Raw genomic sequence first — 115343 nt, forward strand, 5'->3', positions numbered from 1 at the left:
ACGCGCGATTATCCCATCTACAGCAAAAATTGCCACGCCCGGTACGAGCATTGATATCCCGGTACATTATAAAGACTCCGAATGGGTTTTTTCGCATATTGATACAATCACTTTAACCGTTCCGGATGCACCTTATGAAGATGAGATATTGGTAGCAGTGGCTTTAACTACTGCCGGACGACCATTATCAAGAATCCCTGGTATGCAAAAGCAAGAGGTAGAGTTGGCAGTGAAAAAATAAGAACTTAGAACAAACAATCATGATAAAAGATAAAAATGGCTGTCTTAGCACAGCCAAAGTCTTTTCTTCCAAGATAAACAGCAAGTGTAACCAACGAAATAGGATAGATCAAAGGACGTCTAATTAAAAAGCGCGTTTGATTCTTTACAAGCCCAAACTCCCGCTCAAAAATGCATATAGGAGAGGAAAATTTAAAACGATGCTTCCTACGGCAATTAATTTGTATCCGCTTCCATTGGAAAATTATGATACTCCTCAAAGAAAGGTTGCTGGTGTATAACACAAAATACGTTTCAGAATGATTTAAAGGTACTTAGTTTAGTGTGTTGGAAAAAACCGCTGGTAAAGTCGTTTGAAACTAAAAATGTGTTATATGAAAAGGAGGAATATATCATGATTTGGTATTTGTTTTATATCGGCATTTATTTTGCCTTCATGTTTGGGATGGGTATCTATTATATGTTAAAAGTTAAAACATATAATGATTATCTTATTGGTGGCTGGAACATGGGTTTTTGGTCGATTACTGGTACTTCCATCTCTACTTGGACCGGTGCCGCAGTATTTGTTGGCTGGCTGGGAATGGGATTCAGTGTCGGAGTTTCCGGTTATATAAAATTCGCCTTACCTGGGGTGCTTTTTTCGATACTCTTAGTCTATTTTTTTGCAGCACCTTTAAGAAGACAAAAGCTTTATACTTTAGCAGATTTATTTGGCGAACGTTTTGGCGGCAAAGGAGGAATTTTACCTTCCTTTATTTCTTCACTTATTATTGCTGTTCCAGGAACGGCTTTACAGTTAATTGCCATGTCAACAGTATTTAACATTGCATTTGGTATGGGTTATGGATCGTCTGTCTTTTTGTCGTTTGTTTTAATACTTGGATTCACGGTATTGGGGGGGCTTCCTGCGACAATAGTTACAGACGCCATTCAATCGATTGTTCTTTTCATAGGGGTATTGATTTTGTTTGTTGCAAGTCTTTTCTACGCCGGGGGGCTTGGAGGAATCATTGCTTCTACGCCGCCTGAGTTTATTTCGCCGACTGGTCCATTTGGATTAACCGAGGTTCTTTTGTTCGCTTTATCGGTGGGTCCTTTCTATATCATCAGTCAGACCACATGGCAGCGAATTTTTGCAGCGAAAAGTGAAGAAGTCGCAAAAAAAGCAGGAATTACAGGATTCTTGATTGCCGGCGTGATTGCCATTCTGCCATTTTCCATTGGAATTGCTGCACGACAATTTGTGCCAGCGGATTTTAATCCTGATTTTTTGTTCTCGTATGTCACAAGTGAACTGCTCCACCCTGCCATTGGAGGAATTGTAATCGTTGGTTTAATCGCTGCATTGGTTACAAGCGCCGATTCATTTATTTTATCGGGTGCTTCCAATCTGACCCAAGATGTATATTCCCGTATTCTAAATCCAAATGCGAGCGATAAAAACCTTCTGAATGCATCACGAATCGCTGTCGTAATTGTATCTCTTCTTGGTTTGATCATTGCTTTTAATTTACCCAGCATCGTCGTCTTATGGCAGTGGGCAATCAGATTGGCTGCTGCAACCATGCTCTTTCCATTTCTAGCGGTCATGTTTTGGAAAGGAGTAACCAAAAAAGGCATGATCTGGAGCATGGTAATTACAGGTTTAGTATCCCTTAGTTGGCCATTCTTAGGAATTAATATTGATCAGACATTTATTGGATTGGCCGTATCTCTGCTTTCCTTAATTATCATCAGCTTGGCGACTAAGCATGATAAGACTGAACAGGTAAAAGCAGTATACTGGGAAGACTTGGATTCCGCGAATATTGATAATCCAATTATTGTAGATGACCCTGTAGACCACGTAAAGAAAGCGTAATTTTATAAAATTTGGATTGTTAGGAGTTGCTTGGCAATGAATCACTCACTAAATAAAATTAATTTATCCCGATTGAAATCGACCTTTGAGGTAAGTTCCAACATAGGAAAAACGAAAGGTGGCGGATTGACAAGATTACCTCTATCCAAAGAAGACAAGGAAATGAGGGACGTTTTTATTAGTTGGCTTAAAGATGCAGGTTTACATGTACGGATCGATGATATGGGGAACATTTATGGAAGAAGAGACGGAACAAACAAGAATGCCGGTGCAGTAATGATCGGATCACATCTGGATACACAGCCTAAAGGCGGGAGATTTGATGGGATATTAGGAGTTTTATCCGCCCTCGAGGTGATTCGAACACTTAATGACAATAATATAGAAACCGAAAGACCTATAGAAATAGTTAACTTTACAGCAGAAGAAGGCGGCAGGTTTGGAGTTCCCATGGTAGGTTCCGGGGTGATTACAGACAATCTCACAAAGGAGTTCGTTTTTTCACTTAGGGATAAGAATGGTATTACATTCGGGGAAAGTCTTGAAGAAATAGGTTACATCGGAGAAGCAAAAAATCGTTTTATTAACTTTAATGTAGATTATTATGTAGAAGCTCATATTGAACAATCAACGGTTTTAGAAAAAAACCAAAATTCAATTGGTATTGTTAAGGGAATTGCGGGAGAAACAAGATTCGAAGCTTGTGTGAAAGGCCAATCAACCCATGCTGCCCATTCGCCGAGTGAAAGAAGAGATGCATTGGTAGCCGCCTCAGAAATGGTATTAGCCGTCGATAGTCTAAAAGAACAATTTGAAGGTTTATCACCAGCAATCGGGACATTTGAGGTGTATCCTTCATTACAGACGATTACAGCAAGTGAAGTAAAATTTGTGTATATAATAAGACATTTCAATGATGACATCAGTAACAAAGCCATTGAATTAGTCAAAAAACAATTCCGGGAAATCGCCGGACGTAGGAATGTAGAGGTAAATATTGAGCAATATTGGAAAGCGGAAAGTACGGAATTTGTTGATGAAGTAACCACCTTGATTGAAGAAGGGGCAAAAGTTCATGGTTATTCCTACCAAAATATTTTAAGCACGGCTGGACACGATGCGACATATGTCAATGGAATCGTAAAATCAGGCATGATTTTCGCACCAAGTGTTGGAGGACTCAGTCATTGTGAAGAGGAGTTTACATCATACGAGGAAATAGAAAAAACAGCCAATGTATTATTGTATGTTGTCGAGTCTTTAGCAAAAAAAGAGCCTGGGAATACTGTCTTGGCTGCACCGGATGGATCGGAAGTTGAGTTTAAGCCTGAGGAGGAGCGAAACTGATCATTTGATTGGGAAAGTTTTAAAACAGAAAAGTAGGACTCCTCCTTGACCGTAAAAATATTAGAATAGTTGCACTGGATGCTCTGGGATTAGTATTAAATATGATTAGCAAGATTAAAGGTTTTTTTAATAACTATTGCGAACAGTTGCGCGAAAGTGCTTCTGTTTTTTATTTTAAAAAACATTTGATAGCCTTAACATACAAAAATTTTTAGCGGTAGCGGAAAACTTTCGAAATATTTCCCCTTAGTTTATCCTACACTGTGGGGCTATCCTTTACTTTTTTATTGATTCGTTCTAGATATCCCCTCTCTTTTTGATTTAATATTCCCTCACCTCTATGCCGGTCAGCATCTGAATCAGCAAAGGATTAATCTTTGAATGGGCTTCGTCTCCCCTTCCTAAAAATATAAAACTATTATAAGAAAAATGGAGGTGGCGCAGTGGTCCAAGTTAATTAAAAAGCGAAATATCATTCATCGGGTTAATTAATAATCAAAATATTCAATATTACTGGAACATTTAACCAATCGGTGGTAAACTTGTTTTTCAATTACCAGCATTTGGAAGGAGTGACCATTTTTTAAATCCATCTTATAAGGAGGAGAAATAGGGCTAAACTTCTCGTTTCCATTAAAAAAACAGCATCCATGAATTCGACTCCAAGTAAATAAAAAAAGGAGAGGATTTTTATGCGAGACCGCAGGATAATAAAAAGACTTGTTATTCTTTCTATTGTAGTGACATTGTGTATGGGCTTTTCAGGAACTCTTCCCAAAAAACTAGACCCTCTTGCACCGGATAGTATCTATCTTAATGGAACGATCATTACAATGGATGACAACAACACAAATGCTGAAGCAGTCGCTGTTAAAGATGGAAAAATCATTGCGGTAGGATCCAATAAGGATATACGTAAATTAGCCGGAAAATCGACGAAAACAATTGATCTTAAAAATAAAGTGATGTTGCCCGGCCTAATCGATGCACATAGCCATTTTCCAAGTCCAGGTCTGGTTGGTACAGTCTATGCCAACTTAAATAGTCCTCCAGTTGGAACAATAGTAAAAATCCAGGACATCATCAATGTATTGGTGGTTCACTCTGAGTACACAGAAGAGGGTGAATGGATTCTTGGACGAGGCTATGACCAAACATTAATAGAAGAAAGACGACATCCGACTAAAGAAGATTTGGATCAGGTGTCAGCAGATAACCCAATTTTTATTACCCACACCTCAGGACATTTGGCTGCTGCTAACAGTGCAGCTCTTAAATTGGCAGGAATCACAAAAGATACCCCTGACCCTGCTGGCGGTAAAATCTGGAGAGATTCCAAAACCGGCGAACCAACCGGGGTACTCGAAGAAGGGGCTATGCAACTCGTTAGCAAACATGTTCCTCCCGTATCCTTTGAAGAAAATATTACAGCAGTAAAGGAAGCTGTTAAGGAATATGTCTCAAATGGAGTCACCACATCCATCATAGCCGCCGGCGGCAAGGAATCAATCATCAACCTGCAAAAGTTTTCCGAGCAAGGACTTTTACCGATTAGAATAACGACCATGGGTACTGGCGGAGGACTCGGTGACTTAGGACAATCACCTGGTGAAATGGGTGGATTTATTACCGGATTTGGAAATGACATGCTGAAGCTAGGGGCCGTAAAAATGTGGCAGGACGGTTCTATACAGGGATATACCGGATATCTAAGCAAGCCATATCATCTACCTCCTGATGATGACCCGGAATATAGAGGACATCCTCTTCAAAGCCGTGAAAAATTAGCAGAAAAAGTGTCGGAACTGCACAAGGCCGGATACCAAATTGCTATTCATGGGAATGGGGATGCCGCAATCGACGACATCCTTTATGCTTTTAGAAAAGCTCAAGAAGAGTTTCCGCGGAAAGATGCACGCCACAGGATCGAGCATGCACAAATGGCCAGAGAGGATCAACTTGATGACATGAAAGAACTAGGAATCACACCATCGTTTTACGTTTCCCATACGTTCTTCTGGGGCGATCAGCACTGGGAAATATTTATGGGGCCTGAAAGAGCCGCACGAATGAGTCCGCTCAAATCCGCGGTCAAGAGAGATATCAAATTTAGCGTCCATCTTGATTCGCCGGTTACTCCAATGAGTCCTTTACAAGCTGTTTGGTCTGGCGTTAACAGAATAACGCGTAGCGGTGAGGTCGTGGGGCCAGAGCAGAGGGTAACACCATTGGAAGCTCTGCGTGCAGTCACTATAGATGCAGCCTGGCAGAACTTTGAAGAAGATATCAAGGGATCCATTGAACCAGGGAAGTATGCCGACTTTGTCGTTTTGGATAACAATCCTTTGACGATTGATCCTGTAAAAATTAAGGATATAAAAATTCTCGAAACAATTGTAAATGATAAAACAGTCTATAAGAAATAAAAAGAAAAGATTCATAAGGATAGATTTAACCTTGCCCGTCTCGCCTTTTTATTGGAGACGGGCTTTTGGTTTTCTTACCTAAGTATTAAATACAGCCAGAGATGTCTTCCTAAAACCTAGAAAGGATAAGAAGATTTCTTATCCCCACTATATAAATCTCCGCCTTTAATCAACTTATGGGTACCCCTACACCATGATACGAGTTTTCCCCTTAGTAAAAAGAAGAATGCGTATGGACCCAAGAATGTTCAAGCATATTCGGCAATTAATTCCTTCCTTCACGATAAGCGGTATCCATCTAGCCTCCATATATTAATAGTCGAACTATTGAATATCAAATATCGTAGCTTGGAATAAAAAGATTAGCAAAATCGAGTGGAACTGAGGGTAGATATTCTTAAGAAAAAGATATGAAGCGTGATAATGGGGGAATGTTGAAAAAGTTCATTGTTACTAGTTGGTATATCTAAGACAACATTTTAATCTTTTCAAATAAATGACAAGGGAAAAACCAGGATAGATTCCCTCATACGTTTTTTGTCTGTCTGCTTGGCATTCGACAAAATCCGGGAAGTGACAGGCACAGTTTTAGTTTTATTAGCAAATGTACTAAAACCAGAACAATCGAAATAGGATATAAACAAGCTTCAGGTTTATCAAAATAAATGACCTTTATGATGAAAAGAAGGAGGTGTTTTACTTTAGTAACAGCATGAACCACTATATATCACCCTAGTTGGGAATTACCGTAGCATATTAAAGGGGTTATGTGTATGCCTGATGTTCATTTTATCGATATTTTAATTGTGGCGTTTTTTTTATTTCGATTATCGTGGTGTCTGCTCTTCTAAGTAAAAGGGTAAAACAAAAGGGTATCGAGGAATTTTCTGTATCATCTAAGAGCCTAAATCTTTTTCCGCTTATTTGCTCTGTTGCTGCAAGCCATATTGGTTCAGGACTATCGTTAGGCTTAATAGGCATGATGTATTTAGATGGTGTACAAGTTATATGGATTGCAATTGGACACTTTTCAGGTGCATTGATCTACACTTTGGTTTTAGGGAAAAAAATACGAAAAAAAGCGGATGCATCGGGATGGGGAATTACAAAAGGAGATTTACTTGAGGAGCATTATGGGAGAAAGGGCAGATTTCTATTTGGTGGGATTGCAGCTTGGGAGAGAATTGCCGTTACAAGCGGGCAGCTAGTAGCTGCTGGTGTCCTCTTATCCACTATTCTCGCACAGTTTAATATCAATCTAACAACGGCGACAATCATTGTCGGTGCTTTAGTTATTATTAATGTAAGTTTTGGAGGCTTGTCAGCTGTAATTTGGGCAGACGTTATCCAAATGTTTATTATGGTGTTGGGAATTGGCCTCCTATTACCAATTATTCTTACAACCAAATTGGAACCTGGGACACTCATGGCAGCTACAGATGCGGGATTCTACAACCTTGCCCCTACAAATATGGTTGTATTAGGAACAGCTGCCGCATGGTTTACATCTGCCCTTGCCAATCAAACTGTTTGGTCACGCATTGTTTCCGCCAAAAATGCAAAAACAGCTGTTCAGGCTAATGTAATTGGTTCAGTGGTAGGAATAGCATGGGGACTGGTTATGGTATACATTACCTTTGCAATAAAAGCGATTTATCCAAACATCCAAGGCAATCCCGATTCTTTTCTGTTAAACACCATTCTTGATGGATTTCCTATAGTCATTATTGGATTGATAATGGCAGCCCTTTTAGCCAATATCCTATCTACAGCAAATACTGTTTTGTTACATGCCGTTATGAATATCACACATGATTTATATAACAAGACATTTAAAAGGAATGCCAGCAATGAAGAGATACTTACGTTTGCCAAAATTTCCACTCCTATTATCGGTATTGCACCGGCAATCCTTGGGATTTTCATACCTAAGATCATAGAGGTTCAAAACCTAGGATACAATTTTTATGGAGCCGCAATCACTGCACCATTTTGGGCATCCATGCTATTCCCTAACAAAGTAACCCCAATAGCCGGATTCTCGGCTATGATCGTCGGTGGATCGGTAAGCCTTTTCTTTTATTTTACAGATTTAACAATGATTCCAAATGCTATTTTAGGAGTCGTTGCCTCGTTTATTACACTGCTTATTGTTAGTAAATTTACTAAGGGAACTATAAATGAAAATCATCAATCCTTGTAAAAAGACTTATAGTTTTCAGAGCAAAAGATAAGGGGGAGTATGCTTGTTTAATGAAAAAAAGTTATTGATTTAACTTTGGAACTTGCCGATGGAATGCGGTCTTGGGATATACATCCAAAAGTAGTTTTAATGGATTATCACACATGGCAATTAAACAAAGATCGGTACGAGGGAGAGTGTAACGGATTTTCAACAAAATTAATGACAATGACGGACCATACAGGGACTCATGTTGACGCTCAAACACACTTTTTTCCCGATGGTAACTCAATAGAATCATACCCTCCAGAGAAATTCATGGGAGAAGCAATCTTCCTTGATTTAAGCCAAAGAGATATAGAAGATCCTATTTCAGCAAAAGATTTAGAAGCAGCTTTAAAAGAAACAGGTGAGAGGATTAAAGAAAACGATATACTCACTATAAAAGCTTGGCCTTATAGCAGGAATCACGAAATGTTCTCAACAGGACCTGGTCTTACTCATGATGCTGCAATCTGGATTATTAAAAATAAATTTAAAATGTTCGCCACCGATCTTCCAACAGTAGATTTTCAGGATATGTCCCGACCTGTACATGTTAATTTATTAAAAAATGATATTCTAATCATTGAAAACCTCATAAACTTAGACAAGATTAAGCAAAGCAGATTTAACTTTATTGGCATGCCTTTGAGGTTAAGAGAAGCAACTGGCTCTCCAATTAGAGCAATTGCTTTTGTGGACCAGTAATTTTAAAAATTCAATGTAGTAGTGGCAAGTGGTTGAAAAAATTAAAAAAGCAAATTTTCCCTCTAAGTTCCGATTATTGTTTTATCGGAACTTAGAGGGTTTCCACATTACATTTTATAACCTCCGTACATTGCGTCTCTTGCAGCAGCAAAACAGCAATCTTCTGTTGTCAGACCAACAATCACCACAGTCTCTATTCCTTTGTCCCGTAAAATAATATCCAAATAAGTACCGAAGAAAGCTCTGTAACGATGCTTTTTAATTACAGGTTCATTTTCTACGGGGCAACCTCTGGGTAAATCTCACTTCCCGGCTCGCCCACGCCCCTCCAGCAAATATCTCCGAACAAGCTAGCACCGATCCGTCTTTTCTATGGACATAGGCGGTATAAATAACTGCGATTCCTCTGCTTCTTGAAAACCCAGAACTTTTTTAGCCTAGCAACATCTCTTGTCCCATCGCTGTCTCTAACGGTGCTCCTGCTACCATAAAATCCTTTTGCATATCTACCACCAAAAAGGCCGTTTTTTTGATTTATCAAGAGGATTCATATTCACTATTTGTTATTTTGAAGTATGGCATCACCCTCTAAAACAAAAAGCGCGTATCCTCGCGCTTTTTGTTCAAAAAAACTATTATTCTCCCTCCGACGAGACTAATGAATTCTGGTAATCCTTCCGCCACAAATCAATGTACTCCTCAGCATTTTTAATGATTTCGTTTACTTCTTCTTTCGTCAGATCGCGCACTACCTTTGCAGGAATGCCCATAGCCAATGTACCTGAAGGAATGACGGCACCCGGGGTGACGAGAGCGCCAGCGGCGACTTGAGCACCTTTTTTAACGACCGCCCCATCCAGGATTGTTGCTCCAATCCCGATCAAAGCTTCATCTTCAATAGTACATGCATGGAGGATTACACCGTGTCCAATTGTAACTTTCTTTCCTATTTTTAGTGGAAGTTCGGGCGTAACATGACAGATACTTCCATCTTGTATATTGGATCCTTCTCCAATTTCAATATAATTGCCATCATCCCCTCTTAATACCGCTTGTGGCCAGATACTGACATCCTTGGCAATTCGTACATCCCCAATGACCTGAGCAGATTCATGTATAAAAGTTTCCGAATGAATGGAAGGTATTCTTCCCCTTAAATATTGAATCATCTTGTATACATCCCCCTTTTCACCTGGATAATGCAGTTGGCTCCAATCCGAGCTCGGTTAAAATTTCCTCGTTATGCTGGCCCAAGACCGGTGCTGCTTTTTGAATTTTCCCAGGTGTTTTCGATAGTTTAACAGGGATGCCCAACGCTTTTATTTTTCCGGCAACAGGATGCTCGACCTCTTCCACCATTTGCCTTGCAAAGGTATGCGGATCATTCAGGGACTCAGAGTACGTATTGATTGGTCCTGCAGGAATTCCGACTTCTTCAAATTTTTCCAGCCAGTACGACCTCGGATGTTCACTCGTTTTTTCCTCAATTAAACTCACAAATACATCCAGGTGCTTAATTCTGGACGGATCGTCCTCAAAGCGTTCGTCATCCAAAAATTCCGGTCTACCGATGATGCGGCAAAACTCTGGCCAATGATGAGGCGTGTCCGCACCGACTGTAAAGTATCCGTCACTTGCTTTGAATGCCTGGTAAGGAGCTGAAAGCCTGTGCCCGCTTCCTGTAGGCATTGGCATCTCGCCGCTTACCCAATATTGTGTACTTTCCCAAACGGAGAGTGCCAACCCTGTGTCAAATAATGACGCATCGATATATTGCCCTTCATTGCTATATTCCCGTGAATACAGGGCTGAGAGAATTCCATATACAGCAAACAATGCAACGCCCAAGTCTGTAATAGGAAGGCCACATTTAACAGGATTTCCGCCTCTTTCCCCCGTAACACTCATAATTCCTGTCATGCCTTGTGCAATGAGGTCATATCCTCCTCGGGAAGAATAAGGACCAAATTGTCCAAAGCCGGAAATCGAACAATAAATCAAGCGAGGATTGATCTTGTTCAATGTTTCATAATCAACGCCCAGTCTCTTGGAAACGCCAGGCCGATAGTTTTCTACAAGAATATCTGCAGTTTCTATTAATTTATAAAAGACTTCTCTGCCTTCCTCTGATTTCAAATTGATCGTCATGCTTCTTTTATTTCTGTTAATGGCCATAAAAGCAGCGCTTTGTCCATCAATATGCGGGGGCCATCTTCTCGTATTTTCTCCGCTCGGTGGTTCAATTTTAATTACATCTGCCCCCATGTCTGCTAAAAGCATACTGCAGTATGGACCCGCCATCACCTGACTAACATCTACAACACGAATGCCTTTCAATGCGCTCATCTTATCCAATCCCTTCTCTTTCTAATCTTTGATGAATGTTATTGAATTTAATTAAGAATTAACTAAGTCATTTTCAAATAGGTGAAGTTGATTATTCTGCAATACGGTTTGCCCGTCAATTTCAACAGTTGCGTCCTTTACAACCATGTCATAATGTCCATTGGCAACAATTTTTCCGCCTATATACGCATTTGTCCCTATGGCTATATGAATCGTTCCGAATACTCCCTCATCACTCAGCATGCTATTTTCCAATTCACATTCAGGGTTCATCCCGATTCCAAATTCACCAATGACGTAAATATTACCATCCTCATCATTTTTTTCTTCTAACACTTTCTTGAACGCTTCTGCTTCTTTACCGCCCGTAATACTAACCGCCCTGCCTTGCTTAAACTCTACAACAACCGGGGTTTCCACCAAGCCCACACCTGGTATACTTCCATCTACCACCAGAACGCCTTCAGCCGAATCTTCCACTGGCGCGATACTGGATTCAATGCAATGTGCTGCAGAAACATCTTCTGTATTGGCGAATCCTGTCAGCGCCCTTCCTTCCCGTCCTTTGAGCGAAATCTTTAAATCCGTCCCACTTGGAGTAGTGATTCGGGCACTTTCCCCTTTTGTCAATAACTCAGAGAGCCTTTCCACATTGGGCCTGATTGCTTCGAAATCAGCATTTAACCCTTTGCTTAGTAAAATATCATCATGGGACTCTGGCAAAATAAGTATTCTTGCTCCTGACTTCTGCGCTTCATGCCGCGCTTTTGTATGAGCGATATTATAAGTGGTAGGAGCGATGACGACATCCACTTCTCTCATAGCTACCGCTACCGGCCCCGGTAAAGCATCGCCATGACCTTTTCTTGGCGGCATTGACATGGTGATAGGTTCTGCCCCCAAAGAATATGCAACGGAAGCAAGCGTTTTTGCTATAGTCTCAGTCAAGAAATCTGTTAGTATAAGAACCTTTTCTCCTTCTTTAACTCCGGCCAATGTTTTTACGAGGGCGGTTGCACCCCTGTATTTCATTGTTTCTTTCATTCTGACAGCTCCCCCTATAGGTGTTATTTCCCAACGAACACAGGCGTTTCTTTATTGAAAAATGCTTCTATGGCGTGCTTGTGGTCTCTTGTATCCTGGCATCTTACGAATGCATCCAACTCCTCAGACATGGCTTCCTCCCAAGTAGAATCCATAGTCGTTTGGATGATATGCTTTGCATTTTGAACAGCAACCGGAGCCCGGGATGCGATCATCTCAGCCCATTCCATGGCTTCTTTCATCAATTGATCATGTGGAACCACTGCATTGGCCAAACCCCTTTGGTTTAGTTCCTCCGCCTTCACAGTTCTGCCGGTTAAAATGATATCCTTTGCATAAGCTTCTCCTACGAGCCGCACTAACCGTGTCGGTCCAACAACTAATCCTACTTTGACCCCTGCAGCGCATAGCTTTGCATTCTCGGACATCACCCGGAAGTCACAAGCCAGAACCAATTCAAATCCTCCGCCAAAAGCATATCCGTTTACGGCAGCAATGACAGGCTGCGGCATTTCGTTGACAATGTCATAAATTCTGCAATCTTCTTCCAAAAATTGGCGCACTGTCTCTTGGGTTAATTCCCCTTCTTCATTTAAATCGGCACCTGCACAAAATGCTCGGTCGCCTTCCCCTGTTAAAATAATCACCCTTACATCAGGATTTGTTTTCAACTTTTCCATAAAAGGAACAAACTCATCCCTAAACTCTTTCGTTAAAATATTCATCGGCGGATTATTGATTGTGACCGTACAAATATAATTGGCTATATCAACTTTTACATAATTCATATTGCTTTCTCCTCTCTAAGTTTTTTAGTCGTCTTTTCTGAAAAATCCTCAAGTGTGCCATCAATGCCTTTACTTCTTTGATATTTATCCCAATAGATGACGGCAAGCGGACATAAAATCGATGTTGTGATGGCAGCAATGGATATTTGTATGGTTGCGAGATTAGCAATATCTTGGAAAGCTTGTGCTTTTTCGACAGACATGAGGCCTGCCCCTGCACTAACAGAAGCAGCTGCCGCTACTGCAGCCGGTGTTCCAACTGCATTCCCTGCCGTTGAAGCCTCAGCCACTGGGCCAATAGTGCTCTTCTCCCCAAACAACTTGTATACTGCTATACCAGCCGCACCCGTGAAAATTACAGTTGCAAATCCTAATACAAGCCCTCCCCAAACTGCTTCGGGTTCGAAGAAACTCATGAAGTTCATTCCTGCACCAAGGCAGAAAGCAAAGAACGGAACAAGTAATGTTTCACCAGGCTTTAAAAATTCCCTGATATCTTCATCCAAATTACCTAAAACCATCCCTAATACAATCGGGAGCAAAACAGCTATGAAGGCAATGATAGGAAAGTTGGCACCCACCATCCCTAGGGCAATCATTGTCATAAAAGGTCCATCGTTTAAACACAGAACCGAAACGGCCCCAACATCCGAACGATTTCCATATTGGCCTGTTAAAACGGCATACATCCCCTCATTACCGTTCGTCATCCCTGCAATAATCGCCAAAGTAGATAAACCTAGGAAACCATGCATAGGGTCAAATACCATACCGAACCCTATACCAATCGCAATTCCTGTAAGACCCTTACTGAGTGTTAAAATAACCCCTTTTTTCAAAGCTCTTCCGCCTACACGCAAGTTCATCTGGCTGCCGGCACAGAAAAGAAACAACCCGATTAATGTTAGCGTTCCAGTTTTAAATAGTGCTTCTGAAAATCCACCAATTCTCATAAACTCGTAAATGCCTTCTTCAACCGGGGCAACTCCCAGAGATTTAAGGAAGTTCATGACAAATGGTAAATGGAGCTGATCAATCGTATTAAAAAGAGCTCCGAGCATAAGTGGGACAACCATTAATCCGCCGGGCACTTTCTCAATCGTTTGCTTAATTTTCAATAAACTCACCACCGTTAGTTATTCCGCAGTCAAGATACGTTGCATTAAGGAAAGCTGATTAACATGACTTTTTCAAAAAACACATATAAGAACCCGATCATTCCAAGTGAAATGAACGTTGCCGTATACCACCGGACTTCTTTAAAATACAAAAGTCCAACGACAAGGAAAACAAACGAGGAGGCCAAAAATCCGATCAAAGGCATGACAAGGAATATATAAACTGCCGTAAGTATTATGAATACGACTCCTCTTTTTATTGCTGGCAAAGGAAGCTTTTCTGTTCCTTGTTTTTCACTGTTTTTAAAAGAAAGAACTAATTGCCAAACTGCAAGTCCCATCAATATAAATCCCAACAGCATAGGAAAGGACCTCGACGAGTTTAATAGATGCTCTCCTTTTGGAAATTGATAGCTTTCCACTACAAAAAACAATCCGATGACTAGGACGATGATTCCCAGGAAAAAGTCCTTATTGACTCTCATTCATCCTCAGGCCTCTCTATCCCCACATCTTCGGGGGAACGTTCCCCTGCACCAATGTCATATAGAAGCCAGCTGATTTTTTCTGTATCTTTTTTTGCGTATTCTTGACTATCTGCAATGTCAGTTAATACAATAGCCTTTTGCTTAACAAATTTCTTAAATTCTTCACTTTCGATGGCTTTATCATAAGCATCTCTAATTTTTTCAACAATCTCATCAGGTGTTCCCGCTTTTACTGCTGGCCCCCACCAAGTTCCCTGCGGTACAAAAGGCTCCAATTCAGAAACATATTTTGTTACGGGCTCAATTTCGCCAAAATCTTCAACCTCCATCGGCTTGTTGTCCATTACAGCCAACGACCTTAAATCCCCGGCCCTAAGTAGATCCACAACTTCATTCACCCCACTGATTGCAAAGTCTACTTCACCTTTCATCGCTGCCATTGCTGCGTTGGTTCCAGATTCATACGTAATAATTTCTGCATCACCGCCAATTGCATTATTCACGATCGCCAGCGTTACATGCCATGGATCACCAATTCCAGCAACTGCTACTTTTGCCTTTCCGCTTTGCAATAGTTCAACCAGATCATCAAACGTTTGCAGTTCTGAATCTTTGTTTACAATAAAGTTCGCAATTCCCATAGCACCGATTCCAATTTGCTCAAAATCTTTATATGTCAAATCAGTCATCCCCATGGCAGGAAACACACGGACTAAATCAGTCTGGAATAAAACCGTATATCCATCAGCAGCCTGGTCATTTACGTACTCCAATGCAAGAGCACTTGAAGCACCTGGCATGTTCTTAACAGCAATACTCGTTCCCAATTCTTCTTGAAGTACAGGCTGAACAGATCGAGCCATCGTATCCGTTCCGCCTCCTTCACCAAAGCCAACCACAATCTCTATCGGCTTTGACGGATACCCATCTTCTTTGCCGGAAACTTCTTTGGCTCCGGACTGTGAACACGCTCCAAGCGCTACTAATAAACTAGAGAATAGAATGGGAAGGATCAATTTACGCTTCACGCTGCATTCCTCCTATTGGAAACATTTCCAAATATATTTTTTATTTTTTTGGTTAAAAATTGATTTTGATTTAATAAAACAAAAATAATACAAAACAGCATGATCAAGCTTATCGGACGTGTGACAAATGGCAGGAAAGAAAAGTCTGCACTTACCATCGCTCTTCGGAAATTTTGCTCTGCCATTAATCCAAGAATTAAACCCAGTATCATTGGCGGGGCAGATAAGCCAACTCTTCGCATTAAATATCCTATAACCCCAAAGGCAAACATGACCGCAATATCAAATGGCCTGCTATTTACCGCGTAAGTGCCGATTACGCTCAGCACGGTAACAATTAGTAACACTATACTGCTTGGAATGGTCAATATTTTTTGGAAGAAGAAGCTAAAGAACAAGCCGAACACGAGCATAAATAAACTGGCTACAATGATAATCGCAAAAAACTGGCCAAAAATATCTGGGTTTTGCTGGGTTAACAATGGGCCAGGCTGAAGCCCGTGAAGCAATAACCCTCCGATAATAACTGCCGTAACAGCATCCCCTGGAATCCCCAATGTCAACATGGGGATATAGGAGCCGGGAACACATGCATTGTTAGCTGTTTCAGCAGCAACAATCCCTTCCGGGTTGCCCTTTCCAAAGGTTTCCGGACTTTTACTGCTACGCTTGGCCATATCATACGAAACCCAGGAAGCAATATCAGCTCCAAGTCCTGGAATAGCTCCAATGACCGCACCTGTTACGGAAGACTTTGCCCCCAGCGGAAAAAACTTACCCAGCATTCTCAATGGAGGAAACATGGATTTCAGCCCTTCCGGCTTTAAGGGCGGTCTCATCTTACTAAAAGATTCAATGACCTCAGCGATTCCAAAAACCCCGATTAAAACGGCAATTAAATTAAATCCATCCATTAGAGCGCTTTCACCAAAGGTGAAACGCTGGGCACCTGAAATCGAATCAATTCCAATCGTAGCCAAGCTTAAGCCAATAAAACCGGACATCAGTCCTTTTACCAATGATTCAGATGCCAGATTCGCACTTATGATGATACCCAGCATAGCTAACAGAAAATATTCCCATGATCCAAAGTGGACACTCAGTTTTGACAGCAGAGGAGCGCCGATTAAAAACAGAATTCCTGCCAAAACACCGCCTACGAAAGATTGAAACGTCGCCAGTCCTCTAGCCAATCCTCCTTCACCTCGCCTGGCCATCGGATATCCGTCGAGGGCAGTGGCAGCAGCTGCCGGTGTCCCGGGAATATTCAAGAAAATCGCTGATGTAGAACCGCCGTAAGTACCCGCAATGTGAATGGAAACGATCAGGATAATCGCTTCAAGCCAGTCCATGCCCCAAGTAAAAGAGATCAAAAGAGAAACACCCATTGTGGTGGTTAATCCAGGAAGCGATCCCACTACCATTCCTGCAACTGTACCGATAATAAAGAGCAGCAGAAACTTTAATGAAAAAATATCAACAAAAGAACCGGCCAGTGAGCTTATATCGAGCAAAAGACATACCTCCTAATTCAGGAATAACTCCCCGTCTTTCATGAGGATTTTACCATCAACTTCAATCACAGGATCCCTCATAACTAAATCACAGTGTCCGGGTGCTCGAATGCTGCTGCCGAATGTAATGCCGTTGCCAATCCCAATGTGCATGGTGCCAAATTCGGCTTCATCTTCCAACTGACCTCCCCTGCCGATTTTGGCTTTGGGATTCATTCCCATTCCAAATTCAACGGCACAGTACACATTTGGATGATTGTAGCTTTCCAGCGTTCTTCTTAACATGTCAGCATCTTCTTTCCCTTCAATCGAAACAATTCTCCCTTTTTCAAAAACAATCGTAATCGGATCTACGCAGGCTCTCCCCGGAACCACGGCACCGTCAATAACAATCGTCCCTTCGGTCGTCCCTTCCACAGGCGCAACAGCGCTTTCAATACATGGAGGAGGAGATATGCTTCCAGGCTCATGGCAAATGCCTGTCTGTGGAACCGCATGCCTTCCTGATATATCCATCGTTAAATCAGTTCCCAATTCTGATGTCACCCTGATTCTGCTTCCAGCCTCAAAAATAGCAGACAGCTTATCTATCTTTTCTTTTTGGGCATAAAAATCAATGTCCAGCGATCCGTCCAGGAACACTTCTTCATTTGCATCCGGCATAAATATTAATCTGGCACCGGCATTGCTCGCCTCTTTTCTAGCTGTAGAATGGTTGATAGAGAATGTAGTCGGTGCCACAATGGCGTCAGCGGCTTTCATCGCTTCCGCAATAATTCTTGGCGGCTCATCCCCGTGCCGGGTAGTCGGGTTCATAATCGTCATCACGACTTCGGCATCCATTCCTTTTCCAACAAGTGCAAACATTTCACCAATCTCGATTGTATTGGTGTCCGTCAAAACAAGCAGATTCTCACCTGGCTGAACGTTCAAACAAGTCTTTAATATGTTTTGAACGGATTTCATCATAAACATTTTTCGGACCGTATTCACATTGATACCCCCTCTAAAAAGTATTTCATTTGTTATTAATGCAGTTTTCATGCCAACTGCTTTTGTGCAGTAAGAACTTGTCTCAATCCTTGATATGACGCGGTTTATAAAAAATCAATGTGACAGAGCCCGGAACTCACACATTTCGCAAATTGCGAAATAAAATAAGCACTCCCTCCTGTTTTAATTAAAAAACAAGAGGGAGCGCCGTTGTTTCCTTGCGTTTCGCAAAATGCAAACTACATTTGCATATTGCGATTAATCTCAAATTTATTAATTTTTCTATATAAAGTTGCTATATTGATGCCTAGTGTTTCAGCAACCTTTTTCTTTCCATCTAAAGTGTCGCCATATTTATCCAGAGCCTTTTTAATCATCTTTTCTTCCATCTCTGAAAGGGTAAGTTCTTGTTCTTCTTCTGACTCGTTTACCTCACGCAGTCTAGCCGGCAAATTATCACATGTCACCCATTGTTCCGAAGCCATATTAATTGCATACTCAACAGTATTTTGAAGTTCCCTTATATTTCCTGGCCAGTGATAGGAGCTTAACAACTCCAAAGCATCAGGCGAAAAACCTTTTATTTCCTTCTCTGTAATCTCCATATAATGATTCACAAAATAATGGAGGAGCACGGGTACATCCCCAATTCGTTCTCGCAAAGGAGGGATATGCACCGGAATCACATGTAGCCGATAATATAAATCTTCTCTGAATTCCCCATCTTTAACCATTTTCTCCAGATTTTTATTCGTGGCTGCCAAAACACGGACATCTATATCAACAGACTCATTTGCACCAATCCGCTCCACCTTTCTTTCTTGAAGAACCCGAAGGATTTTCACCTGCAAATGAAGCGGCATATCGCCTATTTCATCCAAAAAGATGGTTCCACCGTTGGCCAATTCAAACTTCCCCGGTTTGCCTTTTTTCCGCGCCCCCGTGAAAGCACCTTCACTATAGCCGAACAATTCGCTTTCCAACAATGCTTCAGGTATGGCAGCACAGTTAATTGCCCTAAATGGTTTATCCGCGCGGTGGCTATTATTATGGACAGCCCTTGCAAAAAGCTCTTTACCTGTTCCACTCTCCCCTAAAAAAAGGACTGTGGAATCTGTTGCTGATACTTGTTTAGCGATTGCTTTCGTTTCCAGAAGCGCTTTGCTTTTCCCTACAATGATATCAAAGTTGGAGTCGTCTACCTCGGATGTAATCGAATAGGCAAACTTTTGAACTTCCAGTTGATCTTTAAAAGACAATACAACACCGATGATATGTTCATTGTGCTCTAGCGGGATAGCGCTTCCAAAAACATTTATTTTTTCACCATTTATGATAAAAGAGTAATCTCTATCAGTAAAACCTTTTCCCGTAAACAAGACTTTCGGGAGGTCCGGCATCATGTCCAATAGATTTAATTGTAAAACTTCATCTCTTCTAATGTGTAAAATATGCTTCGCCGACCGATTCACTTCCAGTATACGTCCGTTATGATCCGCAGCAATAATGCCTTCATTCATTGAGCGAATCGCTACCTGCAAGGTTTGCGACATCGATAAATACTTTTTCAGCAAGGATTCGGCATTGATTTTACTGCTGATTAAATCTGCCATTTTATCCAGGTAATTTGAAAGAATATCGTGTTTTCTTTCAAACTCTGCCTTCTGCTCTTTCGTAAAAGCCGTTAAGCTGATTACACCAACATTTTTTCCTTCATGCTTTAAAGGGTATGACACATCGGCCTTTTCAGCACAATTTTTATATAAAACACAGCTCTTGCATGCATCATGAAATCCAGGATTAAGATTATAAATCGGCTGGTCCGTCTTCAATACTTCTTTAATGATATGGCCTCGCACCTGCTCACCGACAACAGCATGCTGGCCCCCGCCGGTAGCAGCGACTACCACATGATTTTGGTCATATATAATGACTTCCAGCTCCAAAACTGACTTAATGGCTTCTGCTACCAAATTCACTTCCTCTTGGATGGTAAATAAAATGGAATGTTCCAATTGCCTCCTCCTCTTTCATAGACTGCTGCATATTGATAGAATATTCCTATGAATCTTACATACAATCCTAATCGCAATCGACCGTCGAATCAAGGCACTTTTACAGGTTATGTCGGGAAAAGCCTACAAAAGTGGGAAGAAATATTATTAAGAAAAAAACATTTTCAGCCCCTCACATTTTTTATTAGTTAATTGCTGCAATCTAGTTCTCTGCCACCTTATCAGGCTTGGTCATGCTATTTTCATTTGAATACAAAAAAAGCTCCGCAAAAACTGCAAGAGCGGAAACATTTTCCCCTATTTAAGAATCAATGTAAAGTTACAGATCTCAAAAAAGACAAACTTGGCAAAACATATAATAAAGCTAATCCCGGATTAACACTCCGGGCTTCTCTTTTCGACAAAACTCGAGAAGTGACCCCTATAGCACATACCAAAAATGAATTCAGTATTTTCCAATTAAAATTTCAATTTAATTAAATTTGACGATATGGTATATTACTATTGTTACCTAACAAAAAGTACATAATTAAACGAGAAACAACAGGTTACCATACACTGGCCTTCCATTATACCAACATGATTACTGAGATTTGGATAAGCAATGGATTTGACCATGGCCAATCAACAATATTCGCAAAGTAAATTTATTGTTATACTTAAACCGGGATACGGTTGCCGAAATAAGAGATTGGTACAAATTAAAGGATTGTCGCCGAATGGAATCTCTTTTATTATTATAAAAAACCGCTTCATATTTCTTATCATATATGCCAAAGATGCTATCCCGAATGCTCCCAGATATTTAGAAATTCTATATTCCCTTTTATTAACCTTCTGTTCATAGTAGATAAATCTTCTATGACCCATTTTCAACCGCTATATAGGGGTTTGGCTTTGCTATCCTTCCAATCTTTTTATTACCAAATGCTTGATAGAAGTATCAGAAATATACAAAATAACATTTTCATAAGACGCAGTGTTTTTAGTTTTAATAACATCCCTTAACATACTGAAAAAGCTTCGTGAAGTTATTGGATAATCAGAGAGGGTGGTTTCATTGCAAAAATTAACTGACATTCAATTTGAATTCGTTTTAGATCAACTTCCCTTAGGAGTTATGGTAATTAATAAGAAAGGAACTATTGTATACTGTAACCAAACAGCTTCTGATTTACTAAACCTTCCGACTGCAAGCATCATACATAATTCCTTTGTTCATTTATTTTCTTTAGAAGAGAAAGATATTTTTAACGATCCAAGTGATGGAAGCGATTGCAATATAAAGATTAAATTTAATCATAAATTATTTTCCCTTCATTTAAGAAAAAACAAAAAAACAGGAGATATTATATCTACCTTTAAACCCGTATCCGACATAAACAAAACAACTTCCAAAGAAAATCAGACCGGGTTAGTAGATCTTCCTATTGATGATATTCTAAACTCATGTCAAGACGAGATATTTATTACCAATTCAGAGGGGAAAGCATTGTTTGTCAACTCGGTTGGTAAATCGCTATACGGACTTAAGCCAGAAGAAATGGTCGGTAAAGATGTAGATAGATTAGTACAGAAAGGACTTTTCTCTCCCTCTCTATTTCCTGTTGTAAAAAAACGAAAGGAAAAAGTTTCTATGATACAGCGAACGATAGAGGGAAAAACAGCACATGTTATTGCAAATCCTGTTTTTGATCCAAACGGTGAAATAACACATATAGTTTTTACGGGCAGGGACATAACCGAGATAAAGAATCTCAGAAAAGAAATTGAACGGAATGAGACATTAGTGGAAGTATACAGATCTGAATTGGAACATCTTAAGCCATCAACACCACCAAAAGATCTGATTGCTATTTCTTCCAATATGAGAAAAGTTGTAAACGTAGCAAGTAAAGTGGCGCAAGTTGACTCTACCATTCTTATTACCGGAGAATCAGGCGTAGGAAAAGGTGTTATTGCTAAATTTATTCACGATAAAAGTCCCCGCAACAAACAACCTTTTGTTCAAATTAATTGCGGAGCTATACCGGAAAGTTTAATTGAATCTGAACTATTCGGCTACCACAGTGGCGCTTTTACAGGAGCTAACGCCAAAGGAATGAAAGGGCTCTTTGAGCAGGCTAATGGTGGAACAATTTTTCTCGATGAGATAGGAGAGATGCCACTAAATCTGCAAGTAAAGTTATTAAAGGTATTACAAGAGAAAGAAGTTCAACCAATCGGAAGTTCTGAAACAATTAAAGTAGATATTAGGATTATTGCTGCAACAAATAAAGATTTACGAGAAGAGATAGAGAAAAACAAATTTCGGGAAGATCTTTATTATAGATTGAGCGTAGTTCCGATTCATATTCCTCCATTAAGGGAGAGACCAGAAGATATCTCATATATGATAGACTTCTTTTTAGATAAAATGAATAAGAAATACAACAGAGCAAATACTCTATCTTTAGAATTAATCAACACTTTAGTTCATTATAATTGGCCTGGAAATGTTAGGGAGTTAGAAAATTTAATCGAGCGCTTAGTGGTTACATCTGAAAGTAATCAAATATCCCTCCATGATTTGCCCGAAAACTTTAAGTATAAAACCGCAGAAAATACAGTAATTGTAAACGATGTCATAACATTAAAACAAGCAAAGGAAGAATTGGAAGAACAACTGATACGTAAAGCGTATGGAGTGCATAATAGTTCCTATAAAGTAGCTGACTTATTGGGGATTAATCAATCCACCGCAATCAGAAAAATAAATAAATACATTAAAGCTGAAAAGGTATAAAAGACTAAACGGAATAGACAAGTTTGAACACATTCTATTCAACAATAAACGCAACAATTTATCCCCTCCGTACAACTAGGAGGGGATAAATTTTTAAGCTACACTTTATTGGCTAATTCCATTACTACGTTCAATAATAGAGTAGTAGCTTTTTGAATATCTTCATAAGAAGTGTACTCTTCTTCACAATGGCTAAAGCCATTTGCACTTGGCGTGAATATCATCGCTGTTTTACATATGTCGTTCATAAATTTCGCGTCATGCCCGGCACCGCTTACAATATATTGGTGAGAATAGTTAAGCTTGTTTGTCTCTTCTAGAATTAAACCTGTCAATTCTGTGGAAAAGTGTGTACCATCTATGTTCCAAGTTTGTTTAATAGAGCAAACTACTTCGCTTTCCTCTGAAATTCTTTTCAGATTTTCTTTAATGTTACTTATTACCCTATTTCTTATTTGATCATCGAGATGCCTTACATCAAAAGTAAACCTTACCTCTCCAGCAAAAATATTTACTACTGAGGGAAATACTTCAAAAACGCCTACGGTCGTCGACAAGTCTTCATAGCTTTTGGTTACTTCATCAATAGCAAGTACCATTTTGGAAGCGGCAACCAAGGCGTCTTTTCGGCCATAAGCAGGGTGCGCACCATGGCTTGCATGACCTGTTACAGTTACTTCAAAGCGGGTCATGCCTTTTACACCTTTAACAATACCGATTTCTTTTCTATTCTTCTCAAGAAGCGGTCCTTGTTCGATGTGCAGTTCTACAAAGTATTCAACATTCGATAATCGGTTTTCTTCCTGTCCGTTGTATCCTATTTCATTAAGGGCTTCTTCAAAAGAAACTCCATTTTTATCCCGTAACCCATAGGCAAATTCCTTTGTATAGTTTCCGGTGGCAACTCCCGACCCTATCATAGGTGGGGTAAATCTTTCCCCTTCTTCATTTGTAAAGTTGACGATTTCAATCGGACGTTCTGTTACTATATTATTTTCATTTAACGTCCGGATCACTTCCAAAGATGATAAAACCCCTAAAACTCCGTCAAATCTGCCACCTCTTGGTTGAGTGTCCAAATGCGAACCAATCATGATTGATTTGGCATTTTTATTTCTTCCTTCCCTCTTCCCATAAATGTTACCTACATCATCAATACGTACACTTAGCCCTTCTTCTTTTAACCACTGCACAAAAATATCCCTGATTTTTCTGTCTTCCTCAGTTAAAGTCAATCTTGTCAAACCATTTTTTTCAGTGGCGCCAATCTTCGAACTTACTTCAAAAGCAGCTTTCAATCTAGACATATTTATATCAATTTTATTTTTGGCAATCACAACTAATCCCCTCCCACTTGATTTGAAAAGTGAATCAAATGGCGCAATTATACATTGTGCATCTTTAATTCTTTTTGATAGACTACCTGCCCATTGATTACGGTCATTTCTATCTCAGCATCTTTTACTTCCTCAGCGGAGTATTGCATAAATCCACTAGGAAGTATTGTTAAATCTGCAAACTTTCCTACTTCGATACTTCCAACTTCACTTTCAGTGAAGGCAGCTTTTGCTGCATTGATGGTATACATTTTAACGGCATCGTACAAAGGGATGCTTTCTTGTGGAACAATTTTATCACCTTGTATAGATTCTCGACTCATCGCCGTATACATGCCAATGAGCGGTGAACATGGAATGACAGGCGAGTCTGAACTTCCGGCTACGAGAACTCCGGCATCAAGTAAGGTCTTTACAGCGTATAATCCCTTAATGACATTTTCGTTCAGTACACTTTTATATGTGTCTCCTGCAAAATGAACGATTCCCGGATGAGGAACTGTGATGATATCAGATTTCTTTAATCGATCTAGAATCTCTTGATTGATAATTCCACAATGCTCAATCCGATGTCGGTGATCTTCTCTCGGAAATAGCTCTAATGCTTGTTCATAAGCACTTAAAATATGTTCAATGGCTCGGTCTCCAATTCCATGTACCGCGACTTGAAAGCCAGCCTTGTGTGAGGCAACAATTTTTTCTGACAGTTCTTCCGGTGAATAGATTAAAATCCCTGTATTATTTTCAGAGTTCGTATACCTTTGATTCACAGCCGCGGTTTGACCACTCAACGTCCCATCCGCGAACATTTTAATCGCACCAATCTTAAATAAATCATTGCCGAACCCTGTTAATAAGCCCATCTGTTTTGCTTCTTCAAAATAACTCTCCAAAATCATACCGTTCATTCTGATTCCGAGCGTTCCATCTAGAGACATTTCGACCAAGGCACGTAATTCGTTCATGGTTCCGGTCAAAAAGCCCAATCCTGCTTCATGTACGTGAGTAATACCATTCTTCATGTAATGATCTGAGGCAAACTTCACAGCTTCCTTCAATGAATCTATCGAATACGGCGGGAGATACTCCTTTACAAGATCCATAGCTGTTTCCCTAAGTATTCCCTTTACGGACCCATCGCTGTTCCTTAAAATTTCACCGCCCTCTGGATCAGGCGTCTCATCGCCAATTCCAGCAATGGACAAAGCTTTGTCGTTCACTACGGCTGTATGCAGACAAAAGCGCGTAATATAAACAGGATTGGGTATGTGTGAAAGGTCATCCGCATTGGGAAGTCTTTTTTCAGCAATATTTGCCTCATTCAGTCCCCAGCCAATAATCCATTCATTCTCATTTTCTTTTTCTTTAGCTGCCTCTTCAATTGCCGTCACAATTTCTCTAATAGAAGATTTCCCACAGTTGACATTCATTAAGTTATATCCTGTTTGGAAAATATGTTGATGAGCGTCTATAAAACCTGGAAGTACTGTTTTTCCATTTAAATCTATGACTGTTGTTTCATCGGAAATAGCATTTTTAATTTCTGAAAAAGAACCCACCTGAACAATCTTTCCATCTTTTATGGCAACCGCCTCTTTTATGGTTCCATACTTATCCATAGAAACAATCTTACCGTTATAAAGACATAAATCGGGTGCTATCAATTGATTTCCTCCTCTTTACGCAGAAATCGTTATCACAAGATAAAGAACTTTACAAAATTTTACTATTCACGTTACTTCGCATGAAACGCTGACTTAATTCCCAGTGCCCCTATCAACCTATTAAACTTGGTAAATATAATGACAAGAACGGGAACACGATAATTAATATCAAGCTTAATAGCATAACGAATAAGAATGGAACACTCGCTTTAAATATAGATTCGATCGGCGATTTAGAGACTGCAGAAGCAACGAATAGATTGACACCGAATGGCGGAGTCACATATCCGATCGCCAGGTTCAAAATCATGATAACGCCGAAATGAACAGGATCTATACCTATTTGAATTGCGATTGGCAACAAGATTGGCGTCAAGATGACAATGGATACAACTACATCAATAAAGGCTCCCACCAAGAGCAAGAAAAGATTGATCAATATGAGAAGAACCCACTTATTATCTGAGATGGAGGTTAATGTTTCCACAATCGCATTCGGGATTCTTTCAATGGTTAAAATATAAGCAAAGGTGAATGACAAACCAACCATATAAATGGTTGCTCCTAATAATTGAAGGGTTTCTGTCAAACTTTCATATAGTTCTTTTCTTCCCAAGTTTTTGTGGATAAACATACCGACAATGAACGCATAAACGACCGCTACGACGGATGCTTCTGTTGGAGTAAACCACCCTAAGTAAATTCCCCCGAGGACGATAATTGGTGCCAGCAATGACCATTTCGCTTTCCAGGTTGCTTTTGCAATTTCACCAAATGACGACCTTTTGGTATCCAGTACAATATCTTTTTTTCTTAAAACGAGATAAGAAGCAAACATAAGCAGTATACCGATTAAAATACCCGGGATAATCCCGGCAGCAAATAACTTTCCAATAGAAACCTCTGCTACAACTCCATATAAGATGAAAGGGATACTCGGCGGAATGATAACTCCGAGTGATCCCGCTACAGCAGTAAGTCCAGCCCCAAAGCTTGTACCATATCTATTTCTTTTCATTTCAGGAATCATAAAAGAACCAATAGCCCCAACTGTTGCAGGGCCGGATCCGGAGATGGCGGCAAAAAACATACTGGTCAGCACGGTCACCATCGCCAACCCTCCCTTAACCCAGCCGATCAAGGCATTCGATAAGTCAAGGAGCCTCTTGGAAATACCGCCTCTGCCCATCAAAATACCTGCTAAAGTGAAAAAGGAAATTGACATGATGACAGATGAGTTGATTCCTTTCAATGCCTGATCCAAAATAACAAAAATATCTATATTACTGGCTAATACTATTGTAGCCAAACATGCCAAGCCGATCGCTATACCTATCGGGAGTCCAAGAATGATAAATAAAAATAAACTCGCAAATAATATAATTGTAGTCAAACAGCCCACCTCATTAAAAATAAAACTAGTTTAAAAGCTATAGTATAATTCTCCATGACTTTCTTTAAATAGTAGGAGTCGTATCAGGCTCTTCATCTTTAGGGCCGCCTTTAATGAGCTTAATGAACTCTTGTATAAGGCGAATACTCATTAAAGCACCGCTTATAGGGATTGCAAGGTTTACAATCCATAATGGTATATTCAACATTGGGCTAGTGAAATTTGAAACTTGCTGCTCCATAACCCATTGGGTACCCGCAACCACGAGGAAAATAGAGAAACCTAAGAATATAAGAAGTTCCACGTATTTTACGTAGTGCTTTTTTCCTCTGAATATCATTTCAGTAAATATTCCAATCCGGATATGACTTTTTGTTCTTATTGCATACGCAACCCCGATCCAAGCTAGCCACATGAAAATAAATCTAGACAATTCATCGAAATAGCCAATGATTGGAATATGGATTAAATAACGGAAAACCACTTGTGAAAAAACTAGAAGAATAATGACTACAAACCCTATCATTAGAATCCATTCATCCAGCTTTTCATCCAAGAATTTCTTCATTTTTACACCACCATTATTAATGAGTCCAGGCTAGATGGCTAACCTAGACTCATATATGTTATTCCGAATAAGACTTTGCAATATCGATTAGATCTTTGCCAATTTCATCTTCATATTTCTCATAGATTGGCTGAACGGCTTCTTCAAATTTCTCGAGTTCTTTATCAGACAATTCGATTATTTCAACGCCCTCATCAACCATTTTTTTACGGTCTGTTTTTTCTTGCTCAGCAACTAATTGACGGTGCTTTTCACCAACAATATTTCCTGCCTCCATTAAAACTTGCTGAAGGTCTTCAGGCAGGCTGTCATATGTTTCTTTATTAATAAAGGTTACAGCTGGGTGGAAGAAGTGATTTGTAACTGTAAAGTAATCAACTACTTCATAGAAGCTGGAAGACATCACATATGCAGCTGTTGAATCAAGCATGTCATGTGTTCCTTGAGAAAGAGCAGAATATACTTCACCAAAGGCTAGTCCAGATGCATTCGTTCCAAGCGAGTTAAAGATGTCCATGTGCATTTTGTTTTCCATAACTCTCATGCGCATCCCTTTTAAATCATCTACAGACTTAATTGGATCTTTCGCAGAAACCAATTGTTTAAAGCCGGTTGATCCCCAGCCAATTGACACTAATCCCATTTCTTCTAATTTCTTATCCAAAGCGGCACTGAGCTCACCGTCAAGTGCAGCATATGCTTGCTCTTCATTTTTGAAAAGAAATGGCAAGTCAAAAACCATAAAGCTGGAATTCAAGCTACTCATCGCCGGAGCCGAACTCATCGCAATGTCGACATCGCCTTTGATCGCTGCTTCAGCACCATCAGTTTCGGAAGGATAGAGCTGTCCGCAGCAAAACACTTCTAGTTGCAGACGGCCTTCAGACAATTCTTCCACTTTTTCTTTGTATTCCACCGCAACGGCGTGAGTCGGGTGATTTTCTTGAGCCACATGGTAATAGTTTAATTTAATAGGGTCCTCACTAGTTCCGCTTCCTTTACTGCCGCTTGCTGAACTACTGCTTTTGCTAGTGCCGCATGCTGCAATAACCATTGAGGACAATATAAGAAAACCAAAGAAAAGTACACGTTTCAATATTTTGTTCACTTTCATTCTCTCCTCTCAATTTACCCTTATTTCAATTTAAATTTTCAGAAAATAACTACACCGGCTTTAGCCAAGTTGGAAAACTACTCCCAAAAAAGGCCATCTGAATTACTCGAATATATTACCACCTCTTTATTCTCAAACGATAATGGACCAAACCTTTCAATTTTAATGTAGACGTTTTCATATATGGGCAACTTCTTCTTTACAAGACTCAAGCTGTAGTTATTTTATTCTTACATTAGAATAAAACTTGTTCATACCATATAGAATCGCACCATGATAAACCTCGGTATCTTCCAAAATAAGAAGTAAACCCTTACAACTCTACATTACTTACGCGCAACATGTTTTAAAATTACTGAATGAAACATATGTTAATTTCTCCATCCCCCTTTGCTTGTTTATTTATGCAACTTATATGCCAACTTATTCTTCAAATTGTAGCCAAAAGTGGTTAATCCTGCTGCTTCCAATAATTTATGATTACGTTATTTTTTTAATCTTTCTATAATAATCGTGGAAGTTTGGTATTTTTTATCTTATAGTTGGCAAATCCTTTCTAATTAATGCCTTTTTACATGAAATTAATGCTTCTATGCATTACCTTTGGTCCAAAAGGGGTGGTGTTTAGCTAAAAATAACAGTATAAAGTACTGACAAGTGCTTGGATCAAATTAAATAAGCTTCGGAAGTCTCATTTAATGAATACGGACTTTAACGGCCTGACAGGGAGTCCTCATACTGAACATTCTCTGTTCACCGTGCCAATTGCTTCATTTAAAATATTAATCATCTTATTGATCCCATATTTATCGATGATTAATGGAGGTGCAAATATAAGTGTATCTGCCCCTTCATATACTACTCCGCGATGGATGAGCCCTCGTTTTAATGATTCTGAGACAATTTTCGGAGCAAAAGGTTCATTGAATCTTTCATTAGTCTTTTTATCTTTCACGATTTCAATTGCACCCATTAAACCAAGCCCACGAACTTCTCCAATGATTTCATGTTCTTGCTGTAACCATTTAAACCCATCCAGCATTTCTTCACCCATAACTTTAGAATTATTGACCAATCCTTCTCTTTCAATAATTTCTATGTTTTTCAAAGCAATTGCACATGCCGTCGGGTGACCGCTATAGGTATATCCATGCATGAACAAACCATCGGAAAGTTCTATTAAATCGTTGTGTATTTTACTAGAGATAATCACACCGCCCAAGGCTGCATACCCACTTGTAATCCCTTTAGCAACGGACATTAGATCAGGTACAATTCCAAACTGCTCTACTCCAAAATAAGTACCAGTTCTGCCAAACCCTGTTATTACCTCATCTGCAATAAATAGAATATTATACTGTTCACATATAGCTTTTATCTCTTTAAAGTAGTCTTGCGGAGGAAGATGAACTCCACCAGTTCCTTGAATTGGTTCCGAAATAAAAGCTGCAATCGTTTCTGCCCCTTCTTTTTGAATAAATGCTTTAAACTCTTCAAGGTTACTGTCCACATAATAAAAGTCCGGAGCTAACGAGGTGGTAAAATCCCGGAACGGCTTTAATCCTGTAGCGCTCGTTGCTCCCATGGCTACACCATGATAAGACTTTCTGCGCGAGACAATTTTCTTTTTTTCAGGTTTACCTCTTAACTTCCAATAATGACGGACTAGTTTAAATGCTGTGTCATTAGATTCAGATCCGCCTGATGTGAAAAAGGTTGTGTTCAATCCCTCTGGAGTAATTTCCGCTATTTTAGCTGCTAATCGAATGGCCGGTTCATGGCTAAACGTTGCAAATGTTGAACTAAATCCCAGTTTTGAAATCTGTTCCATGGATACCTTCCCTAATTCTTCTCTTCCGTGTCCAATATTCACATTCCAAAGTGAGGAAAGTCCATCAATATATTCTTTACCATCTGTATCTTTTAAGTAAATCCCATTTCCTTCAGTAAAGATAAGGGCAGGTCCCTCCTTCTGTTGTTCCTTAATAGATGACGTTGGGTGCAAAAAGTGCTTTTTGTCTAATTCCACCAAGATTGTCCAGTCAACGTCGGTTGTTGCTGTTAAATTCTCTGACATGTAATTTCCTCCTCCAACATTGATTAAATTTGATACTTGTTTTAATTAAAAGCAACTTTTGTGCCAATTATATAGATTGATATCTTTGGATCTTTTACCTTTTTTGTAACTAGTAATGCAACTATGCATTTTTATAATGTTATAAAAGATTGGGTTCGGGGCTTATTTCACAAAGGAGGGCTTTACTAATGGGCTTGTATTATTTATTGGTATAGTTCTTGCTTCTTTAATAAACAAACAATGAAAGAGGTGCAAACGATGATAGACAAAGTTGCAATCATTACAGGGGCTAGCAGTGGAATTGGCCATGCAACAGCAACAATGCTTGCTAAGAATGGAATTACAGTCATGCTGGCTGCACGCAGAGAGGATAGACTGCAACAGTTAAGAGATGAGATTGTGAATAATGGTGGGAAGGCAAGTTACAAAGTAACCGATGTTACGTCATATGATCAAATGAAAGAGTTAGTAGATAAGACACTACACCATTTTGGTAAAGTTGACGTTTTGATAAACAACGCGGGAATTATGCCTATCTCTTACATGAGAAAATTGAAAGTAGATGATTGGAATCGAATGATCGATGTAAATATCAAAGGAGTATTACATGGTATCGCTGCAGTTCTACCAACTATGCAGGAAAGAAATGAGGGGCACATTATTAACATTTCCTCTGTCGCAGGGTACGAAGTGTATCCACCTCGTGTTTTATATAGTGCTACAAAGCATGCTGTCCGAATTATTACTGAAGGATTGCGTAAAGAACTGCTGCCAGAGGAGAATATCAGAACTACGCTTATTTCACCTGGATCTGTTGACACAGAGCTAGTAGACAGTGTAAAAGATGAAGATGTGCTAAATATGATACGTGAAGAAGGATCATTGGATAGAACCATAAGCAGTGACGACATTGCAAATGCCATACTATATGCCATCCGTCAACCAAGTGCAGTTTCAGTGAATGATATTATTATTAGACCTACAGCTCAAAGAAGATAGAGTATATAAGCAGGAATAGAGCAGAATGAGTTTTTATAAATCTCTTAAAAGCCTCATCAGTCCTATTATCCATACAACATTCCGGTACATATTTATCTTTGAATATATTGTTAAACGTTGTACATCCTTGTTTTATATACATGTTCGGGGATTGTAATAATCCTTGCCTATATCCTCGTGGTTAGGGAGAACAACTGATGCATTACAGTCTCAGTACTGGATGCCTCCCTCATCATACAGAAAAGCCGCTAAGAGAAATCCATAGCGGCTTAGTTATTTTGTGGATAAATATTGGAAAAGTTGGCTCCGCATGTCTTCCTTAACCTTTAGACATCATTGCTTATTTGATGTCTTGGAAGCGGCTCAACATTACTAGTTGTTGTATATAATGCACATTAATAAGGAAAATTGTAAAAAGTGTAATGCTATAACAATTTCTTCATAAAAACACTTATGAATTATAAACTCTTATTGTTCAATTCCTATAATGTTTTGTTTTTCAATGCATTCATTGAAAACCCATAAATGAACCCCCTTCACTTCAACGCACAGAAAAAATCTACCTCTTTATTTTCACGAAGAGGCCATTAAGTGATAGAGCGGTAGAGAAAGAAATCTAAAAAACCGTGTCTACTATATTGACTTAATAAAAAAATACGAGCATCAAATAATCCCCACCTTAAAAACAGGTGGGGATAAGACTATCATTTAGATAAATATTTTCTCTAAATACCCGACAAATCAATAGAAGGGTTGATGACCTAGGCGTCAATTGATCCAGCTTTTTACATTCTCTGTGTCTATGATTGGCAGTTTCTAAGAAATTGTTGGGTAGGCCCAAAGTTTTAAGTTGCTTTTCCTGGCTATCTCAATCACGCTAAACATCAGTGTATTCACCGGAACCCTTCGACCTGGCTTGGCTGATGACCTACGGTTCAGTTCGCAAGACGTAGAAAACTTTCAGTCTGCAGTCACTCCAGAAGGCTATGACTGGCATCACCACGAAGAACCTGGAAAAATGCAGCTCGTAGACGAAGAAACCCATTCAGGTACCGGACATACCGGAGGACGGACCATATGGGGTGGGGGAACGGAAAATCGATAGGGAGCCTGTCACTTTTCGAAATCCCCCGAATTATATCAAAAAGAAACCGCTGTGAGATACCTGCGGTTTCATCTATTGTTCGAAGTGAAGTAAATTTACACTCGTTCAACACTGACCGTTTCTTCAACCTTTTCGATAAAATCCTCTGCAGTCATAACATGAGCAGTGGATCCCCCTAAGACTGTCAAGAAAAACCGGTGAACTTCTGCAGCTGGTACCATTCCGAAACCAATATCTTTATAATCGTATATACCTGTCACATCCGATAGGAAAGCCACTTTATACTCCTGTACGTCGTATCTATCGCCGATCACTCCAGACCAGGTGCGTATTTCTACTGTTTACTTTTACGTATTTGGATATTTATTATCTAGAAAAAAGCCGTTCAACAGCTAAATTACCAATAGCTATTGAACGGCTTTTCGTTGACTTCCTAAAGCTGCTTTGCTCTAGGTCAAACCTTAATCCTACTAGAGAAAATTTAGGATGAACCAAGTTTGCCCCACTCCCTTTTCCAAAGCGTCAGGGTCTGTTCCTTCAACGACCAGAAACTCCTGTAAAAAGAACCCGCCTCTTGTCCGTCTGTTTAAAATAATAGCGAATTGCCTCCACAATCCGGCTTGATGCCTCCCCATCCCCGTACGGATTGACCGCTTTGGCCATTTTTTCATAGGCGGATGGATCGGTTAATAGTTCATTTGCCAATTGATAGATGGTTTCCTCCTGAAGTCCGGTTAATTTTAAAGTCCCCGCTTCGATTCCTTCAGGACGCTCCGTCGTATCCCTTAACACCAGGACAGGGACTCCCAATGACGGGGCTTCTTCTTGTACCCCGCCAGAATCACTGAGTATCAGATAGGCCTTGTTCGCGAAGTTGTGAAAGTCAATCACATCCAGCGGTTCGATTAGATGAATTCTGGGATCGTTCCCCAAGATTTCATTCGCTGTTTCCCGGACAGCAGGGTTCAGGTGAACAGGATAGACCACTTGTATGTCAGGATGATCCTCTGCCAGACGCTTGACGGCACGGAATATATTTCTCATGGGTTCTCCCAGGTTCTCCCGCCGGTGGGCCGTTAACAGAATGAGACGGTCTTCCCCGACTTTTTCAAGCACGGAGTGCGTATATTCATCCCTTACTGTCGTTTTTAGAGCATCGATTGCGGTATTTCCGGTAATAAAAATCGTTTCTTCCTTTTTACCCTCTTCCAGCAAATTATTGGCAGATTGTTGGGTCGGAGAGAAATGAAGGTCGGCAATCACCCCCGTGAGTTGCCGGTTCATTTCTTCCGGAAACGGGGAATATTTATTCCAGGTCCTTAATCCAGCTTCTACATGACCAACCGGAATCTGATTGTAAAAAGCAGCCAGACCGGCCGCAAAAGTGGTCGTTGTATCGCCGTGCACCAGCACTATATCAGGCCGCGTTTTTTTCATAACCTCATCCAAGCCCGTAAGTGCAGCCGTTGTTACCTCTGCAAGAGTTTGCCTGTCCTTCATAATGTTCAAGTCATAGTCCGGCTGAATATCAAATATTTCCAGTACTTGGTCCAACATTTGCCGATGCTGGGCCGTTACGGTCACAATCGTTTCAAATTCATCCGACTGCCTTTCCAATTCCAATATAAGCGGCGCCATCTTGATGGCTTCAGGCCTTGTACCAAAAATGGACATGACTTTGATTTTATTATTCAACGATGATCAGTCCCTTGTTTTATATGTTCCAAATCCGCACAAAAATGAACAGGCTCTTTCAGGGATCATTGAATCCCTCCAAAGCGTTCAGGATACCAATGCCTTTTGATGTTCAAAAACAAACTCATTCAAAATTTTTTCATAATCCTTTTCCATCAGGATCCTTTTAAACTTGGCAAGCTCTTCATCTTCATGAACCATGTGATTCCGGTACAGCGCGAAAATTTTCTCCAGGATTATGACTGATTCGAAGGCATCTTCTTCTCTTACGTTTTTTAATTTGTCCAGGTACCAATTTTTAAAATAATAGTTAAATCGTTTCGCCATGTATTCCTCAAGTAAACCATGCTTTTTGAGGAATTCTTTTCTCGCTTTCTCCAACAGGTAATATTTTTCAAAAAACCGGTTTGTAACGGTGTTCACAGTGGATCCAGAAACAACAGCATAGTAAATGTGTATCGGCAAATCGATCACTTTTGTCCGGCGGGCGTGCAAAAGCAACTCATGAAAGAAGAGGGTATCCTGGCCCGCGGCACCGACGACCATTTGCAGGCCGTGATTTACGATGACCTCTTTCCGCACGATTAAGGCTTGAATGCTCATGGCCTTAAATTGGCTGCTGCTTAAGTAGTGAGGCACATTTACGGAAATGACGCTGCTTCCATTATATTGAATGGCTGTCTGATAATAATTAAACAGCACCTCATCATGAGCCAGCCGGACCATGTTGCCGACAGCCATGTCATAGTGCCCGCCTTGCACTTCTTTATATAAATGAAAATATCCGTCATTAATCGCTTCGTTATCCGGATCGAGATACGCGATATAATCCGCCGTGGCCAACTCGGCGCCTTTATTTCTTGGGCGCGACGCGCTGCCGCTGCCTCCGTCTTCGAAGAAATAGGTTTTTACATTGGCATGTTCATTGGAAATTCTTTTCACGATTCCGGGCGTATACCCGTCCGTCGACCCGTCATCCACCATGACAATTTCCATATCATCAAACAAAGAGCTTCTCTTTAAGCTCAAAAAACATTTGTTTAACAAGTGGTCCCCATTATTGTAAACAGGGACAATCACGGATAACTTATATTCTTTTGTCTGAGTGGCCTTTTCGATTTTTTTGCTATAAAATTCAAATCGGTCGATGCTGTATCCATTTTCGATAGGAACAGGGCCTTCCATTTCTAATAATGCGGATAACCCGAAGGCGTCCTTCCAAAACACGGTTCTGTATTTATCTTTCATTTGATTGACATAGTCATGTTCGATGCCTTCCACTAGCTGATTGCCATCATGATACGCATCCTTCGTTATATAATTACAGTTTGTATACTTAAACCCATTGATCATATCTTCCAGGTAAAACTCTCCGTACTCCTTTTGGGGATCAAAAAAAGCCACAATATCATATTCTTTTAAGGCATCTTCATTCACTTCGTTTTCTGTAAACAGCTTTATATACGGATACGTTTGTTTGTTAAATGCTGAACAAACAGCCTGCGTTTTCTCCTTCACGATCACAGCTGATTTTCTATTCTTCGTTCCAGTCTTAAAGCCGATTTTTTCAAGCATTTCTTCTATTCGATGATAGCTCGTTTCTTTGGACATGACCCTTCGAATGCCCCAAACCTGATGTTGATAAACTTCAGCCTCCGTAAAGTCCTCAAAAATCGATTGAATTTCTTTTTCATCATGAATGGTGAACACATTCGGAAATTGATTGTTTACCCCGATGCTGTAATTGGAAAGCAAATTGTTCCCCAACGCCTGCACTTCATAAATCCGGTTGGCAAACATCGTATTGCTGTATTTCACACTGTTCAGGTTAATGGTCCAATCAAACAGTTTATATAGCTTTTGTAAATATTGATGTTGGATCGAAGGGGAAACATACGGCAAATACTCTTCCGGGAAAAAAAATTGCTCCAATTTTAATTCAAAATTCCGGTCAATAATTTTTAACCCTTTCCCTGCCTCCAATACCCCGTCAAACAGAACTCTCGTCTCTTCCTGGCGATCGGGGTATTTTTCATACCATGAGCCTGCAAATAACACTTCTTTCCTTTTAGGAAATTTTCGCATGCCGATGGGATGATGGTAGGTGGGATTGACGCCGAAACGGAGCAAAAACACATTCTCATTGGCGCAATCTGCTTTATAGCAGTCTATTTTTTCTTCGGCTGTCGTAAAGATATAATCACATTTTTGGGCGATTCCCAGAAAAACATGATAATTTACAGGATCTTCCTTTGAGTAAAAAACGGTTTTCGTTCCTTTAACACGGAAATAGTCGATGATTTTCTGTAAATCTTCCCTGTGCCTTCGGATGTTTGGATTTCCAAGTCCTTTCCATTTTAAGTCGATCCCCTTCCACGTCGATACAACCAAAAGAACATCCAGTTCTTCACGTATCTCTTTGTACCTGTCCCGTTCGATATAGATAAAGTTGGCGACTCCCTGAAAAGAATGAAATAAAAACTCATCACAAATAATGCCGATGTTCGCTTTGATTTTTTCATAGAACCGGCTGCCGTTGCTGTCCGGAATTTGATCCAGCAAAGGTTTGATCTCCTCGAAAAAGTGTTTGTCAGATACCTGATCCCTGTAGGATAAATAGGCTCCTTTATCTTTTATGCTGCCGATCGATGCATCCAGAAAGTCATACTTGCTTTCATAGACAGCACCGTATTGTTCCATCAGCGTTTTCCGGTCTTCGTTGATTTCTTCTCTTATTTTATTTTTTAAATGCATTAATGTGGATAATCTTCGGTCAATCGCTGCTTCATCCACTTGATTTCCCCCCAAAAAGACTTCTGCGTTTCTTCCAATAGTATAAAGCAAATTTTCCAAGCTTCGAGGTGCTGAGTGCTTGATACTTTCGCCACAACTGCTTGTAGGAAATGAGCAGCTTTTCCTCTCTCGAGTAAGCTGCTTCCAAATGTTCCTGCAAGTAAATATTCTTCATGATCCGGTCGATGCTGGCTTGCTTTTCCTGCTGCCATGCCTCTTCCATTGTCATCGGAAGGCTATTCAGATCTAGCTGCAACTGCCATGACCCGGACACTTTTTTAAAAACAGCACCCATCCCATTGTTAAAAAATTGCATCTCCATGATTTGGAGGGATTCCGTTTGCAGCTGATAAACTTCCGTTGCAAAAAAAAGTTCCAATGAACGGCCTGATTCATAGGAAACCGTTATAACAAGGCGGCCATCTTCTTTTAGCAATTCGAAAGCTTTCTCCATTACTTTCTGGGCATCCGTTCCATACTCAAAGATATTCCTTACAATCACCGAGTGAAAGGTCTCGCCTTCAACATCAACTACCATCTGATCGTTGCATCTGCAGTCTGACGGTTCTTCACGGTCCAGCAGCTGATTCACACATTGAACCGATTCTTCGAAGTGATCCACTGCGTTGACTTTTTCTCCTGCCAGGAAAAAGGAATCCAATCCCTTGGCACATCCGATATTTAAAATGGGACCGCCTTTGATTTTTTCATAAATCCATTTTTCGATAGGATTGGTATTCTCCATTTTTTCCATATAATCAAAAGTGTTTTTCACGGTATCAGACTCCCGGGTTTTTCTTACTGTTAAAGGCAGTATAACCTTCCTTAATATAAGACCGAAAAAAGTATCTGCTTTGTCCAGCTTCAGCGCCCAGCGACTAGCAAACTTCGCCCTCCTCCACTACGATAAGTCAACATCGGCTCCTACGTCGCCGTGTTTCCTTTATCTCATTGCGGAGTTCTCCAGTTTGTACGTCGCTAAACGGGCGCTTGTGCTTTTCTATTTATGTCAGAAAAACAGTGCTGCCAGGTGAAAAAACTCCCATCCGACAGCACCGCATGATAAATGATTAACGTGTTTCCACCATGGTTTGCTTTTTGAAGTGGTATAGATTGCCGAAATTGATATATTGGAATGCTTCCGAACGATTTTGAACGACATTTTTAGTGTCAAAAATGCGTTTGGTCGCCATGCCCGATAATTGGAAGAAGTCTAGCTCCTTAAATTCGTCGTGATCCGTTAACACGACAATTAAATCGGAATTTGCCGCCGCTTCCCGGATGTCTTTCGTAACCATTCGGCTGTTGACATGGGGATCATACGCTTTTACACCATATTTCCCCTCGAATTTCAATCTTTCCAGCACTTCCATTGCCGGACTTTTTCTCGTGTCATCCACATTTCCTTTATAGGTTAAGCCGAACAATGTGACAATTCTCCCGTTCACCTTTTGCATTAAAGCGTTGATGTTCTCTACTACAAAGGCCGGCATGGAGGTGTTCACGCTGCGTGCCAATTGAATGATTTTGGCCGTTTCAGGCGCTTTGGAAACAATAAAATAGGGATCTACGGCAAGGCAGTGTCCTCCAACACCGGGACCCGGGTGATGAAGATTCACTCTCGGGTGTTTATTTGCCATTTGAATTACATCCAGGGAATTAATTTCCAATTGGTCGCAGACCTTGGTCAGCTCGTTCGCCAATGCGATATTGACATCACGGAAGGTGTTCTCCATCAACTTGGACATTTCAGCCGTCTTGGCATTCGTCCGGATCATTTCCCCTTTGACAAATGTGGAATAGACCCTTGCGCCGGCTTCGGTGCAAGCCGGTGTGATTCCGCCGATAATCCGATTATTATAAATGAGTTCGTGCATAATTTGGCCTGGAAGCACTCTTTCCGGACAATGAACGAGGAAAATGTCTTCCCCAACAACAAACCCGGCAGCTTCTATGACCGGTTTGATATGATCATCCATGCTTCTGGGGGAAATCGTCGATTCCACAATCACGGTATTTCCTTTTTCCGTGTAAGGAAGGATACGATCCAACGCGTCCAATACATAGGTCAGGTCACATGATTTATAGTGGTCGCGCATGCTGGGAGTCGGAACAGATATTATAAAAGCATCCGCTTTTTCCGGTTTCAGTAAAGCTTTAAAAGTCCCTTTTTCAAGCACCTCAAGCAATGCTTCCTTTAATCCCGGTTCTTCAATGTGGATTTCACCGGAATTCAGCTTGCTGACGACATCTTTTTTCACATCAACTCCAACCACTTCCGCCCCATGCCGGGCAAACATGATAGATGTCGGCAGTCCTATATATCCAAGCCCCATTACACAAACCTTCATTTGAATTCCTCCAATTCTATGATAATAGCGGCAATCATTCATTCGTCTAGTTTGCGATCAAATAGTCATATAGGGATAAAAAGTTTCTTTGCTCCTGCTCCCAATTGTATTTGTGTTTTGCACCTGCACAATTGTTCGCAAGCTTGCGGTATAATGATTTATTTTCCAGCAGCTCGTTGACAGCCATGGCAATCTCTCGCTCACTGTGTGAGTCGATACATAGGCCGACCTGCTCCCCTTCTACAATTCTTTTAATCTCCGGGAAATCACAGGCCACCACAGGGACACCGGCCATCAAGTATTCAAATAATTTATTGGATGATGCTGAATAATGGTTAAAGCAAACATTATTCAGCACCTGAAACCCGAGGTAAGCATTTCTCGTATATTTCGGTAATTCTTTCAGCGGTACTTTGGGTAAAAATTTCACCTTTTCTTCCAAATTCATATCTTTTACCATTTGGATCAGGTCCGGTTTGATCCTGCCGTCACCAATGAGTACAAGCGTCCCTTCCTTGAACAGGGGGGCGGCTTTAATCAGTTTATCCAGTCCCCGGCCTGTTTGGATGCCTCCCTGATACAGCAGAATCTTTTCATCTTCCGGCAATCCCAATTGTTCGTGCAATGGCGCTTTTTCCGCCGATTGTCCGATTTCTTTAAAAGGGTAGTTATGGACCACGTTTGGATAAAAACCGTAAAGGGTTTCGCTGTATTTGGCCCTTGTGTGATTTTCTACGATCATAGCGTTTATCTTTCGAATAAAAAAGCCTTCCATTTTGCCATACAGCGCCGAGTCATAGCCCGTTCTGCTTGTTTGGACTTCGTGGGAATCATACACCAGCTTTTTCTTGCGAAATCTCCATTTTGCACAAATATAGCCTTGCGGAAGGGTATTTAAATCGTTTGAATGATAAATCTCATAATCTTTTTTGAACCCGTGACGGATCATTCTTAAAAAGAGGCTCCCCCTAATCCAGAGCGTCCGGATTTTTTTCTGCATGAGCAGTAATAATAAACCCAACAGAATGATTGTCATGTAAGGCGCATACAACAATAAAACGCCGCCCAAAACCAATAAGGGAATGAGCACAATTTTATCTTCCCTGACGACCCGGATCCCTTTTTGGAGAAGTTCCAAGACAACCGGATATCTTCTCACACGATAGACATGAAAATGAGGGTTTCTTTCCTCAAATCGGGGCAATCCCTTTTCACTCGGGTCGTGGATGCAAATGAGATCCACTTTATATCCATTTGCCGAAAGTGCCGTACACTCTCTCAACACACGGGCATCATTCGTGAAATGATTCCATACAAACATACAAACTTTTTTCTTCATATTTCCATCCCGGCCTTATCCGTTTACTTTTCAATGCAATCGACAAGCGTTTCGATATTTTTCTCCCATATAAAAGATTCTCGGATATATGCTTCGCCATTTCTTGACATTTCCTGGCGCAGTTCTTTGCTTTTTAGTAAATAAATGATTTTATGAAACAGATCGGCTGCCGATCCGTCTTCACTGATCAAACCTACTTTCTCCTTTTCTATCAATGATTTGGAAAATCCCGATACAGAGCCGACGATCGGAACTTTGCAAGCCATATAATCTATCACCTTTCCGGGAAGCACCGTGTCAAACACCTGCTTCTGTTTTAATGTAACGATGGCTACATCCGATTTCCCGATCATGTGTAAACATTTTTTTCGTGTTGTAGGCGATAAAAAGGAGATATTCTTTAATCCATTCTGCTGTGCAAATTCGTAAAAATGATTTTTTTCGACACCGTAGCCGATCACCGTAAGGCCGATGTCATTTTCCGAAAGTTTGACAGCCAGCTCTTTTAACAAGGAAACATCTTGCGCCCGCCCCAAATTCCCTGCATAAATCACTTGATTTTGCGCCTTTTCAGCGGTTTGGCTTGCCATTTCACATTGGCGTGCTGCGTTAGGCAAATACACAATTTTCGCAGAAGCAGGGCCAAACTGTTTTTTTATATACTCTTGAAAACCAAGACTATTAATGATGATAAAGTCGGCTTTTCGGTATAGAATTCTTTCAATCACGTAAAATATTTTCATTATAAAAGGATGATGAAACACTCCCACACCTTTCAATGATTCGGGCCACAAATCTCTTATATCCAAAATAAGCTTGTTTTTAAATTTCCATTTTGCCAATAGCCCCGCAAGAGCCACAAAGATCGGCGGAGACGACACAAAAATCACATCATACTGCTGCCGGTCTTTCAGGATGGTGAGAATCATCCTCCACATCATTTCTAGATAATAAAATAAGCGGCTCACGAAATTCCTGGAATATTTGTGGCTTCTGATCGGGATACGGGTGATATGCCGATCCTTATTTAACTCTTCATCATCCCAAAAAGAAGAATCTTCATAGGTGTTTTTATTCGGATAGGATGGCTCCGTCGTTAGCACTTGAACCAAATAACCCTTGTTTTTGAGGAGTTCATAGATATTTTTCATCCTGTTTGCGGCACTACCAATTTCCGGATAAAAATTTTGAGAAATCAAGAGTACCTTTTTCATCTCTCACTTTCCTTCTCAGTTATTTTACTTTCGAAAGAGTTTCCGGACTGTTGGGCATTTAACCCGTCCTCACGCCAAACCGGCGACGACTGTGCATCTGGGGATGAAATAATCCTCTCGGAATGGCCGAGTATCCCCCAAGATAACGGATGGGAGATCCAAACCGAACACGTACTGCAATACGCGTTTCACTTTATGTATAAGTGTTAATTAAATAGTAGACAAATAATGTTAAATAAATATAAATATTCTGCAAGGATTGGTTAAAGTTTTTGTAAAGGGAAATGTTGGATTTTTAAAGTTTTGTAAAGAAAAGGAAGGTGTAATAAGATTGTGTAAAGAATGAAATGATAGATGAAGATTGACCGAGGCATTAGACTGCCGTTCGCTAAAGTCCCTCAAAATAAAACAGGCGGAGAAAATCCATGTGAACTGCCCCTTCAAGTAGACAGAGGAAATACTGTAGGGGGAGGTATCGCCAAAGGAGTAGTGAATGTAACTTGCAGTGTGGACAGGTACTTGGCATACTTGCGGGAGGACAATATAGGGTGGGGGAACTGAAAATTGATAAGGTGCCTGTGGTTAAGCCCCCAGAATATGTTGAAAAAAACCGCAGCGAGACACCTGCGGTTTCATCCGTTATTTGAATTGAAGTAAGTTACACTCGTTCAACACTGACCGTATCTTCAACTTTTTGGATAAAATCCTCGGCAGTCATAACATGAGCAGTGGATCCCCCTAAGACTGTCAAGAAAACCCGGTGAACTTCTGCAGCTGGTACCATTCCGAAACCAATATCTTTATAATCGTATGTACCTGTCACATCCGATAGGAAAGCCACTTTATAGCCTCTATACATCGCATCTCTCGCTGCGGCAAAACAACAATCCTCCGTTGTCAGACCTACAATCACCACAGTCTCTATTCCTTTACCCCGTAGAATAATATCCAAGTCTGTACCGAAGAAAGCACTGTAACGATGCTTTTTAATCACAGGCTCATTTTCCAACGGAGCGACCTCAGGGTAGATCTCTGCCCCTGGTGTGCCATCGATCAAGCATGCCCCTTCAGCAATCGGCGGATAAATTTCTCCGAACAAGCCGGCATCAGAGCCGTCTCTTCTATGGACATGAGCGGTATAAATTACCGAGATACCCTTACTTCTTGAAAACTCCAGAACTTGTTTCAGCCTAGGCAACATTTCTTGTCCCATAGCTGTCCCCAACGGAGCTCCGGCTGCCACGAAATCATTTTGCATATCTACCACCAATAAAGCTGTTTTCTCTGGATTAATCTGATTAATTTTTAGCCCCAATACTTCCCCCTCCAATTTTTGATTTCTTTATCTCTTCTTATTTAATCAATATAAAAAGCCTAGGTCAATAAGTAACGTGAATCTTCAGTTAATTACGGTGTGCTTATGACTATTGATACCTTCATTTCGGAATACAGGTAACTATGCTAATCACAGTTAAGAATATAAGGGGCAGGACTTGCTGTTTGACAAATTTCTACTGGTGACAATCGCACTTCCTGGCGTGAGCATTAATCCCTGTTTTTAATATGTTTGAAGGGAGAATGAAGTGTTGAGTTGAATATAACTCTTAATATTCCGATTTTAAGGAGGCAGAGTAAAATGATGAAGACTTAAAAAGTGTATTGGGTGTCGCTACTATTAATAAGGGACGAAAAGAATTATTATTGCATGAGGATATATCTTCCAGTTTTGTTGGCTCACCATAGATTTACAGTAAATACTTTTACAAGGAGAGTATTGTAAATGGTGAAAAGGTTATGGAAAGTTATAATATCTGTTATAGTCGTCTCTAATCTTTTTATTTTTACTTCTCATGCGAATACTGAACCAAATGGCCCCTGGGTAACGCCCGAACAAGATGTAAGTCTTCAAAGAATGTACACTCCCGAAGAATTGGAAAAAGAGCTAAAGAATATTGAAGCCAGATCAAAAGGAAGAATGAAACTGGAGGTAGCTGGTGTTACACAAACTGGGTACCCGATTTATGCTGCAAAAATAGGCAATAGTGATCCAAACAAAAAAGGAATCCTCATCCAGTCGTCAATGCATGGAGATGAGGAACTTGGTGTCATTTCCTCAATTGAATTGATTAAAACCTTAGCAACAGGTAATAGCAAAGAAGTTCAGAAGATGCGTGATAACCTTTCAGTATGGGTTGTCCCCATGTTAAATCCTGAAGGAGTTGTTGGGAGTGTTGTAGATGGCAAGCGTAAACCAAGCCGTTATAACAAACAAGTTTGGAAACCGAGTGAGTTCGGTTTAGATGCATCCACGGTCCCACCTTGGTATTATCGAAATCCCGGATTTGACATTAACCGAGATTTTAATCCAGATTTGGATTTTGTATTAAATTCATCAACCGCTCATCTCTTACCAGGACAATCGGTATCAGGATGGAGAGGAAGCGAAGGTTTTTATGCAACTGCGGAATCTCGTGCAATGCGTGATTTATATAAAGCTCTTGAACCAGAGTTATTTATCGACCTTCATCACACATATCCAACCTATACAGTTTCTGAAGATAGCGATGAGATGTCAACTTTGGCTATTTTAAATGTACCTATAGCTGAAGAAGGGTATTATGATGCTAAAGGCACGTTTTGGAAGGTAGATGATGAAGTATTAAATTTATCAAAGCGGGTTGGTTCATTAGTCTATCAAAAGCTGCAAAAAGGAAAATCACATTATGGGAATATCTCTCGGTATGAGGAATTGAATGTACCGGCAATGGCGATATCAACATTCGCCCTAAATGGTACACCAACTATGATCTATGAAATCCGTGGCGGCTCAAACTATGATACAGGACAAAAGGCCAGTGGAATGATGATTAAACAAACATATGAAGGACTCTATGAAACTTTAAAAGGATTTAGTACAGGGGAAGTTTATCAGGCGGATCCAGATGTTTACGATAATATCCCTGTTTTTGGACCAGTAGTTAAGAATCCGCATCATTAAGACTCTTATGTACTGAAGATTCGAACCTAAGTTAGAGAAATTATTTAGTTAGGATCAAGCCTTGCAGAGAGCTGTTTGCAAGGCTTTTCCTATCTTGCATGATAGTATTTTGATATTGTATTCGACATAACTTGACCGTTAACCATCAATTCTTTTTGATTACAAAAAGCAAACGAATACCCATTACGAAATCATATATATTGGGGAAAAAGACTACTTATAGGACGATACCTTAGAATTTATTGGACTTCCCCTTATGAATACTTTACTTGAAAATGTTAGCGGCGGGACAACCAAGCTTTTCATACTCCTAGCCAGTGACTTGGAAACCATGAAAAAAAGATAGCTAATAGACCTTGGAGACTCTCCAAGGTCTATTTTCGAGAATTAGAGTTTTCGAAAAATCCCGAGGAGTGACAGCACCTATCACTCACACGCCACCCCATCCCCATCACGGTCCAAATGACTGGCGTACCCTGGATCGCCTCTATATAAAGGCGTGGAACCAGAAGCTCTAGCTTCTGTACAGTTTTTGTAATAAACACTTCCCCCACTTTGGGTTGAGCCACCCGAATTACCACCAGAGGAGCTTGCAGTTGAACTTCTACTTGCTAATTGCTGTTCTAATTTATCAACTTTGCTCTGCAAGGTTTCATTTTCCGATTTTAAATCAGATATTTCTTCCTCAAAAGCTTCCGCAGATTCTTCGCTTTCTTTTTCCAAGCTCTTTATTTTCTTTTTGGTCTTATCAAAATCAGATAGTTTTGATGATATTTCCTTAATCTCATCCTCTGCTTTTTCATATTCTTCTTGTAGTTTTTCATATTCTTCCTTTAGTGTTTCATATTCTTCCTTCTGCTTTTCATTGGCTGTTTTAAGCTCTTTATTCGTTGAAACAAGCTCGTTATTCTCATTGGTCAATGCCTCATTTTCTTCCAATGCAGCATCCAATTGTTGTTGAGTACCTGTATCAAAAAAGCTGAGACTTATTGTAAAAAGTAGAATTCCTCCTACAAAAAATGGATAAAACACTTTCTTGGATAATACCCTATCTTTATTTTTTATTTTCATGATGAAATGAAAGACCAAATAAATAATAGAAAATAATGATGCTAAAAATCCTATTACAAATAAAGCCAACATCTATATTCATCCTCCGGATACACTGTTGTTTTTACTAGTTTCCTTTGCTACCAACATTCCCAAAGGAAACGGAATTTCCTTAATATCCCTTCACCACTTCTTCAAATAAATCACCAATAATAGGGACATTCCAAAAAGCAAGCCTACTCACTTCAGGGGAATTCGATAGACGTATGCCTGCAATAATTAGCAGGTGTCCACACGTTTCTCGTTTCACAATTAATAAGCCAAATCCTGTTCGTGTGATGTCCGAGCTCGCCGCGCATGTCACCCATTCCATCTCCGATAAAAACAAGTCTACCAACTAACTCAAGTACTTTGTCATCACGCATTACTTCAGGGAAAAATGTTTGCCTCAGCCAACTTTTGGTCATTCCACGCCGTGTTACAAATATTCTCCTTACTATCTAATAGTTATAAAAGGGAATGCGTGTGGATCAATGGAAGCTCATGCATATCGGTACCACGTTAAAAAGGCTAAGGATAAGCAATTAATTCTCCCAAGAAGATCTTGCATGGCGCAGTTCTCTTGATAGAAAAACAATAAACAAACTGGAAACCAATCAGCAAGTGCCGCTCCTACCCACTATTAGTGCTCTAGCAGCGACTTTCGAAATGGCCCCCTCTGAATTCATGAAGGAAATTGAAAATGATGCCCTTTGCCAAGACAAGAACACCTAAAAGTGTATAATTAAACTTATGTTAACTGCTTTAAGTCGATGGAAAAGGGGGATTGCCTATGCTAAAAATCCATTGCCCTAAATGCCGGGCAGTCTTTCAAGATTCTGACATTGTATTACTGGACTTCATCAATACCCTGACACCTTCGTCCTGCTATGTTGGTGACTATGAGCTAATCACTGTTAAAGGTACATATAAAGAACTTATTGAGAAATATTCATTTCTTCAGGAGTTTGTGCATTAAGGATTGGGCATTATTTTTTAATGAAAAAGTCGGAATTGAACTAAAATGCAAATAAGCCAGGAACCTCACACGAGATTCCTGGCTTATTTATTGATTTAATCCTACGACAGTCCCAAATGTTCCTTCAACTTGCTTTGGATACTTGCTCGCTCATCCTCAGGAACGATGTAGTACCAAATACCATCAATTTTCGTACCACTACCATTAATCTGGATTTGTTCTAAGTGATGACGCGCATCGGCATAATTTTTCTGGATATTCTTCACTTCGTCAAAGGAGATATTTGTTTCCACGTTGTTGTCCACCGCTTTCAACATATCATTATACTTCCATAGTGTTGAAACATTGGCACCTTTTTTTATCACACCCTGAATGATTTGACGCTGCCTCATTTGGCGGCCAAAATCACCGCGTGGATCATCATAGCGCATGCGGCTATACTTCAAGGCTTCAGCACCATTTAAAACAAGTTCCCCTTTTGTAAAATGATGATTCTCATAAGTAAAATCTAAATCATTGTTGACGTAAACACCACCAACGGCATCAACGATTTCCTTGAATCCTTCCATGTTTACTTTAATATAGTAATCTATAGGGATATCAAGATATTTCTCAACCGTATTCATAGACATTTCTATCCCACCGAATGCATACGCATGATTGATTTTGTCATTGATTCCTTTTCCCACAATCTCCAATCTTGTGTCCCTGGGGATGCTCAGCATTTCCATTGATTTTTTCGCAGGATTGACTGTAATCACAATCATTGTGTCTGAGCGCCCTCTATCTCCAGGTCTCTCATCCACTCCCAGCATAAGCACTGAAAAAGGTTCCTGTTTCTTCATATCCAGCTTGGATGGCCTTTCAACAACCGGCTTGCGATCAATTGGCGCGTGAACACTTTTTGCTGTCTTTTGCAAGTTATGATAGATTGAGTAACCATATGCCCCAGATCCAACAATACCTATCAGAACTAATAAAAGAACAACCTTTAACCAAGTTCTTTTTCTCTTTACTCTGCTCATAGGCTTTTTCCTTCCCGTGTAAACATAGATTTACTTCTAAAAAATAGATTTATAAGAAAATATTTTTCTAGTTGATATTAAAAATTGCATGAATGAAAATAACAATAAAATCCGTTATAATATTATCCACCTTATTTTAAATACAAAAAGGGTGGGCCAATAAAACCTATCAACATGGTGAACAATCGCTTTTACTTTATAACGGTACCGCTGACTTTAAAAAATCATTTACTCTCTCCATCACAGCACTTTCCAATCCCCGAAGCCTTTCCTGAGCATCTTCCATCGACTCGCCTTTGACTCCAAAATAAAACTTGCATTTCGGTTCAGTTCCAGAAGGTCTCACACAGAACCAGGAACCATCAGCAAGCTTATACTTCAATACATTAGACTTTGGCAAATGAATAGGCGCTTTCATACCTGTGTCGATATGCAAACTTTCACTTGTTGCATAGTCCTCCACCTCGACTACCATAACGCCGTTTATTTTGGAAGGCGACTCATTCCGAAATGCTTCTAAGATCTTACCAATCTGCTCGGCGCCGACTTTTCCTTTCAAAGTCAGAGATTGAAGCGACTCTTGGTAACATCCGTAATTTTCAAAGATCTCCATCAACCCGTCATATAGCGATTTGCCCCGGCTCTTATAATAAGCTGCCACCTCTGCCACAAATACAGCTGACTGCACTGCATCCTTATCACGAACAAAGTCACCCACTAGATAGCCATAACTTTCTTCATACCCGAACAAGAAAGCATGCTCGCCTGTTTGCTCAAATTCTTTAATTTTCTCGCCAATAAACTTAAAGCCCGTGAGAGTATCTAGAGTCTTCATACCAAAGCTGGAAGCAATCGCACGTCCGATTTCTGATGTCACTATCGTTTTAATGACTACTCCATTTTTCGGTAGCTCCCCTACCCTCTGTTCAAGCAAATAATGGAGCATCAATGCTCCCGTTTGATTTCCTGTCAACACAACATATTTACCTTCATCATTCTTTACCGCTACCCCAAGACGGTCCGAATCCGGGTCGGTAGCCAGCAATATATCCGCATTGTGCTCTTCCCCATATTTAATGGCGTATTCAAACGCAGCATGTTCTTCAGGGTTAGGTGATATGACTGTTGAAAAATTGGGATCAGGAAGCTCCTGCTCCTTCACAATAGTTACGTTTTTAAATCCAAAAGCAGCAAGCCCAGCCCTAACTGGTTTATTGGCCGTTCCATGCAATGGAGAAAATACGATTGAAAGATCCTCCCCTACTTTTTCAACTAAATCACGATTTTGCTGAATAGACATCATGGCATCTAAATATGCTCTATCCACATTGTCACCTATATAAGTAAGTAGGCCTTCACCAAGTAAGCTTTCTTCATCAGCAACTCCAATTGCTAGCTCGTCCTCTATTTCACGAACATACTTAATCACTGAGTCAGATGCTTCTGGCGGCAACTGCCCGCCATCTTCCCCATACACCTTAAATCCATTATATTCAGGCGGGTTATGACTCGCGGTAATGACCACGCCAGCATAAGCATTTAAATACCGAACAGCAAATGACAAAACAGGTGTTGGATGCAGCTCCTCAAATACGTAAGCTTTCACACCATACTTTCCAACAGTCCTAGCAACTTCTAAAGCAAATTCGGGAGACTTATGCCTACAATCATAAGCAATTGCAACCCCGCGCTTGATTGCTTCCTCACCTTGCTCAACAATGAAGCGTGCAAGCCCTGCAGCAGCTTTTCTTACTGTGAAAATATTCATCCTGTTCGTGCCAGGTCCCAGTTCGCCGCGCATACCTCCAGTGCCAAACTCTAACTCTTTATAAAAGCAGTCTTCCAAATACTTTTCGTCTTCGAAGCGGGCTCTCAACTCTTTACTCAAAGCTTCATCCTGCGGCAGAGTCTTTAGCCAATAATCCGCTTTTGTTCTCCATACCATATATCAAAGTTTCCTTTCATAAAAAATAAAAAACCCAAGACCTATTTACTTGAGTTACTAAAAACTATTTTGTTATTGGCTGTCTTACCGTCTCATATAGACGCTTTTCAAGCTCAACTTTTCTTTCCTCGTACCCCGGCTTTCCAAGTAAGGCGAACATATTTTTCTTATACATTTCAACTCCAGGCTGATCGAATGGATTCACACCCAATAAATAGCCGCTCATCGCACAGGATTTTTGAAAAAAGTAAACAAGATATCCAAACGAATATTCATCCATCTCTGGAATTTCAATGACTAAATTTGGAACGCCACCATCAGTATGAGCCATCAGCGCCCCTTCAAATGCTTTCGTATTAACAAAGTCCACTGTTCGTCCAGCCAAATAATTAAGTCCGTCCAAATCGTTTTCTTCCAGCTCTATCATGATGTCACGCTGGGGTTTCTTCACCTTGATTACAGTTTCAAATAAGTCCCGTCTGCCGTCTTGAACATACTGGCCAATAGAATGCAGATCTGTAGAAAACTTAGCTGAAGCAGGAAAAATCCCTTTCCCCTCTTTTCCTTCACTTTCTCCAAACAACTGCTTCCACCATTCAGCAAAATACTTCATACGGGGCTCATAGTTGATGAGCATTTCAATCGATTTTCCTTTGTTATATAAGATATTTCGGATAACAGCATATTGATAGGCACCATTATTTTCAAGGTTTGGATCATTGAGATCCTCCTGTGCTTGTCTTGCACCATCAATAACCTTATTAATGTCGATTCCGCTGACTGCCATTGGGAGCAATCCCACTGCAGTCAACACAGAATACCTTCCACCAATATCATCAGGAACAACGAAAGTCTCATAGCCCTCTTTATCAGCAAGAGTCTTCAACGCGCCTTTTTCTTTATCAGTCGTGGCGTAAATCCGACTCTTTGCTCCCTCTTTCCCGTAGCGCTCTTCAAGCAGCTTCCGAAATATACGGAATGCAATCGCGGGCTCTGTTGTCGTTCCAGACTTGGAAATAACGTTGATTGAGAAATCTTTTCCATCAAGCATATCAATTACATCAGATATGTATGTGGAGCTAAGGTTATTACCTACAAAGATTACCTGGGGTGACTGTCTTTTCTCCCTTGAAAGCGAACTGTAAAAGCTGTGGTTAATCATCTCGATGGCTGCGCGAGCACCTAGATATGATCCACCGATACCGACTACTAACAATATGTCACTATCAACACTTAATTGAGCAGCGGCTTTTTGTATACGACCAAACTCTTCATGATTATAAGCTTCTGGATGACCAACCCAGCCTAGGTATTTATTATTACTTCCAAAACCTTGATGAAAATCATAATGTGCCTTTTCAACTGAGTTTTGCAAAGCCACCATTTCTTGTTTATTTAAGAAAGGGAGAGAGTGTGAATAATCAAATGATATGGATCCCAATAATGCCCCCTCCTTAATCAATTGAAACTGTAATGCTTTTGAAAATACGTTTGGTATTCTCCGCTAATGATTTGTTCCCACCAATCTTTATTATCCAAATACCATTGAATGGTTTGTTCAATTCCTGTCTCAAAAGTATAGGTAGGTTTCCACCCTAGCTTTTCCAATTTAGTTGGATCAATCGCATAACGCTTGTCGTGACCTAACCTATCCTCCACAAACTCGATGAGGGATTCTGATTTTCCCAATGCTGAGATAATAGTTCTTACGACTTCTAGGTTGGTTCGTTCATTATGCCCCCCAATATTGTAAACATTACCGTCTACGCCCTCATGTAAAACTAGGTCAATCGCTGCACAATGGTCAATCACGTGCAACCAATCTCTAATGTTCTTCCCATCACCATAGACAGGAACCTTTTGATTGTTTAACACTCGTGAGATTGTCAAGGGGATAAGTTTTTCAGGGAAATGAAAAGGGCCATAGTTATTAGAGCAACGAGTAATATTGACCGGCATTCCATATGTTTCATGATAGGCACGGACCAGAAAATCCGATGCAGCTTTACTAGCACTGTATGGGCTGTTAGGTTGCAGAGGGGTTTCTTCAGTGAAAAATGTAGTTGGATCAAAATCAAGTTCTCCGTATACCTCATCTGTCGATACGTGAACAAACTTTAAAACATTAATTTGCTTTGCAGCATCTAATAATACCTGAGTTCCCAGCACATTTGTACGAACAAAAATCTCTGGGTCCGCAATTGAGCGGTCCACATGACTTTCAGCAGCAAAATGAACAACATAATCGAACTTTTCTTTTTCAAAAAGTGGCATTATTTTATCGCGATCAGCAATGTCTGCTTTTATAAAATGATAGTTTTCATAATTTTCAACATTATGATGCTTCATTAAGTCGCCCGCATATGTTAACAAGTCCACATTGTATATCTCGTACTGAGGATAATTGTTTATCATATATTGAACAAAATTCCCTCCGATAAACCCGGCTCCGCCAGTAACTAATACCTTTTTCTTGGTCATCTATTTCTTCACCTCATGTGTCAATTCACTCAAATAGCGCCTTAGGGCATCTTGCCATTCTGGCAATGGATTAAACCCATTGTCTATTAACTTCTGCTTAGACATTCGAGAATTTTTAGGGCGTCTTGCTCGGGTTGGATACTCCTCTGTTGTAATTGAGTGGACCTTTACTTTTTTACCACTTTGTCTAAATATTTCATTCGCAAATTCTGCCCAACTGCAAAATCCTTCATTTGATGCATGGTAAATTCCATACTTCTCCGTGCAAACCATATCTAACAACAATCGAGACAAATCAAGAGTATAGGTCGGTGAGCCGACTTGATCACCAACTACGCTTAACTCATCCCTGCTTTCGGCTAGCCGAAGCATTGTTTTAACAAAATTGTTTCCGTTTAGGCCAAAAACCCAGGAAATGCGAACAATAAACCAAGTATCCAAAATACTTTTTACTTTTTTTTCACCTTCAGACTTAGTCAGGCCATAATAGCCAATTGGATTTGTTTCATCAGTCTCCTTAAATGGACGATGACCACGCCCATCAAACACGTAATCAGTGCTAATATATATAAATTTAGCCTTTACATCTTTAGCTGCATTAGCTAAATTTCTTGTTCCTAAAACATTAACATCCCAACAAGCTTCTTTATCATCTTCAGCCTGATCTACCGCAGTATAGGCTGCACAATGTATAATTGCATCGGGTCTAGCACCTTTTATAAATTGACCCACTTCATAATTATTTATAATGTTTAAATCCTTTGATCCAATATCAATAACCTCAAACCCACGATTAAAGCCTTCACGAACCACATCGTATCCCAACTGACCAGTTGAACCAGTAACTAATATTTTCATTGATTACTCTCCATATGTGAAGTTATTTTCCGCTTCTTGTAAAAGTGGAGCTTCCTCATCTTTCTCTGATAAAATTGGTTTTATATTTATAGGCCAGTTGATATTAATATCGGGATCATTATAGATAATTCCCCTATCACATTCAGGTGCATAAAACTCATCTACTTTGTACTGTACTTCAACATTATCAGTTAATGTCATGAAGCCATGCGCAAATCCTTTCGGAATTAACAACTGCTTCTTATTCTCGGCATTAAGTTCAATTCCAAACCATTTTCCATATGTAGGACTTCCTTGGCGAATATCCACCGCTACATCAAATATAGACCCTTGTGTACAACGTATAAGTTTAGTCTGTGCTTTTGGATTTAACTGATAGTGCATTCCTCGTAATGTTCCTTTTTCTGCTGAAAATGATTGATTATCTTGAACGAAATGTAAATCTAGTCCTATATTTTTAAATACCGATTCATTATATGTCTCCATAAACCACCCACGATGATCCCCAAATACATTGGGCTCTATGATTAAAACACCTTTCAAGTCAGTCTCTGTTATCTTCATATACTCTTTCACTCTTTCATACTACTAGTAGTGTATTTCTCCATTGGCAACCTTCATTAAATATTGACCATACCCTGTCTTGCTCAGCTTTTCCCCACAATCCCACAAATCTTCTTTACTAATCCATCCATTGATATAAGCAATTTCCTCAGGTGCAGCGATTTTAACCCCTTGATGCTTCTCAACTGTTCGAACAAAGTTTGTGGCATCTACCAAGCTCTGATGGGTTCCCGTATCCAACCATGTATACCCACGACCTAACAATTCAACTTCTAATTCGCCGAGTTTTAAGTATGATTCATTAATGGATGTAATCTCTAACTCCCCACGTTCGGACGGTTTAACATTTTTCGCAATTTCAACGACACGATTATCATAAAAATATAATCCGGTAACAGCGTAATTGGATTTTGGTATTTTTGGCTTCTCCTCAATGCTTAATACCTTGCCATGCTCATCAAACTCTATAACTCCGAAGCGTTCCGGGTCTTGCACATGATACCCAAATACAGTAGCACCTTTTTCTTTTGATGCTGCGTGTTTTAATATTTTGCGTAATCCGCTTCCGTAGTATATATTGTCGCCGAGTACCATTGATACTGAGTCATCACCTATAAATTCTTCACCTAAAATAAAAGCCTGAGCTAAACCATCAGGGCTTGGTTGTACTTTATACTGAAGAGATATTCCAAACTGAGAACCGTCCCCTAGTAAACTTTCAAATCTAGTGGTATCTTCTGGTGTTGAAATAACTAATATTTCTCTTATTCCCGCTAACATTAACGTGGATAAGGGGTAATAAATCATTGGTTTATCATAAATAGGAAGCAGTTGTTTACTTGTGACCATCGTTAATGGATAAAGCCGTGTTCCACTACCGCCTGCTAAAATAATGCCTTTCAATAATAACAACTTCTTTCAATTTGTAATTTGAATCTCAAACTTAAATGATAAAATCTAGCAAACCTATAAATCGTATTTAAAAGCAACCCCACGTATAACACTATTCATTTTATGTCTTCGGGAATTTTACAGTTTTCTACAACTTCTTCCCACGTCATAAAAACTCGTACAATATCCTCTTCAACCAGATTAGTCCCAGTTTGAACTTCAATAAATTCCAAATCAGTTATTGCTTTAATGCCATGGAGATCTCCAATCTCTATGTGCAGCACATCTCCCGCCTTTATTGGACGAATTTCATCATTAAAAGCAAATTCTCCTTCACCTTTGATAATTGTCCATACTTCATTTCTATAAGAATGCTTTTGGTAGCTTAAATTTTTTCCTGCTGAAACTCCAATCCGTTTTGTTAATACTTCGCGTCCGTCATCAAATGTAACATGATCTAAAACTCGGTACCATCCCCAACGACGTTCTTCAAACATAGGCCTTTGATTGATGTCACCTAATAGTTCTTTAACTTTTGGACTACTTGCTTTATCTGTAACTAAAATACCATCAGGACTTACTGCAATAACCGCATTTGATATTCCAAGGACAGTAACTGGAATATCAAGCTCATTTATCAAATGGGTATTTGCAGAATTATCACAAACAACACCTTTACCAATTTGTTCAGATGCCATTTCCTCAGTTAGCGTATTCCATGTACCAAGATCTTTCCAATAACCATCATATGAAATTACAGCAATTTGCTTTGCTTTTTCTACTACCTCATAATCAAAACTTATTTTTGGAAGCTCATTGTATTGAGATTTTAATTTATCATACATTATGGGCAAACCCTTATTTTCTAATATTGATAAAAGATAGCCTAATTTAAATGCAAATACGCCACAATTCCAATTTGCACCCTGATCAATTAATCTCTGTGCTTTTTCCTCATCTGGTTTTTCTATAAAATGTCTTACAAACTGATAGCCGGTTTTAAATTTGCCTTTCTCGGGAACAATATACCCATATTTTGAGGATGGAAAGGTGGGTTGTACACCAATTAAAGCTAAATCAGCGCCGCTTTCTTTCAGGGTCGACCCTAAGTCCTTCACTCGATTAAAAAATCGCTCCTCTACAAAAGGATCAACAGGTAGTACTATAACTGTCTCATCCAAATCAACTTGTTCTACACTAAATAAAAAAGAAGCCGATAAGGCAATTGCAGGGAATGTATCACGGCGACTTGGTTCGATAACCAAAGGCACATCAAAGCCTAATTGACTATGAATCATATCTACTTGCGAACTGCTTGTTGCTATTACTGCAGACTCTTGGAGACCTACACTACTAAGTTGTCTCCAAACTCGCTGAACCATTGACTCATGCTTACTGCTCGTACCTTCGAGCACTTTTAAAAACTGCTTTGACCGGGCATCATTTGACAACGGCCACAAACGCTTTCCGGAGCCACCTGATAACAATACTAATTTCATGCATTACACCTCATTATTATTAATATGATCTCTAACCTTGCTTTCAACAAATTGTTGAAATTCATCCCTAAATCTCTCTGGGGAAAATTTTACTGCGTTCCTTCTACAATTTTCAGCAAAAAATAATTGTTGGTTTTCTTCAAATTCCATTATTGCTTCTTTAAGAGATTCAATTTTTTGTTCATAAAAAAAAAGCCCTGTTGGCTTATCCGATTTTTTATATGTAACTACTGTCTCCAATGCTCCACCTTTTCCAAAAGCAATAACTGGTGTTCCACAGGCTTGCGCTTCAACGGGTGTAATCCCAAAGTCCTCTTCTGCCGCAAAAACAAATGCTTTGGCTCGCTGCATATAATCCTTTAAAACCTCAAATGATTGATAGCCAAGGAGCGTTACATTACTTGCAGCTTTACCTTTGATCTTCTCAAAGTCAGGACCATCACCAATAACAACTAACTTCTTGTCTGGCATTTTACTAAATGACTCAACAATTAAATCTATTTTTTTATATGGAACCATCCTAGATGCTGTTAAATAAAAGTCCTCTTTTTCTAACTTTAGGGTAAAAGCAGACACATCAACAGGAGGATAGATAGTATCTGATTCTCGTCGATATACTTTCCAAATACGACGTCCAATAAAGTCGGAATTAGAGAGGAAATAATCCACCCCGTTTGCTGTACGATAATCCCAGTTCCGAATGTTATACATCATATTGCGTGCAACAATACCCTTTAATCCGTTTTCTAGTCCTGCCTCTTTTAGATATTGATGTTGCAAGTCCCATGCATAACGTATTGGGGAATGAACATAGGAGATATGTACTTGATCCGGCCCGGTAATAACCCCTTTAGCTACTGCATGTGAGCTTGAAATAACAACATCATAATTTGATACATCCAATTGTTCAATCGCCCTTGGCATTAATGGCAAGTAATTTCGATAATTCTTTTTCGCAAACGGAAGTTTTTGAATAAAGGAAGTCGTTACTTGCTTATTCTTAATAAATCCGCGTTTACCAGGTTGAATAAAATCAACAAGACTAAATAAGTCCGCTCTTGGATAGATATGTAAAATTTGTTCAAGAACCTTCTCGGCGCCTGCGTATGTTACTAGCCAATCGTGAATCAAAGCTACTCTCATTTACCCATCTCCATAATTCTATCTATAATACTTTTTTTATTCTTCTACAAAAAGTTATTACTATAAATCAAGTTGTTTTATATGCCCAATTAGCTGAGTGGCTACTGTTTTCCAAGAAAATTTATCAGCCTGTTTTAAACCTGCTTCTTTTAATTTATTTTTCACTTCATCATTATTCATAACATACTTTATCTTTTGGGCTAGATCTTTTGAGTCATATGGATTGAAATAAACAGCTGCCTCACCCGCAACTTCAGGCATCGGTCCTACATTCGATACTAAAATTGGACAGCCTACTGACATTGCTTCTAATGGCGGCAAACCAAACCCTTCATAAACTGACGGAAAAACAAAGCAACCCGCATGCATATATAAACTTTTTAATTCTTCGTCCGTGACATAACCAGCATGTTTTATATTTTCGTTAGTTAAATTAACCCTATTAAATACTCTACAATCAGTCCCGCCAGCTATAACAATTTCAAAACTTTCATCTTTTAGATACTGAGTAGTCTCAACAAGAGTTTGAAAATTTTTATTCGGGTTCATACTACTCACAGCTAAAATATAACAATTCTTTTTCAATTTCATTTTTGGCAAAATACTATCATCTTCTTTAATTTTGTCAAAATGCTCTTTACCTTCAGAAATAGTTTTTAATTTATCTGAATTAACCTTCAAATACTTTACAAGCTCGTTTTTTGAGAATTCTGACACCGTTAGGATTTTCCTTGAAAGTAGCCTAAAGAAAAAAAACATTGTTTTATACCACACTCTAAATAATTTTGAAAAGCCTTGCGGTGAGGCATATACCGCAGCATCATGAATGGTTATTATTTGATTACGCTTAAAAACTGGACCGGTATTACATAGATTTATTAACGGTCTCCCTTTTACATAAAGCGGCAATTCTAATTGTTCCCATAGATGACCGGATAGTTTCCCAATTTTCTTTATCTTGATATTTTGAAAAGAATCCCAACCTTGAAACTCAGAAGGAACTAGTATGGTGCATTTAATATCTAATTGATGATCTAGCATTTTGATAATTTCACGTGCAAACCGTTGGACTCCAGTAATTCGTTGGACTAAAAAACGCCCATTAATATATACTTGCATTCCATTACCCCTGTCTAATACTTAGCATTCGCCTTCTGTGATACAAAAAAACCCAACTCTCAGCACTTAGCCAATATAGCCCCTCCAAATCCCCTTCTCAAAAAAACTTATTATAAGCACTACGATCTACGCGACGGCTCTTCCATAATCCTATGAAAAAAAGTATATGCAACTCCTAAAAGGATCCAAAAATAATATTGATTATAATAATCATAGCCAATATTATTAATTAAAAAAGATATAAGTGAAAAGAGGACGCTAGCAGCTCTATAATCAAAACTACCTTGCCTGCTTCTTTTAATTATAAGGAATAAGGGTACAATAGGTGAGCAAAAAAGAACCATATTTAGTAATAAACCAATTATCCCCTGTTCAGATATAAAAGTTAAATACATTGAGTGGGTCATCATGTAATATCCGACATATTCAGAGAATGTTCCCATGCCTTGACCAATAAAAGGACTCTCTGACCACATTTGCATAGCATTTAAAAAGGCTGAAAAATGATCCTGATTAGAAATAGAATCCCTTTCGAATATTCTTATTGATAGGGTTTGAAATAGATCTGTTTTGCGAAGGTAAAAGTAAGCTGCAAATAACATCAAAAAAGCAACAAATAACACTACTAGTTTATTCTTCCGTTTGGATAATAGTAATATTAAGAAAATATTCATTATAATAGTCACTGCAAATCCAAGCCAAACACTTCTCGAATAAGTTAGAAGGATATTTATTACAGTAACTAATAATAAAAGCACCAAAATAAATTTCCCTTTACTACTATAGTTGAAAATTAATTTATTAAAGAAATAAAAAAAGACTACACACAACAAGCCACCTAATACTGCAGAATCTAAAAATGGACCAGTTAATCTAAAAGCTAACTCACCATTATCTAAAAAAACTACACGGCTTTTTTTAAGAGAAACAATTGGTATATAAACATCCCTCTGGAATGATATGTATTCTAAAATACTATAAATATTAATAAACAAACCGGTAAAAAATAGAGCCTTTTCATATACTAGTAAACTTTTTTTATTCATATTAAATGAGATATAAAAACATAAAAATAAAAATAAATATTGAAACAACCTTAAAGAACTAACTACCATATCTATTGAGAACAAAGTATTCAGAGATAAGTAAAGAATAAATATTGCCAAAAAAATTAAATGCCTCTTCGAAATGCCTCTTCGAAATATTATACCGACTAATAATAATGAAAATATCATTGGTATTTGCAAATAAAAAAAGCCTAAATTGATTGATAAAAATTCTAGGGAAGTACTAAATACTAGCCAGTAAAACAATAAATTATAATATGATAAGTGGGGAATAGTGTTCATTTTATTTCACCTCTTGTTGAAATTCCCCATATTTTTTTTCATTCCGTCAACAATCCCTAAATAACTATATTTTAAAATATTTAAATCACATTTATTCTTTATCCATGTTTTTATAGCTCTAATGAAAGAAAAGGATAAAAAGGAAATAAGTACTTGTTTGCTATAATACTTCTTTATCAGATAAATATTGTTTCTAATAGAATAATAATAAACAATATAATTAAAACTGTCATTATTAGATGTTGACTGTGAGACCTTATGCCAAATTATGGACTGCGGGTTAAATAGAATTTTAAACCCAAATTGTTTTGCTCTAATATTCCAATCTGTTTCTTCAAAGTACAAAAAATAATGTTCATCCATTAATCCAATTTTTTCAATTACTGATCTTCTAATTAATAAGCTACAACCTGTAATATAATCAACTTCTTTGATACTATTATGTCTATTTATATCTTCTTCATTAATTCCAATATGTTTTGGTGTACCTATAAGGTTATTTATTTTTCCACCAGCGAACCATATTTTATTCGTGTTGTAATAAAGTATTTTAGATCCTACAATTCCAACTATATTATCGGATTCCATTGTTTCTACTAACGGTGTTAGTGCATTACTTTTCACTACAGTATCATTATTTAGCAACCAAATGTATTCGTATCCCTGCTCATACGCCTTTTTTATTGCAACATTATTTCCACCAGCAAATCCTAAATTTGCACCTGTTTGAATAAATGTGATAGGAATGCAGAAATTCCCTTCATCATAGTCTTTCTTTAAATAATAATAAGAATTATCTTGAGAATCGTTGTCGACCAAAAAAACTTGATAATTGCTGTAATCTAGACTTTCTAATGACTTCAAACATTCATAAGTATCATTATACGAATTCCAGTTTAGTATTATTATTGCTACCTTTTTCTTTTTTAACATTACCGAATCTCCATTAATGTCTGTTATTTAAAAGAGATTTAACATCCCTTATCCTTCAATACATCTTCTCATCGATTCTAAATTTTCATACGCTAACTTTTTTAAAGTAAATGTGTAACGTTTAGATTTCCCAGTATTAAATGTTTTGACCTTTTCCATGATATTATTAGACATATCATTCACATTTGTGTATATTAATCCTTCTTCCGGTTCCCAAGTTTTAATAAATTCAATTAACTTTGTAATAGTGTCCGTAAATGCTAAGTGGGGAACATTATAAGAAAGTGCTGTTATAGCCCCATGAAGACTTGTACCAATATATATTTGTGAGTATGCTATTAATCCCATTATTTCATATATATTTTCTTTTTGGGGTAGGAACACAAATGAAGGGCGGCCCAAATAATCATAAATCTTTTTAAGTGGTATGTGGTCTTCATGATTTGCAGCTGTACCAATCGGTAATAAAACTATTTCAAAACCAGTTTTATTATGGATATCCAATAATTGTTTTCCTATTAAGTTCACTTTATTTTTTCCAATATCATTATTTACCTGGAATACTAGATATGGTTTATTTTTATTTAACCAGTTCAGTGCTTCCTTGTTGAATTTAGTAGGTAATTGTTCTTTCTGAAACATATCAGACATAATAATTGCTGAGTCAGGAAACTCTTTAATTTTCCTTTTATTCACAGATGCATTTTCAAGGTTATCCTTACTTATTTTATCCCTTACTGAAATATACTTAGCTCTTTCCATTGCTTGGGATAGATAATGCTTTTCGGAATTATGTAGTGCTGGTATACTTGAACCGCCTACCGCATTATACATGACTTTGACTGGGGCATCAAAATTCTCGGGATTGATAACCCATGGCAGGCTATTCGGCACATTCATCTTTTTCTGTAAAAAGTTGCTTACTCTTTTTTCGCTTGTTAACTTTTTCGCTACCTTATATGAAAAGCTCAAAAACTTGCTTTCTATCAAACAAAGAATCATCTGATACCAGGTTGCGCCAAGCATTTCGCCGCCAACTAAAATTAAGCAATCATCTTTTTTAAAAGCATTATTTAAGTAAAGTTCATCTATTGCATTAGTTTTTTTTCCACCTAAAGAAGTTAAATCACTTTGAATCAGTCCGTAATATTCAAATTCGCATTGAATTTTCAAGTTTTCTTTCAAATACTTTTCTAAGATTATCGGAAACAAGAGATCTCCGTAATTAAACCTATCAAATGCACCTAACAAAGCAACTTTCTTCATTAATAATATCCCTCTTTTGTTCTCTTTTTTAACAGTACTCCAAGGTAGAAACAAGAAAGAATTAAAATAATTATTATTCGTATTTCAAGATTAACATTAAAACAAGTTAAGCCCCAACCAAATACCGTTATTATTAGAATAGAAAAGTATTTTTTTGATAACAAGCAATCTTTTATAGTCATATATGAAATCAGAATATACAATAATAAGATTAAGCTTGATGTGAGAATTAAACTCAGGATTGCACCTTTAATACCCATAATTGGAATAAATATAACATTAAATAATACACTTAATATCAAAGCTATTAATGATATCAAAGCCCTTATTTTTTGTTTGTCAATAACCGTAATTATTACGCCATATATAGTTGTTAAATATCTTAGAAATACGACTATCGACAATAACCATAGAATTTGGACTGATTCCGAAAAATCCACGTCGTAAAAAAAATAGATAATCTCTAAATTAAAATACGCCAAAAATAGTGTTATAGTGCTCCCTAGCATAATTGCTTTTTCATTAATAGACTTTGATAAGTTAATTAACTCTTTATGGGACATAAAACTGCGACTTATTTTCGGGAGAGAAGCTTGACTTAAAGCATCCATCAAAGTTAATGATCCAATAATAAACCTCATTGCAGCCTGATAGTAACCTACCTCTTCGTTACCTAAAAATCTTTGGATTAAAATCGTGTCTATTTGAAAATATAGGGTTCCCAAAATTAAATGTATAGCAAAGGGACTGTTTGAGATTAAATACTTCCAGGACCCTTTTATATGTTTAAAAAATAATCCAAGGAACCGCTTTGTAAAGGACAAAGATATGCCCAAATTAATAATTCTTATTAAGAAAAAAGCTATTGCAGTTTGTAATAAAGATGGATCAAAGAAAAGCAATATTGCCATGCATAAGACAAATATCACAGAATGTATTAAACTTGCTTTTGTTTCTATTTCAAACCTATTTAGTGCTCGAAATGGCAATATAAAATGGATTGAAAAGGAATTAATAATCGCAGTTAACAATAGTATTAGAGATAGTATAAAAGTATAAAAATCGTCAAATAATATCTTAGACAAACCTAGAAAAAAAATAACTGCTATAATTGATAACCAAACTTTTGACCAAAAACTTTTACCAAGTAATTGGTTTGCCTTTTCTGTATTAAGGCTTATGTCTTTTACTAACTTCAGTGAAAATCCATAGTCTACTATTAATACAAATAATGTAGATAAAGTAAATGCATACATGAATTTTCCAAAGTCACCAACACTCCATAGCCTTGCTAAAATAATAAATATAATAACATTAGTAAATAATCGCAAAAATAATGTGAAGCTCATAAACAAAAAATTTTTTTTCACTTTTAATTTACCTTCAATCATCTATTTCAGCTCTATAAAAAGCCTTTAATGCTTAGCTTTTTTCTATACTCAATTGACTTCCTCAAAACATTTGCATCATTGGTAAAATTTAGTAGAGGCCATTAAGATGCATTTTTAGACCCAAATAAAACCAAAGTAGTTTTAGAAATAATTTTTAAATCAATTATCAAACTTCTCTTTTGTATATATTCTAAATCCATCTCAACCATTTCTGCAAAGCCAACACTATTTCTTTCGCTAACTTGCCAAGGACCTGTACACCCTGGAACTACCAGCAACCGTTGCTTATCATAATTAGTATACTCTTTAACTTCTCTAGGAAGTGGAGGTCTAGGGCCAACTAAGCTCATATCACCCTTTAAGACATTCCATAACTGCGGAAGTTCATCAATACTTGTTTTTCTGATGACTTTACCAACTTTTGTAATTCTCGGGTCATTTTTCATTTTAAACATCGCGCCTGATACTTCATTATATTTGAGAAGCTCCCCAAGAAGGTCCTCAGCATTGGTTATCATCGAGCGAAATTTAAACATATAAAACTCTTTTCCGTCTTTCCCTACTCTAGTTTGCTTAAAAAAAATAGGCCCTTTGGGGTCTTCTACTTTTATTAAAACTGCTACAAGAATAAACAGCCATGATAGAATGAGAAAACCTAATAATGATCCTATAACATCTAATACTCTTTTTGAGATTTGATAATACGGCTTATCTTTTAACTGGACTCGTTCATACTGAATTGTTGACCGTTCATCAGTCATTATTTCCATTTCCGACACACCACATTCCCACCTTTAATCTAATACTTTTTCTCTCTCTTCAACCAAACGATACATTATTTTCATTAATTCTGATCTTAATTCCTCATTTTCTAGAGCCATTTCAATTGTTGTCTGTACAAACCCCAACTTCTCCCCCACGTCATATCGTTTACCTTCAAAGTCATATGCAAACACTCTTTGAATTTGATTTAGTTGCTGTATCGCATCCGTTAGTTGAATCTCACCTCCGGCTCCTTTTTCTTGTTTTTCAAGGAACATGAAGACTTCAGGAGTTAATATGTAACGCCCCATTATTGCTAAATTGGAAGGCGCCGTTCCAGGCTCTGGTTTTTCTATAAAATTATTCACTTGGTGTAAACGTCCTTCTTGAGTGTACGGGTCCACAATCCCATAGCGATGTGTTTCCTTATCAGAAACTTGCTGGACACCAATGATAGATGAAAGTGTTTCTTCATGTTGATTTATGAGTTGCCGTAAGCACGGTGTTTCGCTTCGGACAATATCATCGCCAAGAAGGACAGCAAAAGGTTCATTTCCTATAAATTTACGAGCACACCAAACAGCATGTCCTAGGCCTTTTGGTTCTTTTTGCCTGATGTAATGTATATCTACTTGTGATGATTGTCTTACTTTATCTAGCAGGTCATATTTTTCTTTATCAATCAAGTTTTGTTCAAGTTCGAAGTTATTATCAAAATGATCTTCAATTGCACGTTTTCCTTTACCTGTTACAATAATGATATCCTCGATTCCGGAAGCTACAGCTTCTTCAACAATATATTGAATAGTCGGCTTATCGACGATTGGCAACATTTCCTTGGGCATGGCCTTTGTTGCAGGTAAAAACCTTGTACCTAACCCAGCTGCAGGAATAATAGCCTTTCTTACTTTTTTCAATATTTATCCCCCTTAAAAATAAATGTCTAATGAAAACGCACACATATGTACACTTTCATTAGACATTTAGTTTATCGTTTTAGAAAATAAAGATAAAAATGGGCATCCAACCCATCCTCACACCATACCATTGACGACTGGCGTCTAAGGTTAAGATTTCCGTCCCACCCACGGTATGGCCGAGTGTCTCCATTGATAACGGATAGGAGGCATTACCGAAAACTTCCCAATATTTGTTAAATTAAAAAAGACCGAAAAGTTTCTTCTTTTTAACTCTTTCAGGAATCTCTCTAAATATATCTTTTTCTTCTATAATCGCTTCTGCATTGTCTAGAAACATAAATAAGAGATCAGTTCCGTATTGCTGTTTTACTGTCTCTAATGCTTCTTCCATTTTAAACGTTCGGTTGGTTGTGTTGTGTGCGTCTGATGCTACAAAATGAGTGAGGTTTGCCTCAATTAAATCAGCAGTGAATTTCTGAATCTTTTTCCCAAAATATCCGACGAAGCTTGCAGCTGTAATCTGGGTGGCAGCTCCGTTTTTCACCATTTTATATAGTTTATCTGACTGTTCAATTAATTCGGAGTTTCTTTCAGGATGCACGATGACAGGTGTGAGTCCCTTCATCTGTAAATCGAACAATAGTTGTTCTGTATACCGCGGCACGTGGCCTGACGGGAGTTCAATAAATACATAGTGGGATACATTGGATAAAGTTAAAATTTCTCCATTATCGAAGTCTTCGACAAATTCTCCATATATTCGTGTCTCCTGTCCAGGTAAAATTTCTACATTGATCTGCTCCGATTGGAGATATTCGTTCAATTCAATTGTCTTTTGTAATATATCTTCTTTGAAATTATTATATTTTCCATTTTGATGATGGGGCGTTGCAATGATTTTCTTAATGCCTTCCTCCTGAGCTTTTTGAGCCATGAGCAGGCTCTCTGTAAAATCAGCAGCGCCGTCATCGATACCAGGCAATATATGACAATGTATATCTATCACTGCGGTTTCCTCCCCTTTTGTATAGATATTATTGATACATTACCATTTTACTAGATTTTACCAATTAGTAAATAGCGAACATTGTCGAATAGTCAATTTGCCCCATAATAATAGTAATAATTGTCGTTTTTCGCCATCTTTTTATTGTTCAAAACGATACCTAAAACCTTGCCATTGGCCGCTTCGAGCAACTCTTTTGTTTTCGTAGCCGCTTCAATCTCAGTTTTTCCACTTGAAATGACAAGCACAGTTCCGTCACATTGATTCGACAAAATTTGAGCATCTGTGACTGCTAAAACCGGAGGCGTGTCGAAAATGACCATATCATATGCATCTTTTGCTTCTTCAAAAAACTCCTTCATTCCTTTGGAGCTTAATAATTCCGCAGGGTTGGGAGGAATCGGTCCGGAAGGCAGGACATGGAGCAGCTCTTCGTCCGTGGTTTTAATAGCATCTATCAGTTCCATTTGACGTGTCAGAACATTTGTTAAGCCAAATGTGTTGGTAATTCCAAATGTATAGTGCACAGTTGGTTTACGGAGATCCGCATCAATGAGCAACACCCGTTTCCCTTGCTGAGCAAAAACAACCGCCAAGTTGGCCGTTGTAGTTGATTTTCCTTCACCAGGTCCTGATGATGTGACCATGATGCTGCGAATTTCTTCATCTACAGATGAGAATTCAATGTTTGTTCGAATTGTCCGATACTGCTCAGAAATTGGGGATCTTGGATTCAGCTTTGTAATGAGTTTTCGCCTTGTCGATTGTATGGCTTTTTTAGTTTTACTACTTCGAACCAACGGTCTCACCTCTCAAACTTGGTTTTCTCTCTGTTCTGGACGTCCCCTGCATGTCCTGCTCTTCAAATGTAGCAATGACACCAAGAATAGGAAGTTCCAACATTTTCTCTACGTCCTGCTCAGTTTTGATCGTATTATCAAGATATTCTAATAAGAAGGCTATTCCTACCCCCGCCATAAGTCCTACAATAAAAGCAATCGCCATGTTAAGAAGTGGCTGGGGTTTAACTGGTGATGGATTTTCTCCTACTTCTGCTTTTGCCAGTATACTGACGTTATCGACGTTCATGATATCTACAATTTCTTTTTGAAACACTGTTGCTACCTGATTGGCAATTTCGGCTGCCTTGTTTGGATCTGGATCTTGTACGGTTACATTGACAACCTGCGAATCTTTTTCACTTTGGACGGTGATTTTTTCATTTAACTGGCTTACTGTCATTTCTAAATCCAAGTCCTCATTGACTTGATCCAAAATTGCCGGACTTTTCATAATGACGTTATAAGTATTAATCAGCTGCAGGTTTGTTTGAATCTCCCCTGGATTGTACATTGGCTGGTCACTTTTTGCCTGATTCACCAAAAGTTGAGTTGAAGACTGATAGATTGGGGTTATGACAAAATAACTGACAATCCCGCTGATCAGGACAGCTGCCATTGTGATGAGCACGATTAAATTGAGACGCTTCCGGATAGTCTCCATAAGCTCTCTTAGGCTGATTGTTTCTTCCATGTTATCCTCCTAGACAAACTTTTAAATTTATGGCATGTTAAAACATAGGTTTTTTGGAAAAATTAACCGCTAAATAAGATTATATGTCGTATAATAGAAAAAAGCTAGACGTTTTTATCAGAATGATTACATACTTTACATATTTTACAAGTTTTTAACAGTGAATTTACAAAGAGATACAGGGGGATTCATATGCGAAAGTTCATTACCATATTAGCCGTTTTGGCAACAATTATCTTTATCGCTGCTGCCCATAACTACTGGAAAGGAAAGACAAGCGCCATCGTTCCGGCGGCTAAAGTGGAGGAAAAACCAACCAATGATGTCGAGGAAAAAGCTGAGAAGCCTGTCACGACGGATGCAGATGTGCTGGCTATTGCAGCAAACTGGCCAAAGGAAGCACAGGGTACTTTTAACAAGTCTGTTACTCAAGGAAAGCCTTATAAAATTGCTTTCGTCGGCTCTGAATCTATCGGTAAGGAGGATGGCGGATGGTCCGTTATGTTGGAGGATGCATTGGGCAATGCCTATGACGACACTGTTGAAGTCGGAATCTTTGAATATGCGGAGAGGTCTGACGAATTCATCAACAATGGGCACGCTGAAGAAGTGGCCGGGTTCGGGCCTGATTTTGTGCTGTTCGAGCCTTTTACATTGAATGACAATGGGAATGTCGAAGTGGAGGACAACCATGAAAACATTAAAACTTTTATTTCCGCTGTGAAAAAGGCAAACGAGGATGCTGTTGTCGTACTGCAGCCACCGCATCCAATCCATAATGCGACGTTCTATCCAGAGCAGGTCGGACAATTGAAGGACTTTGCCAATTCAGAGGGGCTTGACTACTTGGATCATTGGTCCGTGTGGCCTGATCAAGAGAATGAGGAGCTTCGCACCTATTTGCAGGATAAGCAGGGTGCTCCCAATGAAAAAGGACATGAAGTATGGTTTAACTATTTGAAGGATTACTTTATAGCGGAGTAAGGAGAAGGTTCAGCCGGGGGCTGGACCTTTTTAAATGGCATAAAATAATCCGGCTGCTAAAAGAAGGATAGAGTAAATCATCCAATGAGAACACCTGGCTGTTCTATCAAGCTAATTAACAGCTAGTAAATAGAAGCTAAAAGAGAATTGAATGTGATTTAATAGACATATGAGGCTTCATCTTTATCAAGGCAGGTGAATTCCCGCAGCCCAGCGAAAACGGGTATATCTCGAGGAAGAATATTGGCGAAAATTTCGAGGATTACTTGTTAGTCATTGACAATGCTGTTGATTTCCATTTCTTTATCAACTTGAGGGATCATTCTACATGCAGTATCAAGATGATGTGTCCTTAACATCATTCGCATCATAGCCCCTGCATCTTCAATTAATTCATTTAAAGTTATTTCTTCAGAATATCCTTTTTCATATAATAACTGCAATAATTCTTGCAATGAAATGTCATTCGATCCCTTGTCATCCATTATTAAATTGCCTCCCATCAGTAAATTCGGACAATCCTATAAGAATCGTCCGTTTTTATTTTTTTATGTGTGCATTACTCAATCATTTGTTATTTATCAATCTTTTAATTTCTCTTTTACGGAAAGATACAATGCAATACTAAACAATCCTGTACTGTTGACTTTGTTTTGATAATACAGCCCCTCATACACATCATCTAATCTTTCCAGCACTTTTTCATCATATAGACCAAGAAAGGACCACCTAAGGGCAAAAAAGTAATATTTGCTTTCTTTTGGTGTATAGTAGCTTTTTTGTTCATTCTTTAATGGGTGAATAAATTTCCTGACTTTAGTAGGGGCATCTTCACTTACAATTTTAAAGACAATATTCTTAAATTTTTCAAAGTCTTTCTTTTTGAACACCTTAAAGCCAGCCTCTTCATGCAGAATAAATATTCCATATACAGTCAATGCAGCGTGGCTAATATCTTCCCAGTTTTCTGCATTGGAGTAATCCCAATAACTCCAATAATATGAATCAAATTCTTCATCATATTTCACCAATGATTGTTTAAAATAACGGAGGCTTTTTTCAATTTGTTCCGTATATATATTTTCACCCGTAAGCTTATCGTACAGGCCGCATGCAGCTAAATAGGCGAATATTCTATTGGGAATTCCGATTTTATCGGCTTCAGACACAATTCCGTTTCCGTAAGAATGGCCCATGTAAAAACCTTCATTTGCCGAAAAGTCTATCCACATCTTTTGTTGATTATGTATGGCTAATGCTTTCCCGCTTTCCAATAGAAATCTATCGGCCGTTTCCATATATTTGGTAATATGATTCTCTTTCACCGTATCTACAAATCGCAAAATAGGAAGTATGATCATCCCCGTATGAACGGGATATATATAATTAAACTTCCCGGATGTAAAATGACCTCCATCTGACCAGGCTGGCAAATACAAACCGGAGTTGGTATAACTCTCTATCCCCAGCTTCTGATCAGTCTGCGTGAAAATATATTCGACCTGTGGAACGAGCTGGTCCAAATACTTTTCATCTCCGGTGGCCTTATACATATCAATTAAAGAATTGGCGACATAGCTCCAAGACCAGGCATATTGATGTCCATTAAACTGTTTTCCTTGTTTGGGAAACTCTTTGATGGACCAAGTCGGCTGGCGCTCATACCATTCATCATACAAACTTTGTGTAATCCACTCATGTTCTTGTTCTTTTTTCATAGGATTGTTCCAAAAAAACAGTAATACTAATGCAATCAATAATAGGATGAATATCTTTTTTTTAGACATTTTTCCCCCTGACTCTATTAAATGAGGGACTCAGGCATCAGGATCGATGCCTGGATGGTTGATTGTAAAAAATCATTTTCTTCCTTACTGGTAATTTCCCCCATATTAAGGGGGGGTACTACTACAGTTAAGAAGTAACGAAAGAAGCAAGCTGCTTTCGAACACTGTTCTTTATCGCATCAATGACTCTATCCTGATCTTCGTCCGACATGCTGGAGCCTGATGGCAAACAGAGGCCACTAGCAAATAATTGTTCTGAAACAACATTGTCTTCCTCATGAGGATAAAAGCGTGCACCTTTAAATAAAGGCTGTAAATGCAACGGTTTCCAGAGTGGACGGGATTCAATATTCCGCTCGCCCATTTCCTGAATGATCTTATCCGTTTTCACCGGGCTGACATCCGGATCGATAGTAAATGTTGTCAGCCATCGGTTGGAAAGCGTACCCTCAAGTTCTGGCATTAATTCGATTCCCGGTATATCTGCAAGAGCATCAACATAGCGTTCGAATATCCTTCTTCGGGCAGCTACCCGGTCGTCCAATACTTCCAGTTGAGCACGCCCCACACCAGCGAGAATATTACTCAAGCGATAGTTGTAACCCATGTGGCAATGCTCATAATGTAGCGCTGGCTCTCGCGCCTGGGTCGCCAGAAACCTTGCCCGGTCCAGGGCTTCCTCATCATCAGAAACAAGCATTCCGCCTCCGGATGTTGTGATGATCTTGTTTCCGTTAAAAGAATAAATACCGAATTTCCCAAAGGTTCCACTTTTCTTCCCTTTATATTCTGAACCCAGCGATTCAGCGGCATCTTCTACGACTGGCACACCATACTGATTGCAAAGAGAAACAATTTCATCCATTTTGGCACTTTGTCCATATAAATTGACCACAATCACTGCCTTCGGCAGCTCTCCATCTGATTGTGCATCTTCAAGAGCCCTTTCCAATGCATGAGGACTCATATTCCATGTGTCAGGCTCCGAATCAATGAATACCGGTTCCGCTCCCTGGTACAATATCGGATTGGCACTTGCTACAAATGTAAAAGAAGAACAGAAAACCTTATCTCCCTGGCCAACATCTAACAACTCCAAAGCCAAGTGTATCGCGGCTGTACCCGAGCTTGTTACTGCTGCTCCTTTTGAACCGACATATTGGGACAGCTCCCTCTCGAACGCATCCACATTTGGTCCCAGAGGTGCAATCCAATTTGTCTTTATCGCTTGCTCAATATATTTTTCTTCATTTCCGCTCAGATGGGGAGGGGAAAGCAGAATTTTAGGTAATGACATTTTATTCGCCTCTCTTCTGGGTTATAAATCCTTATATTGTCCCAAGATGTAATACTTCATTTCTTCCGTACTGAGCGCTTTGAATTTTTGATAGACGCTGACGAGAAATAAAATCCCTAAAATAACCCACACAACCAACGCTATCATCGATGGCAGTTTTAATTGGGCCGGGGAACCAGGCGCTAATAATAATACTAAGAACGTGAGGCTGAAAACAGCACCTAATAATGCCACACTTTTCTTCAGGGGATTTACTTCCTTTTTACTGTTATGCCCGGACCAGTTTAAAACTTGATAGGCGGCAAAGCATGTGAAAAAGTACGCAACAGACACTCCCGTAGAAGACATGTCTACAATCCACAACAATGCTTCTCTCCCAAACCAGACGCTTGGCAACGTGAAAATGGCCACAAACCAGATTGACTTGTGCGGTGTGTTATAAATAGGATGCAAATCAGAAAAAAAGTTTGGCAAAGTTTTCGCACGGGACATGGCAAACAGCAAGCGGCTGGAGGAATGCATGAATCCGTTCAATCCAGTAAAAATCCCCATACATATGGCAATGGCAAGGATTACGACACCTGCTGTACCGAAGGAAGAGTATATAATATCGCCTGTCAGCCAAAGATTAGATTGATTTGGAATGTCTCCTTTTGCAAATGTCCACGCAGTCACGCCGATCATCGTTGCATATACCAGACCTGATGCCAATAAAGACAGGATAATCAGACTGAAAGCTTTTTTCGGCGAGAATTCAAACTCCTCCGCGGCTTGTGGTACATTATCGAAACCGACGTATGCCCATGGTGCGGCCGCTAATATAACGAGAATAGAAATGAAGCTTGATTTATCTTCAGCAAAATAAGGCTGCATATTTTCAAGTGGAAAGTCTGCAAAAAGAAAGGTGTATACTCCCATTACGGCAACGCCTGCGATTAATACGATCGAAAAGATAAATTGTAATCTTCCTGACAGACCGCTTCCTTTGACATTCAGATAGGCGAAAAACAGGATGACAGCGGAAGATATGATAACTTCCGGCAAAAAAACATCCCATCCTGCAATTTGGTAAAGATAAAATTGCTTCATGAAAGAAGGAAACAGGTATTTTAATAACAATGAAAAAGCTGAAGCGTTCAAGGCGACAATACATATATAGCCGAGAGCCAAAAACCATCCTGTGATAAATGACCAATTTTTCCCTGCGCTCAAGAAAGCATAGGCAAACTCCCCGCCGGAGACAGGATACTTCTTAATAAGTACCCCATAGCTGACTGCAATGAGCATCATCACTGCCGCCCCTATGAGTAATCCGATGATCGCCCCCAATGCACCGGCACTCTTGATCCAGTCCCCCGGGAGTATAAACGCTCCCCATCCAATGGATGATCCGAAGGCAATTGCCCAAACCCACGAAGGCTTCAAGTTTTGCGTTAATTTTTTTCTTCGCTCCATGTTCTTCCTCTCTTCATCTTCATGTTTTAATGTATTCATTGACAATGTATGGCGTTTTTCCTGATGCCAAGGTTGGTATGTCCTCGACTGGAATCAACCGTATATCGGCGTCTTCTCCCAAAATATCGCGCAAAATATTCATGACTTGTTCTTCATTGAAGAATGATGAGTCAGGAATGACATTCATTACATAATCGTTCTTGCCTTTTTGGATAAACTGGAATTTTTTTACCCCTTCTACATCTTTCATTTTTACGTTTATAGAAAACGGGGAGATTTTCTCGCAGGACGGCGAATAAATCAATTCAATTTTCCTTCCGGAAATGGAGCTTAAATAAGGAGTTTTCTTTTTGCCCTTCAGCCGTGTTTGCATCGTACCCAGGTCACCTGTGTCATATCGTATTAATGGCATTCCGAACGAATAGAAATCCGTCACTACGATCCGTCCCTCTTCTCCTTCTGCACACGGGGTATCATCGTCGAGCTTTAATATTTCAACAAAAAAGGAGGCCTCATTGATCCGATAACCGGCATCATCCGGGTGTTGGACAGCAACCAAGCCCAATTCTTCTGTGGCATATCGAACTTGAATCGGACATCCAAAGGCTTTTTCGATGAAAGACCTTTGCTTATCAAGTAAAGGTTCAGCCGTGCATATGATGCCCTTTAACTTGAAATCGCTTGGCTTGTCTCCTTTTTTCAAACAAAATAAAGCTATTTCATATAAGGTGGAAGGAAAGCCGATGATCATTTTCAGCGATTTAACTTTTTGGCGAATCTCTTCAAGGTTTGTTTCTGATAGATTTGTCGGATCGATGTGTATTTCATTCTGCAAAAGTAAATTTAATCTCCCCTTCGGATGAGTCGCTCGAATAAAGCCGTGTTTCATGCCGAAATAATAGCCCACAGATCTTCCCAAATAGATCACTTCCGCGATTTGTCTAACTTTCTTTTCACTCGTTCTATAAAAAGACATGGGGGTTCCGGAGGAACCTGATGTTGTCACTTTTATCAGTTCGTCTTTAGTTACATTGTTTGGGATAAAAAATCCCATATTTTCACGGATTATTTGTTTGTCTATGACTGGCAGGTCGCTCAAGTTTTCAGCATCTTTAAAAGCAGAATAATAAGGGACATGATGAACAGCATGCCTGATGATACGTTTCATTTGATGTTCTATATCAGGATCCACTGTCGCTTTTTCAACATCTTTGATTTGGCTGTAGATATTTTTTTTCAGCAGCTTATCCGCTATAAAAAACAGGCGATTCCTGGTGATTTCCCCGACGTTCATTACGAAGGGGTCATAAAGCTTGATCATGTTGTCACCCACTCACTTCTAAGCAGCTTGGCCGGAACGCCTGCAACCGTCGTATTGTCACACACATCCTTGTTCACCAGTGCGCCGGCTCCAACGGTTGCGCTGACTCCGACTTTCACATTCTGTAAGACACAAGCATTGCTTCCAATCTGTGATTTTTCCCCTAAAATAGAAAATCCCGAGAGATTTCCTCCGGGATAGATCGTTGCATAATCTTTAATTTTTATATCATGGCCAATCGTAGAATTAAAATGAACCAAAGTAAAATTGTTAATTTCCACATCCGCAGAAATGGCCGTATGTTCAGAAATGATATTCCCGTACCCTACTTTCACTGTTGGGTTTAACGTAACTGTAGGATGGATAACATTCGGAAATAACAAACGGGAATTTGTTGATAGTTTTTTATGGATCTTCTCTTTTACAATCGGATTTGCTATGGCGATAACGACATTTGACGTATCATTGATCGTTAATAGAAAATCTGTATCCCCCACAACAGGTAAGCCACCCACATGTACATGTGAATTTTCAATGTTATCATCAATAAAACCGGCAAGGTCCCAGTTCCGATCTCTTAAATCAATCATTTTAATTGTTTCAAGGACACCTTTCCCAAGCCCGCCGGTACCAATAATATAAGTAGGAATTTTCACCATTTATTCATCCTCGGTTCCGGTAAACCTCTTTACCATTTGATTTGTATCAGAGTTAACCCCTTCTGACTTCACTACCTTTATAAAGGTCATAAACAGGATCTTCAAATCAAGGAATATACTCCAGTTATCTACATACCAAATATCATACTTGAATTTTTCCTTCCATGTGATCGCATTGCGGCCATTTATTTGTGCCCAGCCGGTTAATCCCGGCTTGACATCCAGTCGTCTTTTTTGCTCCTTATTGTAGAGTGGTACATACTCCATTAATAAAGGTCGTGGCCCTACCAAAGATATATCGCCTTTTAAAATATTGATCAATTGAGGCAGCTCATCCAGGCTTGTTTTTCTTAATGCTTTTCCAAACCGGGTTTCCCGTTGATCATTTGGAAGTAAATTCCCATTTTTGTCCTTTAGGTTCAGCATCGTCCTAAACTTGTATATTTTAAACGGTTTTCCATGCTGGCCGGCCCTCGTCTGTATGAATAAAACAGGTGAGCCCATCTTGTACAAGACCAATAAACTTATGATGCCCATTGGGAGCAATAAGATGATCAATGCAATCACAGCAGTCAAGCAGTCAAACAGTCTTTTTATTACTGTCATATTTACCCCACTTATCTAATTGAAATTCGTTGTAAAATCTTTGCCCCAATTTATTCCATGAGTAATTCTCTTCGACATGCACTTTTAAAGATCGGTTCATTTGCTCGATCATTTGGCTGTCATTGGATAGCCTCACTATTTGCTCTGCCAATTCAACGTTATCATTCGAAACAATCGCACCTTTTAAATTTGAATATTCACCAACAATAGCTGGATTGGAATACATGAAAATAGGCAATCCCGCCGCCATATAATCATATAGCTTATTCATGCTGAACCCCCACTTATAGAGGGGACTGTCCATGATAGATATATAACTTGCATCCGCTTTGCTCAGTAAATACGGTATATCTGACTTTTTTACCGGATCGGCAAATGATATATTTTTTAAATTCAGATCGGACGCACCTTTTATTAAATCTTTTTTAACAGGTCCATTTCCAACAAGCAGAAAATGGATCTTGCCGCTTGGATCCAACTTTGACGTTGTTTTGGCAAGATCCAATATTGGTTTTAAATGATTTGCTATTCCATGGGAACCTGTATATATGACGATGAAACGGTTATTGATTTCCCTGAAGATCTTGTCTACTTCCGGCGATGGTTTGATGTCAAGGTGATTTCCGGTATTGACCCCGTTTGGCAAATAAATCACTTTATCTCTCTCGACGCCTTTGGAAACGACATAATCTGTCGCCTTGTTAAAAAGCACAATTATTTTATCCGCCTTTTGATACAAGAAGTTTTCCACTTTAAACAATACCCTGCTCAATAAGCTCTTCTCTTTCAGTTTTCCAAAGTCAATGAATGTCTGCGGCCATAAGTCCCGTTCTTCAAAATAAAATTTGGCATTCAATTTTTTTGAAACAAAATAGGCAGCCAATGCTGCCAAGGGATGTACTGTCGAACCTATGATCAGGTCAACCTTCTCGTCTTTAAAATCTTTCATGGCTACTTTATATGCATTAACTGAGTAGCTGATGAAATTCATTATTCTCTTAAGGCTGTTTTTGTAAGGTATCGTTTTTAACCAGACAAACTTTACTCCGTCTATATATTCGACTTGGTATCGTTGTGAATTGTAAGTAATCATTTCCTCTTTTTTGTTATGACTGAAAGAGGAAGCAAATATTGTTACAGAGCACCCTTTTTTGACCAAGTAAGAAGCGAGTTCAAAATGTCTTGTACCGCCGCTTTGCTTTGGAGTCCTGGCGTAGTGGTTAAATATCCAAATATTCATTTATAACATCCTTATTGGTTTCTCAGCAACTGATTTTCAGCTACTTTTCTAATCTCCTTAGCAGGGGATCCGACAACTAAAGATTCCTTTTCCACATCTCTTGATACAATGCTTCCCGCACCGACTGTACCGTCTTCATGGATGATTTTGCCTGGAAGTATTGTAGAGTTAGCTCCGATCCGGCCGCCGGTCTTCACCGTGACGCCTTTAAATTTATCGTAGCGTTCTTTGCTTCTGGCCATGTAGTTATCATTTGTCGTCACTACACACGGTGCGATAAATACATGGTCTTCGAGCTGTGAATATGCCGTGATATAGCAATTTGTCTCGAGCTTACAATAAGAGCCCACTTTACAATCGTTCTCCACCGCAACACCACGTCCGACAATTGTTCTTTCCCCTATAGATACACGTTCGCGAATCGTGGCAAGATCGGCAACAAAAGCTTCATCACCTATATTTGCATTTGCATAAATGATGGATGAAGTCCCAATTGTTACTCCGTCGCCTATTACAGTTGGGGGAAGGTGTTTTGTTTCGGGTAAAATTGATGCTTTTGCCCGTGTGGGCTGCTTTCCAATCACAACATTGTCTTGAATAATTACGCGGTTTCCAATTTGCGTTCCCTCATATATAACCACGTTGTTACCGATTATTACATCGTCACCTAATGATACATTTTGACCGATTACAACATTTTGGCCACTTTGAACGGTAGTGTTCATTCTTTTTCCTCCCCCTAATTAAGACGGCTTATATGATTGTTTATATAAATTGAATATCGCTTTCCAAGGTGGAAGCTCCGACCGGCTGCTTATAGAATTTTATTATCTTTTCTATTATGTAATCTTGATCTTCTTGTTTTAATTCAGGATACATCGGTAATGAAATGGCTTCTCTTGCCGCTTTCTCTGATTCAGGCAAGTCTCCTTCAGTATAACCCAAGTCTTTAAATACGGGTTGCATATGAAGTGGACACGGATAATAGATCATTGTGGCAATACCTTGGTTCTTCAAGTATTCCTGCAATTCATCCCGATTTGGGACGCGCAGCGTATATTGATGAAATACATGATAATTTCCATCCTTTTGAATCGGCGTCTGGATCACTCCCTGTAAATGTTCAGCCAGTTTATCAGTATAATATTTTGCTTTTTGCCTGCGGGCTTGCGACCAGGCATCTAGGTAAGGGAACTTTACATTCAATATGGCAGCTTGAAGCTCATCCAGCCTGCTATTATACCCAAGTACATGATGATAATATTTTGGCTTGCTTCCGTGGACACGAATCACTTTTGCTTTTTCTGCCAGTTCTTCGTCATTTGTGACGATCATTCCTCCGTCACCATATGCCCCTAGATTTTTTGTAGGGAAAAAGCTATATGTCGCCGCTGCTCCAAGCTCTCCGACATTTTTGCCATTCTGCTTTGCCCCAATGGCTTGGGCGGCGTCTTCGACAATGATAAGATCATATTTCTCGGCTATCGCTTTAATCGCTCCCATATCTGCCATTTGCCCGTACAAATGGACTGGGATCACAGCTTTTGTCTTTTCTGTAATTGCAGATTCTATTTTGGCAGGATCAATATTAAAAGTGACAGGATCAATATCCACAAACACCGGTGTTGCACCCGTACGTACTATTGAACCTCCCGTTGCAAAAAATGTAAAAGCTGTGGTGATCACCTCGTCACCTTCTCCGACCCCGGCAGCCTGCAATGCAATATGAATGGCATCACTGCCATTTCCCACACCGATTCCATAACCCGCACTGCTGTACTCGGCAACATCCGTTTCAAGCTTCTTCACATTGTCTCCTAATATAAACCTGGAGGAGGACATCACCTCATCCAGCACACTCATGACTTCTTCTTTCATCGATTGATACTGTTCACCTAAATCTAGCATTGGAATTTTCAAGTCCTCATCTCCAAATCATCTCAATTTCTCATAAGCATCTATTAACTTTATACTCTCTTGTTCCCAGTTATAAATGTTTTCAACAGCTTTACGGCCATTTTGGCCCATCCTTTCAGCATCACCGGGGTTTTCTTTCATGAAAGTGATTGCCTCCGCAATTTCCTTTGGATTCAGTGGATCCACACACAATCCACAATCATTTCCTTCGACAATACTTTTCCATACGGGGAAATTGGAAGCAATGACCGGAATCCCCGCAGCCATATATTCGAACATTTTTACCGGCAGTGCGTCCATATAATTGATTCTGGGATGAAGGAGAACCAGACCTGCGATTGATCTCTGGTATACTCCTTTAACTTCCATCCGATTTAGAAAACCAAGATGCTTCACTTTGTTCCAGCCTTTATATTTCATGACCTCTTCTTTTCCATTAGGGGGTATGAAGTTTCCTCCCATAAGCAAGCTGATTCCCTCAGTCATTTCCATGGCTCTGACCATCTCTTCAACGCCCCTGACTTTAGAGATACCGCCCACATAGCATACCGAGCTTTCTTTGCTTTCCCACGAAACATCATCTGTTTTTAATTCATTCAATATCGGGAAGTTATTAACATCCACAGCATTTGCTTTGATATCCAAAAATCTGTCCCGTATAAAAGCAGTAGCCGTAATTAACAGATCGAACTTCTTCGAAGCTTTTTCTTCATAGGTTTCAAACAGTTTGGAGATCACTTTTTGCGATTTGAACGGCAGCCAGGATTTATTCAAAATTTGTCTAGGTACATCTTCATGTACATCGTAAATGACTTTTTTTCCTTTTTTCTTTAACTTTAATCCGACTGGAATTAATTCGGGATCATGGAAGTGGTAAACATCTGCATCAATCTCAAGTCCTTTTTTATATACCTTGTCCATTGCTTTTGCCATCCGTTTTAACCGGCTGCTTTCTTCCTTTTCAATTCCATGAACATGAACTTCTTCCAAAACAGCGGAAGGCGCACCTGGAGCCACCAGGTGCACCTCGTACCCTGCTCTCGCCAATGATTGGCATTCTTTGATAAAGATTCTTGTATCTGTATGAGAATGGACAGATGTTAAATGGCAAACTCTCAATTGTTCAGACCTCTCTCCTCTATAAGCCGATTATTCATTACATTCGTAGTTTGCTTGAAGGAATTTTGATAGCACATCAATCCCAGCGTTGTAAATAAAAACCTGTTGTCTGATAAATCTCCGCTGACCATCGTATTAATGAACATGCTGAGAAATAACATGAGAATGGCCGCTTTATATATATCTTGTTTGAAATTAGTAAAGAGCATATGAATACTCATGTACATAAGGATCACTAAAACAGCCAGCCCGATGACTCCCAGTTCTGAGCCTACTTCATAAAAAATATTATGAGGATAACCTCTTTTGTCGCCAATGCCCATCATGACCGGCCAGCTCCCAATTCCATTCCCAAAGAAAAAGCTTTCCTTCCATAAATCAAAGCTCTGTGCATAAAAATATAATCGGGTGTCTGCACTGTCCCCCATCGAGTTACCTTCGAATAAGAGTAAGAACCTCTTAAGGCCTTGGGGGACTTTATCGCTATTAAGTAAATTGATGATACCGATCACGGCCAAGAATACAGCCAAAGCGGAAGGAATAAACTTTTTGGTCAAGGCCAGCTGACCGCCCTGCTTATTAAAAGAGACATAAGCCAGAAGTATAAGCAATGGTACTAGAGATACCAAGGGGCCTCTTCCACCGGATACAAACATGACATATAAATAAGCAGTTAAAAGAAACAGACCAAAGATAGTCGTTTTTTTATTATTTTTCCTCATTAAGATGAATACGGAGATTAAGATAACCCCCAGACTAAGGATCCTTCCAACTCCTAAGTAGTTACCTCCCAACACATTAAGGAACGCTGATTCATTTTCACCTAAAAATAGTACACTCTCCATTAACATCCAAAAAGACAATAAAAATATGGAAATAAAGAACCTTTTTACTCGTTCCCTATCCTGCGCAATAATAATTACGGCACCGGCAAAAGCCCAAAAAATAAGAGTAAACAGGTGAAGAGCTTTCTCGAACCCGTACACATAGCTGGGAGACCATACCAAAGTAAGCAGAGCATAAATGGATAAACAAAAATAAATAGCAAGAATAGCCAGTGCGTTTTTTCTAAAGTGAAATTTTTGGTTGATGAGAATCCAAATTGATATGGCTATGCTACATATCAAAAAAAATAAAGTTAAATCAAAAGGAACCCATTGAAATCTTGGGTCGCCTTTATACCTTCCTGCGAAGAGGAATAATGTAAATATAAATTCAAATGAGAAAACAACTCTAACAATGGTTTGTGTCATAATAAATGATTACCTTTTTTCATTTTGTCAGTATACACTCATTGCTCACATCGATTTTTTATGAACAATGCGGTCACTCTTACTATGGTCAACTCTATTAAGAACAGCAGTAATAAGAGCCAATAATAACAAGTATGTAGATGTTACTAAAATACTATAAATTAAAATGCTTTGATGGAACTCCAAATTAAATTGTTTAATACATATTAATGTACCAACAACGAATATAAATCTGGTCAGATCCCATATAAATTGCAGCTCTTGTTTTTTTAATATGTTCAGTATTTGAGATAGCGGGCTTACCGAAAATTGGATAACCACCATGAATGAAATTAATTTTATTACTTCTTTTGTTTCATGCCACTGACTGCCGAGAAACAGAAAAATTAACTTTTCACTAAAGAGTACGACCAATAATACAATGACAAGGCTGATGCCAAACAATGAAATGGCATAACGGTAAAAAGTTAATTTAAGCTTATGGATATTCCCTTCCCTCACTAATTCAGTAGCATTACCTAAAAAAAACTGTCCCACTGCTTGTGATATTAATGTCATTGGTGATATCAATATCCTTTGCCCCATTGCAAATAATCCCAAATAGTAATTGCTGTACATCATCCCCAGGAAAATCGGGAACATCTGCAGTGCAGAACTATTGAAAAACGCCGAGACACTTGAAAGCAGCGGGAATTTCCTATGAAATTTTACAGACTCCAATACTCGCTTTTTTGAGATTGATTTTCTATTTTCTTTCAGTAAATCGAATATATTTTTTAAGAGTCTATTGGCCCCCAACAGCCTGCCAAAAATATCGCCTGCTACGAGTGAAAGGGAACCGCTGTTTAATGTGCCAAATGTTATTTGGGAGCCGTTCGTCAGTAAACTTTTGCTGAACTTGCTTACAGCGATCCCTTTGTAATTTTGTAACCGTATCGAATAATAAATCGCCAGATTATATAGACCTTCACCAAACAGCATGACCGGAAGCAGATATATCCAAATGCTTTCGGCATAAATCTTATAGCTCCATACGAGATGTACCCCTATGAAAGTCAGAAGGGTGATGGCAGTTAAAATTAGCAGACAAGCAACTAATAAATTGATTAATCGGCTATTATTTGATTCAATAGGCAGAGCCAATTCCAACTTGAGTGTCGCAAACACATTTATTATGGCCAGAATGGATATTAACAACGTCAATTCGCCAATTTGATCAGGTGTATATATGCGAGCGATGATCGGAATGGCAGCTATGTAAATAGCCTGTGCCAACACATTGCCTGTAAGCAGGCCCAGCAGTCCTTTAAACTTTGCCATCAATCCCCTCATGATCGACTCATCCTATAATTTATGAATTTTATCACTTATCTTTTCATACGAATTCCTTGTGTCTAGTATTAATTCACTTTTCGCTTCTATTAAATCATAATTAAATATTGTATGGTTTGTGGCTATTAATACAAGATCACTATTTTCGATTTCCTCAACTGTTAGATCAACTGTACTGATATGCTCACCATTCATTTTAAATTCAGGAATGAGGTAATCAGACACTCTCCATTCTGCCCCGGATTTGTCCAGCCTTTCTAATATAGGAAGAACCGGTGATTCCCGATAATCATCCACATCTTTCTTATAGGCAACCCCGAGCACCAGAATCCGAGATCCTTTCAGTGCCTTTCCTTGTTCATTCAGTATCTCGATGCAGCGTTGCACAACAAAATCCGGCATACTGTCATTGATTTCCCCAGCAGTCTCTATCAACTTCGTATGATAATTATACTCACGCGCTTTCCATGTCAGGTACCATGGATCAATTGGAATGCAATGGCCGCCCAAACCAGGCCCCGGATAGAAAGGCATGAATCCGTATGGTTTCGTTGCAGCAGCATCGATGACTTCCCATACGTCGATTCCCATCTTGTTGCAGAGAATAGCCATTTCGTTGGCAAGCGCAATATTGATATGGCGAAATGTGTTCTCAAGGATCTTTTCCATCTCAGCGACCGCGGGACTCGATACTTCATGTACGTCTCCTTCCAGAACTGAACTATACATGGCTGCCGCTACCTTTGTACATTCATCCGTCATGCCACCGACAACTTTTGGTGTGTTTTTTGTATTGAATGTTTTGTTACCAGGGTCTACCCTTTCAGGTGAATAAGCTAAAAAGAAGTCCGCGCCACATACCAGACCGGATTCCTCCAATATCGGTTTAATGAGTTCTTCTGTTGTTCCGGGATATGTAGTGCTTTCCAATACCACCAGGGTTCCTTTTGTAATGTGGTCCGAAATGGCCTTGGCTGAATTTTCGACGTAAGTCATATTCGGCTGCTTATAGATATCAAGAGGAGTTGGAACGCAAATCGCTACAGCATCAACCTCTTTTATAAATGAGTAATCTGCTGTTGCCGATAGATTCCCGGATTCAACCAGATTCTTTAAATCGGCTGGAATGACGTCTCCAATATAGTTTTCCCCCCTGTTAACCCTTTCGACTTTTTCTTCCTGAACATCAAATCCGATCACCTGATAACCTGCCTTCGCTTTTTCAACAGCTAAAGGGAGGCCGACATAACCAAGTCCTACGACTCCAATCGTCGCCGTTTTCGTTTCCAGTTTATTAATCAACTCATCAGCGAGGCTTGTTGATTGTAAAAGTGTTCCCATACAAACTCTCCTTTGTGAATGTGGATTGGTTTGTTTATTGTTGCGGATTCATAAAATGCAAGAACGAGTTGAAGTGCATTTCTTCCGTCTCTTCCAGTGATTGCCGGCTGCCTGTCATTAATGACAGCCTGCACCATGTCCGAAATGATCCATTCATGTCCCGGGGTACCCCAAGGGTCCGCGTTGATTTTATTTTTAATTGTTGAGATTTTATCTTCCGCAAAACCTTCAATTTCAAGATGCTCAAAATAGAGAGCGTTTTTCCCTCCAATTTTGACTGTCCCGTTCTCACCAAAGATGGTGATGGATTCTTCAAAGTTGGATGGGTATACAGTAGTAGATGCTTGTACTGTTGCAAGGGCGCCTGACTCAAAACGGATGATGCCGGTAGAGACATCTTCAGCTTCAATATCACGCAGCCTGGTTGCTTCCATGCTGTACACTTCCTCAGGCTGGCCCATAAACCATAGCAGTAAATCAAGATTATGAATCGCCTGATTCATCAGCACTCCGCCGTCGTGTTCTTTCGTTCCGCGCCATGGCGCTTGGTCATAATATTCCTGATTTCTGTTCCAATTGACGATGCAATTGGCATGGCTGATTGTTCCAAGTACGCCGCTGTCTAAAATAGAGCGAAGTTCTCGTACAACTGGTCGAAATCGATTGGGATGTACAACGGCCAGTTTGACGTTATTCTCTTCAGCCGCTCGGATGATTCGATTCGCCTCATCCATTTTCATCGCAATCGGCTTTTCCAATATTATATGTTTCCCTGAAGCTGCTGCCTGTTCCGCGATAGAGGCATGCAATCCGCTCGGAGTACAAATACAAACGATATCAAACGGTTCTTTTTTGAGCATTTCATCCAGCTCTTTGTACTCCTTTGCCCCATACTCTTCTGAATAAGGCTTCATGGCCGCCTGAAAGGGATCGCAAACTGCAACGAGTTTTGCATCATTGATATTTTCAATGGCTGCAGCATGCTTTTTTGCAATGAATCCACAGCCTACAATTGCAAAGTTCATCATATGACTCCTCACTATCTGGCCACTTGAAGTTCTCTTGTTCTTTTTCTGTTGGCCATTGTTACTAAGGTTCCTTTCATCTCGTCGATGGACATTTCTTTTAACCTTTCGATTACACCGTATAAATCCTGCTTATCAATCGGGTCTGCTTTTCCAACATGTATCTTTGGAAAAACTTGCTCTTCTTGAACTTCATTTTCGTTTAACAGTTCCTCAAACATCTTTTCTCCAGGACGGATCCCTGTATATTCAATTTCAATTTCATCCAGAGAATATCCCGAAAGAGTGATCAGGTTTTTCGCCAAGTCCGAAATTTTTACAGGTTCTCCCATATCCAGGACGAATACTTCACCACCACGGGCAAGCGTGCCTGCTTGAATCACTAATCTGGATGCCTCTGGGATGGTCATGAAATAGCGGGTCATATCTGGATGGGTAACGGTAACTGGTCCTCCGACTTCAATTTGCTTTTTAAAAAGAGGAATGACGCTTCCCCTGCTTCCAAGGACGTTTCCGAACCGTACAGCAACAAATTTAGTTTCACTTTCTTTTGCCATCGTCTGTATGATCATTTCAGCAATCCGCTTAGTGGCTCCCATGACGTTCGGCGGGTTGACTGCCTTATCCGTGGAAATAAGGACAAATGTATCGACGCCGTGAATGTCTGCTGCTTCCGCTACGTTTTTCGTACCAAAAATATTGTTCTTTACCGCTTCTCTTGGATTTCCTTCCATGAGAGGCACGTGTTTATGAGCAGCTGCATGGTAAATGACACGAGGTTTGTGTTCACCTATCACTTCCTGCATTCTCTGCGGGTCTTGTACATCCGCAATCACAGGAACAAGTTCAATATGTTCGGAGTATTCCTTGCGGAGTTCCATATCAATCTTATAAATGCTGTACTCTCCATGACCGAGAAGGATCATTTTTTTCGGATGAAACTTGCATAATTGCCTGCATATTTCAGATCCTATTGATCCACCTGCACCTGTAACGAGCACCGTTTCACCCGTTATCGACTGCGAAATGGTACTAATATCAAGCTCGACAGTATCACGCCCTAGCAAATCCTCCACTTCCACATTTCGAAGGGCACTCACTTCGACTTTTCCTGTCATGACGTCTTCGAGCAATGGCATAATCTTTATTTCTGCTTCTGTTTGGGAGCAAACTTCATAGATGCGCCTTGCTTTCCTCCTTGATAATGAGGGGATGGCAATAATAATGTGCTCAATTTTCATCCTCTCAACAAGTGCAGGTATATCATCAATGCCACCGCATACTTTGATTCCATACATTTCAAGCATGTATTTCCTTGGATCGTCATCTACAAATGCAACTGGCATTAAATCCACGTCATTACTGTAAATCAATTGTCTGGCCAAGGTTGCTCCCCCTGATCCTGCACCAACAATGAGCGTTTGTTTTTTCTTGCATGTCGGCTGCATAAAACGATCCCGGTACATACGCCATGAAAAACGAGACCCTCCAATGAGGAGCATATGCAGCATCCATGTCATGAGAAGGACACGGATATGCACATGTCCGGCACCAATCAACTGAACAAGCCCTGTAGTTGCAATGGAAAAAGTAACGGCTTTTGCGATAATGATCATTTCTCCGACACTGGCATACTCCCATGCTTTCAGATACAGTCTGTAGCGCAATGCAAATATATGATGGCTCGCCAGCAAGACGAGCGAACTGACCAGTAACAGCTTGGAATTGTAAAAATTGGAGTAGGGATGCAAAATATAATAGCCTGCGTAGATGGACAGCATGACGATAACGGAATCTAGCAGCATCAACAGCGGAACACGCTTTTGATAAGTCAACTCGGATCCCTTCTTTACAAAAAATTTGTTAATAAATGTCTATTGTTTGTGCATTTTAAGTAGACATTCGTTATGTAATTAAGCGGGCATCTAACCCATCCTCACGCCATACCATTGACGACAATGCGTCTAAGGCAAGTATGACCTGCCCACGATATGGCCGAGTGCCTCCAAAGATAACGGATAGGAGACATAACCGAATATTCATGTTAAAAAATCCAAAAAGATTTCTTTTTCTTTATGCGGCTTGGAATTTCTCTAAAGATATGTTGATCCGCAACAACAGATTCAGCATTGTCCATAAACATGAATAAAGTATCTGTTCCAAATTTTTTCTTAAGCAGCTCTTGTGCCTCAGCCATTTTAAAACTACGGCTCACCGTGTTGTGTGCATCAGAGGCAATGAAGTGTGTTAAATTGGCTTCTATAATTTCTTCTGTAAATTTTTGGGTCCTTTTCCCAAAATATCCAGTTAAACTCGCAGCTGTCACCTGAGTTGCCGCTCCGTTCTTCACTAATTTATACAGTTTATCGGGCTGCTCCATTAGTTCCGAATTTCGTTCCGGATGCACAATGATGGGAATGAGCCCTTTTATCTGGATATCATATAGCAATTGTTCCGTGTAACGCGGAACATGGCTGGAGGGCAGTTCAACAAATACATACATCGAACTCTGAGCAATTGTTAGAATCTCACCTTTTTCAAAATCCTCAAGCAGTTCTCCGTAAATTCGCGTTTCTTGCCCCGGCAAAATTTTAATATCAATACTTTCAGTCTTTAAATATTCGTTAAAATCTCTCGTTTTCTGAATGATGTCCGCTTTAACATTGTGATAACTTCCATTTTGATGGTGAGGCGTTGCAACGATTGTACTAATACCTTCTCCTGCAGCCATTTTAGCCATCTCCAAGCTGTCCCTTACATCATCTGGACCATCGTCCACTTTAGGCAATATATGACAATGTATATCTATCATCGCGGTCCCCCCTTTCCGATTCAGATTCACATTTTCATATAGCCTTTTGATCAAGCTTGATAATAGTAATAATAATTATCGTTTTTTTTCATTTTTTTATTGTTTAAAATGACCCCTAGCAGCTTTGCTTTGGCAGCCTCAAGTGATTCTTTTGTTTTTAATGCGGCCTCTACTTCTGTCTTGCCGCTGGATATAACAAGAACGGTTCCGTCACAGTGATTTGAGAGCAATTGAGCATCAGTAACCGCTAAAACAGGAGGTGTATCGAAAATGATCAAATCAAACTGTGATTGTGCCTCTTGAATAAAATTCGCCATTGTCCGCGAGCTTAACAATTCAGCAGGATTGGGCGGGATGGGACCTGATGTCATCACGCTTAACAGTTCCTCATTCGTTACGTTAATCACTTCACTAATCTCCATCTGGTGGGTTAATACATTTGAGAGTCCAAAAGAGTTTGTCAAACCAAAGGTATAATGGACGGTCGGTTTTCGCAGGTCCCCATCAATGAGCAGCACCCGCTTTCCCTGCTGGGCAAATACAATCGCCAAGTTTGCTGCAGTGGTTGATTTACCTTCACCTGGACCTGACGACGTTACCATGATGGAACGTATTTCTTCATCAACCGACGAAAATTGGATGTTAGTGCGTATAGTCCGATATTGTTCGGATATTGGTGATTTAGGATTCAGTTTTGTTATTAGTTTCCGCCTGATCGTTTGTAAAGCTTTCTTTTTTTTACTTCGTGCCAACTGTTTGCCCCCTTAACTTCGGCTTTCTCTCATTTCGTGGTGCACGTTCCATATTCTGTTCTTCAAAAGTAGCGATTACACCCAAAATCGGAAGCCCCAAAGTTTGTTCAACATCTTGCTCCGTTTTCACAGTATTATCGAGATACTCCAGCAAGAAGGAGACTCCAACACCAACCATTAATCCAATTACAAATGCAATGGCTATATTCAGCAGAGGCTTGGGCTTTACTGGAGAAGCATTTTCTCCAATGTCCGCTTTTGTTAATATACTTACATTGTCAACATTCATAATATCCACGATTTTCTCTTGAAAAACAGCCGCGACTTTATTGGCAATTTCCGATGCTTGTCGAGGGTCAGGATCTTGGACCGTCACATTCACCACTTGCGAATCTTTTTCGCTTTGCACGGTGATCTTCCCGTTTAATTGCCCTGCTGACATATTCAAGTCCAATTCCTGGATGACTTGATCTAAAATCGCAGGACTTTTAATAATCACGTTATATGTATTAATAAGCTGTAAATTAGTTTGAATTTCAGCCGGATTAAAGGCGGGTTGTTCATTCTTTGCCTGATTTACCAATAATTGTGTAGATGCTTGATAAATCGGTGTGATAACAAAGTAGCTGATAATGCCGCTGATCAAGACCGCTGTGCATGTAATCAACACAATTAAATTCAGGCGTTTTCCCAACGTCCTCATAAGCTCTCTCAAGCTGATTGTTTCTTCCATAACTTCCCCCTCAATTGAATTAGGATAAATAGACAATTACTTCTGCAAGCCTCATTGTATGTGGTGTGTGTGGATGGGTACGAGTGCCATTCATCCTAATAGTAAATTTACTTTTGTTTATTTATGTAAAGATATTGTTAAGTCTAGTTACATAGAATTAACTGGAATTTATTCTCTTTTATGTAAGGCATATAAAAGGTAGATGTCGATTTTTAGCGTATTTTTGATGAGGTTTTTATTAACGCGGGGTTACATTCGTAAAGTTAAAGCAATATAGAGTAGGTCTTTTTCCACAAAACTACCAGATCATGCTAAAACTTGGGAAAATTTATGTTGAAATGTTCATTTATTCACTGCGAATTACTTCCTTCATTGGATTCCACCGACAAAAAAAACGCTTATTATATGTCTGAAGCCAATTCGACAAAAGCCGACAAATCCGCACTTCCCCTCATATTGATTAGCCGGTCAATGATTACATAAGCAGAGGTTCCATGTGTTGGGAAAAAAATTCAAATTAAAAGGTTAAATTCATTCCCCTATATTTGCTGGCAGGAATTAGAGCACATATAGGGGGAAAAGCAAAAGAATGTATATCTTTCAGTTTGCAGAGCTTAATTTTTAAAGATTTTTTTGCTTTGATATGCCCAATGGGCTACAACTTTACTTTTTTATTTATATTCTTTTGGTAATTTGCTTCTCTTGTAGGGATGTATGAAAACGAAGCGTATACTTTCCATCCTTTCTATTGGGATAAATGTCGAAAAGGAAGCTGAAGCTTTTGGGTTCTTTCGAATCAAATAAAAATGAAGGATTCAGCAAAGCCGAACCCTTCATTTTTTTGAATCGTATTTGTTGCTTGCCGGACCAAAACCATCATTTATCGGACCATTTCTACTCTTTCACCAATCATATCATCGTCCCTTTCTAGTATCATAAAACACCCAAAACCGAATCATAAAGGTATGACTGGCAAAACCTAACCTTCATTTCACCCGATCATTCGTCAGCTGCCACCTTCTCATTAATGAGATCAGCGGCCTGTATTCTGCACCAGCGAGGCCAAGGACTTCGGCAAATAATTCTATGGAGATTAACACCAGCGCGATAATCATGATCGAGCCCCATAGGGTGGTGATTGAAAATAGAATTGCGGCCACGCTGAACATGACGGCGATGGAATATATAGTTAAGACGGCCTGCCGATGGGAAAACCCCATGTTTAACAGGCAATGGTGCAAATGAGCTTTGTCCGGGGACGTGATCGGCTTTTTATGAATGATTCGCCGAATGATTGCAAAGATTGTATCAGAAATTGGAACTCCAAGTATGATAATTGGAATGATGAATGAGATGAAAGTGACGTTTTTATAGCCGAGCAGTGATAACACGGCGATGATATATCCAAGAAATAGTGCTCCTGTGTCGCCCATAAAAATTTTCGCCGGGTAAAAATTATAAAATAGGAAGCCGAGTGTGCTGGCGATGCATATTATTGCCATTGCGAATACGAAGGGATCTCCTTGAAGGAATGCCATAAAGCTGATCGTGACTAGGGCGATCGTTGATACTCCAGCCGCCAATCCATCAAGGCCATCAATCAAGTTAATGGCATTCGTCATTCCAACGAGCCAGAGGAGAGTGATAGGAAAACTCCAAAAACCAAATGCTAATTGTCCGCCAAACGGAAGGTTGATAAAGTCGATGTCCAGGCCGCCAATGATAACAAGACATGCCGCTGCCACCTGACCGATCAGCTTGTACTTGGAGGAAAGCTCTTTTATATCATCAATCATGCCGGTGACAATAATAATCAGACTGCCTGCAAGAATCCAGATAATTGTTGAATGATGAGGAACGACAAGAAAAAGTCCGATAATAAAACTTACATAAATAGCTAATCCGCCCAGTCTTGGCATCGTTTGTTTATGTACTTTTCGGTGGTCCGGTTGATCGACCGCTCCCAACCGCAAAGCGGCTTTTTTCACAACCGGCGTTAAAATGAGTGAAGCCAGAATGCAAATTAGCGTAGCCAAAAGGATCAATGTATCACCTCCCTATGCATATTTTGGCTAAAAAGGAGGCAAGTACACGTGAATATTTTTTCCATTGATTTCTTGTTGAGAAGGCGTGCTATCATGGGGAATTTGTGAAAAAAGTTCAAATTTCTCCGTGTTAAAATTTCATCCGGAAAAAACCTTTGATATTTTCATCCGAAAAGTTAGTGAAAAAAATTAAATGGTGAATTTGTGAAAAGTGCTGGCACTGTGATGATTAAGCGCATATTAAAGCACTTTAGACTACTATTAATTACCGTTGATTCGATTACAAATCGGCAGTTTCGGCAATTTTTAAAACTTGGGTCCCGGTCTATTGCCTCACCTCCTGCTTTAATATTTCCTGTTGCCTCTTCACCCCTTTCTCCTTATATGCTTCTTTCTCTTTACCGGACAGCTTCTTAAACTCATTTAAAAACTCTTCATACTTTGGAAGAACCTCATCAACAGTTCCGTAATCCCTTACCATTCCATATTCCAGCCATAAAATTTTATCGCAGAATCTTTTCATCTGCCCTAAAGAATGGCTGACGAATATCATGGTCTTCCCTTCCTGCTTAAATTCCTTCATTTTGTCCAGGCTTTTCTCGGCAAAAGCTTTATCCCCGACAGACAAAGCTTCGTCGATAATCAGGATATCTGGGTTTATGTTGACGGAGATGGCAAATCCGAGGCGGGACCGCATTCCGCTTGAATAGGATTTGACCGGCTGGTCAATGAATTTTCCGAGTTCCGAGAAGTCAATGATTTCAGGCTCGAGAGCAACTATTTCTTTTTGTGAAAAGCCGAGCATCAGCAGCTTCAGTTCAATATTATCTCTTCCTGATAATTCACCGTTCAATCCGGCAGCCACCGCGATCAACGATACCTCTCCGTTCACTTCAACACTGCCTGTGGTTTCAGGGACGATACCGGCAATGATGTTAGCCAATGTTGATTTCCCTGATCCATTCATGCCGACAAAGCCGACGGAATCCCCCCTATCGGCTTCAAAGTTGACGTCTGCCAGCGCATAAAAGTCCTCTCCGTAGCTTTTTGGAAAAATGAGATCCAATATGCGTTCCTTACTGTTGCTGTATAGCTTATATTTTTTTGTAATATTTTTTGCGATAATGGCCTTTTCCATATCCATCCCAACCTATAAGTAATCTATGAAATGCCTTCTGAATTTCACATGGATTTTTGCCCCGAATAAAAACAGAACAATAACGACACCCCAGAAGTATAGGGAATATTTCCAGTGATCAACGAAATACCAGCCGGTACCAAATAACGCTGAGCGATATCCTTCAATCAAATAATACAGCGGATTCAGTTTCAAGATGGTCGGCAGAGGTTCTTCCAAAATGGAAAATTGCCAAAGGATCGGCGACAGATAGAGCAGCATTCGCAATGTCGCGTTTAAAAACATATGGATGTCCCTGATGATGGTTGAAAGGGTTGATGTAATCAGGGAAATGGCAAATACCAAACAAAAGGAGGACAAAATAAAATAAATTACTTGTAGAAAATACACACTGACGTAATACCCTCCCAACTGAAATATTAGAAAGGTGATTCCCAGCAGGACAATATGTGTGTAAAACTGCGAAAAAATGGCAATGGCAGGAATGACGCTCATTGGAAAATTCATCCTTGATAGCATGCGAAGCCTTGTATAAATGGATTTTGAACCTTGTATGGTCGACTGGTAGAAAAACGTCCATAAAATGAACCCGCCCAGCAGCCAATAGATGAAAGGGACCTCAAATCCAGGGACAACTTCAATGCCGTCCCGCTGGCGGATGCTTCCGAATACAAACCAATAAATCAAAATTTGTATCAGGGGATTCAGAAATTCCCATGTCATTCCCAAATAATTGCTCTTATTTTTACTTTTTAACTCATACAGTGAAAGCCTTCTGACTAAATAAAAATTTTCAATGAGTTCCTTTACGACGGTACTGGCAGATTTCACAAAAACCCCGCCTCTTTACTATTGGAATATTTCTTTCACCACTTGCTCACTCGCCTTTCCTTTTTCCAGGTGGCAAAATTTTTGATAAAAATTTTCACAAAGCGAGAACCCGTTTTGTTCAATCCGGCGGATTTCTTCGATCAGTCCTTCCGTCGTCCGAACGAGTGGCCCTGGCGCCTCTTTTTCAAAATCGAAATAAAACCCGCGAAGCTGATCGCGGTACTCTTCGATATCATGGACAAAAAAGACCATCGGCCGCTTCAAGTTCGCATAATCGAAAAATACGGATGAATAATCGGTGACCAGCACATCGGAAATGAGATATAAATCTCGGATGTCTCCGTACGACGAAACATCATAAACGAAGTCTTCCATCCCGGACAAGTCCAAGTTCTCTGAGACAAGATAATGAAGCCTGAGCAAAATAATGTATTCATTTCCCAGTTTTTCTTTTAGTACGTCCAAATCAAGCGGCAAGTCGAATTTGTATCTACCCTTAGAGTAGTACTGATTATCTCTCCATGTCGGGGCGTATAAAATCACCTTCTTATCAATAGGAAGCCCGCATGCGCTCTTGATCTTGGCGGACGCCACAGCGTTATTGGATTGGATTAAAAAGTCGTTTCTCGGATACCCGGACTCAATCACTTTTTTCTTAAAATCAAATGCCTGCCTGAATATTTCTGTCGAATAGGAGTTTGGTGAAATCAAATAATCCCATTTTGCTGATTCCTTCGCAAAATTTCGTTTATATTTTTTCGTATTCGTTCCAGGCATATGAACTTCATCCATATCCAAGCCAAGCCGCTTTAATGGAGTCCCGTGCCAAGTTTGAACATATACTGTCTGGGGAGGTTTACTGACCCAAAGGGGAAGCCTGCAATTCGTTACCCAATATTTCGCCCGAGTCATTAAAAAAAGCCATTTTACAGAAAAGCGAGGGACGATTTTAATGGGCTGGTTACCTAAATCCTGAATCTTTCTTTTATCAACACTCCAATACATCTTGTAATTCGGATAATGTTGCTTCAAATACTCGTATATTGCCCTTGGATTATCGCTGTACTGTTTTCCAAGGAAGCTCTCAAACACAATGAGATTCTTATTTTTAGGTAAAATGATCGCCATTAATTTGAACAGCTTTTTATATACTTTTTGAAGGCGTTTTTTCAGCTTCTTTTTCATAAATAATCACCACCGCGACAAATGATAGACATATCAAAAGTATGTCCAATGAATGGAGGCATAAACCATTGCAGGTTTATTAATGTTATTTAATGAAAATAATAGATAGTGCTATTCAATTGGATGGAGGTTTAAGATGCTTACCTTTTTAACTCGGATTTTTTCAAACCGGACGGCTGGAGTTGCTGACGATTCCTATACATACAATCAAGAAGGCTATTATATCCATCCCACTAATAATCGGCCTGATCCGAAGGTGTCAGTCATCATGCCTGTCTATAATGCTGAAAAAACATTGCGAAAAACGATTGATTCGGTGATTGATCAAACGATCGGTTTTAACGAGATTGAGTTTCTGATCATAGACGACAAGTCCAAGGATAATTCCCGCTCGATCATCTTGGATTATGCGAACGAATATTCAAATATCGTACCTGTTTTTTTCAAGAGCAATAATGGCTCGCCTGCAAAGCCCAGAAACGTTGGGATTGAGCTCGCCAAGGGTACATATACAATGTTCATTGATTCGGATGACTGGCTAAGCCCTGACGGGATTGAAGCCCTCTATAATCTGATGGAGAAAACAGGAGACCCCTACGCGATCGGCCGAACGATTAAAGTTGAGGATAATAAGCTTGTCATCACGGGTGAATACAATAGCTGCGAATATCGTGAGTCCATCAACCCCTGCTCCATCCCGCATATCTTTCAACATTTGGGGCCTACAGCAAGGATGATACGAACACAATTTCTACGAGACCATAACTGCCGTTTTCCCCATATGAAATTCGCAGAAGACAAACAGTTTTTCATCGACGTGCTGACAAATTGCCCGAGCATTTCAACGACAAAGGACGTAATCTATTACGTCAACCGCTTCAGGGATAATAAAAGCCTGGTTGGTACGACGACCATTTTCGAAAAAACAGATACAAACCTGGCCGTTATCAGGCATGTTATCAAGAAGGAACTGCCCGAGGAAATCGAGCGGATGGTTTTGAATCGGCTGTATGAGTTTGACTGTATTACGCGGTTGTTTAATAGACACCACTTTTTAAGGTCTCTTCGTAAGGACATATATTATAACAAATTCGCCGAAGTACTTGAAACGACCAAGGGATTGCGCTACGACTTCACAGAAAATTTCTTCGAGCCCTGGCATAAAGTGTTGGTGGACCTATTCAAAGAAAAAAGGTTTACCGATATTGTTAAGTTAATTGAATGGAGCCTGAAGGACACAACAAAAGAAATGGTCATCAGAGAAGATGGCCTTCCCTATTACCGCCTACCGTTTCCCGAACCTTACGAGTGGGCGAGAATCAACATGCTGGCGGTATATAAGGAGCATCTGAAAACCGACGAACACTATATTCTCCGAGTCAACATTTATGGGGATGACCTCGACAAAGTGAATTGCTTCGCCATCCGCCAGCGGGACAATGAAATAAATGAAAACGTGCTGCCCATTGAACAGATCGGCGAGAAACTATTTGAAGTGAAAATTCCCCTGGATTTGCTGGCACAATTGGATACGACAAGCCACACCATGTTCATTCGATATTACGATTACAGAAAGCTGCATATCAAAATGAACACGAGGCGGATTTTTGAGTATGGTGGGAAAAAAATTGATTTTTACACGACGATTGGGGATAACTTTGGGGTGAATGTGAAGTAATATCTAGATGGATACAACCCGACTACCTGAAAGGCACTTTGTTATTGAATTAGCTGTGATTTTATAATCGGTTTTCCCCCATAGAAATTAAAAATACCTGCAGGGATATGCAGGTATTTTTAATTAACCATGAAATAGCCCTTATGGAAACAAGAGGCCGTTTACAAAACAAAAGGAGTTTTATACAACTCTAATGAATAAGTTTAGAATAATGACCATAAGTTTTAAAAATCCATTCAAAAAATACCTTGTCTTCATTCAGGGGGCTTGAAAAGGTGAAAAAAATAATAACCTATGGAACATTTGACTTACTTCATACAGGCCATCTCAATATTCTTAAGCTAGCAAAAGAATATGGTGATTATTTAATTGTTGCTGTTTCTACTGATGAATTTAACGAACTTAAAGGAAAAAAAGCGTACTATACTTATGAACAGCGGAGGGCAATTCTCGAGGCTGTTCGATATGTAGATAAAGTCATACCAGAAGAAAACTGGGAACAAAAAATAAGCGACATTATTTCCTATAAAATAGATGTCTTTGTGATGGGTGAGGATTGGAGAGGGAATTTTGATTTTTTAAAGCAATATTGTGAAGTAGTATATCTGCCAAGAACGGTTGGAATTTTAACTACACAAATTAAAAAGGATTTAGGTAGGACTAACAAATGGTTAGAGAAATTGCAATAAGTCCGTGCCTTCTTTTATTTAGCTATACCCACTATGTCCGCAGTCAGTGACAGAGATAAAAAAAGTGACCAGAAAAGCGGAAACCCGATCAAAGTTGACAGTCAAAGCGAGCGGAAAAGTCATCGGTACAGCGACAGCTGCTAAAAATGGCAAATTCACCGTTACACTGAAGACTACCAGAAAAGCGGGTACTGTCCTTCAGGTGCACTCCAAGGATAAGGCCGGGAATGTGGGGAAAGCGGCGAAGGTGACGGTGACGAAGAATTAAAAGTTGCTATGCGGTGGGGTTCAGCGGAGGCTGAACCTTTTTTTTGGTGGACTTTGCTTTGTACGTGGATGATAGTTTTAGGTAACTCGGACAGTAAATTATCATTTTGGACAGTATATTGAGAATATGGACAGTAATTTATATTTGTGAACAGTATCTGTAAGCTCGGACAGTAATTTGGGATTTTGGATAGTATTAAAAATATAAAACGCCCCCTAATAATAATGGTAAAAGACATACTAAATCAGTAGCAACACTGGCCTGATAGCAATTCTTATAAAAAAGTAAACAAATCAAAACTCATGTAAAACTTTCCACCTATTTATGTTACTCTTGTACTACCAAATATTCTGAGGTGCATCATGAACAGAAAAACAAAGCGCATTCTTTCTATTTCTATCGGGTTCAACTTACTAATAATTCTCTTTACCGGGCTTACTTTTATAAAATTTGATAAAGTCGATGCACCACAAAGGTCAAATCCAGCCAAGAGAACCGGCTTTCATTACTACGAACGTACAACTTTATTTAACGAGCTGCCCATCCCGCCGGATTCCATCGTATTTTTAGGGGACAGCCTTACTTTCAGAACGGAATGGAGTGAGCTTTTTCCCGAAAAAAGTGTAATCAACAGAGGCATTGGCGGCGATACGACAAAAGGGGTTCTTGAGAGATTGGACAGCGTACTCGCTGCACAGCCGAAACAAATTTTTCTTCTTATTGGCGTGAACGATTTAAAGAGCCACAGTGTCGCTGCAACCGTTAGAAATTACTCAGTAATCATCAATCGAATACAAGCGGGGTCTCCTAATACCGAAATTTTTATCCAAAGCTTGCTCCCTATTAATAACAGCAAATACGGAAAGATATTAACAAACTATAAAATCAAGAAAATGAATAAGGGGCTCCGCTCTCTTGCGAAGAGCTCCGGGGTTCACTATATTGACCTTTACTCAAATTTCGCAAATAACGATCAGCTTCCGGAAGAGTATACTGTAGATGGAATCCATTTGACGGGGAAAGGTTATATTCTTTGGAAAGAATCCATTAAAAAATACATTGATTAGGTGGGGTTTAGTGGGGCTGGTCACGGATCAAACTGCAGCCCAAATTCACGCATTATTCTTCGGAAATCCGGGATACTATTCGGGATTCCGATTACTCTCCGAATTCACGAAATACTATCCAAAATTCGGGAATTACTGTTCAGATTTACGAAATACTATCCAAAATTCCGAATTACTATCCAGTTTCACGAAATACTCTTCGAAGATCCGAGATACTATCCAGATTCATGATAACTTTCCGTAGTTGCGAAGCACTGCCTACCCGCCACCCAAAAAGCGGCAAGGCCCAATAAATGGATCCTCGCCGCTGCTTTTTACTCAATATTCTCATCTTCTATATTTTCTTCGTATGATGCATCATCTTCATAATTATATTCATCTGAATAAGGATCTTCTTCTAATTCCTCTTCGTACTCCTCATCCTCTGAAATATCCACCGGTTCCTCGTACTCTTCTTCATAGTATTCGTCGCCGCCGTCCTGGTTCTCGTACTCATAACTATCATCACTTTCCCAGTCATAATAGTCATCTTCGTTGTATTCCCAATCTGAGTCATCCCATTGCCAATAATCGTAATATTCATCGTAGAAACCAAACAAGCTGCTAACCTCTTCCGCGCTCATGGGATTTTGGGACCATGCAGTAAATTGGTTATGTACGCTGAACATGGGTATCGAAAATCCTATGGACTGATCCGCAATTAATACAGCCGAGTTGATGCCGATCACTTTTCCTGTCGTTGCGTCCAACAACGGACCTCCGCTGCTTCCCGGTGAAATCTGCGCATCAATCTGATACACTTTTTCATAATTGAATTCGCCCAAGATGTCACGGTCGATTCCCGTCAAATATCCAACGGATGCCGTATTCTCCAACCCTCGTGGGCTGCCGAGCGCAATGACTTCTGTGCCGACAGCAGTTTGCGTCATTTCAGCTGGCAGCGGTTCTTTCCCGGACAACGGATCAACGCGTATGAGTGCAATATCGACGACATCCGAAATCCCGATGACCTGGCCTTGGTACTCCGTTCCATCGCTGCTTTTCACCAACACATCCGTAAATCCTGCGACCACGTGAGCGTTGGTCACAACATCCCCTTTATTGGAAAATAAAAATCCTGACCCCTGGTTTGAGTCTGTGAAAATAGTAAATACCTTATCCTGAGCTCCTTTAATCACTTCTGTTTTACTTTTCGTTTTTGGAGGTTCAGGCGCCTTCACTTCCTCCTTCTTTTCTGGTTCGGGTTCTTTTACTTTCTCAACGACTTTTACTACAGGTTCAGGCTCGATATCGGCCTTTATAACTTCTACGGGTTCCTCTTTTTTGTTTAAAAGGAAAAAAATACCGAGCCCCGTTCCGGCTAATGCGATTAGTAAAGCCATCAGAGATATGATGAATGTTGAGCGTGACCCCTTCGCCGCTTTGAGCGGCTTGCCGCATTCAGTGCAATATTGACCCCTTTTTTGTTTTTCCGCGCCACAATTTGGACAAAACAATATCCCCACCTCTTCTCTCTCTAGGAAAAATTATCTATTTTTTCTATTTTAATATAAAAAAAAGCCCTGGACAATCAAATTCCAGCGCTCTTGCAGTCTACCTTGTCTTCTAAATCGATAAAAGAACGTTAAAACTTTTTCCCCGATGAAAACTACGAATAAGATTTCCCCAGCTCAATTCAAATTCCAGAGCTCACATAATCTAATAGCGAGTCTACCTGCCCCATCACTTCTTTTTCTATGAGTGATAGTTTCTCCTGGCTGTCGCTCATTGTCTCCCCTTTTACCGCGAAATAAAATCTGCATTTCGGCTCAGTTCCTGAGGGACGGATACAGAACCACGATTCGTCCGCAAGCTTGAACTTTAGAACATTCTCCTTCGGAAGATCGATTGGAGCCTTGATGCCGCTTGGGATATGAGTCGATTCACTTGTGAGATAATCCTCCAATACCAAAACTGGAATGTCGTTGATTATTTCCGGCGGATCATTTCGAAACACATCCATGATCCGACTGATTTGCCTCGCGCCGTCTTTCCCATCGAGCTGAATGGATTGCAGCGACTCCTGGTAATACCCGTATTTTTCAAAAAGGTCCATCAACCCTTCGTATAGCGACTTCCCTTGATTTTTATAAAAAGCTGCTACTTCCGCTATAAAAACAGCTGCCTGGACCGCATCTTTGTCGCGAACGAAGTCTCCAATCAAGTAGCCATAGCTCTCTTCGTATCCAAACAGAAACTTATACTCTTCTGTTTTTTCGAATTCAGCGATTTTCTCCGCGATAAATTTGAAGCCGGTAAGCGTATTGAGAGTTTTGACGCCAAAATCAAAAGCAATGGCTCTACCGAGATCCGAAGTGACAATTGTATTGATCATGGCACCGTTGCAGGGCAAGCGCTTTTTTTTCAGCAAATAGTGGAGCATGAGTGCACCGATTTGGTTTCCGGTAAGCACCGTATATTGACCTTGGTTGTTTTTTACCGCGACACCCAGCCTATCAGCGTCCGGATCCGTCGCCAATAAAATATCTGCATCGACCCTTTCGCCGTATTCAATGGCTAGTTCAAAGGCGGAATGCTCTTCGGGATTTGGCGATTCCACAGTTGAAAAATCAGCATCGGGATGCATCTGCTCTTTTACAAAAGTAACTTTGTAAAAGCCCGCTCCTGCCAAACCTTTTCTCACAAGGTGTGTGGCGGTTCCGTGCAAAGGTGTGAATACAATGCTTAAGTCACTGGAAAATTTCTTATTCAGCTGAATCGTGGTGAGTGAGTCGAGATAGGCGTTGTCTATTTGCTTCCCAACATAGAAAAGCACCCCTTGCTGCTGAAGTTCTTTTTCATCAGGCCGATCAAATGAAAATTCAGATTCAATGGTTTCGATTTTCTTGACGATATTATCGGCAGCCTCTGGCGGGAGTTGCGCTCCGTCTGGACCGTACACTTTCAAGCCATTGTATTCCGGCGGATTGTGGCTGGCGGTAATCATAATCCCGGCTGCTGCGCCGAGATGGCGAACAGCGAATGACAGCACCGGCGTCGGACGGAGCTCTTTAAAAAGATATGTACGGATTCCATACATCCCGAGAATCTTCGCTGATTCAAGGGCAAATTCCGGCGACTTGTGCCGACAATCGTAAGCGAGCGCCACCCCTTGATTCATCGCATCCTGACCTAGTTCGATGATATGTTTTGCAAGGCCTGCCACCGCTTTTCGGACAGTAAAAATATTCATGCGATTCGTTCCGGGGCCAAGGCGGCCGCGCATGCCTGCTGTGCCAAACTCGAGATCTTTGTAAAAGCAGTCTTCGGGCTGCGGTTCAATTTGAAGCTCCATACTTAACGGGTCCTCAGGTGGCAAGTACTCCAGCCAGTGGGCCATCTTTGATTTCCAATGCATTGTGTTCACGCCTTTCTATGTACGAGCCGTAGGCTGCGCAGATTAGTGGGGTTGGTTTCAGCGGAGCTGAAACCTTCTTTCAAAAGTGAATCGGGATTTTGGATAGTATTTTGGAATTCTGAATAGTATTTTGAACTTCCGGATCGTATTTCGGAAGCCTGGACAGCATTTCAATTTTTCGGATAGAATTTCGAATTTCTGGATAGTATTTCAACTTTCCTGACAGTATCTCGGAATTTTGGACAGTATTTTGAATTTCCGGATAGTATTTCAGAATTATGGACAGTATTTCGATTTCCGGATAGTACTTCGGAATTCCGGGCAGTATTTCGCCTACAAATTCCTTCCCAAGATAATAATGTTGGTTTCAGCTCGGTTGAAACCGTCCTTTTAAAGCACATCAAACTTTTTCAAACGTATCCAAATACCGTTTTTTCAATTCTTCCTTTCTACCTTCAAAACCCGGCTTACCAAGCAAAGCGAACATATTATTCTTGTACTCTTCCACCCCCGGCTGATCGAACGGGTTGACCCCGTGCAAATGGCCGCTCATGGCACAGGCCTTTTTAAAAAAGTAGACGAGGTATCCGAATGTGTATGCATCCAGCCGTGGAATTACAATTAGCAAATTGGGAACTCCTCCATCCGTATGCGCAATCCTCGCTCCCTCAAGGGCCTGGTTGTTGACGTAGTCGAGGGTTTGCCCGGCCAGAAAGTTCAGCTCATCCATATCGTCTTCTTCTTTTGCAATAACGAAATCCTGCGCCGGCTCCAACACCTTGATTACCGTTTCAAACAGGTCACGCCGGCCTTCCTGGATATATTGGCCCATTGAATGGAGGTCAGTTGAATATTGAACTGCCGCAGGGAATATGCCCTTATGGTGCTTGCCCTCGCTTTCTCCAAACAACTGCTTCCACCATTCCGCCAGGTAGTGTAATGACGGATCGTAATGAACAAGCAGTTCAATCGTTTTTCCCTTTTGATATAAAATATTTCTGATGACTGCGTACTGATAAGCTTCATTTTCTGTAAGATTCACTCTGTTAAAATCGGAGCGAGCCTGCGCCGCACCTATTGTCACTTCTTCAATATCGACGCCGCTGACCGCAATCGGGAGCAGTCCAACCGAAGTCAGCACGGAGTAACGTCCGCCAATATTGTCTGGAACGGTGAATGTTTCGTAGCCTCCCTTATTAGCGAGAGCTTTCAACACTCCTTTTTTACTATCAGTTGTTACAAAAATTCGATCCCGCGCTCCAGCTTTACCGTGTTTTTCCTCGAGTAAGTTTCGAAAAATCCGAAAGGCTATCGCCGGTTCCATCGTCGTCCCAGATTTCGAAATCACGTTTATAGAAAAGTCTCTTTCCGCAAGCAGCTCGAATAATTCCGCAATATAGACAGGACTAAAGTTATGGCCGACATAAAATATTTGCGGAGTCCGCCTCTGAGGTTTGAAAAGGACGTTGTAAAAATGATGGTTAAGCATCTCAATAGCAGCACGGGCACCAAGATATGAGCCACCTACGCCAATCACCAGCAGTACGTCACTTTGAGCTTGAATTTTTTCGGCAGCTCCCTGAATCCGACGAAACTCCACCCGATCATAATCCACAGGCTGATCGACCCATCCGAGCATCTTACCGTGTCTTTGATGCAGGCGGTCATGGATAAATGTAACGGTATCCTGGACCGAATACATCTCCTCTTCTTTGAAAAACGCAAGAGCACTCGAATAATCGAAAGTTATATGCTTCAGTTTATTCGCCCCCATCCATTCTTTATAATGAACGAACAGTGTAAAAAAAGACGCACTCTTAGTTTCAATAGATTATGTTCTTAAAAGAGAACAGCTGATTTAATTATAATTCAGTACTATTTAAAAATCCAGCTAATTTTTACAAAAGAAAAAAAGCCGTCCTTATAAACTGGACGACCTTCAATGGAACAACCCCCACCCTTTAGCGCACATTTTTAACTGTATTTCTGGAAAATGCACCCCACTATCCTTTCCTTTTGTAACTCTTGCTGTCTTCTTATTTCCAGCACACTCCTTCGGATATGCCTCAAGATCGTATTGAGCCTTTGCTTTTTAAATTAAGTGCAGGCAATCAGTCTCAAATAAACGGCGGGTCTGCGCTTCACGCTCTCGCCCTTCACTCAGTTCATTTTGTTGACACTAGGGGCAATTTTCGTGATCTTTGTCACCTAACAGTCACCTTTCTCGCTTTACTGACATTTCCAGCCTTGTCCATTGCCGTCACGTAAATAACCGTTCCGGCTTTCCGACGCGTTTTCATTGCGACTGTATATTTGCCGTATTTATCAGCTGTTCTTGAACCTATTAATTTTTCCCCCGCCTTCACAACGACCTTCGCTCCGGCCTCGGTCTTCCCTCTTACTTTCAAGTCCCCGGTACTTACCTTGTAAACTATTGGCACGGCCGGTGGTGTTTTATCTAAAACTTTTACTGTAGCACTATCACTTTTGTTTCCAGACGGATCCACAGCAAACACCTGAAGCTTGGTACCCGCTTTTTGCTTTTTAATCTTGACAGAAAATGACTTTTTTCTATTGGAAACGGCTTTTCCAAGAACAGTGGAACCTTTTTTACATAAACAGTCGCCCCTGCCTCAGCCGTTCCTTTAACAGCGGTATCCCGGTCACTCACTTTTTGTACTCTCGGTTTATTTGGCGCAGTATGGTCCTTCGGTTCATCGGGTCCAAAGAAAGTGTATGTGATGTTTTGGCCTTTCGATGTGGGGATTGTTTCATTCCCCGTCGACTTTTTGACCACAGCTCCGCCGCCCCTTAAGTTTGCTGAGGAACCCGTGTACAATCTTGGCTTTAATGTGTGAAAGCCCGATTCACCGTTAAAGCCATAAACGCCGGTTTTTTCTTTTAAAAGAGGGGCAGCACGGAAATTTGTCATCAATTGCCCGAATGTAAGTTTATCGTCAATGTATTTCTGTGCCACATTTTTTATTGCTTTATAATCATTATAACTTTGATAAGGCTTTAGATGGTTTCAAAAGCTACGCCAGTTATTGATCTTTTTGTATACTTTAAAGGTAATATTAGAATGCAGCCAGGAATTCTTGCTGCATTCTTTTTTGTAAGACCGGGTAGTAAGTGGTTGAATTAAAACCATCTACTAAGTAGCGATTTTTTTGAATATGCACGGGTATTTGCCAGAGTTTGAAAGTTACGGGGGACTATTTGAATTGGTCATGTTTTTAGGATTGCTTGCAGGGTGCAGTGAATCTGCAATTAATGATGAAGGGGCATCCAAAAAGCCTCTTTACCAATCAAATCAAGGGAAAGCGGATGCCTGGGAGACTTGTAACCCTTTCACATCAAAACTATTTATTACGCTGCAATTTACTTGCCGCCGCTTCATCAAGAATAACAATGGCGTTTGAATGGTTTTGCAGAACAGTAGCCGGGCAGTCAACCGTGACCGGAGCATCAATCATGGTTCTAACTGCTTCCGCTTTACCTTCTCCAAAGGCAAGCATCATAATCTCTTTGGCACCCATGATAGAAGAAATCCCCATTGTGATGGCCCTTGTCGGCACTTCTTCCTCTTTATCAAAAAACCTTTTATTTGCATCTCTAGTAGATGGGGTCAATTCGGCAATATGTGTAACTGAATCAAAGGACGTTCCCGGCTCGTTGAAACCGATATGGCCGTTCGGCCCCATCCCCAATATTTGCAGATCAACGGGATGGTTTCTCAAAAACCCCTCGTATCGTTCACACTCTTTTTCGAGGTCCTCAGCCACCCCATTAGGAACATAGGTTGCCGCAAAGTTCATATATTTGAACAATTCTTCATTCATGTAATAATTGTAGCTCTGGGGGTCGGCCGGTTCCAAACCCACATATTCATCAAGGTTTACAGTCGTCACTTGGGATACATCTATATTCGTATTACGAAGCTTTTCATAAAGCTTTAAAGGAGTACTTCCTGTAGCCAAGCCAATTGTTTTCAATCCAGCTTCAAGGCGCTTGCTTACAATATCAAAAGCGGCTTTTGTTGCTTCTTCCGGGTTTGCAAATCTTAACACTTTCATCTCATTTTCCTCCTAACATTACTGGGACGCCTATCTTGAACCCAAAGCCCCCTGCTTATAAATCTCATATGGTCATATTTAAGTAAATTTCCTAATGAACATCTATCAATGATAAAGCCCATTTTTTAGATATAATTAAAACCCAGAGGGCTATGGAGAGTAAGGGGCAGGTACTCTCTTAGTTCCTATTCTTCACTCTGTTCAATAGATCATATAGTGTATTTAAAGCACCATTCATCATATAAACTTTTGTCGATGTCTTCATCCTTTAGCCCGTCTGTAGAATCAATTATTTTATCCCCAATTTCTCTCACGTGAGTAATCCTTAATTTAATCGTAAACTACTGAATATCCAAGTGCTTCCTAAGCGTCTCAGATAGTTTCGCCCGTTCTTCCTCAGACACAATGTAGTAATAGTCACCCTTTTCTTCCTTGTCGCTTCCGTTTATTTGGATTTGCTCAATGTTATGACGCGTATTGGAATAGTTTGACTGAATATCTTTCATGTCATCAAATGTTAAATTTGTTTTTACATGCTTACCAATTACCTGTAATATGCTTCCATAGTTTGTGAAGGTTTTGATTTGTGCAGCTTCTTTGATAATAGCTTGAATGATTTTACGCTGGCGTTTTTGTCGCCCTAAGTCACCCTGTGGGTCCAAATTACGCATGCGAGAATACTTCAGAGCTTCTTCACCGTTCAATTCCAGTTTCCCGACAGGGAAGTCTGTCCCTCCATCGGAAAAGTCCAAGGTGTTATCCACGGTCACGCCGCCAACAGCATCTACAAGATCCTTAAAACCATCCATATTTACTTCCACGTAGTAGTCAATCGGGACATCCAGGAAATTTTCAATGGTTTTAATAGACATGTCAACTCCGCCGTATCTATATGAATGATTGATTTTATCCTTTATTCCCTTGCCGATAATTTCGGTGTATGTATCACGAGGAATGCTTACCATTTTAATAGATTTATCTCCTGGGTTTGCCGTTAATAGAATTAATGAGTCTGGACGCCCACGGTCTCCCTCCCGCTGATCCACTCCAAATAATAAAATAGAGATGGGATCCCCCACTGCCAAATTAATAACACGCTGCTCAGTTTCCGAACGTTTTAGTGGTTCATGTGTTTTTTTAAGTGTGCCAGTAACAGAGTTATATACGGAAAATCCGTATACGCCTGCACCTACAATAAGAAGGAAAATGACTCCAAGTGTGATTTTAAAGCCTAGTTTCCTTTTTATAGGGGACGGGGAGATATGTTCCTGTTCCATTCAATCATTTCCTTTGCAGTAATCTCGTTTTATTTTAGCATCAAAAAAATATATGACTATTCGCCAAAATAACTAGAGAAACGACAAAACGACAGTAATTTCCCTTGATCAGTATATTATTCATGGGCAGGAAGGACCTTTTTCTATTAACAAAAGGTTTCTGCCACTTTAAAATGCTGTTACAAATATATTAAGAGTCGTTATTTCACTGAAATAATGGCCGGATTCCGCTTGAAATTCCATAGTTAAACAATAAAATAGAGTACTCCAAAGAGAAAAAGTGCAAAGGAACTAGGAGTTTTGATAAGAAATTATTGTTTTGCTGTGTAACCCTTTTAAAGTGGATACATCAGCTTATTTCTTATTACAAACCCTTTTGTTACTCTTAATAATGGATTGGGGGATTGGTATAATTTACCTCCCTTGATATTTATAGTTTCCTTTCAAGCTTGGAACTACCTAACCATTGTGAAGATATGAACAATCCATATTTACTTTATTTTAGAAAATAGGTAGATCCTTGGAGATCATTCTTAAAGCAAGGATAAAAAATGATATGAGGTAGGTAACCACAACATGAAAAAAATGTTTTTCCGGAGCGGAAGTAAAATTAAAAAAACACATTTGCACTTTGAGCCCGGTCAAAAAGATTTTATTTTTGAAAGCGAATCAAGTAAGCGGTGGAATATACTTATTATTCTCTCGACTCTTCTAGCTGTTCTATTCTGTCTGTTGATCTTTTTTGGCGGGGTAGGTCTTTATGTTAATCCTCATATTCCTAAATTGGAGACTAAACAAACGGATGAATTTTCACACATCCGCGCATCTAAGATTATGACTTCCCCTCAGAATGAATCGGCAAATATCGATACCAATGGGGAGTTTCTCCAGCAGAATATTGCCTATAAAGACGATGTTTACGCATTCTATGTAAATTGGGACAGCAACAGCGAACAATCGCTTAGGAAAAATATTGATACAATCGATGTTCTGATCCCGCAATGGTTGAGTTTGAATGCTGAACTGGAGCTTGAGAGCGATATTCAGCCGGAAATAGTAGAGCTCGCCAAAAAGAATGATATTAAAATCGTACCGTTAATTCACAACATACATAATGGCAAGTGGAATCAGGAGACAGTTCATCAACTTTTAAATTCTCCTGAAGAGCAAGCAAAACTAATTGAAAAATTGCATAGACTGGTAAAAAAACAGGGCTTTGACGGGATCAATATTGACTTTGAGAATCTAAATGAGAACGATCGGGATTTATTGACTCAGTTTATAAAGGAGCTGAACTCGGTTTTTCATGCTGACGGCCTCTCTGTTTCGATCGATGTACCGGCTGCTAATGAGGCATTCGATTACAAGGGGCTGGAAAAGTACGTAGATCAGATGATTGTGATGGCATACGATGAGAATGTGGACAAACCTGGCACCATTGCTTCTTCATCCTGGTTTAAAGAGATTCTCTCAAAATTACCCAAAGAGAAGCTGATTGTTGCGCTTGGGAATTATGGATATGACTGGGAATGGGAAAGCCAACAGCCGGGAGAATCCGTATCCTTTGATGACGTTACTAGACTGGCTGAAAAAGCCGACTTGAACATCCAATGGGATGATATGAGCCAAACTCCTTACCTTAAATATATGAAGAACAACAAAGTACATGAAATATGGTTCCTAGACAGTGCAACCTTCTACAACCAATTAAAAATGTCTACAGAGGCTGGTGCGCAGGGAATAGCACTCTGGAGGCTGGGTTCGGAGGATCCATCTGTTTGGGATATTCTCAAAGGACATAAAACGGAAGAATTGCTGACTATCAAAAATGGAGGAAATATCTACAGCACAGGAGAGGGGAATATTTACTGGGGAAAAAAGAGTTGGAAAGAGGGGGAACGTAGCCTTCAGTTTGATGACACTGGCTTTATTACGAATGAAACCTATGTTGCCACCCCTGTATCATCCGAGTTTGAGCGTTTGAGTCAACCGGGGGAAAAAGAGATTGTCCTAACTTTTGACGATGGGCCCGATCCTAAATATACGAAAAGCATATTAGAGATCCTGAAACAATACCAAGTCAAGGCCTCGTTCTTTATCATTGGTAATAAGGCAATCCACAATCAAGATATTGTTAAACAAATTTATCGGGATGGCCATGAGATTGGAATCCATACGTTTTCTCACCCCAAAACAATTCAAATGTCCGATAAACAGTTAAAGCTTGAGCTGAATAGTTCTCAACGCATTATTCAAGGAATTACAGGACATACCACCTCTTTGTATCGGTCCCCATATGGAGATGAAGAGGCAAAGTATATGCCATCACATTTTCAAAGGTTACAGAATGTGACACAAATGGGGTATGTCACCGTAAATTATGATATCGATTCAAAGGACTGGAAGCTGCGTGATAGCAAGGCCATTGTAGAGAATGTCTTGAACCAGGTATCAAACAGCGATATTATTTTACTTCACGACAGCGGAGGAGATAGACAGGCTACCGTTGAGGCACTACCTGAAATTATCAAACAGTTACAGAATAAAGGATATAAATTTGTATCGGTCAGCGATCTAATGAATCAAAGCAAAAGTAATATCATGCCTCCTGTCACAAAAGTGGAAAATCCAATTCTGCAAAGCTACAAGGTGATGCTGTTCACAATGACAAACTTTAAAGATGGTATTTCCATTTTGCTTTACAGTGCAATGTTCATTTTAGCCCTGCGCATATTGATTCTAGGCAGTTTAGCTTTAATACATAAAAAACATGTCAGTCATCCGGTGGAGCAGTCTACCCCGTTTGTAAGTGTCATTATCGCGGCCTACAATGAAGAGAAGGTCATAGGTAAGACCATCGAGTCAATCCTAAAAAGCAATTATCCAAATCTGGAAGTCATCGTTATCAATGATGGTTCCAAAGACCAGACTTCCTTGGTTGTTTCCCGTGAGTACGAAGCTAATAAAAAGGTCCTTCTTTACCACAAGAAGAACGGGGGAAAAGCTTCAGCCATCAATCTCGGAATCAGAAAAGCAAAGGGAGATATCCTTGTTGCGATTGATGCGGACACCATTGTTCCTCCTGATACGATTTCGAAGCTTATTAGGCATTTTGCTGATGAAAATATTGCGGCGGTATCTGGGAATGTGAGGGTTGGAAACAAGAAAAACCTGTTAACTACCTGGCAGCATATTGAATATGTAACTGGATTTAACTTGGAGAAGCGCGGTTTTGCCACTCTTAATTGTGTCCCAGTCGTCCCGGGAGCTTTGGGGGCGTGGCGAAAACAGGTGGTTAAAGAGCTCGGATATTTTACCAATGATACTCTTGCAGAAGATACAGACATGACATTAAAAATCCTCCGCCAAGGCTATAAAGTTGTGATTGATGAACGGGCCTATGCCTATACGGAGGCACCTAAAACGATTAGAGATTTCCTGAAACAGCGATTCAGATGGTCTTTTGGAACTTTACAATGTTTTTGGAAGCATAAGAAAGAGTTTGGGAGAATAAAGCATAAATCACTGGGGTTCATTGCCCTCCCTAATATACTCCTATTTCAATTTATTGTTCCTTTCTTTGCTCCACTTATAGATTTATTGTTTTTATTAGGGATCCTGGCAGGGAATACCCAAAAATCATTATTAATTTTTGCTACTTACCTTTTGGTCGATTTCCTGGTTTGCTTAGTTGCTTTTAGGATGGAGAAGCTAAGCATTAAACCGCTCTTTTTCTTGTTCCTGCAAAGAATTGTCTACCGTTACTTATTACTATGGGTAACGTGGAATTCCATTTTTACTGCACTAAAAGGAACCCGGGTTGGCTGGGGGAAAATTAATCGGACAGGAGATTTGACGGAAGAGCCACAATTGAAGATGAAACGCATCATCTAGATAGTATGGGGAGAAGGAACCGCATCATTTGCATCCGATAGTAAAAACGAGGAAAACATCCGGGAAGACCGAAAAGCGATGTAGAAAAAGTTTAATAATGAAAGAGGACGCGATATAAGGATGTTGTTAATTAACTACCTGGGAATGTAAACTAAACTATGTAAGTGAGAGTGCGTACGGCTCTTGCTCCGCAGTTTAGCTTTTTTATTGGTAGAATAAAACAAATGAATGGGAGGTATTCCTAATCGCTAAATCAAAACGGGAAGAGAAATCTATTGAATTAGCGAATCAAATACTGGAAAACTACCAACCACAAACTGTTGAAGACATGCAGGATGCACTTAAAGATATTTTCGGCCCCATGTTTGAGGCGATGTTAAAAGGTGAAATGGACAATCATTTGGGCTATGAATTCAATGTCAAAAATGAATTGGAAACAGAAAACAGGCGTAATGGCTATGGAAAGAAAACCTTAAAGACAAGTGCAGGAGAAGTGGATATTAAGGTGCCCCGTGATCGGGATGGCTCCTTTGATCCTCAACTCATACCGAAACGCAAGGTAGACGTGGCCGCCATTGAATATAAGGTGATCTCCATGTACGCCCGTGGGATGTCGCAACGGGATACTCGCCCTTCCTCAATGCGAAAATCCAAAAAAGCCGTCCAATAAAGGACAGGTATACTATGCTTTTTTCACTGTTATTTTTATTGCCTTCCCAGCATTTCCTGCTCTGTCTTTGGCATAAACCATGAGAACGGTACCGGCCCTTTGCCTTTTAACTTTAACCGAAAAGTTTCCTTTTGAGTTAGCTTTTGCTGAGCCCAGTACCTTTTTTCCAACCTTTACGTAGACCGTAGAATTCACTTCGGCTTTTCCCTTAACTACAGTTGTTCGGTTAGTCACTTTATTAACCTTGGGCAATTTAGGAGGAATTTTATCAACTACGGTCACTTTACGGGCTTTGCTTACATTGCCAGCCTTGTCTGCAGCTGTTACATAAAGGGTTGACCCAGCTTTACGCCGCACTTTCAGCGTAACGGAATATTTGCCGGCTTTATTTGCTGTACTGGACCCAATAACTTTACTTCCAGCTTTGATCACGACCTTTGAGCCCGCCTCTGCATTTCCACTTACTTTTAAATCCCGATTACTAACCTTGGAGACAGTTGGAATGGGTGGCGGAGTTTTATCTAAAACATTCAAAGTAACTATATCGCTTTTGTTGCCAGCCGGATCCACTGCATAGACTTGCAGTTTTGTTCCTGCTCTTTGCTTTTTTATTGTAATTGAAAATGACTTCTTGCTGTCAGAAACTGCTTTTCCTAAAACTACAGAACCTGCCTTTACGTAAACAGTAGCCCCCGCCTCCACTTTTCCTTTTATAACGGTATCCCAGTCACTCACTTTGCTTACGACAGGTTTAGCAGGTGCCGTATGGTCCTTCGGCTCATCTGGTCCAAAAAAGGTGTAGGTTATATTTCCGCCTTTTGAGGTTGGAATTGTTTCTTTACCTGTCGATTCTTTGACTATAGCACCGCCGCCTCTAAGATTTGCGGATTGACCTTTATAAATTCTTGGTTTCAGCGTACTGAAACCAGGCTCGCCATTAAAGCCATATACTCCGGTTTTCTCCTTTAAAAGAAGAGCAGCACGGAAATTGGTCATTAATTTCCCCAACTTTTTCTTTGTAGCTTTTTCAACGGCCTTATAATTATTTTCAGGATATTCTAGTATTTCTTTGTAGATAGCGTTCCCCTTTGTCTTTTCCTGGGCCCTTATGTATTGCATAAATAGGTACGACAAAGAGTAGTTGGCTATCACATCCCCAAAATCATCCCAATAAATTAAGGAATGTCCATTTCTTATAGAGGGATTATTATTATAATCATATATTCTATCTTGAAGTGCTTGCCCCATATAAAGGTGCTCTGCCGCCATTGCAAGTCCTTCATCCAACCATGTATCCATCGGCTCTCCACCTTCGACGAGTACATTTTGATTGAAATTCACCAGATGCTGGAATTCATGGGCCAATGTGGTGTAAGCAGCCTTTACATCTTTCCTATCCTTTGGACCCATTGATGGATAGGTATCTATATAAAAAATTTCGGAACGATTTGAACCTTTTTCATTATAAAGATCCCCGGCATAAAAGTAACCTGCAACGTACTCTTGTATATCTGGAAAGTTATCCTGAATATTGTAGCAGAGAATATTTATTTTGCCGTCGCCGTTAACGTCCGATTCGCTTGCAAAGTTTTCGGTTACGACAGGATAAATCTTATCATCAAACTCTAGTCCGATTTCCTCCGCTTGCGCTTCTGTAATTTGCTTTCCTTCAACCCAAACATGGGCTTTTGCTCCTGAATATAGCAGTTTAGCATTAACGACATCATTTCTGAAAGTTTTAAAGTTAAAAGCATGGAATTCTCTAGTGTCTCCTACTTGAGGCTTTGCACTTCTTATAAGGGCCCTTCTCTCAATCTCTTTATCCTCGAACTTTTCAATATCAATTGGTCTATTTACATCTAGCTTGTTTGCCCCTGCTCTCGGCTTATCCTCTTGCAAGTATTGCCCATTATGTACTGAAGTCGCTCCTGTGGATTGTCTTTTATTACCATTCACTGATTCATTGGTAATTAACATGTACCTCTTCACAGCAGAAGTTTTAGAGTTTTGCAGCTCATGATCTTGTGCGAACGCGACAGCAGGCACAGTCAATAATATGACCAATATACAAATAAGTATTCTTTTAATAGGCTTCATCCTCTTGACCTTCCTATTGGAAAATAATTACTGTCTTAAGAGGATTATAATCTATATATTGGTCGATGGGACATATAATTAAAAATATTTGTTACAAATGAATTGCCAGATTCAAAATTTACTATAGGTCAGGAAAAAAAAATGCGAAAATAAGCAAAGCCAAATTTAACAAATTTTGGGGAACTCAAGCAAAAAGAACGATTACTTACTAAAAAATCCTGCTCTTAAAAAATTAAGTGCAGGATTTTTGTATTTGTACATAAAGCTTCAATTATTCTATAAAAACTACAACCATTTCATTCGCAAGTTTGTAAGCCTCACATATATGTGCGGGAGCATAATCACTCGCATCCCAGTTTGTAATGGTTGTAAAAAAAACGCTCTTTTACTTAAAAAACTTCATCATTTCTCTTGGCTTTATCATATAAATAATCTTCCATGTAAATTATTGAAGAAACAGTAGTTGTCCTCTAGCTTAAAGGCCAATGTAATTGGAGAGAATCATTCAGAAAGTTGGGTTGTCAAATTCAATTAGTTAATAAAATACCTTGCTGGCGTTTTATTCCTTTTGCCTTATAGTCTTCTTTTTCTTTACCCGATAATTTTTTATATTCGTTCAAGAACTTTTCATACTTCGGAATGACTTCTTCTACTGGTCCATACTCTTTTACCATTCCATATTCCAGCCATAAAATTTTATCACAAAATTTTTTCATCTGTCCAATCGAATGACTGACAAAAATCATTGTCTTTCCTTGCTCTTTAAATTCCTTCATTTTATCTAAGCTTTTTTCGGCAAAGGCCTTGTCTCCGACCGACAATGCTTCATCAATAATTAAAATATCAGGATCAACATTAACCGAAATAGCAAACCCAAGTCTCGACCTCATTCCACTTGAATAGGATTTAACCGGCTGATCTATGAACTTTCCCAACTCCGAAAATTCAATGATTTCCGGTTCAAGTTCTTTGATCTCTTCTTTTGAAAAGCCAAGCATTAACAGTTTAAGTTCTATATTATCTCTTCCGGTTAGATCACCTTTGAGGCCTGCAGCAACAGCAATTAATGC

Annotated in this window: 93 protein-coding genes and 3 pseudogenes (2 of these 96 running past the window's edge); 19 read left to right on the top strand and 77 right to left on the bottom strand. The window is 39.7% G+C overall.

Annotation, left to right across the window (positions count from 1 at the left end):
• The 6 genes from D4T97_RS10585 to D4T97_RS10610 all read left to right on the top strand — a co-directional run.
• Window positions 1–241 carry the 3' portion of an amino acid synthesis family protein gene (locus D4T97_RS10585; protein ID WP_164525535.1) on the top strand. It extends 359 nt beyond the left edge of the window, so the window shows 241 of its 600 coding nt (coding positions 360–600); the start codon falls outside the window, past its left edge; the stop codon is at window positions 239–241.
• A gap of 393 nt (window positions 242–634) precedes the next feature.
• A complete protein-coding gene (locus D4T97_RS10590; protein WP_126050475.1) occupies window positions 635–2104 on the top strand; it encodes a sodium:solute symporter family protein in 1470 nt (489 codons plus the stop codon).
• Window positions 2105–2140: 36 nt separating this feature from the next.
• Window positions 2141–3451, top strand: a complete 1311-nt coding sequence (locus D4T97_RS10595; protein ID WP_126050477.1) for a Zn-dependent hydrolase — start codon at window positions 2141–2143, stop codon at window positions 3449–3451.
• Window positions 3452–4143: 692 nt separating this feature from the next.
• Entirely contained in the window at window positions 4144–5877 is a 1734-nt protein-coding gene (locus D4T97_RS10600) for an amidohydrolase (protein ID WP_126050479.1), read from the top strand.
• Between the two features lie 835 nt (window positions 5878–6712).
• A complete protein-coding gene (locus D4T97_RS10605) occupies window positions 6713–8080 on the top strand; it encodes a sodium:solute symporter family protein (RefSeq protein ID WP_164525536.1) in 1368 nt (455 codons plus the stop codon).
• Between the two features lie 75 nt (window positions 8081–8155).
• On the top strand, window positions 8156–8809 hold the full coding sequence (locus D4T97_RS10610) for a cyclase family protein (RefSeq protein ID WP_126050483.1): 654 nt from the start codon (window positions 8156–8158) through the stop codon (window positions 8807–8809).
• A 107-nt stretch (window positions 8810–8916) separates the two neighbouring features.
• On the opposite strand, the gene D4T97_RS21080 is transcribed toward D4T97_RS10610, so the two are convergent.
• The 11 genes from D4T97_RS21080 to D4T97_RS10665 all read right to left on the bottom strand — a co-directional run bounded on the left by D4T97_RS21080 (window position 8917) and on the right by D4T97_RS10665 (window position 20143).
• Entirely contained in the window at window positions 8917–9033 is a 117-nt protein-coding gene (locus tag D4T97_RS21080) for an isochorismatase family protein (RefSeq protein WP_408021599.1), read from the bottom strand.
• A gap of 411 nt (window positions 9034–9444) precedes the next feature.
• A complete protein-coding gene (locus tag D4T97_RS10620; RefSeq protein ID WP_126050485.1) occupies window positions 9445–9978 on the bottom strand; it encodes a gamma carbonic anhydrase family protein in 534 nt (177 codons plus the stop codon).
• Between the two features lie 19 nt (window positions 9979–9997).
• Window positions 9998–11155, bottom strand: a complete 1158-nt coding sequence (locus D4T97_RS10625) for a CaiB/BaiF CoA transferase family protein (protein ID WP_126050487.1) — start codon at window positions 11153–11155, stop codon at window positions 9998–10000.
• A gap of 51 nt (window positions 11156–11206) precedes the next feature.
• Window positions 11207–12199, bottom strand: coding sequence for an aminopeptidase (locus D4T97_RS10630; RefSeq protein ID WP_126050489.1), 993 nt, complete (start codon window positions 12197–12199; stop codon window positions 11207–11209).
• 23 nt (window positions 12200–12222) lie between these two features.
• Complete coding sequence (locus D4T97_RS10635) at window positions 12223–12987, bottom strand: enoyl-CoA hydratase/isomerase family protein (protein WP_126050491.1); 765 nt, start codon at window positions 12985–12987, stop codon at window positions 12223–12225.
• Window positions 12984–14105, bottom strand: coding sequence for a 2-keto-3-deoxygluconate permease (locus tag D4T97_RS10640; protein WP_126050493.1), 1122 nt, complete (start codon window positions 14103–14105; stop codon window positions 12984–12986). Before D4T97_RS10640 ends, D4T97_RS10635 begins: the two co-directional genes overlap by 4 nt.
• Before the next feature lie 44 nt (window positions 14106–14149).
• Window positions 14150–14590, bottom strand: a complete 441-nt coding sequence (locus D4T97_RS10645; RefSeq protein WP_126050495.1) for a tripartite tricarboxylate transporter TctB family protein — start codon at window positions 14588–14590, stop codon at window positions 14150–14152.
• The gene (locus tag D4T97_RS10650; protein ID WP_126050497.1) at window positions 14587–15621 is read right to left on the bottom strand and encodes a tripartite tricarboxylate transporter substrate binding protein; all 1035 of its coding nucleotides are present in this window, start codon (window positions 15619–15621) and stop codon (window positions 14587–14589) included. Before D4T97_RS10650 ends, D4T97_RS10645 begins: the two co-directional genes overlap by 4 nt.
• A complete protein-coding gene (locus tag D4T97_RS10655; RefSeq protein ID WP_126050499.1) occupies window positions 15618–17135 on the bottom strand; it encodes a tripartite tricarboxylate transporter permease in 1518 nt (505 codons plus the stop codon). Before D4T97_RS10655 ends, D4T97_RS10650 begins: the two co-directional genes overlap by 4 nt.
• Before the next feature lie 12 nt (window positions 17136–17147).
• A complete protein-coding gene (locus D4T97_RS10660) occupies window positions 17148–18128 on the bottom strand; it encodes an aminopeptidase (RefSeq protein ID WP_164525537.1) in 981 nt (326 codons plus the stop codon).
• A 239-nt stretch (window positions 18129–18367) separates the two neighbouring features.
• A complete protein-coding gene (locus tag D4T97_RS10665) occupies window positions 18368–20143 on the bottom strand; it encodes a sigma-54 interaction domain-containing protein (RefSeq protein WP_126050503.1) in 1776 nt (591 codons plus the stop codon).
• Between the two features lie 1060 nt (window positions 20144–21203).
• Between D4T97_RS10665 and D4T97_RS10670 the strand changes: the two genes are divergently transcribed.
• On the top strand, window positions 21204–22928 hold the full coding sequence (locus D4T97_RS10670; RefSeq protein ID WP_126050505.1) for a sigma 54-interacting transcriptional regulator: 1725 nt from the start codon (window positions 21204–21206) through the stop codon (window positions 22926–22928).
• 98 nt (window positions 22929–23026) lie between these two features.
• On the opposite strand, the gene D4T97_RS10675 is transcribed toward D4T97_RS10670, so the two are convergent.
• The 6 genes from D4T97_RS10675 to D4T97_RS10700 form a co-directional block, all read right to left on the bottom strand.
• Window positions 23027–24265, bottom strand: a complete 1239-nt coding sequence (locus D4T97_RS10675) for a M20 family metallo-hydrolase (RefSeq protein WP_235872220.1) — start codon at window positions 24263–24265, stop codon at window positions 23027–23029.
• A gap of 47 nt (window positions 24266–24312) precedes the next feature.
• Window positions 24313–25929 carry an amidohydrolase gene (locus tag D4T97_RS10680; RefSeq protein ID WP_126050507.1) on the bottom strand — a complete coding sequence of 539 codons (1617 nt, stop codon included), beginning with the start codon at window positions 25927–25929 and terminating at the stop codon, window positions 24313–24315.
• A gap of 112 nt (window positions 25930–26041) precedes the next feature.
• Window positions 26042–27322 (bottom strand): TRAP transporter large permease, encoded by a 1281-nt coding sequence (locus D4T97_RS10685; RefSeq protein ID WP_126050509.1) that lies wholly within the window; start codon window positions 27320–27322, stop codon window positions 26042–26044.
• Window positions 27323–27386: 64 nt separating this feature from the next.
• Complete coding sequence (locus D4T97_RS10690; RefSeq protein WP_126050511.1) at window positions 27387–27890, bottom strand: TRAP transporter small permease; 504 nt, start codon at window positions 27888–27890, stop codon at window positions 27387–27389.
• Between the two features lie 58 nt (window positions 27891–27948).
• On the bottom strand, window positions 27949–28998 hold the full coding sequence (locus D4T97_RS10695) for a TRAP transporter substrate-binding protein (RefSeq protein WP_206435558.1): 1050 nt from the start codon (window positions 28996–28998) through the stop codon (window positions 27949–27951).
• A gap of 739 nt (window positions 28999–29737) precedes the next feature.
• A complete protein-coding gene (locus tag D4T97_RS10700) occupies window positions 29738–31081 on the bottom strand; it encodes an aminotransferase family protein (protein WP_126050515.1) in 1344 nt (447 codons plus the stop codon).
• Window positions 31082–31339: 258 nt separating this feature from the next.
• On the opposite strand from D4T97_RS10700, the gene D4T97_RS10705 reads away from it, so the two are divergent.
• Window positions 31340–32080, top strand: a complete 741-nt coding sequence (locus tag D4T97_RS10705) for an SDR family oxidoreductase (RefSeq protein WP_126050517.1) — start codon at window positions 31340–31342, stop codon at window positions 32078–32080.
• Between the two features lie 916 nt (window positions 32081–32996).
• Window positions 32997–33185 (top strand): HNH endonuclease, encoded by a 189-nt coding sequence (locus tag D4T97_RS10710; RefSeq protein WP_164525538.1) that lies wholly within the window; start codon window positions 32997–32999, stop codon window positions 33183–33185.
• A gap of 95 nt (window positions 33186–33280) precedes the next feature.
• Here D4T97_RS10710 and D4T97_RS10715 read toward each other — a convergent pair whose 3' ends face one another.
• From D4T97_RS10715 to D4T97_RS10745, 7 genes are all read right to left on the bottom strand, one after another.
• Window positions 33281–33463 carry a hypothetical protein gene (locus D4T97_RS10715; protein WP_164525539.1) on the bottom strand — a complete coding sequence of 61 codons (183 nt, stop codon included), beginning with the start codon at window positions 33461–33463 and terminating at the stop codon, window positions 33281–33283.
• A 259-nt stretch (window positions 33464–33722) separates the two neighbouring features.
• Window positions 33723–34880 (bottom strand): non-hydrolyzing UDP-N-acetylglucosamine 2-epimerase, encoded by a 1158-nt coding sequence (gene wecB / locus D4T97_RS10720; protein ID WP_126050521.1) that lies wholly within the window; start codon window positions 34878–34880, stop codon window positions 33723–33725.
• 87 nt (window positions 34881–34967) lie between these two features.
• Window positions 34968–37673, bottom strand: coding sequence for a glycosyltransferase (locus tag D4T97_RS10725; protein ID WP_126050522.1), 2706 nt, complete (start codon window positions 37671–37673; stop codon window positions 34968–34970).
• Window positions 37666–38448, bottom strand: coding sequence for a class I SAM-dependent methyltransferase (locus tag D4T97_RS10730; protein ID WP_126050524.1), 783 nt, complete (start codon window positions 38446–38448; stop codon window positions 37666–37668). Before D4T97_RS10730 ends, D4T97_RS10725 begins: the two co-directional genes overlap by 8 nt.
• A gap of 295 nt (window positions 38449–38743) precedes the next feature.
• On the bottom strand, window positions 38744–40024 hold the full coding sequence (locus tag D4T97_RS10735) for a nucleotide sugar dehydrogenase (protein ID WP_126050526.1): 1281 nt from the start codon (window positions 40022–40024) through the stop codon (window positions 38744–38746).
• Window positions 40025–40070: 46 nt separating this feature from the next.
• Window positions 40071–41363, bottom strand: coding sequence for a glycosyltransferase (locus D4T97_RS10740; RefSeq protein WP_126050528.1), 1293 nt, complete (start codon window positions 41361–41363; stop codon window positions 40071–40073).
• 23 nt (window positions 41364–41386) lie between these two features.
• On the bottom strand, window positions 41387–42577 hold the full coding sequence (locus tag D4T97_RS10745) for a glycosyltransferase family 4 protein (RefSeq protein ID WP_126050530.1): 1191 nt from the start codon (window positions 42575–42577) through the stop codon (window positions 41387–41389).
• A gap of 354 nt (window positions 42578–42931) precedes the next feature.
• Here D4T97_RS10745 and D4T97_RS10750 point away from each other — a divergent pair, with 354 nt between their 5' ends.
• Entirely contained in the window at window positions 42932–43138 is a 207-nt protein-coding gene (locus tag D4T97_RS10750; protein WP_126050532.1) for a hypothetical protein, read from the top strand.
• Between the two features lie 97 nt (window positions 43139–43235).
• Here D4T97_RS10750 and D4T97_RS10755 read toward each other — a convergent pair whose 3' ends face one another.
• Window positions 43236–43892, bottom strand: coding sequence for a cysteine hydrolase family protein (locus D4T97_RS10755; protein WP_126050534.1), 657 nt, complete (start codon window positions 43890–43892; stop codon window positions 43236–43238).
• 465 nt (window positions 43893–44357) lie between these two features.
• On the opposite strand from D4T97_RS10755, the gene D4T97_RS10760 reads away from it, so the two are divergent.
• Entirely contained in the window at window positions 44358–45575 is a 1218-nt protein-coding gene (locus D4T97_RS10760; RefSeq protein ID WP_126050536.1) for a M14 family zinc carboxypeptidase, read from the top strand.
• 426 nt (window positions 45576–46001) lie between these two features.
• On the opposite strand, the gene D4T97_RS10765 is transcribed toward D4T97_RS10760, so the two are convergent.
• The gene (locus tag D4T97_RS10765; protein WP_126050538.1) at window positions 46002–46718 is read right to left on the bottom strand and encodes an excalibur calcium-binding domain-containing protein; all 717 of its coding nucleotides are present in this window, start codon (window positions 46716–46718) and stop codon (window positions 46002–46004) included.
• A 510-nt stretch (window positions 46719–47228) separates the two neighbouring features.
• Here D4T97_RS10765 and D4T97_RS21085 point away from each other — a divergent pair.
• Window positions 47229–47399: pseudogene (locus tag D4T97_RS21085) on the top strand (hypothetical protein); the annotation flags it as partial.
• Between the two features lie 345 nt (window positions 47400–47744).
• Here D4T97_RS21085 and tagU read toward each other — a convergent pair.
• From tagU to D4T97_RS10865, 19 genes are all read right to left on the bottom strand, one after another.
• Window positions 47745–48668: a polyisoprenyl-teichoic acid--peptidoglycan teichoic acid transferase TagU gene (gene tagU / locus D4T97_RS10775; RefSeq protein ID WP_126050542.1), complete on the bottom strand. Its 924-nt coding sequence runs from the start codon at window positions 48666–48668 to the stop codon at window positions 47745–47747.
• A 196-nt stretch (window positions 48669–48864) separates the two neighbouring features.
• Window positions 48865–50613, bottom strand: a complete 1749-nt coding sequence (locus D4T97_RS10780; protein ID WP_126050544.1) for a phospho-sugar mutase — start codon at window positions 50611–50613, stop codon at window positions 48865–48867.
• Between the two features lie 64 nt (window positions 50614–50677).
• A complete protein-coding gene (locus D4T97_RS10785) occupies window positions 50678–52054 on the bottom strand; it encodes a glucose-6-phosphate isomerase (RefSeq protein ID WP_126050546.1) in 1377 nt (458 codons plus the stop codon).
• 17 nt (window positions 52055–52071) lie between these two features.
• Window positions 52072–53094 carry a dTDP-glucose 4,6-dehydratase gene (gene rfbB, locus D4T97_RS10790; RefSeq protein WP_126050548.1) on the bottom strand — a complete coding sequence of 341 codons (1023 nt, stop codon included), beginning with the start codon at window positions 53092–53094 and terminating at the stop codon, window positions 52072–52074.
• Window positions 53095–53952, bottom strand: coding sequence for a dTDP-4-dehydrorhamnose reductase (rfbD, locus tag D4T97_RS10795; RefSeq protein WP_126050550.1), 858 nt, complete (start codon window positions 53950–53952; stop codon window positions 53095–53097).
• 3 nt (window positions 53953–53955) lie between these two features.
• Window positions 53956–54516, bottom strand: coding sequence for a dTDP-4-dehydrorhamnose 3,5-epimerase (gene rfbC / locus D4T97_RS10800; protein WP_126050552.1), 561 nt, complete (start codon window positions 54514–54516; stop codon window positions 53956–53958).
• Between the two features lie 24 nt (window positions 54517–54540).
• Window positions 54541–55419, bottom strand: coding sequence for a glucose-1-phosphate thymidylyltransferase RfbA (gene rfbA / locus D4T97_RS10805; RefSeq protein WP_126050986.1), 879 nt, complete (start codon window positions 55417–55419; stop codon window positions 54541–54543).
• A 104-nt stretch (window positions 55420–55523) separates the two neighbouring features.
• Window positions 55524–56906 carry a sugar phosphate nucleotidyltransferase gene (locus tag D4T97_RS10810; protein ID WP_126050554.1) on the bottom strand — a complete coding sequence of 461 codons (1383 nt, stop codon included), beginning with the start codon at window positions 56904–56906 and terminating at the stop codon, window positions 55524–55526.
• A 3-nt stretch (window positions 56907–56909) separates the two neighbouring features.
• On the bottom strand, window positions 56910–58049 hold the full coding sequence (locus D4T97_RS10815) for a glycosyltransferase family 4 protein (protein ID WP_126050556.1): 1140 nt from the start codon (window positions 58047–58049) through the stop codon (window positions 56910–56912).
• Between the two features lie 60 nt (window positions 58050–58109).
• The gene (locus tag D4T97_RS10820) at window positions 58110–59168 is read right to left on the bottom strand and encodes a glycosyltransferase family 4 protein (RefSeq protein ID WP_126050558.1); all 1059 of its coding nucleotides are present in this window, start codon (window positions 59166–59168) and stop codon (window positions 58110–58112) included.
• Between the two features lie 119 nt (window positions 59169–59287).
• Window positions 59288–60334 (bottom strand): O-antigen ligase family protein, encoded by a 1047-nt coding sequence (locus D4T97_RS10825; protein WP_164525540.1) that lies wholly within the window; start codon window positions 60332–60334, stop codon window positions 59288–59290.
• A 189-nt stretch (window positions 60335–60523) separates the two neighbouring features.
• Window positions 60524–61450: a glycosyltransferase family 2 protein gene (locus tag D4T97_RS10830; RefSeq protein WP_126050562.1), complete on the bottom strand. Its 927-nt coding sequence runs from the start codon at window positions 61448–61450 to the stop codon at window positions 60524–60526.
• 48 nt (window positions 61451–61498) lie between these two features.
• A complete protein-coding gene (locus D4T97_RS10835; protein ID WP_126050564.1) occupies window positions 61499–62716 on the bottom strand; it encodes a polysaccharide pyruvyl transferase family protein in 1218 nt (405 codons plus the stop codon).
• Window positions 62716–64107, bottom strand: a complete 1392-nt coding sequence (locus tag D4T97_RS10840; protein WP_126050566.1) for a flippase — start codon at window positions 64105–64107, stop codon at window positions 62716–62718. The genes D4T97_RS10835 and D4T97_RS10840 overlap by 1 nt, the downstream gene beginning before the upstream one ends.
• Window positions 64108–64208: 101 nt before the next feature.
• On the bottom strand, window positions 64209–64868 hold the full coding sequence (locus D4T97_RS10845) for a sugar transferase (protein WP_235872235.1): 660 nt from the start codon (window positions 64866–64868) through the stop codon (window positions 64209–64211).
• Window positions 64869–64901: 33 nt separating this feature from the next.
• Window positions 64902–65786 carry a UTP--glucose-1-phosphate uridylyltransferase GalU gene (gene galU / locus D4T97_RS10850; RefSeq protein WP_126050568.1) on the bottom strand — a complete coding sequence of 295 codons (885 nt, stop codon included), beginning with the start codon at window positions 65784–65786 and terminating at the stop codon, window positions 64902–64904.
• A gap of 241 nt (window positions 65787–66027) precedes the next feature.
• The gene (locus D4T97_RS10855) at window positions 66028–66795 is read right to left on the bottom strand and encodes a tyrosine-protein phosphatase (RefSeq protein ID WP_126050570.1); all 768 of its coding nucleotides are present in this window, start codon (window positions 66793–66795) and stop codon (window positions 66028–66030) included.
• A 92-nt stretch (window positions 66796–66887) separates the two neighbouring features.
• Complete coding sequence (locus D4T97_RS10860) at window positions 66888–67595, bottom strand: CpsD/CapB family tyrosine-protein kinase (protein WP_126050572.1); 708 nt, start codon at window positions 67593–67595, stop codon at window positions 66888–66890.
• A complete protein-coding gene (locus D4T97_RS10865) occupies window positions 67582–68328 on the bottom strand; it encodes a YveK family protein (protein WP_126050574.1) in 747 nt (248 codons plus the stop codon). The genes D4T97_RS10860 and D4T97_RS10865 overlap by 14 nt, the downstream gene beginning before the upstream one ends.
• Window positions 68329–68520: 192 nt before the next feature.
• Between D4T97_RS10865 and D4T97_RS10870 the strand changes: the two genes are divergently transcribed.
• The gene (locus D4T97_RS10870) at window positions 68521–69312 is read left to right on the top strand and encodes an SGNH/GDSL hydrolase family protein (protein WP_126050576.1); all 792 of its coding nucleotides are present in this window, start codon (window positions 68521–68523) and stop codon (window positions 69310–69312) included.
• Window positions 69313–69581: 269 nt separating this feature from the next.
• On the opposite strand, the gene D4T97_RS10875 is transcribed toward D4T97_RS10870, so the two are convergent.
• The 23 genes and pseudogenes from D4T97_RS10875 to D4T97_RS10985 form a co-directional block, all read right to left on the bottom strand.
• The gene (locus tag D4T97_RS10875; RefSeq protein ID WP_126050578.1) at window positions 69582–69797 is read right to left on the bottom strand and encodes a hypothetical protein; all 216 of its coding nucleotides are present in this window, start codon (window positions 69795–69797) and stop codon (window positions 69582–69584) included.
• 96 nt (window positions 69798–69893) lie between these two features.
• Window positions 69894–71099 carry a hypothetical protein gene (locus D4T97_RS10880; protein ID WP_126050580.1) on the bottom strand — a complete coding sequence of 402 codons (1206 nt, stop codon included), beginning with the start codon at window positions 71097–71099 and terminating at the stop codon, window positions 69894–69896.
• Window positions 71100–71226: 127 nt separating this feature from the next.
• Window positions 71227–72396, bottom strand: coding sequence for a DegT/DnrJ/EryC1/StrS family aminotransferase (locus tag D4T97_RS10885; RefSeq protein WP_126050582.1), 1170 nt, complete (start codon window positions 72394–72396; stop codon window positions 71227–71229).
• 21 nt (window positions 72397–72417) lie between these two features.
• Window positions 72418–73851 carry an APC family permease gene (locus tag D4T97_RS10890; protein ID WP_126050988.1) on the bottom strand — a complete coding sequence of 478 codons (1434 nt, stop codon included), beginning with the start codon at window positions 73849–73851 and terminating at the stop codon, window positions 72418–72420.
• A 19-nt stretch (window positions 73852–73870) separates the two neighbouring features.
• Window positions 73871–75172 (bottom strand): phenylacetate--CoA ligase family protein, encoded by a 1302-nt coding sequence (locus D4T97_RS10895; RefSeq protein WP_126050584.1) that lies wholly within the window; start codon window positions 75170–75172, stop codon window positions 73871–73873.
• Window positions 75169–75831 carry a NeuD/PglB/VioB family sugar acetyltransferase gene (locus D4T97_RS10900; protein ID WP_126050586.1) on the bottom strand — a complete coding sequence of 221 codons (663 nt, stop codon included), beginning with the start codon at window positions 75829–75831 and terminating at the stop codon, window positions 75169–75171. The genes D4T97_RS10895 and D4T97_RS10900 overlap by 4 nt, the downstream gene beginning before the upstream one ends.
• The gene (locus tag D4T97_RS10905) at window positions 75832–76437 is read right to left on the bottom strand and encodes a sugar transferase (RefSeq protein WP_126050588.1); all 606 of its coding nucleotides are present in this window, start codon (window positions 76435–76437) and stop codon (window positions 75832–75834) included.
• Complete coding sequence (locus tag D4T97_RS10910; RefSeq protein WP_126050590.1) at window positions 76412–77677, bottom strand: glycosyltransferase family 4 protein; 1266 nt, start codon at window positions 77675–77677, stop codon at window positions 76412–76414. The genes D4T97_RS10905 and D4T97_RS10910 overlap by 26 nt, the downstream gene beginning before the upstream one ends.
• 11 nt (window positions 77678–77688) lie before the next feature.
• Window positions 77689–78402, bottom strand: a complete 714-nt coding sequence (locus tag D4T97_RS10915) for an N-acetyltransferase (RefSeq protein ID WP_126050592.1) — start codon at window positions 78400–78402, stop codon at window positions 77689–77691.
• A gap of 40 nt (window positions 78403–78442) precedes the next feature.
• Window positions 78443–79597 carry a DegT/DnrJ/EryC1/StrS family aminotransferase gene (locus tag D4T97_RS10920; protein WP_126050594.1) on the bottom strand — a complete coding sequence of 385 codons (1155 nt, stop codon included), beginning with the start codon at window positions 79595–79597 and terminating at the stop codon, window positions 78443–78445.
• A 15-nt stretch (window positions 79598–79612) separates the two neighbouring features.
• Window positions 79613–80713 (bottom strand): glycosyltransferase family 4 protein, encoded by a 1101-nt coding sequence (locus D4T97_RS10925; protein WP_126050596.1) that lies wholly within the window; start codon window positions 80711–80713, stop codon window positions 79613–79615.
• The gene (locus D4T97_RS10930; protein ID WP_164525542.1) at window positions 80710–81558 is read right to left on the bottom strand and encodes an O-antigen ligase family protein; all 849 of its coding nucleotides are present in this window, start codon (window positions 81556–81558) and stop codon (window positions 80710–80712) included. The genes D4T97_RS10925 and D4T97_RS10930 overlap by 4 nt, the downstream gene beginning before the upstream one ends.
• Before the next feature lie 453 nt (window positions 81559–82011).
• A complete protein-coding gene (locus D4T97_RS10935; RefSeq protein WP_164525543.1) occupies window positions 82012–83286 on the bottom strand; it encodes a lipopolysaccharide biosynthesis protein in 1275 nt (424 codons plus the stop codon).
• A 24-nt stretch (window positions 83287–83310) separates the two neighbouring features.
• Window positions 83311–84639 carry a nucleotide sugar dehydrogenase gene (locus D4T97_RS10940; protein WP_126050602.1) on the bottom strand — a complete coding sequence of 443 codons (1329 nt, stop codon included), beginning with the start codon at window positions 84637–84639 and terminating at the stop codon, window positions 83311–83313.
• The gene (locus D4T97_RS10945) at window positions 84597–85667 is read right to left on the bottom strand and encodes a Gfo/Idh/MocA family protein (RefSeq protein ID WP_126050989.1); all 1071 of its coding nucleotides are present in this window, start codon (window positions 85665–85667) and stop codon (window positions 84597–84599) included. Before D4T97_RS10945 ends, D4T97_RS10940 begins: the two co-directional genes overlap by 43 nt.
• 11 nt (window positions 85668–85678) lie before the next feature.
• A complete protein-coding gene (locus D4T97_RS10950; protein ID WP_126050604.1) occupies window positions 85679–87499 on the bottom strand; it encodes a polysaccharide biosynthesis protein in 1821 nt (606 codons plus the stop codon).
• Between the two features lie 209 nt (window positions 87500–87708).
• The gene (locus tag D4T97_RS10955; protein ID WP_126050606.1) at window positions 87709–88476 is read right to left on the bottom strand and encodes a tyrosine-protein phosphatase; all 768 of its coding nucleotides are present in this window, start codon (window positions 88474–88476) and stop codon (window positions 87709–87711) included.
• 50 nt (window positions 88477–88526) lie between these two features.
• Window positions 88527–89228, bottom strand: coding sequence for a CpsD/CapB family tyrosine-protein kinase (locus D4T97_RS10960; protein WP_126050608.1), 702 nt, complete (start codon window positions 89226–89228; stop codon window positions 88527–88529).
• Window positions 89215–89961 carry a YveK family protein gene (locus D4T97_RS10965; RefSeq protein WP_126050610.1) on the bottom strand — a complete coding sequence of 249 codons (747 nt, stop codon included), beginning with the start codon at window positions 89959–89961 and terminating at the stop codon, window positions 89215–89217. Before D4T97_RS10965 ends, D4T97_RS10960 begins: the two co-directional genes overlap by 14 nt.
• Window positions 89962–90947: 986 nt before the next feature.
• Window positions 90948–92006: a glycosyltransferase family 4 protein gene (locus D4T97_RS10970; protein WP_126050612.1), complete on the bottom strand. Its 1059-nt coding sequence runs from the start codon at window positions 92004–92006 to the stop codon at window positions 90948–90950.
• 325 nt (window positions 92007–92331) lie between these two features.
• On the bottom strand, window positions 92332–93144 hold the full coding sequence (gene tagH, locus D4T97_RS10975) for a teichoic acids export ABC transporter ATP-binding subunit TagH (protein WP_126050614.1): 813 nt from the start codon (window positions 93142–93144) through the stop codon (window positions 92332–92334).
• Between the two features lie 12 nt (window positions 93145–93156).
• Entirely contained in the window at window positions 93157–93975 is an 819-nt protein-coding gene (locus D4T97_RS10980) for an ABC transporter permease (RefSeq protein WP_126050616.1), read from the bottom strand.
• Between the two features lie 18 nt (window positions 93976–93993).
• Window positions 93994–95154 (bottom strand): annotated as a pseudogene (locus tag D4T97_RS10985) (CDP-glycerol glycerophosphotransferase family protein); the annotation flags it as partial.
• A gap of 142 nt (window positions 95155–95296) precedes the next feature.
• On the opposite strand from D4T97_RS10985, the gene D4T97_RS10990 reads away from it, so the two are divergent.
• The 4 genes from D4T97_RS10990 to D4T97_RS11005 all read left to right on the top strand — a co-directional run bounded on the left by D4T97_RS10990 (window position 95297) and on the right by D4T97_RS11005 (window position 98862).
• On the top strand, window positions 95297–96838 hold the full coding sequence (locus D4T97_RS10990) for a glycosyltransferase family 2 protein (protein WP_126050620.1): 1542 nt from the start codon (window positions 95297–95299) through the stop codon (window positions 96836–96838).
• Window positions 96839–97113: 275 nt separating this feature from the next.
• On the top strand, window positions 97114–97527 hold the full coding sequence (gene tagD / locus D4T97_RS10995) for a glycerol-3-phosphate cytidylyltransferase (protein WP_126050622.1): 414 nt from the start codon (window positions 97114–97116) through the stop codon (window positions 97525–97527).
• A 64-nt stretch (window positions 97528–97591) separates the two neighbouring features.
• Complete coding sequence (locus D4T97_RS11000; RefSeq protein WP_126050624.1) at window positions 97592–97795, top strand: Ig-like domain-containing protein; 204 nt, start codon at window positions 97592–97594, stop codon at window positions 97793–97795.
• A 362-nt stretch (window positions 97796–98157) separates the two neighbouring features.
• Window positions 98158–98862 carry a GDSL-type esterase/lipase family protein gene (locus D4T97_RS11005; protein ID WP_126050626.1) on the top strand — a complete coding sequence of 235 codons (705 nt, stop codon included), beginning with the start codon at window positions 98158–98160 and terminating at the stop codon, window positions 98860–98862.
• Window positions 98863–99176: 314 nt separating this feature from the next.
• Here D4T97_RS11005 and D4T97_RS11010 read toward each other — a convergent pair whose 3' ends face one another.
• The 7 genes from D4T97_RS11010 to D4T97_RS11040 form a co-directional block, all read right to left on the bottom strand.
• Window positions 99177–100358, bottom strand: a complete 1182-nt coding sequence (locus D4T97_RS11010; RefSeq protein ID WP_164525544.1) for a trypsin-like peptidase domain-containing protein — start codon at window positions 100356–100358, stop codon at window positions 99177–99179.
• Window positions 100359–100537: 179 nt separating this feature from the next.
• Window positions 100538–102259, bottom strand: coding sequence for a phospho-sugar mutase (locus D4T97_RS11015; protein WP_126050630.1), 1722 nt, complete (start codon window positions 102257–102259; stop codon window positions 100538–100540).
• 400 nt (window positions 102260–102659) lie between these two features.
• Window positions 102660–104033, bottom strand: coding sequence for a glucose-6-phosphate isomerase (locus D4T97_RS11020; protein WP_206435559.1), 1374 nt, complete (start codon window positions 104031–104033; stop codon window positions 102660–102662).
• Window positions 104034–104463: 430 nt separating this feature from the next.
• Window positions 104464–104808, bottom strand: a complete 345-nt coding sequence (locus tag D4T97_RS11025; RefSeq protein ID WP_408021602.1) for an Ig-like domain-containing protein — start codon at window positions 104806–104808, stop codon at window positions 104464–104466.
• Entirely contained in the window at window positions 104727–105236 is a 510-nt protein-coding gene (locus D4T97_RS11030; protein WP_126050634.1) for an Ig-like domain-containing protein, read from the bottom strand. The genes D4T97_RS11025 and D4T97_RS11030 overlap by 82 nt, the downstream gene beginning before the upstream one ends.
• A gap of 385 nt (window positions 105237–105621) precedes the next feature.
• Window positions 105622–106335 carry a glucosamine-6-phosphate deaminase gene (nagB, locus tag D4T97_RS11035; protein ID WP_126050636.1) on the bottom strand — a complete coding sequence of 238 codons (714 nt, stop codon included), beginning with the start codon at window positions 106333–106335 and terminating at the stop codon, window positions 105622–105624.
• A gap of 341 nt (window positions 106336–106676) precedes the next feature.
• On the bottom strand, window positions 106677–107612 hold the full coding sequence (locus D4T97_RS11040; RefSeq protein WP_126050638.1) for an LCP family glycopolymer transferase: 936 nt from the start codon (window positions 107610–107612) through the stop codon (window positions 106677–106679).
• A gap of 576 nt (window positions 107613–108188) precedes the next feature.
• Here D4T97_RS11040 and D4T97_RS11045 point away from each other — a divergent pair.
• Window positions 108189–111506, top strand: a complete 3318-nt coding sequence (locus D4T97_RS11045) for a glycosyltransferase (RefSeq protein WP_126050641.1) — start codon at window positions 108189–108191, stop codon at window positions 111504–111506.
• A 244-nt stretch (window positions 111507–111750) separates the two neighbouring features.
• Window positions 111751–112131: pseudogene (locus D4T97_RS11050) on the top strand (transposase); the annotation flags it as partial.
• 57 nt (window positions 112132–112188) lie between these two features.
• Here D4T97_RS11050 and D4T97_RS11055 read toward each other — a convergent pair.
• Window positions 112189–114075: an Ig-like domain-containing protein gene (locus tag D4T97_RS11055; RefSeq protein WP_206435560.1), complete on the bottom strand. Its 1887-nt coding sequence runs from the start codon at window positions 114073–114075 to the stop codon at window positions 112189–112191.
• 725 nt (window positions 114076–114800) lie between these two features.
• On the bottom strand, window positions 114801–115343 hold the 3' portion of the coding sequence (gene tagH / locus D4T97_RS11060) for a teichoic acids export ABC transporter ATP-binding subunit TagH (protein ID WP_126050645.1). It continues 261 nt past the right edge of the window; the window shows 543 of its 804 coding nt (coding positions 262–804); the start codon falls outside the window, past its right edge; its stop codon occupies window positions 114801–114803.

Origin of the sequence: Siminovitchia acidinfaciens (assembly GCF_003605385.1) — a bacterium.
Taxonomy (GTDB): Bacteria; Bacillota; Bacilli; order Bacillales; family Bacillaceae_C; genus Siminovitchia; species Siminovitchia acidinfaciens.

Bases quoted from the DNA above. Each gene is read 5' to 3' on its own strand.
- D4T97_RS11005 (WP_126050626.1), top strand. From the start codon at position 98,158: ATGAACAGAAAAACAAAGCGCATTCTTTCTATTTCTATCGGGTTCAAC.
- D4T97_RS10600 (WP_126050479.1), top strand. From the start codon at position 4,144: ATGCGAGACCGCAGGATAATAAAAAGACTTGTTATTCTTTCTATTGTA.
- D4T97_RS10630 (WP_126050489.1), bottom strand. From the start codon at position 12,199: ATGAAAGAAACAATGAAATACAGGGGTGCAACCGCCCTCGTAAAAACA.
- D4T97_RS11040 (WP_126050638.1), bottom strand. From the start codon at position 107,612: ATGGAACAGGAACATATCTCCCCGTCCCCTATAAAAAGGAAACTAGGC.
- D4T97_RS11045 (WP_126050641.1), top strand. From the start codon at position 108,189: ATGAAAAAAATGTTTTTCCGGAGCGGAAGTAAAATTAAAAAAACACAT.
- rfbC (WP_126050552.1), bottom strand. From the start codon at position 54,516: ATGAAGATAACAGAGACTGACTTGAAAGGTGTTTTAATCATAGAGCCC.
- D4T97_RS10895 (WP_126050584.1), bottom strand. From the start codon at position 75,172: ATGATCAAGCTTTATGACCCCTTCGTAATGAACGTCGGGGAAATCACC.
- D4T97_RS10810 (WP_126050554.1), bottom strand. From the start codon at position 56,906: ATGAAATTAGTATTGTTATCAGGTGGCTCCGGAAAGCGTTTGTGGCCG.
- D4T97_RS10625 (WP_126050487.1), bottom strand. From the start codon at position 11,155: ATGAGCGCATTGAAAGGCATTCGTGTTGTAGATGTTAGTCAGGTGATG.
- D4T97_RS10690 (WP_126050511.1), bottom strand. From the start codon at position 27,890: ATGAAGAAATTCTTGGATGAAAAGCTGGATGAATGGATTCTAATGATA.
- D4T97_RS10745 (WP_126050530.1), bottom strand. From the start codon at position 42,577: ATGAAAAAGGTACTCTTGATTTCTCAAAATTTTTATCCGGAAATTGGT.
- D4T97_RS10900 (WP_126050586.1), bottom strand. From the start codon at position 75,831: ATGGTGAAAATTCCTACTTATATTATTGGTACCGGCGGGCTTGGGAAA.
- D4T97_RS10645 (WP_126050495.1), bottom strand. From the start codon at position 14,590: ATGAGAGTCAATAAGGACTTTTTCCTGGGAATCATCGTCCTAGTCATC.
- D4T97_RS10635 (WP_126050491.1), bottom strand. From the start codon at position 12,987: ATGAATTATGTAAAAGTTGATATAGCCAATTATATTTGTACGGTCACA.
- D4T97_RS10905 (WP_126050588.1), bottom strand. From the start codon at position 76,437: ATGACAGTAATAAAAAGACTGTTTGACTGCTTGACTGCTGTGATTGCA.
- D4T97_RS10870 (WP_126050576.1), top strand. From the start codon at position 68,521: ATGCGAAAGTTCATTACCATATTAGCCGTTTTGGCAACAATTATCTTT.
- D4T97_RS10705 (WP_126050517.1), top strand. From the start codon at position 31,340: ATGATAGACAAAGTTGCAATCATTACAGGGGCTAGCAGTGGAATTGGC.
- D4T97_RS10835 (WP_126050564.1), bottom strand. From the start codon at position 62,716: ATGAAGAAAGTTGCTTTGTTAGGTGCATTTGATAGGTTTAATTACGGA.
- D4T97_RS10945 (WP_126050989.1), bottom strand. From the start codon at position 85,667: ATGATGAACTTTGCAATTGTAGGCTGTGGATTCATTGCAAAAAAGCAT.
- rfbB (WP_126050548.1), bottom strand. From the start codon at position 53,094: ATGACCAAGAAAAAGGTATTAGTTACTGGCGGAGCCGGGTTTATCGGA.
- D4T97_RS10820 (WP_126050558.1), bottom strand. From the start codon at position 59,168: ATGCAAGTATATATTAATGGGCGTTTTTTAGTCCAACGAATTACTGGA.
- D4T97_RS10990 (WP_126050620.1), top strand. From the start codon at position 95,297: ATGCTTACCTTTTTAACTCGGATTTTTTCAAACCGGACGGCTGGAGTT.
- D4T97_RS10735 (WP_126050526.1), bottom strand. From the start codon at position 40,024: ATGAAGGTTTGTGTAATGGGGCTTGGATATATAGGACTGCCGACATCT.
- D4T97_RS10740 (WP_126050528.1), bottom strand. From the start codon at position 41,363: ATGAAGAAAAAAGTTTGTATGTTTGTATGGAATCATTTCACGAATGAT.
- D4T97_RS10750 (WP_126050532.1), top strand. From the start codon at position 42,932: ATGAAGATTGACCGAGGCATTAGACTGCCGTTCGCTAAAGTCCCTCAA.
- D4T97_RS10620 (WP_126050485.1), bottom strand. From the start codon at position 9,978: ATGATTCAATATTTAAGGGGAAGAATACCTTCCATTCATTCGGAAACT.
- D4T97_RS11020 (WP_206435559.1), bottom strand. From the start codon at position 104,033: ATGGGGGCGAATAAACTGAAGCATATAACTTTCGATTATTCGAGTGCT.
- D4T97_RS10910 (WP_126050590.1), bottom strand. From the start codon at position 77,677: ATGAATATTTGGATATTTAACCACTACGCCAGGACTCCAAAGCAAAGC.
- D4T97_RS10875 (WP_126050578.1), bottom strand. From the start codon at position 69,797: ATGGATGACAAGGGATCGAATGACATTTCATTGCAAGAATTATTGCAG.
- D4T97_RS10815 (WP_126050556.1), bottom strand. From the start codon at position 58,049: ATGAGAGTAGCTTTGATTCACGATTGGCTAGTAACATACGCAGGCGCC.
- D4T97_RS10765 (WP_126050538.1), bottom strand. From the start codon at position 46,718: ATGTTGGCTTTATTTGTAATAGGATTTTTAGCATCATTATTTTCTATT.
- D4T97_RS10915 (WP_126050592.1), bottom strand. From the start codon at position 78,402: ATGAACACTACCGTTCAAAGTGGCCAAAATGTTGTAATCGGTCAAAAT.
- D4T97_RS10930 (WP_164525542.1), bottom strand. From the start codon at position 81,558: ATGGAGAGTGTACTATTTTTAGGTGAAAATGAATCAGCGTTCCTTAAT.
- D4T97_RS10840 (WP_126050566.1), bottom strand. From the start codon at position 64,107: ATGATTGAAGGTAAATTAAAAGTGAAAAAAAATTTTTTGTTTATGAGC.
- nagB (WP_126050636.1), bottom strand. From the start codon at position 106,335: ATGAAAGTGTTAAGATTTGCAAACCCGGAAGAAGCAACAAAAGCCGCT.
- D4T97_RS10890 (WP_126050988.1), bottom strand. From the start codon at position 73,851: ATGGAGCGAAGAAAAAAATTAACGCAAAACTTGAAGCCTTCGTGGGTT.
- D4T97_RS10760 (WP_126050536.1), top strand. From the start codon at position 44,358: ATGGTGAAAAGGTTATGGAAAGTTATAATATCTGTTATAGTCGTCTCT.
- rfbD (WP_126050550.1), bottom strand. From the start codon at position 53,952: ATGAAAATATTAGTTACTGGTTCAACTGGTCAGTTGGGATACGATGTG.
- D4T97_RS10845 (WP_235872235.1), bottom strand. From the start codon at position 64,868: ATGACTGATGAACGGTCAACAATTCAGTATGAACGAGTCCAGTTAAAA.
- tagU (WP_126050542.1), bottom strand. From the start codon at position 48,668: ATGAGCAGAGTAAAGAGAAAAAGAACTTGGTTAAAGGTTGTTCTTTTA.
- D4T97_RS10885 (WP_126050582.1), bottom strand. From the start codon at position 72,396: ATGTCATTACCTAAAATTCTGCTTTCCCCTCCCCATCTGAGCGGAAAT.
- tagH (WP_126050614.1), bottom strand. From the start codon at position 93,144: ATGGAAAAGGCCATTATCGCAAAAAATATTACAAAAAAATATAAGCTA.
- D4T97_RS10830 (WP_126050562.1), bottom strand. From the start codon at position 61,450: ATGTTAAAAAAGAAAAAGGTAGCAATAATAATACTAAACTGGAATTCG.
- D4T97_RS10965 (WP_126050610.1), bottom strand. From the start codon at position 89,961: ATGGAAGAAACAATCAGCTTGAGAGAGCTTATGAGGACGTTGGGAAAA.
- D4T97_RS10955 (WP_126050606.1), bottom strand. From the start codon at position 88,476: ATGATAGATATACATTGTCATATATTGCCTAAAGTGGACGATGGTCCA.
- D4T97_RS10590 (WP_126050475.1), top strand. From the start codon at position 635: ATGATTTGGTATTTGTTTTATATCGGCATTTATTTTGCCTTCATGTTT.
- D4T97_RS10780 (WP_126050544.1), bottom strand. From the start codon at position 50,613: ATGGTATGGAGAACAAAAGCGGATTATTGGCTAAAGACTCTGCCGCAG.
- D4T97_RS10595 (WP_126050477.1), top strand. From the start codon at position 2,141: ATGAATCACTCACTAAATAAAATTAATTTATCCCGATTGAAATCGACC.
- D4T97_RS10940 (WP_126050602.1), bottom strand. From the start codon at position 84,639: ATGGGAACACTTTTACAATCAACAAGCCTCGCTGATGAGTTGATTAAT.
- D4T97_RS10880 (WP_126050580.1), bottom strand. From the start codon at position 71,099: ATGTCTAAAAAAAAGATATTCATCCTATTATTGATTGCATTAGTATTA.
- D4T97_RS10700 (WP_126050515.1), bottom strand. From the start codon at position 31,081: ATGTCAGAGAATTTAACAGCAACAACCGACGTTGACTGGACAATCTTG.
- D4T97_RS10935 (WP_164525543.1), bottom strand. From the start codon at position 83,286: ATGGCAAAGTTTAAAGGACTGCTGGGCCTGCTTACAGGCAATGTGTTG.
- D4T97_RS10865 (WP_126050574.1), bottom strand. From the start codon at position 68,328: ATGGAAGAAACAATCAGCCTAAGAGAGCTTATGGAGACTATCCGGAAG.
- D4T97_RS11015 (WP_126050630.1), bottom strand. From the start codon at position 102,259: ATGCATTGGAAATCAAAGATGGCCCACTGGCTGGAGTACTTGCCACCT.